The following is a 96388-nucleotide window of genomic DNA, read 5'->3' on the forward strand; positions in this document are numbered from 1 at the left end:
TCTGGTTCTACTGTCTCCCCTCCTGTTGGGGAAAACCATCTCTCCCATCCCCTCCACCTGGTGGTGGTTTCTTTTTTCAGTGCCCCCTCCCCCTTGTGGCCCGGATCCCCCCCTGCCCCCCCCAGGATCGGCCGGTGTCAGTTGAGGGTGTCGGGGTCGGGGCCGGTGCGCATGCCGCTGTCGAGCGAGGTGATGGCCTCGACGTCGGCATCCGTGAGTTCGAAGCCGAAGACGTCGAGGTTCTGGCGGATACGCTGCGGCGTGACGGACTTGGGGATGACCACGTTCCCGATCTGCAGGTGCCAGCGCAGGACGACCTGAGCAGGTGTCACGTCATGACGAGCGGCGATGGATGTGATCGCCTCGTCCTTGAGCAGCGCACCCTGGGCGAGCGGACTCCATGCCTCGGTGACGATGCCGTGCTGGGCGTGGAACTCGCGCAGTTCCTTCTGCTGCAGCCCCGGGTGGAGCTCGACCTGGTTGACGGCCGGCACGGTGTTGCCGTGGTCCAGGAGGCGCTGGAGGTGATCCGGCTGGAAGTTGGAGACGCCGATCGCGCGCGTACGTCCGTCGGCCAGCAGCCTCTCGAGGGCGCGCCAGGTGTCGGTGTACAGGTTGCGTGCGGGGGTGGGCCAGTGGATCAGGTACAGATCGACGTGGTCGAGATCAAGCTTGTCCAGCGAGGCGTCGAACGCCGCGAGGGCACTGTCGTAGCCCTGGTCGGCGTTCCACAGCTTGGTGGTGACGAACAGCTCGTCCCGGCTGATTCCCGAATCGGCGAGGGCACGGCCTACACCGCGCTCGTTGCCGTAGATCGCAGCCGTGTCGATGCTGCGGTAGCCGGCCGCGAGTGCCGTGCTCACAGCGGCGGTGGTCTCCTCGTCGGGGACCTGGAAGACACCGAACCCCAGCTGCGGCATCTCGACGCCGTTGTTGAGGGTGATGTGGGGGATGGAGGTCATGCTGTGTCTCCTGTGGGGTGGTTGATGCGGGTGTGGGGAACGTAGGTCGGGAAGCTGGGTTGGGGGTGGGGTTGGGGTCGGCGGCCCGGGGGCCGGGGTCCCGGGGTCGAGATCTGGGGGTCAGGGGCCGGGGTCAGGGAGCCGGGGGCAGGGGAGCGGAGAAGCCATCGTCGAAGACGAGGGTGCCCACTCCGCCCCAAAACACGAGCGGCGGCGGTGACCGTTGGCCACTGAGGAAGGGCGCGTTCCCGGAGGAGCTTCCCTGGGATGTGATGCTGCCCTTCCCTGACTTCAGTGGACGGCGACAGGCTGCTCGTCCGCAGCGGTCTCACCGATGGAGGGCGCGCGCCGCGCGCCCCGCTTCTCCAAAGAGCTGGACAACACGGCGAGGGCCAGGGCGGAGGCGGCCAGGAGTGCGCCGACCCAGTTGGGGGAGGTGTAGCCGAGCCCACCGCTGATGACGATCCCGCCGAGCCAGGCGGCGAGGGCGTTACCGGCGTTGAAGGCGCCGATATTGACGGCCGACGCCAGGGTGGGGGCGCCGTGGGCGTAGTCCAGGACGCGCTTCTGCAGCGGCGGTACGGTGGCGAAGCCGAGGGCGCCGATCAGGAACACCGCCACTGCCGCGGCTGCCTTGTTGTGGGCGCCGACGGTGAACAGGGCCAGTACCAGCGCCAGGCCGCCCAGCGCCGTGTAGAGCATGGGCATGAGCTTGCGGTCGGCGTATTTCCCGCCGATCAGGTTTCCGGCGACCATGCCCAGACCGAACAGCACCAGAAGCCAGGTCACCGAGGAGTCGGCGTAACCGGTGACGTGGGTCATCATCGGGGCGATGTACGTGATGGCGGCGAACACTCCGCCGAAGCCGAGTACGGTCATGGCCATCGCGAGCAGGACCTGCACGTTCTTGAACGCGCTCATCTCGTGGCGCAGCCGTACGCCTTCCGGCTTGGGCAGGTCGGGCACGAGCTTGGCGATCCCCGCCAGGCCGATCAGCCCCAGCGCCGCCACGAAGAGGAACGTGATACGCCAGCCGGCACTCTGCCCGACGAAGGTGCCCAACGGGACTCCGACGACGTTGGCGACGGTCAGGCCGGTGAACATCGTCGCGATCGCCCCAGCCTTCTTCTCCGGAGCCACCAGTTCCGCGGCAACGACGGAACCGATACCGAAGAAGGCGCCGTGAGCCAGTGAGGCGACCACCCGGCCGATCAGCATGACGCTGAACGTCGGAGCCACGGCGGACAGCAGATTGCCGACGACGAACAGGCCCATCAGCAGCATCAGCATCCGCTTACGGGTGATCTTGGTGCCGAGGACGGTCATGAGGGGAGCGCCGAACATGACGCCGAGGGCGTAGCCCGTGACGAGGTACCCGGCGGTGGGGACGGAGACGCCGAAGTCGCCGGCGACTTCGGGCAGCAGTCCCATGATCACGAACTCGGTGGTCCCGATCCCGAAGGCCCCGATGGCGAGGGCCAGGAGTGCTAGGGGCATGACGTCGATCCTTAAGGTGCGGAAGCTCTTTACAAGCGTCGACAATAATTGCGTACGCGGGCTATTGCAAGCGGGCCATAGGGGCGCATGCATGCAGGGGCGGTCCCGGCTTGTTCTGGCGGTCGAGCGAACCGGAGCCGGGGTCCGTGGCGATTTCGTCCCTCGCGAATATTCCTTGACGGGAATATTCGTTACAAGGAATACTCTCTCCATGGACCCACTCCTCGCCGCACTGGCCGACCCGGCCCGCTGGCGTCTCATCAGCCTGCTGGCCGAGCGGCCCCGCTCGGTCGGCGTTCTCGCCCAGCTCGCCGGGGCGCGCCAGCCGCAGACGACCAAGCACCTCCAGACCCTTGAGCGCGCCGGCGCAGTCGTCTCCCAGCGCACTGGCCAGCGCCGTATCTACGCGCTCCGGCCCGCCGCCCTGCGGGACCTGGCTGCCGCGCTCAGCCGGCTCGCCGACACCGCGGACCAGGCAGATGGCTCGCGGGCGACCTACGACCGCTATGGGCGCACCCTCGACGCGGAGCGGCTCGCCGCGCAGAAGCAGGGGTGGGCCGATGGCCGCTCGTTCACGTTCCTTCGGACGTTGGCGGGGCGCCCCGAGCTGGTGTGGCGCCACCTGACCGAGGCCTCTCTGCTCGCCTGCTGGTGGACGCCCGACGACCTCCGTGTCTCCGAGCTCGTCTTCGAAGCACGCCCGGGCGGGCGGATCGTCCACGAGTACCGCGATGCCGAGGACGCCGACGGCTCCGACCTGGTCGCCGGGCGTGCGGAGGGAGTCGTCGACGACGTACATCCCGGCGAACGCCTCGCCTACCGGCTCTCCCCTCTCCTTCCCGACGGCAGTCTCGCCTTCACCGCCCACGTCGACCTCGGCCTGCGGGCCACCGGCACCGGCACGGACCTCGACGTCCACTGGCGGATCACTGACAGCACGGTCGACTCCGCGGACTTCATCGCAGGCATCGAGATCGGCTTCGGTCAGAGTCTCGACAAGCTCATGGCAGCCATCGCCGCCGACGCGCACGACACCGTCAGCGCAGACGGCCCCGACACCGACACGAGGAGCACGAAGTGACAGAGCAGACCGCCGGCCGCAGGGTCGTCACCAACATGAGCCTCTCCCTCGACGGCCACTACGCCAAGCCGGTCGACCCTCAGGACATGAGCTGGGTGATGCCGTACGCCCACACCGACGTCGCCCGCGACCACATGACCAGCCTTTGGGAGCAGGCCACGACGGCCCTGCTCGGTCGGGTCAACGCCGAGGGCTTTCTGGGTTTCTGGCCCACGGTCATCGGCAGGGAAGGGGTCGACCCGCGGGACGAGGGCTTCGCGAAGTGGCTCGTCGACACCGACAAGGTGGTCCTCTCCTCCAGCCTCGGCGAGACGCCGTGGGAGCGGACGACGATCGTCGACAAGTCGGCACCCGATGTGGTCGCGGATCTCAAGGCCACCGAGGGCGGGGACATCCTCGTACTCAGCAGTGCCAGCGTCATCAAGGCGCTGCTGGCCGCCGACCAGGTCGACCGGCTGGCACTCACGATCTTCCCGGTCTTCCTCGGCGGCGGGCCGCGCCTCTTCGACGACGGCCTGCCCGCCGCGCAGTGGGCGCTTGTCAGCCAGGCTGCGGGCGACTACGGCACGTTGGCTCTGGTCTACGACCGAGTCCGCTGAGCCAGCCGAACAGCGCGCGTTCGAGTCGGCGACCACGCGGCGTCGGCGCCAGGGGGGCAACCACCGCACCCAGCCACTCCGGATCGCCGAGGCGGTGCAACGCCTTCGCCTCGGACGTCTTCACGACCAGATCGCACACCAGAGCCGTGTGCATGGGCGTGTAGGTGCGCTCGCGGCGGGCGTAGTTCACCAGCCAGGGCTCGTGCGGACGAAGGAGACCCGACACGAAACAGCCGCTGAGGCCGCCGTCCATGTGGCCCTCCGGCCCTTCGCGAGCTGCGACTGCCCGGCGCTCCTGGTTGGCCCAGGCGCCGAACTGCTGGGAACAGCAAGGGATTCGGGCGACGACGTGCTACCACGGTGATGGGTCCGGTGACATGGCGCGCCCATCGGCTTTCTGTTTGGTGGCCAATGACACGCAGCCCCGACCTGACAGGAGGGCCCGGGAACATGGAGGATCGGGTCCCATGAACACTGCAGAGATATCTGGGCACCCGCCGATCTACGACCGTTTGCTGAAAGAACGCGGAGACGTCCTGACCGAGGCGCGAGACGCGGCCGAGCAGGTACAGCGCCAGGCGCGTCAGGCGCTCGACTGGAGCGGCTTGCGCCCCTCCGCGCGGCCAGGCGGGGAGGAGCGCCCCTTCTCCGCTTTCGGCTAAGGGCCGGCCAGTGAGGGTGCAAGGTTCAGTGGCATGGGGGGCGGTACGCGGTTGCGTACCGCCCCCCTTTGTTTTGTCGTTGCCCGTCGGCTGCTCTGGTACTGATGCCTGCGCCTCGCGCTCGGGTGGGCGTGAACCAACTGGCATGTCGGCCGGTCCTACGCCTACGGGCGGCCACCGCCACCCTCGTCGCTGCCTTGCCGGCCGACCTCAGGAATCGGGCGTCGCGGGTGTGGGTAGGCGGAGGAGATGAGAACGGGTGTGATCGATGCGGGCTCGAACACGGTCCGGCTGGTCGTGGCGGATATGGCGGGTCAGGCCCCTGTGCCGGTGCACACGGCGAAGTGGCCGTTACGCCTCGCCGAGCGTGTCGGGCCGGACCGCCGGTTGGATGACGCATCGATCAGAGACCTGACGCATGCCGTGGCGGAGGCGAACAGGGAAGCGTGGCGTCATGGTGGAGGCGAACCGTACGCGTTCGCCACCGCTGTGGTGCGGGATGCCCCGAACCGGCGCGAGATCTGCCGTGCCGTCGAACAGGGCAGCGGGGTCACGCTGAAACTCCTGCCGGGAAAGACGGAGGCGGAGCTGACGTTCCTGGCGGCGCGGCGCTGGATGGGCTGGCGCGCAGGTTCGCTGGGGCTGCTCGACATCGGCGGGGGCTCGCTCGAGGTGGCATGCGGCCGGGGGGCGCTGCCGGACTACGCGGTCTCTCTGCCGCTGGGCGCGGGACGTCTGACACGCGAGTTCTTCGCCGGCCAGGACGTGCCGTCGGCCCAATCGGTCAGAGCGCTGCGCCGGCACGTACGCCAACACCTGGAGGACGCCGCTGCACGCATGCGGTGGGAGTCGCCCCGCACGACGGTGGTCACCTCCCGTACGTTCCAGCAGCTGGCCCGGCTGTGCGGAGCGGCTTCGGAACAGGCAGACCCGTTCGAGGACCGTGAGCTGACGCAGAAGGACCTGCGCAGCGCGGTGCGGCGACTACGCCGCCTGCCTCCTGACCAGCGGGCACGCCTGCCCGGGATCTCCCGCCCACGGGCCAAGCAGTCCCTGGCCGGCGCACTGGTCGCACACGAAACGCTGCGCCTGACCGGCTCCGAGACCGTCACGGTCTGCCCGTGGGCGATACGCGAAGGCATACTGCTGCGAGCCGTCGAAGAGGATGGCGCCCGGTGGTGGGCCGACCAGCCCGGCAGCACCGGCGAGGACGTCGCACGGGGACACGTGCCGCTGTTCCTGGCTCACGACCTGGTGCCGGTCGGTGCACGGTGACCTACGAGAGTTCAGTCATCGCGCGTCCTTGCGGACAGGAGTGGTGTACGGAATGGGTTCCCGCACTCGTCCGCGTACGGGGAGAGCTCGATGGCGCACATGCCGTTCGCGGACGAGGCGGTTCGTTTCCCTGGCCGGCTATCTCTGGTCAGGGCGTGGGCGTGGTGAGAACGGAGTCATCCTGGGGGCGCGCGCCGGGCAGTTGGTGGCGTGCGGCGATGAGAGCGGCGTCGACATCACGGGTGCCGGTGGACACGCAGAGCGTGTAGGCGATGTCGTCCATCCGTTGCCGCACCTCCGCGTCGCCGTCTTCCGCGTGCAGGATGCGCAGGGTGTCGTACTGCTCGACGAGATTCCGCAGAACCGCGGGGTGGGCCATCAGCACCGGGCGTCTCCAATTCACCGTCAACTCACATGAGTCATTCGCCGCCTCGCCTACCCCGGACCCTGACGGATACACCGCTCTTACCGGGCGTGGCTGAGTCCTTGCGTGGGCGCGGCGGCTCGGTGGCATGGAATGGAGTACGAGCCGCCGTGCGGCGCCTCGCCCTCCCCTCCGGGACACCTGCCGAACTGGTGGCGCTGATCTCCGGGGGAGTGGGCCAGACATGGGCCGTGCGTTTCTCGTGCTCGACCGGGTGGCCCGGATCGAGCCCGGAGAGAGTGTCCTGATCCATGCGGCGGCCGGCGGTGCCGGAAGCCAGCTCGGCCAGGCCGCGCACCTCCTGGGCGCGGGCCGTGTGGTCGGCACCGTGGGCAGCGAAGCGGAAACAAGACCGTCAGCGGCTTCAACCTGGCCGCCTTCTCTGCCGCCTCCCCCCAGGAGACGGGCCAGGCGCTGCGCCGGGCGGTGGCGGCCGCAGCAACAGGAGACCTGCGAGTACAGGTCGAAACCCTGCCCCTGGAACAGGTTGCCGAGGCCCACCGCCGTATTGAGTCAGGCACGACGACGGGCAAGCTCGTGCTCCAGATCGCGGCGCTGTGACCTGCGGCCGATCCCGTTGTGCTGCGGGCGCGCAGCCTGTACGTACGTATGGGCGTGGCGTGCAGCAACGCCGGCACCAGTGCCGTGGGGCTGTTCCACGACTGCACCGAGGAGCCGTTCCACGACCCCACCGAGGGTGCCTAGGACCGTGTCCTGGACGTCAGCCCTCGGTGGCCGACAGGGACAGACGGCCCGACCCGCTGTCGGGGCGAAGGGGCCTACGCCTCCGTGGTCACCCACGTGGCCACCCCCATGGTCGGCGCGGTCGCAGGCGAGCGGGCGGGCCGAGCTGCCCGCCCGGGTTTCGCCCGGCGGGCTTACGGGTCACAACCATCCACACCGCTGTGCCTGCAAAGCCATCTGGAAGCGGTTCGCGGCGCCCAGCCGGGCCATCAGGACCTGCAGACGGCGGAACAGCGTGCGGCGACTGATTCCCAACTCGCGGGCGATGACGTCGTCGCTCGCACCACCCGCCAGGAGCCACAGGAGGCGCCGGTCGGCGGGCGGCAGGCCGCCCGGGCCGGTGGTGCGGCCGTGGAACGGCAGGGCGTTCTGCCAGGATTGCTCGAACAGTGCCATGAGAGCGGAGAGCAGGCCGCACGGCTGCACGACCAGCATGGTGTTGTGCACGTCGGCCTCTTTGATCGACAGCGACACGAGCGCGTACGCCTCGTCGATGATCACCAGTTTGACCGGCACCGAGGGCAGTACCCTGGCCTGCTCGCCGGCCTTGACACACGGTTCGATGACGTCCTTGAGGTGCCCCGGATGCTCCAGCGACTCCCGTGAGTACACGACGCGCTGCGTCACACCGCGGGCGAGCGTGGCCAGCGCGTCGTCAGTGGCGCCCGGCAAGGGGAAGTACGGCGGGGACTCGAACTGCCGAATCTGATCACGAGCGCTCGCCCAGGCGTGACGGACCCTGGGGCCGATGGCGTCGCCGGTGACGACCTCGACCAGATCGTCGTTGTACGCGGCGAGCCGCTGACGCCGGAACGACTCGAATGCGCCCCCGACGGCGATACGCGACTCCTCGACCTCGGCCGCCCGGTGCCGGGCCAGGATCTCCAGGCCCGCGGTGGGCGGAACCGGGGCCACCACGTCCGCACCCACCTCGGCGGCACTGGCCAGACCCGCGTCGACCAGCGCGCCGTACGCCGTGGCGAGTTCAGCATCGCCCAGACCGGTTGTGGTTCCGATCGCACTCAGCGGAGCGGGGGACAGCTCAAGCAGCGCCAGATAGACCTGGCACGCCGCGTGATCGATTCCCAGCAGCCGAAGGGCCTCGCCGATTTTCGCGTTCGTCATACGCCGCATTATCGACGGCTCCCCTGGGAGCGATGGCTGATCTGTGCCAGTGGCACTCTCGGGCACCAAGCGCGCGCGGTGGGGGATACCGTCCAGGAGCCGTCGGCGACCGGCGGCAGCGAGGGCGCCCGGCCCCACCGGGAAGGAGCTCGGCCTGTCCGCGTGCTTCTCTGCCCTCGCCCTCGCCGCTGAGGAATCCACCCAGAAGAAGGTGTTGACATGGCGAAAGGCCGGAAGAACGGTCTCTACTCAGAGATCTCCGAGGAACTGTCCGCGCTGATGCGGACGGGCTGGGCAGACACCGAGCAGCACGACCTGCGGCTCGCCGAGCAGGCTCCGCACGCGGCCCGCCGCCGCGCCGAGCTCTCCGCGCTCTTCCCCGGCGAACGCCTCGTGATCCCCTCCGGGAACCTCAAGGTCCGCTCCAACGACGACACTTACTCGTTCCGCCCTTACTCCGGCTACGTACACATGACCGGAGACCAGGCCCGGGACGGCGCGCTCGTCCTCGAACCCCGTGCGGACGGCGGCCACGACGCCTACTGCTACCAGCTGCCACGCGACGGCAGGGACGACGACGAGTTCTGGACCGGCGCCACGGCGGAGCTGTGGATGGGCCGGCGTCGCTCTCTCGCCGAGGCGGAGCGTGTGCTCGGCCTGCCCTGCCGCGACGTCCGCACGGCGGCCCGCGACCTGGCGGCCGGCTCCGGTGCGCCCACCCGGATCGTCCGTGGTCTCGACACGTCCCTGGAGGACGCCGTCACCAGCGAAGAGGAGCGCGACGCCGAACTGGAGGGAGCGCTCAGCGATCTCCGCCTCGTCAAGGACGAATGGGAGATCGCCGAGCTCCGCAAGGCCGTGGACTCCACCGTGCGCGGATTCACCGATGTGATCGGTGAGCTCTCGGGGGCGGTTGCGTCGTCCGAGCGATGGATCGAGGGCACGTTCTTCCGTCGCGCCCGTCTCGAGGGCAACTCCGTCGGCTACGGCTCGATCTGCGCCGCCGGCGAGCACGCCACGATCATGCACTGGACGGACAACGACGGTCCGGTCCGCCCGGGCGACCTGCTCCTGCTCGACGCGGGCGTGGAGACGCACACGCTCTACACCGCCGACGTCACGCGTACGCTGCCGATCAGCGGGACCTTCACGCCGCTGCAGCGCAAGGTTTACGACGCGGTGTACGAGGCTCAGGAGGCGGGCATGGCCGCCGTCAAGCCGGGCGCCGCATACCGCGACTTCCACGAGGCGGCCCAGCGCCACCTGGCGGCCCGTCTGGTCGACTGGGGCTTCATCGAAGGCCCGGCCGACCGCGCGTACGAACTCGGCCTCCAGCGCCGCTTCACCATGGCCGGCACCGGCCACATGCTCGGCCTGGACGTCCATGACTGTGCGCAGGCCCGGAATGAGGCGTACGTCGACGGGGTGCTCGAGCCGGGCATGGTGCTCACCGTCGAGCCCGGCCTGTACTTCCAGCCGGACGATCTCACCGTGCCCGAGGAATGGCGCGGCATCGGCGTCCGGATCGAGGACGACTTGGTCGTCACCGACGATGGTCACGAGAACCTGTCAGCGGGCCTGCCGCGGTCGGCGGACGACGTCGAGGCATGGATGGCCCGTTTCGCGGGCTGAGTGGGCCGAAGTCGGCGTGCCGGTGTCGCTTGCTGTCCCCCGTGGACTCACGAACCCATCGAGGTCGCGAAGCGAGTGTGTCCAGCGTGTCCGCGGGGGGCGCATTGAGGAGAAACGAGTCGGCAGAGGGTGCGCTCACAGGCGACGGGTGAGAGTTGGCCGGGCTCAAGGACAGCAGGCGGGCGCGGCGGCGGCGGATATCGGGGGAGGGGGGCTTCCCGGAGCGGGAGGCGCCGCTGTCGCAGCCGCGGGGACTGGGCAATGCCATGGCCAACTGGGGCCGCGTTCATGCACAAGACGGTTACTGACGGCTCAGCTGGTTGTCCCGGGCGACGACGGTACGGCCCCGGGGGCGCGGGCGGGCCGAGATGCTCTCCGCAGCTGGCACTCAGGCTCGATCGCACAGCCACGGCCACGGCCAAAGTCACGGCCGCAGCCGAACAGTCACAGCGACGAACCACTGCCGCTTATTGAACGTGTTCAATATTCCTGACAGGATGGCCATGCTGCGGCGACCGTCTACTGAGCGAACCGCGTGTCTTCGTCGTGCTGGTCATCCCCGTGCTGGGACAGCTCCTGTTCGCGCTGTGCATGATGCGCGCCCGCTGCTCGGCGGCCTATCCCAGCTCCGACGGCGAGTGGCCCGGCCCTGACAGCCTTGGCCGCACTGGTCGGCTGCGGGCCCTACACGTATGCCGAGGTACCCAGGATCCACGACGTCGCGACGGCCGAGATATTGGCGACTTGGCGCTGCATTGAGCACGCAACTCACCCTGCGGCGTGATGGATCGGCCTCCATCACCTTGTTGGACGGTGAGGAATTCGACTTCGGCGACGGCTGGCGGGTCTCCGGTACGGGAACCTGGACACTGGCCGACGATGCCGACCGGGGGCAACATCTGCGCCAGACCCTCACGGCCCGTACGGCCTCGACCGTTCGTCGGGAGTGGGAGCGGCGGGCGTTCCTCCGGAGGCCCGCGTACGGGCGCCCGAGACCTACACGTGGACGTTCCACATGCGCCGCGACACGTGCCAGGAGCTACAGCTGTACTTCTCCTTCGGCGGCCCCGACTCGGGGAGCACGTACGTGATGGAGAGAAAGTCGGCCATGGCCGAAAGTGGCCCAGTAGGCCCGACGTCATCAGAATCTCGACGATCGACAGACTGGAGTCGACACCCCCCGGCCGACGCTCGCACGCCACGATTGCGTGCGATGGGCCTCGGAGTCTGTGCGGGGTCTGCACCATCACGGATGTGCTCGCCGGCCACCGGGCGCCCCTGCGGGTCAAGGGTGTCGAAGGGTGCGGTGGCGACCGGATGGCCGCGGAGTGGAACGCTCGCTACCGCAGGCCGCTGGGCTCCCGGCCCGGAGCCTCGGCAGGCCGGTCGCATGCCGCCCTGGCTCGATGTCAGGAGTTGTTTCCGATCTGCGGGTTTGTCGAGTCACCCGCCTGATCGTGGCCTGATGGCGACCGAGAAGGGCGTAAGCACCAGCACCACCGGACCGATGAGGCAAGGGCTCCGCGGCGCCCCCACTTCCCATCTACTTGTCCGACCAGGTATCTTGCATCGCATGGAACCAGGTGATTCAACCAAGCAGGCCCGGGCGGCCGCCCAGCTGCGCAAGGGGGTCCTGGAGTACTGCGTACTCGCCCTGATGCGGGACCGTCCCCGCTACGGCGTGGAACTCCTTCGCGCCTTGGAGGAGTCCGGTGCCCTGGCCACCAGCCAGGGCACGGTCTACCCGCTGCTCTCCCGGCTCCGGCGCGACGACCTGGTCACCACCACCTGGCAGGAGTCCGCCTCCGGCCCTCCCCGCCGCTACTACGCACTCACCGACAGCGGCCGGGCCGCGCTCGACGAGTTCACCCGCGTCTGGCCCGGCTTCCGCGACGCCGTCGACGCCTTCCTGACCACCCCGCACCCCTCCACCGGAGACCTCGCATGAAGACCTCTGCCGACCTTGTACGCGACTACCTCTCCGCCGTAGAGCGCGAGGCCTCCACACTCCCCACCGACCGTCGCCAGGAACTCCTCGCCGACCTCGCCGAGCACATCGAGGTGACGCGCGCCGAACGCCCCGGCGCCGCGATCGGCGAGATCCTCGGGGAGCTGGGGGATCCCCGCACGATCGCGGCAACGGCACTGGCCGAGGCGGGGAACGGGGCCGCCGGAACCCTGGCCCGGAGCGGTGCCGACGCACCCGCCCGGCGCGGCAAGGTGCACCCTCTGATCCCGCTCCTGATGCTCACCCTCCCCTTCCTCTTCGCGGCGGCCTTCCCCGACGTCCCCGCCCTGCAGTTCTGCAGCACCTTGTTCCGTGTCATCGGTGCGGTACTTCTCTGCACCTCGGTGCACTGGACCGCCGTCCAGAAGACCACCGGCGTACTGCTTGCCGCCGTCCTGCCGACCGTCGCCATCGGCATCTGGATAGGCTCCAGCGCCGCCCCGGCCGGCGACACCCCGGCCCTCCTTGCCAACCTGGCGACCCTCGCCCTGCTGGTCGGCACGGCAGCATGGCTCTGGCGTGTCCGCCGCGCCTGAGGCGTTGTTTCCGGTCTGCGGGTTCGTTGAGAGCCGGTGGGTGACTGGTGCGGTGTCCGAGGGTGGCCGGTCAGCGGGTGATGCGGCGCACCCCGGTCCCGTCGGGTACCCCCGCCAGGACCTGCGCGGGCGGCGCTTCCCCCGCCACGGCCTGGAGCGGGACCGGGGCGAACACGACACCGCATCCGGTCGGACGCCCTGCCTCAACGGCTTGGAAACAACCACTCAGCACCGTCGCAATCCAGCGGCGTGAGATATCGCAATATCGGGATATAGTGGTGCGTCGGAGCGTCTGGCGAGAGAGGTGACCTGTGGCCGCGACAGCAGGGTTGGGTCCGGGGGATCTGATCGAGGTCTTCAAGGCCCTTGGCAATCCAGCCCGATTGCAGATCATGCAGTGGCTGAAGGACCCCGAAGCGCACTTCGGCGAGTACGAGCCGATCGCGGACCGTCAGTCGGTCGGTGTGTGCGTCACGCACATTCAGGCGAAGTCGGGACTCGCCCAGTCAACCGTCTCCAGTTATATGAGCACGCTCGAACGGGCGGGACTCGTGCGTCCCACCCGGGTGGGCAAGTGGACCCACTACAGACGCGATCAGGAGCGCCTGGCGCAGGTGGCGGAAGCGATTGGCGCCGCCATCTGATTGACGAATCGCAATACGTCGATATGATCTTCTCATGTCGACCTTCCGTGCTGCTCCCACCGCCCTGATCGTTCATGCTCATCCTGAGCCCCACTCGTTCGGCACGGCCCAGATGACCACCGCGGCTCAGGCCCTGCGCGATGCCGGGTATCAAGTCGACGTCCTCGACCTCTACTCCGACGCATGGGCGCCGGTCCTCGCGCGCGAGGAGTTCGGACCGGTGGAAGGGCACTTCAAGCCACAGGCCGAGCAGCAGCGCGCGGTTGAGGACGGGACGCTCGACCCGGCCGTCAAGGACCATCTCGACCGGCTGCTTGCCGCTGATCTGCTCGTGCTGTCGTTCCCGATGTGGTGGTTCTCGCTGCCCGCCATCCTCAAGGGATGGGTGGACCGGGTCTTCGTGATGGGCGGGGTCTTCGGAGGGGACTACGGACTCTTCGGTGACGCGGCGCTCGCCGGAAAGCGAGCGATGCTGCTGTTCACGACAGGGGGGCCCAGTGAGTCGTTCCGGCCTGGTGGCGCCTTTGGTCCGCTGGACGATTTCCTGTTCCACATCCACCGCGGGATGCTGGAGTTCGTCGGCCTCCAGGTGCTCGACCCCGTGGTCACCTATGGGCCGGCCCGTATGAACCACCACGAACGAACAGCGGCGCTGGATGCGGTCAGAGAGTCGGTCGCGCTCATCGCGGCGGATGCGCAGACCGCCGCTCGTTGATCCCGCTCCCGAAAGCCAGGACACTCGAACGTGCCGCATCGCGGACCGGCCGGGCACCGAGCGGACTGGTCTGCTCCGTCCGCCGGAATCTCTCGGACGAACCTGCGCGACGCCCACACTCTGGCCACCGTGGCACGCAGTCTTCGTATCACCGACACAGACTGACTGAGGCCGACCTGTCTCGCACCCCACACCGCAGCCGCCTCGATTGCCGAACCCTGGAGCTGCGACACCGAGCCGGCTGCCTGATGCCCTGCTCGCTCCGCCTGACCCACGTGGACCTCTGGCAACGCGCCCGCCCAACTACCTCCGATTCACAGGCCGTCCCTGTGACGTGACTGCTCGGCCAGCAGCTCTTCGGTCAGCCTGCGGGCATCGGCGAGGAGGGATCCGTAGAGCGTCATCCACTCCGGATGGGAAGTGTCAGCGTCTCTCAGCGAGTGGCGCAGTTCGTCATGGGCGCTGCGTACCTCGTCGACCGCTGTGCTGAAACGACCAAGTGCGGCCTCTCCGTCGCCCTCGCTGAGGCCGCCGTACGCCTCAACAGCAGCTCCTGCCCGGCTGAGGAACCAGGAGTAACGGGCCGTCACCCCCTCCGTAGGCCGTGGACTGCTGGCGTGCTGATCCGCTGCCTCCACAAGCGTGCGTGTCAGGTTGTTGAGATAGTCCGTGAGCTGATCAAACAGATACAGGGAATGTTGGAACGGGCCCTCAAGATCCCTCAGCTTCGCCCGGTGTCGGCGTTGCGGATTGAACCGGGCGCTCTCCTTGCTCCAGTCCAGGGCGGAGCGGGCCTGCGCGATGAGGCCATTGAGGCGGCGGGTCCGCCGGTACCAGTCCCGGGCCTGCCGTTCCTCCCACGAGGTGGCCAGCCCTTCAGCGATGGAGGTGAACACCCGAGTCGCCTCTTCGATCACTTCGCCTACAGCGTTCTGGGTGCTACGCAGGTACACAGGCGGCAGGACGAGCATGTTGACCCCCACGCCTACGGCAGCGCCGAGGACCGATTCCAGCAGCCGAACGCTGGCCGCCCCGACACTCGGTTCACCGAACGAGAGAGCGAACAGCGCTGCGGTCGCGCTGTAGAGCCCTTGGTCTCCCAGCCTGCCCCAGTTGCTGAGCAGCATGGTGAGAGGAAGAACCACGGCCATCGCCGCCGTCGGATCGCCCAGGGCCATTCCGCCCGCCGTGGCTAGGACGGTGCCCATGGCGATGGCAGCCAACTGCTGCAGCGCTTGGGTGTACGACTGATAGACGGTGGATCGCACGAGGACGACAGCGACCCAAGGCGCGATGTACGGCAGTGGCGCTTCCAGCCACCAGCGGGCGATCAACCACGCCAGCAAGGCCGCCAGAGCCGCCTTCAGCGACTGCACCGCCAAAGCCCTCTCGCGACCCGGCACCGTCCACGCATGCCGCACGAAACGCCCCGCCGGCAAGACCTCTGCGCGTACGAACTCCGTTGCACGGACTCGGAAAGTCATGACCGTTCCAGTACCACGAGAGAGGCCTTTTATCCCGCGGAACGCCGACTGCGTCATGAACGAGAAGAGGGCATCACCGCAGCTGAACGCCGCCTAAGCGCCGACAAGGCCTCGACGATCCGAGTGCTTTCCGGTGCCACAGTTCCAACCGCAGTGGCGACGTCTGGACTCCGCACCGCCGGAACCGGCCTCACAGGTCGTTTCACCATGAGATCGCCTGAGGGAGAGGGATGCCGTGACCGCAGTGTTCTGCGGAGCCCTTCCCAGAAGGAAGAATGGCCGTCATGACGACATGCAGGAAGTGCGGCGGGCAAAGGAGGCGGTGGCCTCGTTCGTGTTCACGATGCCGCACTCAGGGCGACCGGGCGGACGCGGCTGCTGACGCGGGAGAGTTGGCCGCGGAAATGGGCGCGTTCGGATGGATAGGGCGGGGGATCGTGGGCGTGTTGCGGATGCTGCTGCGCGCCTTCGACTGACCGGCCCTGCGGGCACGTGCGGCCACCGCCGTGCTGATGCCCAGGCAATCCTGGCATCAGGAGACTTTGGTGCCGGTGCCGGTGGCGCCGGTCGAGCTGCGGCGTGTCACGTGAGGCTCGCAGCCTGTTTCCTTGCCTTCCGGGTCCCGTCCTCCCGGCGGGGGAGCAGCAGCGGGGTGGCGAAGAGGAGGACTCCGGCGGCGGCGATCGCGGTGCGGGGGTCTGTGACGGCGGCCAGCAGGCCCCATCCTGCGGTCAGGGCCGCGATCGCAGCGCTGCTGCTGACCGACCACGCGGTCAGGGTGCGGGCGACCCGGTCCGGGTCGGTGTGGTCGAGCCGGTAGGTGGCCAGTACCGGATTGAACACGCCGCAACAGGTCACCAGGCCGAGTTGGACGCCGATGATGAGGACGATCCCGGGGACGCCGGGCTGGACGAACGCCAGCCCGAGAGGCCAGCACGCACGCAGCGCCCCGGCGGTGCGCATCACCCTGTGCTGCCCGAATCGCGTCACGAGCCGACGTGCGAGGCGTGCGCCCACGAGGCCACCGACGCACGGGGCCGCGAACACCAGACCGTACTGCCAGGGTGTGAAGCCGAGGTGGTCCAGCAGGAGTACGGCGAGCAGCGGCTCGGACGCCATGATCAGGCCGTTGACCACGACCGCGTTGAAGAACAGCGGGCGCAACGTGGGGTGGGCGAGGATGTGGCGCCAGCCTTCGAGCAGATCGCGTGCTCGCAGCCGCGGTGCATGGGTCCGCTCGGGACGCGGTTCACTCCCGCCGATGGCGCGGATGCCCAGGGCCGAGAGCAGGTAGCTGACCGCATCGGCCATCACGGTCGTCACCGGGCCGAACAGCCCGATCGCGGCTCCTCCGAGCGGCGGTCCGAGCATGGTCGAGGCCCAGGTCGTGGACTCGAACCGGCCGTTCGCGACGAGCAGGTCCTGCGATGGTACGAGCGTTTTCAGATACGCGCCGCCGGCCGCGTTGAAGGCGATGTTGGCCGCGGCGACGACGACGGAGACGACGAGGAGCTGGGTGAAGCCGAGCCGGCCGAGCGCGAACGCGGCGGGGATGCTCATCAACGCCGCGAACCGGGACAGGTCCATCGCGACCATGACAGGCCGTTTACGACGGAACTCGACCCACGGCCCGAGCGGCACCGCGAGCACGGCTCCCACGGCCCGCCCCGCGGCAGCCAGCGCCGCCACCTCAGCCGGTCCGGAGTCCAGGACGAGGATCGCTATCAGGGGAAACGCACCGAACCCGAGCGAGCTGCCGTACGAGCTGACCGCATACGCCGCCCACAACCACCCGAACCTGCGCCCCAGCGCTCGCCTGCCCGCCATACCTCCGTGCGCCTCTCGCCGACCCGAACCACCACCACTGACCACCGGCATCAAAGCGGGGGGCGGATGCCCAGGTCAAACAAGCGATCGGCGAGGATCGCTGCCGCAGAAGACGCAGACGTAGTCGCCTTCACACACGATGTTGTGCTCCTGGCGGGCAGGACACCGCCGGAACACCACCTCGTGAGTGAAGCCGGACGGACGCCCGAGCTCGATACCGTCCAGGGCATGGGCGACAGCCGACCAGGACTCCACGTCCGGGCAGTACCCGGTCGAGTGGTTGCTGGCGTCGCCCACGACCCATCGGTTCGCCTCGCGGGTGAAACCGATCTCGCCGGCGCTCAGCACCGGCTCTCCGTGGGCACAGGCCACGTGTTCGCTTGTCCGCGGCGCCAGCCGAAGCACACCGTCCGTGCCCACCACAAACGTGAACGGCTCGGCCAGCTCCGCTGGTGATCACTCAGCGACCCAGACCTCGAAATCAGCCGCCGAACCGATCTGGGATCCGCCGCAGCAGGGCCTCACCCGATGATCGCGACCGGGGCGTCCCAGGCGTTGCGGTCGACGGTGATGGTGTACCCGCCGCGGGTCTCTTTGCTGTTGACCATGTACTGGTGGCCGCGGCTGTGGTCAGTGAACTGAGTGGAACCCCACGGCCAGTCGGTCGTGGTCGTGTTCTTCTTGTCCCACAGTGCGTACCAGAGGTTGCCCGGAAGGTCGGTCTTGTCCGTGGCGGTGGCGATGGCTTTGGCGCTGGAGCTGCTGAAGCCGTAGTAGCCGCCGCGGTAGGTCTTGGCGCGCAGTGTCTTGGTGAAGGAGCGCACGTAGGTCAGCACGGCGTCGTTGCACGCCTTGTTGGTGATGTCGTACGGCTCCATGTCGAGGTAGATCGGGCTGCCGACCTTCATACCGAGTGCGGATGCCTTGGCCACCGCGTCCTTGGCATTGCTCGCACCGACAGATGCCGCTGTCGAAGCGGTGAACTTCTCCGGATTCGCACTCTTCTGGCAGGGCGGCTGAGCCGCTACGTAGATCGGAATCAGCTTCCAGCCGCCGGCGCTGACCGACTTCACCCAGGACGCGGTCAGGTTCGGCTGGGCGCAACCACGGTTCCTGCCCCCGACGTACACCGCGGCAGCGCCGTAGAACCCGGTGCGCCAAGCCTTCATCGCCGCAAGGGAAGGAGCCGTGCAGGTGTCGAACGCCCGGCCGGTGTAGGTCTTCTGCGCAGGCCACGAGGTTGCCGCCATCGACGTCTGAGCCGCGACTCCGGCACCTGCGACAACGGCGGCACCCGCCGTTGCCCAGGCGATGTATCGGCCCTTCTTGGACAGCCGGTGACTGGACATCCCCACCCCATTCATATGTACGGCACGCGCGTCCGCGGCCGACGCGCCTGCCGGGACGACGTACGTCCTGGAGCACGGCCCCCACCGAGGTACGGACACGGCCGCTGGCACACGCAGTGATCCGCTCCGGGCACCCGGAGCGGATCGCACGATAGCCGATGCAGGTGTCATGCGTGCCACCACAGTGAGCAGGTTGAGGCATAGCCCGCCGCGCATGCGAGTCGTACCGTGTGATGGCCCCCGGGAGGCTGCCGGTTGCTGGCAGGTCTGCGGTCTGCGCACCGCCGCTCCGACTCCGGCTCCACCCCCGCGGTCGGCCAGGCCGCCCGGTGGAGCCATCAGCGGGCCGCGCCCGCCCGGCGACAGAGGCGCGGCCAGTAACCGCCCTTCGGCGAGACGCCGCGTATGGGCGGGCTACAACGAACACGCTCGCTCACCGGCACCGCCGTGGGGTTCGGGGCTGTGAGTCGGCAGTCCGCCGCCCAGGCGGCCCTGGCCCCTGGATCCATACTGCGTTCCCTGTCCCCTCACGTCATCCGTAAAAATCACCCGGCATCTCTCCGTACCGGCACAACCTTCCTGGGTACCCGAGTGTCACAACAAGTGGGAGTAAATCACTCCCATGGACACAAGGGGGAAATATGGGAAGTGTGCGTAATCTCGCGACTGTTGGGGCATTGACCACGCTGGTGGTGGGCGCCACGGCCGTGGTCGGTACGACCGCCTCTGCCGCACCCAACGTCACACCGCAGGGTGTCTGTGGGAGTGCCTACAAGACCGTGAACTCGGTGCCCGTCGGCTCCCTGGGCACCGTCTACCTGACGTACAACTCCTCGAACGGCAAGAACTGCGTCGCGACCATCCGCGCCAACCCCGGCACGGCCAAGGACATGTCGACGTACATCTACGTCCCCGACACCGACGCGTGGGCCGGGGACTCCGGGTACTTCACGTCGTACGCGGGACCGGGCTACGTCTACGGCAAGGGCCACTGCGTGAGCTGGGGCGGCAACATCGCCAACGTGTACGTGTCGGTGGAGAACTCCAACTGCGCAGCGCTCAAGGAACACCGGGTCACCGAAATCCGCTGATCCGGATCATCACCCGGACCCCAGGTTTCGCGCCGCCGTCGCCTGGGGTCCGGCCGCCTTACTGCTGACGGTCGCCGGGGAGGTATCCCGGCGGCACCGTGCCATCAGGACGGCGGCGGGCTTGCAGGCTGCGGTCGGCGCGACAGGGCACCGAGTGCCTGGGGCCGCGTCATTCGGCACCGGCGCACAGGGCGCGGTCCACGAGCCCGCGGACGGCCCGCTCGGCGGCGAGCAGCTGCTCGCCGCCGCCGGTGCCGTTGGCGACGACGACGACCGAGCGGCGCCCGTCCGCGGTGAAGCCGGTGCGCACCGTGAATCCCTCCAGGTCCCCTCCGTGGCCCCAGGTATCGCCGCCGCAGGTCAGCGGCTGCTGCATCAGTCCCAGGCCGTACCGCAGGCCGGGGAACCCCACGTGGAAGTTCTCGCTGACGGACACGGTCCTGCGCATCTCCGCGAGCTGGGCGGGAGGCAGCAGGCGCCCGCCGAGCAGGGCGGTGAAGAAGCGGTCCACGTCGCGTTCGGTGCCGACGAGGGCAGCGGCCGCGTCCGCCTGGGAGATGTTCCTGGCCGTGGTGTCGGTCCAGGTGACCGAGCCGGGGAACAGGTGGTAGGTGTGGGCATGCGGCGGCTTCAGGTACGGGTCGTCGCCGGGGGCGTAGGTGCCGGTCAGGCCGAGCGGCCGGATGATGCGGTCGCGTACCTCCTCCGCCCAGGGCCGCCCGGTGGCCTTCTCGATGATCATCCCGGCGAGGACATAGCCGGTGTTGGAGTAGTTCCAGTCGGGCTTGGGGGCATCGGCCGGTGCGGGTGGGAAGTCCGGTCGGTGGCGCACCGCGCCGGCGACCAGCTGCTCGGGGTCCCAGTGGTCAAATCTCGTCCGCTCGAAATCGGCTGCGGTGTTCCCAGTGTCCTCTTCGGGGCCGTAGTTGTGGATGCCGCTGGTGTGCTGCAGTAGGTTCCTGACGGTGATGAGGCTGCCGTCGTTGCCGTTGCCGCTCACCACACCCGGCAGCCAGCGCTCGACGGTGTCGTCCAAGGCCAGGCGGCCCTCGGCGACGAGTTGCAGCACCACGGTGGCCACGAACGTCTTGGTGACGCTGCCGATCCTGAACTCCGCCCCGCGCGGCACAGGGCGGCCGGCGTGCAGCTCGGCCTCGCCCGCTCGGGCGTGTACTGTGCGGGCGCCGTCGCGCACCTGCACTGTGATGCCGACGAACCCACCCTCCGCAAGGACTCGGGCCGTTTCGCGTTGGAGCTGCCGGGAGGTGAGCCGGACGTCCGCGGAGGCCGCGGTGGCCGCGGACGCCGGGTGGGGAGCGGCCGCAGCACCAGGCGCGAGTGCCGTGGACGCAACGGCGGCAGCGAGGAGAGAGGCGGTGGCAAGGCGGGCCCGCGAGGTCTTCTGTGTTGCCTTCATGCCCTCACACTCTGCCGGGGCGGGTCGGCTGCGCCCATGGCGGCAGCCTCCGGAACGGGTGTGGGGATACCTCCAGGGTTCAGGTCGGGCCCGCCGGTAAGGGACTTCCCGGACGGGCTGGGGAAACGACGCATCCATCGCGCGGGCGGAAGGCCGCGAAGGGGACACCCGGGGCGCAGGCGACCGCCTGCTGTGGCAGGTCCTTCGCCGGCGACCGGTCGGATCTGTCTGGGGAGCGGGGCGGGTCACCAACCTTCGATGACAATGCTCAACCTTCGCTGCGAGAGATCAAACGTCAGTCCGCGGCGTCACGAGGCCGACGTGCTGCCAGGCCTACTGTACGGATAATGCTCGACGTAAGTGCGCCAAAAGTTTATTTGGTACGCGTTTGGGTGTAGGTTCAGGGCATGATCGGGGAGGTTTCTCATGGCTGAACTGTTCGATGCGGTCGATGCCCTCATCGCGGACCACTCACCTCTGCCGCCACCGGGGGAGCGGGAGCGGCTGCGTAAGGCGCACGGCCTGACGCAGGAACAGGTCGCCGCCGCTCTCGGCGTGCGCCGCGCGACCGTGGTGAGCTGGGAGAACGGCAAGACGGAGCCCCGCCCGCCGCAACGCGAGGCCTACGCCCGGCTGGTGAACAAGCTCGCCGAGCTTTACCCCGCAGCCCCCGCTCCAGAGATGGCACCGACCGCAGCCCCCGCTACAAAGACGGCACCGCCCCAGCCCGCCGTCGGCCCCGCCGCTCCGGCGACGCCGCGAACCGCCGGCACCCCCGTCCCCCCCTCTCCGGCCGCATCCGGTCCGGCCCTCGACACAGCACCCACCACTGCTGAAGCAGCCACCACTTCCGCCCGGCCCGCCACCCCGACGGCTGCGCCCGCTCCCACACGCGCCAGGCCGTCGGCGTCCCGCCGTCCGGTACCCAAGAAGGCCGCCACGGCCCCAGCGGACTTCGATCCGCGCTACGCGAACGGCCCGCTCGCCGTCGTCGATGTCGAGGACGGGCACGTCTCGGCGTACTGCGTCGGCGGTCTCGTCCTGGACGTGCCCGCCAAGTCCGTCCCCGCTCTCGTCGAGTGGACTCTCAGCGAAGCGAAGCTGGGCGCGCCCCGGCTGAGCCGTAACGGCAAGGACGCCGACCCCCTGATCGTCCTCACACCCGCAGCCTGCGAACGTTACGGTCTGCCCCTCCAGCTCAGTGATGAGGAACGTACCTCGGGGCGGCTTCCGGAAGGCCACAAGGTCATCAAGCAGCTGGCCCGGGCCGACTGGCAGCTCACCCGCCGGGGTTTCGGTCCGTGGGCCCGTATCTACCGCCCAGCCCTCGGCGGCAAGCGCGCCTGCGTCCAGCTGTGCATTCCGTCCTGGAACGCGCTCGACGCCCGCAGCTGGGGGAGCGCCGGACAGCTCCCCGCCCCCGAACTCGCCCGCCTGCTCGGTACGTACGCGACCCGCGTGATCACCCCCCGCGGCTCGACGGCCGTCACCGGCCTGGAGCTGATGACCGCTCTGCACCCGCCCACCAGGGCGAGCGAACCCGACAGCACCGGCAAGCGCCACAGCGAGCACAATCCCGGCTCCCTGGGCAAGGACCCGGTGGACTGCGCACCGTGCGAAGCCCCCGACGGACACCCCCTCCTGGCTCACCTGCCGCGCTTCCACCAGCGCACCCCGGCCGAGATGCTGATGGAGGAGGCCTACGACTGGGCGCGCCCGCTCACCGACGAGGAATGCACCCAACGCCATGTGGTGGGCATCGACGTCAACATGGCCTTCGCCGCGGCCGCCAACGGCACCACCGTGGGCCTGGGCGCGCCGGCTCACCTCCGCGATCCCGCCTTCGACGCGAAACTGCCCGGCTCCTGGCTCGTCGACCTCTCCCACGTCGAACTCGACGAACGCCTGCCCTCACCGTTCACCCCCAGGGGCGAGCGCCCGACAGGTCCGGCGTGGTACGCGACACCCACCGTCGCCTACGCCGTCGAACTCGGCTACCAGGTAACCCCGACCGAGGCCTACGTCCGCCACGAGAGCGGTCGCTACCTCGATGGCTGGTACAACCGCCTCCGAGACGCCTACATCGCGACGATGGCCGACCTCGGTGTCACCGCCGACCTGTCCCCGGCCGACTTCCTGGTGGCGATGGACGGCTACCGTCAGCATGACCCGCAGATGGCGACCGTCCTGTCCGCGGTCAAGGCCACCGTCAAGGGCGGCATCGGCAAGCTCCGCGAACGCCCCCGCGGCGAAGGCTGGAAGCCGGGGGAGCCCTGGCGGGCCCTGTCCCGCCCCACCTGGCGCCCCGACATCCGCGCCGCCGTCATCTCCAAGGCCCGCACCAACATGCACCGCAAGATGCTCAAGCTCGCCGACGCCACCGGCCAGTACCCGCTCGCGGTCCTCTCCGACTGCGCCGTCTACGCCAGCGACGGCCCCAGCCCCCTCGACTTCCTCCCCTACAAGGACGGCAAGCCACTGCCCGGCGGCTTCCGCCTCGGCGTCAGCCCCGGCATGGTCAAACATGAAGGCACCCAGACCACCCTGTGGGCCGAAGGAATCCACGAGGAACACGGCCAGAACGAGAACCTCGCCCGGTACATCAAAGACGGCCACGTCACTCACACCGACAACGGGGAGTAACCGATGGGACAACTCGCCGACGGCCTCGACAAAGCCGTCCACAAAGCGTTCACCCGCCCGGTCCCCAAGTCGGCCGGAGCCCGCATGCGCTACCTCGTCAAACAACTCAAGTCGACCAAAGCAGCAGCTCAGCAGCTCGGGATCAGCCAGCGCACCGTCGAACGCTACGTCAAGGACCAGATCAAAAAACCCCGCAAAGACCTCGCCGCACGCCTGGAACACGAGACCACCGCGCGGTGGCAGCCCCAGATTCGCGCCCAGGCCAAGCAGAAGGCCGCCACCACCCACGGCATCGTCATCGACACCCGCGCCCGCTTCGGCTACACCGCCGCCCCCGGCTCCACCGACGACGCCCGCCTGCGCCACCTCACCGTCGCGCTCCCGCCCCCCTACGCCGCCCGTCTCTTCGAAGCCCGTGACCAGGGCGCCACCGACCAACAGCTTCAGAACATCGCAGCCGAAGCTCTCCAGGAGACCTACTTCAAGGACGGCGGCCGCCGGGCGACCGGCCTCCTCGTGGAGTACACCGACGTCGAGCACATCGAGTTCGACCTGTAGGTGCAAGTGCCCGTGCGTCAGGCAGGGTGAGCCTGTGACTGAGCGCCGTAGTTGGCCAGTGAGCGTTGTAGCTGGCCAATGCGAGCGTCGAAGTTGGCCGAGGAGCGGGTCTGTCACAGGCCGCCCATAGGCTCCAAACAAGATCGTCGAGAGACAGGACCGTGAGGGCCGCATGAGCTGGTGGGGCAGAAAGTTGGAGGATCGGGAGCGGTGGGCGCTCGATCCGTTGGTGGGGCTGGGGCCGTTGCGGTTCGGGATGGACTCCGACGAGGTAGACGCGGCTCTGGGCGGGGCGAGGGCGGGTAACTCGCAGGTCGCAGCGGACGGGGGGTGCTGGGTGCGCTACCAGGACATCGGGGTGACCGGTATCTACGGCCCGGGGATGATCCTGCTCGGCGTCGCGATCGATGCCATGGAAGGCCCGCTGGTCCGGCTCCGAGAGGTCGAACTGATCGCCAGGGTGCCGTCCCAGGCTCGCGCGGAGATCGGACACCTCGCTGGCCGGGAGGATGCCGCAGTGCGGTTGAACTGGAGCGGTGATCCTGAGATCGCGGCGTGGGGGGTGTCCATGGGCACCGCGCTGGAGTACGGGATCTCCTCCAAGGGGCACCCGGAGCGGAAGGACGGGATGATCACCTCGGCCCTGTTCGTCAGTGCCGAGCTTGCCGAATCGCCCTACGAAACCGGGCCGGTCTTGCATTGGTGCGACGTCCGGGAGCGGGAGAAGAACAGCGGATCCTGGCCGGTGAAGACCGACCAGGAGCGATCGCACTGGGACTGGTCTCCGCTGAAGGCGGTCGGTCCGCTGCGGTTCGGGATGCCCCCGCAACAGGTAGCAGACGCACTGGGCGGCGAGGTCCCGGCCGGCCGGCAGGGACATTTTCCGTACTGGTGGTGGCGTAGGGGAGCAGCCGGGCAGTGGACGCTGACCGATGACCGGTTCGAACAGAACGGGGTGACCGCGCACTACTGGTATCCGGAGGGGCTCCCAGTGCTGGGAGCGGTGACGGTCCACGGCCGGACCGGACCGCAGATTACCTACGCCGGAATCCCTCTGATCGGGGCAACGCCCTCCCGCCTCGACGAGGCCATGCTCCGACACATCGAGAATCACGACCTAGGGCTGCTCTTCACCCCCAGCGGCAGCCCCATTCCCTCCGGAGTCCAATTCGACATCAACGCCATCCGGGCAGGGGACACCGCGATCAGCGAGGTCACCTTTGCCTCGGCAGACTGGGAGCTCTGACCGACACGCCAGCCCGAACGCCCACCCCGTCCCGCGGTGTGCACGTAGGTGGCCAGACAGGCCAACTACGCCGCTCAGTCACAGAGCCCAGATGTGTGGCCGATGGCGCGCATACCCGCACCTCCGCTCCGAGTTCCTGCAGCGGAATCGGGAGTCGGACGATGAGCGGCGATCAGACGCGGTCGTCCATCAGTCGGCCTTCCTGAACACCTCCGACATGGCATCACCCGTGTCATGGTCCAGAAGTCCCGCCGCGTCCGGAGCGAGCAGGCCGACGCGGGCGGCCAGTTCTCGGCCGTGTACGTCGACGGCCGCCTCGATGAGGCCCGCGAGCGCGTCCAACGCGCTGCGGGCACGTGAGCGGGACACCGCCGCGCAGCCCACGGCGACCACCGCGGCGGGCCACCACCAGCAGGCGAGCAGGGCATAGCCCACGGCCCAGGCGGCGAGTCGGGCCGCGGCGCCGAAGGAGTCACGGGCCGACTGGATCTCCCGTACGGCGGGTTCGGGGAGGATCAGCCACAGACGAGGCCACAGGGCAGCGAGGTCCGCGCCGTAAGCGGCCTCGACGCGGTCGGCCGTCGCCTGCATGCGGTCGCCGTACCAGGTGGGGCGGGTCGGTTCGCGCAGGGCGATGCGGTCGCGGGCCTGGGTGAGGGACTGGATGCGCTCCCATGTGCTTCTCGGGACCGTCACCGAGCCATTCGCTCCGGCACCGGTCGGCCTGGCATGCGCGATCGCGTCCTCGGCCTTCGCGTCCCTTTCCCTCCACCGACGCGCACGCCGTGCGGTGAGGACACGCGAGAGCGGGTCCCGGCCGAACCGCAGCCAGTACTGCTCGATCCCACCACCGACGAACTGCGCGGCGAGCGACATCGCGGCGGCGGCGAGCAGCACGAGGGCCACCAGGAGGGCGGCGGTGCCCGTCCGGTCCAGGGCGGGGCGCGCGGCCAGATCGTCCAGGGTGGTGCGCAGTCGGTCGACGTCGTGCCAGTGGCGGTGCCCCAGCGTGGTGCCGACGGTCGTGACGGCGAGGAAGAGCGCGCCGGGCAGCACCAGGAGATTCAGCCAGCGTTCGGTGAGTTTGCCACCCAGGGTGGCCAGAAGTGGGTTCATGGGGTCGTGCTGCCAGGGGCGGTCACTGCTCGGGTTCCAGTCGGACCTTGTGCATGCGTGCGTCGTTGATGGCGCAGTGCACAGGGGGCAGCCGGTAGCGGACCGTTTCGATCCGGTCGCAGCGTGTCGGTCCCGGACACACGGCCACCTTGGTGTGCGTCGCGATGCCGGGGATCGCGGCGCCGGGGCCCGTGCCGACCCGGGGCTCGATGGTCAGCCCGCCCGCGACCCCGGCCCGGCGCAAAGCGTGGTCGAGATCGTCGTAGCAGGCCGCGAGTTCCTCGGCGCCCACGCCCGACCGCAGGAGGTCCCGTGCGCGCTCGGCCGCCTCACGGACCCCGAGCAGGCGCATGTCCGCGCGGTTGCTGAACAGCTCACACAACGCGGCTGTCGTGTGGCTGAGTTCGGGATCGCCGGGCGATACGGTCATGCTCCAATTGTGCGGGAAGTGCGGCACAGTTGAGGGCGAGTCGGCGCGCGACCGTCGCGGACAGCAGGGGGAGCGACGAGGTGAGGGACGAACGGAACCGGCTCGTACAGGCGATTCGCGCACGCCTCGCGCGGGCCATGCCCACGGACGGGGGCGCGGTCGGGGACATGGTGTTCGGCCCCGAGGCGGATGCCGAACTCCGGGCACTGCTCCGGGCAGCCGACACCAGGACCGACATGGAGGCCAGGCACGCCGCCGGCTGGCTCTGCGTCGCCCGCGCGGCGGCCTCCACCGGCTTTCAGAGCACCATCCACGGAGCCATGGCCGGGACACTGCTCTTCCCGGTGTGGGTGGCCGACCCCGGGCTCGTACCACCGCAGTTGGCGGCCGGCTATGCGGCATCCGACCCGTCGGAGCGCCCCGACCCGGCGAACGCGGACCACGCCGCCGAGTGGTCGGCCGAGTGCGCCGCGGCCCTGATCGCGGCCGAGGGGCAGCAGCACAGTCCGCCCCTGGGCGCCCACGAGGACGACCTGCGTCTCTACGAGCTGGCCGTACGGGTGAGCGCCACGGTCCCCACGCGTGAGGCGCTGCTCGGCATCGCCATCGCGATGGGCACCCTGGCGGTCCTCGCGACGCCGGAGCACGATCCCACGTACGCGACCCGGATCGCCGATCTGAAACACGCACAATCCCTGCCCGGCCGCGACGGTCCCCGTGTGGGAGGAGGCGTTGACGCGGCGCTCCACCTCACGTACCGCACCCTCAAGCGTATGCCCGCCGACTCCTCCGACCGGCTGCTCGCGCTCAGCAACCTGAGCATCCAGTTCCTGGATCGCTACTGGGAGTCGTACGACCCGGAGGAACTGTACGAAGCGGTCGGCATGGCGCGTGACGTGCTGGCCCAACTGCCCGCGCACAGCCCGCATCTCGCCCACTGCCTCAGCACCCTGGGCAGCGCGCTGACAGCGCTCCGGCAGCGGGAGGGCGGCACACGCGAGGAGCACGACGAGGTCGTGGACCTGTTCCGCCGGGCCGCGCCCGACGATCCGAAGGGGTCGGCGGCCGCAGGGCGCAATCTGGGCCTCGCGCTCGTCCTGCGGTGCCAGCGCACCGGTTGGCCGCACGATCTGCACGAGGCGGTCGACGTGCTGACCCGGGCACTGAGCGCGTCCGGGGACCCGGGTCAGATCACACTCGTACGCAGCGCCCTGGGCAACGCGCTCCGCGTCCGCTTCACGCTGATCGGAGACCCGGCCGATCTGGACGCCGCGATCACGCACCTGTCCGCCGTGGTCAACGCGACCGGCGAGATGACGTCCCGCACGGCGACACGGCTGCTCGCGCCCGCGATGGCCCTGTACACCCGGTACTGCCTGGATCCGCAGGGCAACAGCGCGGACCTGTCCGAGGCGCTGCGGCTCCTGCGGTGGGCCGTGGCACTCCTGCCGCAGGGACATCCGGAGCGGCCCGTCGCGCTGAGCGATCTCGGCATGGTGCTGAGCAGGCGCTACCAGGGCATCGGAGAACCGGAGGATCTGAACGAGGCGATCCAGGCATGCCGGGAGGCGGTGACGCTGACCCCCGAAGAGCACGAGATTCTCGGCGTACGGCTGCTCAACCTCGGTATGGCTCTGGGCCTGCGCCACCAGCTGGTCGCGGACGGCGAGGATCTGCGGCAGGCCCAGGAGTGCCGACGCCGGGCCGCCGAGCTGCCCGGCCTCGGCCGTGCACACCACGCGACGCTGCTCGGTTCGACGGCGATCAGTCTGATGACCGGGTTCGAGCGTGCCGCCGACCCGGCCGCCCAACTCGACGAAGCGATCCGCCTCTTCCGGGAGGCGCTCTCCGCCACACCGGCGGACGCGCCCCTTCTGCCGCGTCGGCGTCACAACCTGGCTATGGCACTGATGACCCGCTGCCGGTCGGCGAACCGGCTCGGAGACGCGCGGGAGGCACGCGATCTGGCCGACGCGGTGATCGCGGCGCTGCCCGCGGACTCGCCCGATCTGCCCGGTGCCCTTGAGGTGGCCGCCGGCGCCCGTATGTCGAGCTTGCGCGCCTTGCTCTCGCCGGCGGTCAGGGACGAGGCGGTGACGCTGTTCCGCCGGGCCGTGGATGTCACCCCTCCCGGCCACGCGAGGCGCACGCTGCGTCTGACGAACCTCGGCCACGCCCTGCGGGCCCGGGCCACCGGCCGCCGCCGCCGTACCGAGGCGGCCGAGGCGGCCGACGTGTTCCGGGAGGCGGCCCTGGAGCACCAGTGCCCGCCCTCCGAGCGGCTGGACGCCGCACGTTCCTGGGGCGACGTCTGGGCGGAGCTCGGCGTCTGGGACCGCGCCCTGGACGGCTACGTGACGGCGGTCGACCTGCTGCACCTCGTCGCGCCCCGCCATATCGTCCGCGACGACCAGGAGTTCCTGCTGAGCCGGACCGTCGGACTGGGCGCCGCCGCGGCGGCCTGCGCGGTGCGCTGCGGCCGGCCCGAGCTGGCCGTGGGGCTCCTCGAACAGGCCAGGGGCGTACTGCTGTCCCATGCCTTCGACGCCGACAGCGATCTGACCCGGCTCCGGGAGGCCGCCCCGCACCTCGCCGACCGCTTCGAGCAACTCCGCGAGGCCCTCGATACGGCGACCGACAGCCAGGCCGGGCTCAGCGAGGACTTCCTCGGCGAAGGCCCCGCGCGCGCGTCCCACGCGCACGCCGACCGTCGCCAGCGGCTGGCAACCGAATGGCGGGACCTCACGGCCCGGATCCGCCGGGAACACCCGGAACTCGGCCTGCTGCGCCCGGTGCGGGAGTGGGACGAGCGCGAACTGCGTGCGACGGCCGCGGCGGGACCGGTCGTCCTGGTCAACGTCTCCCCGTACGGCAGCGACGCACTGGTCGTCACCGGGCGTTCCATCGAGGCCGTACCGCTGCCGGGGCTCGATCCACGGACGACAGCGGCGCACCGGAAGACCTTTGAGGACGCATTGGTCCGCATCGAGACGCCCGGAACCTCCCGCAAGCAGTCGCAGCGCGCCCAGCGGGTTGTACGGGAAACGCTCGCCTGGCTGTGGCAGGCGGTCACCGGCCCGGTCCTCGGCCACCTGGGCATCCCGGAGGCACCCGCCGGCCCTGTGCCTCGCCTGTGGTTGTCTCCCTGTGGTGCCCTGGGCACGCTGCCGCTGCACGCGGCGGCCCCAGCCGGTGGCACGCCCGGCGCGTTGGACCGGGTGGTCACCTCGTACACGCCGACGCTACGGGCCCTGCACCATGCCCGGCAGCGTGTCGCCCGCCCTGTGGGCACCGGAATGCTTGTCGTCAGCGTCGCGCAGGCCGCCGGACAGACCAGGCTGTCCGGCGTCCGCCGCGAGGCGGAGCACCTTGCCCGGCTGCTGCCCGACGCCGTGATGCTGGCGGACACCTCCGCCACCCACTCCGCGGTCGTCTCCGCCCTGCCCCACCACGCGTATGCGCACTTCGCGTGCCACGCACTGGGCGACCTCGAACGCCCGTCCGGCAGCCGGCTCGTCCTGCACGATCACACCGAACGCCCGCTGACCGTCCGCGACCTGGCCCGGCTCCGGCTGCCGTCGGCCCGGCTCGCGTACCTCTCCGCCTGCGACACCCTGCGGACCAGCCCCGAACTCGCCGACGAGGCCGTCCACATCGTCAGCGCCCTCCAGATCGCGGGCTTCCCCCACGTCGTCGGCTCGCTGTGGCACGTCGACGACACGATCGGAGCTGTTGTCGCTCAGGGCGTGTACGACTCCCTGAGCACGGGGGAGGGGACGCTGGACGTCGCCCGGACAGCCGAGGCCCTGCACTCCACCGTGCGCGAGCTGCGCGACACGTATCCGCAGACCCCAAGCCTGTGGGCCTGTCAGGTGCACGCGGGCCCCTAGGTCGTGTATGGAAAGTGGATCTTGAGCAGTGAATGATCTCGGTTCATGGGGCAGGGAGATCCCATGGATCGGCACCCACCGCTAGAGCTCGTAGTCCTGGGCCAGCTCCTCCCAGCGAATGCCGCGCAACGCAAGGTCGGCGTCCTCGCCCGACGGGACATCCAAGACGGTCTGGAACCAGACCACGGTGAGCGCGGAACGGTGGAGCACGGGGTCGAGCTCGGGAGCGACCGCTGTCGAACGGAAGGCGCCGATGCAGGCCACGGAAGGCAGCACCTCGACGGGGCCGAAGGCGCCGACGGTCTGATCCGGGTACTCGCGGGAGGGCAGAACCAGATGGACCGGCGTGGAGGGAAACGCGCGTTCAGCCTGTCGCTGGAGGCCGCCTACCTTCATGTCGTTGATGGGCTTGCACGGGTAGCCCTCCAACATTCCTCCGTAGGTCGAAGACATGCGCAGCTCGGTGAGCTCCACCGAACGGCCGGACGAGAGGGATATGTGGCTCAGCGACATGCCGACACCCTATGCGCACGATTCACTTCCGATACACGGCCCAGCTGTTCCGGGAGCCGTGACCGCGGACTGTTCGACCTCGTCACCTGCCTGGCCGCCGCCGCTGCGCGTACCCGACCTGATCGGGCACAGGATGTCGGGTACGCCGGAGTGGGTGCCGCCTAGCGTGGTGATGACACAAGAGGAAGGGAACCTGGCGTGCTGGAGCGGCTCAATCAGGCCATGGAGTACATCGAGCACCACCTCGACCAGCCCATCGACGCGGGCGAGTTGGCTCGTATCGCGGCCACCTCGGAGTACCACCTGCGCCGGATGTTCTCCGCGCTCGCGGGCATGCCGCTGTCGGAGTACGTACGGCGCCGTCGGCTCACCGTCGCGGGTGCCGAGGTGCTCTCACGCCATGAGTCGCTGTTGGAGATCGCTGTGCGTTACGGCTACGGCTCGGGCGAGGCGTTCGCCCGGGCGTTCCGTGCCATGCACGGTGTCGGGCCGGGTGAGGCCCGGCGCAGCGGCACGGCGCTCGTCTCCCAGCCCCGGTTGACCTTCCGCCTCACCATCGAAGGGAACAGCAGTATGCGCTACCGCATAGTGGACAAGCCGGCTTTCACCGTCGCGGGTCTCAAGGCCCGGGTACCGCTGGTGCACGCGGGGCCGAACCAGGCGATCATCGACTTCGTCCGCGGGATCGAACCGCGGACCCTGGAGCGCCTGGAGAAGCTGTCGGACCAGGAACCGCAGGGCATTGTCGCCGTGTGCGACGACCTTGACCCGGGACGCGCCGAAGGCACCCAACTGGACTACTACCACGGGGTGATCACGTCCGAGGCCGTCCCCGAGGGCACGACCGTACTGCCTGTCCCGGCCGGCACATGGGCGCTCTTCACCACCTCGGGGCCGGTGCCGGAGGCCATCCAGGAGATGTGGCGGGACGTGTTCACGGAGTGGTTCCCGTCCAACCCGTACCGCAGCCGCCCCGGCCCTGAGATTCTGCGGACCCGCCTGTCACCGGACAAGACCGAAGCCGACGCCGAGCTGTGGCTTCCGGTGGAGCGGGAACAGGGCTGAAAGAGCGCCGACTCTCCCAGGCGCCGAACTGTGTGAGGGCCTCAGGTACGACTGCCTGCACCAATCCCCGGCTTCGGGGACGGGAACATGCCACATCTCGTACGCTGCGGACGTGGGGCAGGCCGCGGAAGGGGGACCCACATGTCCTTGCAAAAGGGTGCCAACGTACCGGTGGCGAGTACCCGGGTCCGGGTGGAGCTGGGGTGGCAAGCAGGCCCGGGAACTCCCGACGTGGACGTGTCGGCTCTGTTGCTGACGGGGGCCGGCAAGGTGCGCTCGGACGACGACTTCGTGTTCTACAACCAGCCTGTTCACGGCAGCGGGGCTGTGCGTCACGAGGGCAGGCGCCAGGAGGGTACGGGCGCTCTCGAGACGATCGCGGTGGCGCTGTCCGCGGTGGAGCAGGAGATCGCCACCGTGGTGGTCGCGGCTTCCACCGACGGCACATTCGGCCAGGTGTCCGGTCTGTTCGTGCGCGTGCTGGACGCGGAGAGCGGCGCCGAGGCGGCGCGGTTCGACGCCACTGGTGCCACCTCGGAGACGGCGCTCGTGCTCGGGGAGTTGTACCGGCGCAACGGCGCGTGGAAGTTCCGGGCGGTGGGCCAGGGATACGCCTCCGGGCTGTCGGGACTCGCCACCGATTTCGGCATCACCGTCGACGAGCCCGCCACGCCTCCGAAGGCGCAACAGGCAGCGCCTCCACCGCGACTCCCGCCGGCAGCACCGCGCCTTCCGCAGCCCCGTCCGTCTGCGCCACTTCCTGCACAGCCCGCTCCACCGCAGGCTCCACCTCCCGCGCGTGACCAGCCGGTGCGGCTGTCGAAGATCACGCTGACGAAGGCAGCGCCCGCGGTGTCGCTGACCAAGCAGGGGGCCACCTCAGGAGGCATGCGGGTCAATCTCTCGTGGAGCGCACCCAAGCCGCCGCGTGGCTGGATGAACAAGGGGAAGGACGCCGTCCGGCTGGAGGACGTCGACCTGGACCTCTCGTGTCTGTGGGAGTTGCAGAACGGAGCGACGGGGATCGTCCACCCCATCAACAACCAGTTCGGCTCCTTCGACCAGCCGCCGTACATCCAGCTGGACCAGGACGACCGGACCGGCGCGAGTGAGGCCGGCGAGAACCTCATGATCAATCTTGATCACGCGGCCGAGATCAAGCGCATCCTGGTGTTCGTGGTCATCTACGCGGGGGCGTCCAGCTTCGCGGGTCTGCACGGGGTCGCCACGCTGTATCCGCCCATCGGTCCGCCGATCGAGATGCGCCTGGACGAGTGCACCGTTCCTTCGCCGGTCGCTGCGATCGCACTGATCGAGAACGTGGGCGGAGAATTGATCGTCCGACGAGAGGCCAAGTACCTGTTGCTGCCGCCCGGCGTCTTCAAGCAGCAGGCCGTGGACATCGAGTACGGCTGGGGGCTGAGCTGGCAGGCGGCCGGCAAGGACTGACCGTCTTCGTCAGGGAAACCCGTTGCCTCGGTCACCTGGAACGTGGCGCCGGACGCGGGCCCCGAGCGGCCGATCCAGGTGGTCCAGCGGGGTGGTCCAGCAAGGTAGGCAGGGTGAGAGGCGAAGGGCCTTCGCTTCTCCGGTCGTCACAGGCGCAAGACGATCAAGGCGGTGTCGTCGGTGATCCCCGCGGGCTGGATGAGGTCGGCCAGGAGGGCGTCGGCGAGAGCGTCAGGGGCGGCGGCGCGGTGGCGGACGAGTGAGTCGGCGAGACGGCCGAGTCCGGTGTCGATGTCTTCGCGGCGGCGCTCGACGAGCCCGTCGGTGTAGACGACGAGGACGGAACCCTCGGCGAACGGGACCTGCGCCTGGAGACGCGAGGCGTGTTCGGGGCGGGCGCCGAGAGGAGGATCTGTGGCCTGTTCGAGGAAGGTGACGGTACCGTCCGGGGCCAGCAGGGCGGGCGGGGGATGGCCGGCGCTGCTGTAGGTGAGAGTGCGGCTGCTCCATTCGATGAAGACGGACACGGCCGTCGTGGATTCCGCCCCCTCGACAGAGCGTGAGTACAGGCCCAGGACCTCCAGCGCCTGGGCGGGCCCGTCGGCGACACGGGAGGCCGCGGACAAGGCGCTGCGCAGCTGACCCATGACGCCCGCCGCGCGCAGTCCGTGGCCGACGACGTCTCCCACCGCGACGGCGGTGCGGCCCGTCTCGGGCAGGTCGACGAGGTCGTACCAGTCACCGCACACGTTCAAGGCCCCCACGGCGGGCTGATAGCGCACGGCCGCACGATGATGACTGAGGAGCCGGGGCTCGGGCAGCATCGCCCGCTGGAGATGGAGGGCCACCTCGCGTTCGCGGGAATGGGCCTGCCGCAGGCGTTCGTTGACCTCCTGCAGTTCCCGGGCGCGAGTGTAGAGCTCGGCTTCGAGAACCTGGGCGCGGTCGCTGTCGCCGCGGGCGCGGATGAGTTCGGTGACCTCCTCGACCCGGTGCAGCAGCAGCGCCACGGTGCCGTCCGCAGCGAAGACGGGGGCGTTCACCGGGCTCCAGTACCGTTTCTGCCACACCCCGGGCCGGGAGGGGTCCTCGACGTCGTATCGCTGCAACGCCATGCTGTCGCGCTCCCCGGTGGTCGCGACCCGCCGCAGCGAGGCGCACAGGTTGCGCATTCCGGTCGCCCCGGGGTCGTTGGGGTTGTCGGGGAAGACGTCGAACACGTAGCGGCCGATGACCTGGTCGCGGGTGCGCCCGGCCATCGACAGGAACGCCTCGTTGGCATCCGCGTACACGAGGTCGGGGGTCAGCAGCGCGACCGCGCCGGGCAGGGACTGGAAGACGGCCTGGTAGTCGATGACGGGTCCGTTCACGATCCACCTGCCCGGGCGCCGTCGTTGCGATCATGGGTTCTCCCATGATGCACGGCCGCCGGGACAGGGCCGCTCCGAACCGCCGGACGTGGGCCGTTCGGCCCTCACGGGGCCGGTCCCGCGCTGAGGACTCCGCCCGGCCTCCCCGGCGGACGACTCCGTAATGACCATGGTGGCGTTCGGCCTCCCTCCCGAGCACGGCAGCCTTGAACTGTCGGGCGCAGATTCCGTCGTCTCTCTCTCCGTGCCCTGGACGACCTCACCCGCGCTCTCGCCCCCTTCATCAGTACCGAAGTACCGAAGTACCGAAGTACCGAAGTACCGAAGTACCGAAGTACCGGCGCCCGGCAGGGACCACAGGGGTGGGGCCGAGGGCTCGGACTCGCCACCGGCTGATCCGCCACCTCTATTCATCGCAGGGTGAGCGGGGTCTCGGATCCGACGCGGTTCAGCTTCTCGGGGTTACGTACGTAGTACAGGCCGGTGATGCGGGCGTCCTCGACACGGATCGCCATGACGCCGTCCATCTCGCCATCCACGTGTACGAGGAGTGCCGGATGGCCGTTGACCACGGTGGGAGCAACGGTGATCGGGCGTTTGTGCTTGCCGAGACCACCGACCATGAAGCGCGCCACCTTGTCGGCACCGGTGATCGGCCGCAGCGCGGCCTGCTTGATACCGCCGCCGTCGCTCATGAGGACGACCTCCGGGGCGAGCACGTCCAGGAGGGTCTGTGGGTCCCCGGTCTCGAGCACGCGCTGGAACGACTCCAGAGCCGCCCGGGTCTCGCTGGGGGAGACCACCTGGCGAGGGCGGCGGGCGTCGACGTGCCGACGGGCGCGGTGGGCGATCTGACGGACGGCCGAGGGGCTCTTGCCGACGGCGGTCGCGATCTCCTCGTAGCTGACGTCGAAGGCTTCGCGCAGTACGAAGACGGCGCGCTCGGTCGGCGACAGCGTTTCGAGGACGAGCATGAGGGCCATCGACACACTCTCGGCGAGCTCGACGTCCTGGGCCACGTCCGGCGCGGTGAGCAGCGGCTCGGGCAGCCAGGGGCCGACGTACGCCTCCTTGCGGCGCTTCATGGTGCGTAGCCGGTTGAGTGACTGCCGGGTCGTGATCCGGACCAGGTAGGCGCGGTGGTCGCGCACCTGGGCCAGGTCGACCTTGACCCATCGCAGCCAGGATTCCTGGAGGACGTCCTCGGCGTCGGCCGCTGACCCGAGCATCTCGTATGCGACGGTGAACAGCAGGTTGCGATGGGCGACGAAGGTCTCGGTCGCCGGGTCCGTGGCGTGGTCGCTCATATCCTGGGCCCCTCGTTCGTGGCCTGCCGGCTGCTGAGAGCCCCTCAAGCGTGCAGCCAGGCAAGGCCGGTCCATTTCCTCGGTAGCCGCTCGATTCTGGCCCACGTCCTCGGTGCGATCGGGAGTGGGTCACCACCCGACGCATGTCTGTGACACGCCACTGATGCATCACGCGTGCAGCGGCGCCCCGCACCATGGGCGTCGCCGCACGACGTGCAGTCCAGGTCTGTTCGCCGGCCGGACGGACCGGTTGCGCATGCCTGGCTATGCTGCCCGGTCAGCGGAGACCGGCGCCTCGCCGCGCTTCGCCTGCAGCAGCTGCCGGCGCTTGGAGTCCTTCATCCACCAGGTGCGGGCACCGGGCTTGCGTGCCTCATACGCCAGCTGCCAGGGGATGCCCTTGCAGATGAACTCCTTGACCTTCGCGCCCGGGCGGCCGCCGATGTAGAACCTGACCGCGGTGTCGTTCCTGCGGGCCAGCTGCAAGATGCCGGCGCGACGCCCCAGGCTGATGCACTGGCTGACGAACCCCACGTCGACGGGCGCGGGTTGCTGACCGGCGATCCGGCTGAGCACGGTCTCGGCGGCCTGCGGGCCCAGCTGTACCGCGGCCTGGCAGCTCATCCGGAACGGCAGGTCCGACGGTGCCGCCGAATCCCCGGCCGCGACGATGCGCAGGTCGTCCACGCTCGTCAACGTCTCGTCCGTGAGCAGACGGCCCAAGGCGTCGGTGCTCAGCCCACTGCGGTCGGCCAGGTCCGGCACGCCGAATCCGGCGGTCCAGATGGTCACTTCGCTCGGCAGCTCGCGGCCACCACTGAGCTGCACGGCATCGCGGGTCACGGCCGTCACCCTCGTACCGGGCCCGTCGACCACGGTCACCCCGAGCTTGGCCAACTGCTTGGCGACCGAGCGTCGGCCCCGAGGATGCAGGTACGGACCGAGTACCCCTCCGCAGACCAGGGTCACGGCACGGCCCGCCTCCGCCAGCTCGGCGGCGGTCTCGATGCCCGTCGGGCCGGCTCCGACCACCGTCACCGCGGCTGCGGCAGGTGCGGCGTCGAGGGCCGGCCGCAGCCGCTGCGCCTCCTCCAGGCTCGCGATCGGGTAGGCGAACTCGGCCGCTCCCGGCACGCTCGGGTCGGCGCTGCCACTGCCCACCGCGTAGATCAGGTAGTCGTAACCGACCGTGTCACCGCCCGCCGACGTCACGCTGCGCGCGGCCGCGTCGATCCGTGTCACGCTGTCGACCACCAGCCGGACGCGCTCGGCCAGGACCTTCCGGTAATCGATGACCGAGTCGTGGGACCCGCCCACCAGCTGGTGCAGGCGGATGCGCTCGACGAAGGTCGCGCGCGGGTTGATCAGGGTCACTGTCACATCGTCGCGCTGCGTCAGGCGATTGGCCGCCATGACGCCGGCGTATCCGCCGCCGATCACGACCACGTCGGTGTTCTCAGTCATGATTTCTCCTTCGGTTCCAGGGGCTCGACCTCAAGACACCGCGTAGTCCCTCCTTGTGACAGCGTGTGAGGCAGGTCACTCCATGGGTGTGGCTCGTGGCTCGGCACACGTAGCTCCTGCGGGGGCGGAGGTGATGCTCCGGGAATGCGCACCGAGCTGTCCAGAGCCACCTGGCCATCGCCTCGGCCCACCGGACCTTTAGAGGACTTTGCGGCTTTGAGGGCGGTGACGCGGAAGGCGGTGCCCACGGTGGTCGGGCGTCGGGGAACCGCTCGACCCGGAGCACCCGGGGACTGAACTGCCATGGATTGTTGTCGCCTCGGCGCGACTGGGTGCACCAGCCGCCACTGGTTGAGGACGCCCTCACCAAACAGATGCTTGCCCTGCTCCTCCAGTTGGAAGCCGCCTGCGCTGCCGCCGACAACCTCGCCCAGGCGGTAGAGGAGGGAAGAAGTCCGCCATCACCCGGCGAGGGGTCAAGAACGACCGCCTCAGCCACGCTGGATACCTCCGGGCGTTCGCCGCCCTGATCTCCTCGCCCGGCGCCAAAGCGAACTACCGCAGGCGTCGCCGCGACGGCCACGCAGACTGGCGTTCCCCCGCCCTGCGTAACCTCTTCAACCGCATGGTCGGCCAGCTCTACCACTGCCTCCAGCACCACAAGCTGTTCGACGAGCGAGAGGCTTTCCCCACCAGGCTGGTACTCGCCGAGAACGCAGCCTGACCTGCTGGAAAGACTTGTCCCGGCCACGAGGGAGCGTCGATGATTCGGGCATGAGACCTGAAGTGCAGACCTTCGTCGCCGACGGCCCGCTGCCCGACTGGGACGCCGAGGAGGAAGAGATCGACCGGCGCGTCACCCAGCTCGAAGCGATCACCAAGCCGGTGACAGGACAGGAAGCGGCTGCCCTCGTCACCTGCTTCGGCCCCGACGACTGCTACGGGGTCGCCTGGACACTCCTCCACCTCATCGAGACCGGCCCCAACCCGGTCCTCAAGACCAAGCCGGCCCCGGACGGCAACGAGTGGCACCACCGGCTCTACGACCGCGCCGTGTTCGAAGAGCCCAGCCCGACGACTTGACGCGTTAGACACGTGAGGTGTCTACCGCCTCGCCTGCACCCGAGCCCGAGCCGACATGCCTGCCGGTCGGCTGAAACCCGCACATCCCAGGGGGCGGCTGGCTGCTCTCGCGAGCGGTTAGCGACGCCTATCAGTCATGACCGGCGCAAACGAAGTCAGAGGTCGAGGACACGGCCACGGAGGTCGTCGTCGCACAGTCCCGTCCGACAACACACGGGCAACCAGTCGGCCGCGACCTCCCGCACACGTTGCAGGCGGGCTCGGTCGGGCTCCACCACCGTGAGGATTTCGAAGGCGGTGCCGGCAGCCCCGCGGGACCGATTCGACATCACCTCCTCATAAAGCAGCCAGAGACCTTGCGCGGCAAGGTTCTGGCACAGTTCGGGAAGATCGAGTCCCCTGCGAGCGGACTCCCCATCCGTGCCCTCGCCCGCCACCATGCGCTGGAGGAGATCGAGGAACCAGTCGCGAACCATTGGCGCGACCTCTTCGGCGAGCACCGCCAGAGCAACGGACGTCACCGCAGGAGCTGGCTCCCACAGGACCACTGGAGACCAGACATGCTCCTCAAGGCTGACGTAGCCCGGTTCCTGCGGGGATCCGCGACCCGCAAGCCCCAGCAGGTCCAGCGCGACATGCTCTGCAGAGCCGCCGCACCCGCACAGCATTCCCTTCCAGTCCTGCCCAGCGATCTCTATCTCGATCAATCCCATGCCCCGACACTCTAAACAGCGCTCGCGGCGTCCACGACACGTCAAGCGCTGCCAAAACTCGGGTGCTCTTCGTGCTGGTCAACGATTCCGGGGCGGAACGCGAGTGTTCTGGTTGCGGCAGCCGGGCGTTCATCGCGGACAGCGAGTCTTATTGGAGGCGTCGGTATGCGCGGCAGGGGCATCCACTACGACACCGGCATGTATGTCCTCGGCAAACACTCCCGGCCGACCTTCAACCCCAGTGTCGTCGAGAGAGAGATACGGATCATCGCTGATGATCTTCACTGCAACGCCATCCGCGTCATCGGTGACGATCCCGACCGGATCGACGTAGCGGCGCGGTGCGCAGCGGCGGCGGGACTACAGGTCTGGTACTCGCCCTTCCCCTGCGACATGACGAACGATCAGATGCTGTCGCTCCTTGTCGACTGCGCGGAGCGGGCTGAACGGCTGCGCCGTGACGGCACGGACGTCGTTCTCGTCACCGGCTGCGAGCTGAGCCTGTTCGCCCAGGGATACCTTCCCGGCGATACCTTCGCGGATCGCGTCCCGGTGCTCGCCGGCCCCGACCGCGAAACCGCCCTCCAAGGCATCCCTGACCGGGGCAACACCTTCCTCAGGGAGGTCGTCGCCGCCGTACGGCCCGTCTTCGGCGGCCCAGTCACATATGCCTCCAACCCTTTGGACGGAGTGGACTGGGAGCCGTTCGACATCATCGGTCTTGATGCCTTCCGTGGCCTGCGCAACGCCGCCACCTACCGCGACGACCTGCGCAAGGAATTCACCCACGGCAAGCCGGTGGCCATCCTGGAAGTGGGCTGCTGCACCTTCCAGGGAGCCGGCGATTACGGTGGCGCGGGCTGGTACGTGGCGATGGAAGCAGACGGCGTCACGCTCAAGTCCGACCTGGTGCGCGACGAGAGCGAGCAGGTCCGGTACATCGACGACCTCATGCCCATTTTCGACGAGGAGGGCGTCGACGCCGTCTTCTGGTTCAGTTGCATCGACTGCCGCGCCCCGCACCGCACGGACGGTGCCCCTATCTGGACATGGCCTCCTATGGCATCGTCAAGCTCCTCGAGCAGGACCACGGCCTCCCCTCGTCCTCACGCGCCTATCCCGACATGCCCTGGGAACCGAAGCATGCCTTCTATGCGCTCGCCAACCGCTACCAACGCCTCGGAACAGGGGACCGCTGATCCGTCTGGGGGATAGGGCCCGCTGCCGAGACGCACGGTTGACGACGCCGCAGAGGAGAGGCGCCGAGCGGAGGTGACGCAGACGAGGACGAACAGATTCGCGTTACGAGCCCTCGATAGGCAGCCCTGCAATGAACTCTGAAAGATCGGATGCTCGGGGTGGCGTCTGCCCTTGCAGGAACCGCTGGTAGTGGTCGGCGACGAGACGACGCAGCTCCGCCTCGGCCGGTTCATCACCGCGGAGCTCAAGGGTGACCTGGTGCGGCTCACCCCTCATGCGCAACGGTCTGGCAAGCGCGTCGAACCCACAGGCGTACTCGTCGGGCATCTCCCACCATGCCTCGGCGAACGCTTGGTCCTGGAGGACGTACATGTAGTAGTCGTCATCGAAGAGGACCACGGGGCCTATCGGTGTAGTCATTCGTGGAGTATCGCGCAACCTGCAGGTCAGATGCGTAACGCAGCAGGCCTGAGCCCTAACTTCGCGCACCAATTGAGATGACGTCTAGGACGCCGTTTCTTATGGCTTGCTCTCTCCGTGAATCGTGCATGACGGATCTGGTCGAACGGCTGGTGCCGGACGAGTTGTGGGCGCTGTTTCGGCGTGTGGTGCACCGACAGAGCTGAAGCGTCCACAGGGCGGAGGCCGACGCCGTGCGGGTGATCGTGAGGCATTTTTGGCAGCGATCATCTTCGTGGCTACTTCTGGATGCACATGGCGGCAGCTGCCGCCTGTCTTCGGTCCGTGCTTGCACACCGTCTACCGACGCTTCGCCCAGTGGAGCAGAGCTCGCGTCTGGGCCCGGCTCCACCGTGTCGTACTCGACGAACTCGGTGTTCGTGGCGAGCTGGCCTGGTCGCGGTGCGCGATCGATTCGGTCAGTGTGCGCGCGGCGAAAAGGGGGCCCTAGACCGGACCGAATCCGACGACTACGACCACCTGCGCCGATGGCTCAGTGAGCGCGGCATTCGCCACCGCATCGCACACCCTGGTATCGAGTCCTCGCAGCGGCTGGGCCACCACCGATGGGTCGTCGAACGGACCGTGTCTTGGCTGGCGGGCTGCCGACGTCTGCACCGACGCATGAACGGAACGCATGAACGGAAGCCGGAACACTTCCTCGCCTTCGTCGGCATAGCCGCAGTCCTTATCTGCCACCGCGGCTATGACGCAGTTGTGCACCTACAGATCGACGCGTTGGGGCCTAGCTTCTTCCCTTCCATAGGCCAGCACACGGGTGCGCACTTCCCGCATGCGGTCGATGTCTTCGTCCGGCACGCTGAGCTCCGCCTCGATCTCAGCTTCATCCAGCCCCAGTTCGTCCAGTGAATCGACGTGCAACAACACCGTGAGCAGCCCACCCGACAGAGCGACCTCACGGACGCACCCATAGGCAGTGCCCTGGTCCTGTGTAACCAGGCAATGAGCGTCGAACCCGAGGGACACGTCCTGGCGGGACGGATCGCCGATGCGGCTCATGAACAACAGGAGGAAGCCATCGCCGTCATCGTCCTCGGAGACACCAACCTGCACCAGGTCGCTGTCGGGATCGATCTCTGCCGTAACCACTCGTGCGGCGAATCTGTATGCCATGACAGGGTTTTCGCAGGCCGGCGAAGCGGTCTGTCACGCAGGGTGGCTACCTAGGCGAGAACCAGGAACAGCTGTTGTTGTGTTCCAGGAACGATGATGTCTCGGCAGCGCCTCGAATGGTGGCGAGAAGCAGGAACAGTGACGCCTGCCGAGGAGGGGCAACGCCCTGTGGTGAGGATCGCTTTGGGGCGCGCCCCTTGTGATCACGTCCAGAACAGCCACACCATCTGCCCCTGTCCTGCGCGGCAGCGGCGGGGCCGTTCTCCGTTATGAGGATGGCTCACTGACGCTGCGCCGCGGGGACGAATAGACGCGCATACCCCTGCGGGCCGTTCGGGACGTCGTACCGGACGGCCGGGCCGTGACTGTGAAGCTGCGGGTCCCGGCCGGGGCCACGCCCGTCGTCCACCGGGTCGAGGGCAGCAACGCGGCCGCGGTCAGCCTGTTCGCGACGGCAGTGGGCACGGCTCTGGCCGGGCTGCCGCAGTCGGACCCGTCCTTCGACGGCGCCGCGCGGGTGACGACGACCCGCTCTCTGCGGACTCCGCCCACGCCACGTACGCCCGTCAGCGCAGGCGCGCAGGCACGAGCCGGGGTGTGGCTCCTGGTCGCCCTCGTACCCGGTCTCGCGACGCTTATCGGGACGAGCGTGCTGTTCGTCATGCACGGGGAGCCGGGCATGCTCCTGCTTGCGGTGCCGATGGGAATCGTGACGGTGCTCTTCAGCGTCACGAGCGGCGTCACGGCAGAGCGGGCCACGAAGATGTGGCTCCTCCCGTGGCACGGCATCACGGTGATGGCCGTGCGCACCAGTCCGTACGGAAAGAGGGGGATCTACGAGTACACGGACCCGAGCGGCAAGACCCACAGCTACTACCGGGACGCGTACGCGAGCGAGATCGAGACCTGCTATCACCCGGACGACCCCGCGGAGAGCGTCGGTGTCTACCCCGTCTACGTGCGCGTGCTGGCCACGCTCGGAGCGCTGGTGCTGTGGGCCGTGACGGCGGGCCTCATCTTCGTGGCGATCATGGCCGCCACCGAGTGACCGTCACGTGCGGAATCGCTCAGGTGTTTCCAGAACTCGGCGACAAGACTTTCCCGTGGAACCGGGTGTTCTCCCCGCTGGGCGACATACGTTCTCGAGAGTCTTCTACATAGCCACGCAGGGCACCCACCATTGGAAACGACGTCAAGGCGGCCTCGTTTGGATCACCGGGCGGACCAGAGAAAGATGTCCGCAACGTGGAGTCTGGCCATGTAGATGGTGGCGGTCTTCTCGTAGCGGGTGGCGATGCCGCGCCACTGCTTCAGACGGTTGATGCACGCTCAACGCCCCATACGTCGTCGCTCCACACCGAGGTGACGGTGGCCAGGATTCGGTTGACGCTTCGCATCAGGCCGGCGGCCTTGCGCAGCCGTTTGTTGTAGCCGGGCTGCGGGGGCAGGCAGGGGAAGAGGTGGCGCAGGTGGGCACGTGCATGGCGGAGCCCTTTGGCCTCAGAGGTGTAGCCGAGTATGGCCTGCATCGTGGCGAGGGTGCCCAGTTCGGCATCGCTCAGGCAGGGCGTAATGCCGACCGGCGGGCGCCACGGCGCCAGGTCGGGATGCTCCTTCAGCATGTCGTCGGTCGCGCATAGAGTGCTGCCGCGAGGGTGTCCACATCGTTCGTCAAAAAACGATCTTGGACATCCTCGCTCTCGTCTCCGCAGGCCCCCCTTGGACCACACCGCCAGGAGGAAACCCCGTGTCACACCCGCAACTGCTCACCCCCGAGGAGAAGCTCGCCGACGCGAAGAAGCTGTTGAGCCTCCCGCGTATCGTCGTGATCTGCGGCTCCACCCGCTTCATGACCGAGATGAACGAGGCCGATCTGCGGGAGACCGAAGCCGGAAAGATTGTCGTCAAACCGGGCTGTGACATGAAGTCGCCGCACGAACTCTGGTCCGATCCTGGCGAGGCCGAGGCGCTGAAGGTTCGACTCGACGATCTGCACCGGGCGAAGATCCGCCTCGCCGATGAGGTGCTCGTAGTCGGCGACTACATCGGAGACAGCACCCGAGCCGAAATTGCCTACGCCCGGTCGCTGGGCAAGCCCGTGCGGTTCACGCACCCCGAAGTCGACCCTGACGCCTGACCGCCCGCTGCCACCTCGACAACCAGGGCCACCGCCCGCCGCCCACCCCACACCCTCCGCTGGCATCTCTTGGAGTTGATCATCTAGTCGTCGACGGGGACGCCCAGTTGGCCGGCCACGGTGGTGAGGGCCGTTCCCAGCGGGAGCGCGACGCGAGTGACGGAGTGCCGGTCGCCCCGGGTCGGGTCCCGGTTGACGATCAGCACCGGTTTTCCGGCCTGGGCCGCCTGCCGGACGAACCGGAGCCCGGACATCACCGTCAGCGAGGAGCCCAGGACCAGCAGCGAGGCGGCCTCGCTGACCAGTGCGCGGCAGTACTCGACCCGCCGCGGGGGCACGGCTTCGCCGAAGAACACCACGTCTGGTTTGAGGATGCCGCCGCAGACCGCGCAGGACACCACGCGGAAGTCCCCAACCTGCTCGTCGGTGAGGTCCGCGTCACCGTCCGGGTTGATCGCGGCGGCCACCGGCCCGAAGCCGGGATTGGCCTCCTCCAGCTGCCGGGCGAGTTCGCGGCGCAGGGTGAAGGCGCCGCAGGAGAGGCAGACGGCCCGGTCCAGGCTTCCGTGGAGTTCCACGACGTCCTCGCTGCCGGCGGCCTGGTGCAGGCCGTCGACGTTCTGGGTGATCACACCCGAGAGCAGGCCGTGCCGCCCGAACGCGGCCACGGCCCGGTGCCCGGCGTTCGGGCGGGCGCGCCCGAAGGTGCGCCAGCCGAGGTGGCTGCGCGCCCAGTACCGCCGCCGGGCCTGGGCGCTGCCGGTGAAGTCCTGGTACGTCATCGGGGTGTGCCGACTCAGGCTCCCGCCCTCGCCCCGGTAGTCGGGGATGCCCGACTCCGTGGATATGCCCGCCCCGCTGAGTACCAGCACACGGCCGGTGCTCAGCGCATCGGCGACCGGCTCCAGGTCCGTAGTACCCGGCGGCAGGTCTTCGGTAGGGGCCCAGCTCAGAGTGGGGCGCATGCGCATTCCCCCAGGGTACGGAACAGCTCGGCTGAGGGCGCGAAAGTCGCTGAGCGCAGCCAGGCCACGGAGTAGCAGCGAGGTCACGGAGTGAGGGGTCTCCAGCAGTGCTCTTGGCGGGGCCGGTGCCGCCTCCGGAACCGTCGCTGGCCCCGGTCCACGAGCAGGGAGCCGACGCGGCGTCGATGACCGCGCTGTTCGACAGACGGCCAGGGCCTCGCCCCGGCCGGGGTCGCGCGCGGTGTCCCCGATCAAGTCCCCCAAGACACGGAAGGCGCCGGCTCGGCCAAGGGCCCGAGTCTGGCAAGCGCAAGCAGCCGCACACCGGCGGTGAGCGCTCCTCGGAACCGTTGTCATCGGGTGGCTCGCGGCCCGGTTGAGGGACCGGCTGGCCTGTCACCCCTGGGCCGTGTGGGGGACGCGGCGGCGGCGACACAGCCGACACGGCCCGCAGATACGCCCTTACGCCTCTTGAGCAGGGGCCCCTACCCCTCAGGGGTGAGGCTCAAGGACCGAATGAGCTGGGCCAGTTCTTCACGGAAAAGCTTTTCCGGGCTGAGGGCCTGGGTCTGCAGGTGGCCGTAGACCTCGAGTGACACCAGGCCGTGCAGGTGGCTCCAGATGCGCAGGGCGAGGGCCACGGCGGCCGGGGGCAGGTCGGGAAAGGCCGGGCGGACCTTGTCGAGGAGACCTGGGTCGAAGTCGGACCACTCGAAGCCGCTGTCCGCGTAGCGGTGTTCGGCGTGCGGCCAGGCGGCGGCCGCCAGCGCGGTGATGCCGGTGCAGACGCGGTGGGCGGCGTCCGGGGCGGCGCCGCCCTCGGGTGCCCGGTAGCCGGGCACGGGGTCGCCGTAGATGAGACGGAAGCCTTCGGGATTGGCCAGCGCCCAGTTCCTGAAGGCACAGACCCATGCCTGGATCCGGGCGGCCGGGTCCTGGGCAGGGGCGGCTTCCCATGCGGCTTCCACCGTGTCGGCCAGCGAGGTGTAGACGTTGTTGATCAGCGTGGTGACCAGGTCGTCACGGGTGGCGAAGTAGCCGTAGATGGCGTTGGCCGTCATGCCCATCTCGCGAGCGATGGCCCGCAGCGTGATCGCGCCGGGTCCTCCCGCGGCCATCAACTCCAGAGCGACCTTCTTGATCTCGGCAGTCGTCTCGGCCCGCAACCGCTCGCGGCGCCCCTTGATGTTTCCCACGCTTCCCACGGGCACTCACTCTACACAGTCAACATACTGAGTGCCGTATCGTCACTTCACGCCGTATAGTTATTGCATGCCGTGAAGAAAACCGTCGGCATGGACGACTGCCGCACGAGCGATCACCAGGGGAGAGCCATGCACATTGGAGTCATCGGGGCCACGGGCGGCATCGGCAGCCGCGTCGTCACCGAAGCGCTCGGCCGGGGGCACCACATCACGGCCTTCAGCCGCGACGCCACGCGGATCACCGAGGACCGGCAGAACGTCGTGTGGCAGAGCGTCGACGTCCAGGACGCCGACGCCATCGCCGCTGTCATACCGGGACTCGACGTCCTGATCAGCGGATTCCAGCCCGGAAATGCCGCCAAGGACATCGCCGACACCGTGGCCCGCTCGATCGCGGATCCCACGGTGTACGCCACCGCCGCACGAGCACTCCTGAAGGCGCTGGAGAGCCATCCCCGGACCCGGCTGATAGTCATCGGCGGCGCCGGCAGTCTGGAGATCGAGCCCGGACTCGTACGGGCCGACTCCGACGAGCTGTTGCACGAGACCCTCGACGGGATCGGCCTACCGAGGCAGTACGCCGCCGCGGTGCGCGGCCACCGGGACGCCCTGGACGTCTGCGCACCTCGAACCGGTTGTGGACCTACTTCAGCCCTGCGGAGGACATCGCGCCCGGCGAGCGTACGGGCCGGTTCCGGATCGGCGGCGATCAGCCGGTCCTTGACGCGGACGGGCGCAGCCGGATCTCCATGGAGGACGCGGCCGTTGCTCTCGTGGACGAGGCGGAACTGCCCCGCTTCGTCCAGCGCCGCTTCACGATCGGCTACTGAACCGTTGCCGCGGCTGTCGGCCCGGGCAGCGTCACCTGGGTAGTCGGGAGGCCACTCGCCTTGGCCGGCGGCCTGGAGTTAAGGGCTCCGGCTCGTCGCGGACATGCTCGTGAGGTGTCCCTGGTTCCCGCGAGGATTCATGACCAGCAGGGAACATCGCTCCAGCGGAACGAGGCCGTCTCCAACTCGGCCAAGAGTGACCTGCCGATAGGAACGCGGACTTCCGGGGCAAGGGTGTCTGCGTGAGCGATGAACAGACCAGCACCCCGGACGCCGCACACCGGCGCCCCGAAGGCATGAGCGACAAGACCGTGGAAGCCCTGGGCGCGCTGTCGAAGGCGCTGGAGACCACCGAACGAGCCCGCGGCGCCCTGTACGAGTTCCATCAGCTGACTGGTGGCGCCGACCTCGCCGTGGGCGACGCCGTGCGGCTCCTGCGCGAGGCCGGCCACCACGAGGCAGCCGACCTCGTCGAGCGGGAGATCCTGGGCCGCGACGTCATCCCCGGCCACTGGACCTTCCAACTCATCGAGGCGTACAACCAGACCTACTACCAGCCCTTCACCGACATCGAGCGGCGCCTGGTCCACGAGCTTGCCCAGGGCCGCCATCACCTCTACGAAGCCGAGATGAAGGCATCCCGCCGCCCCCGGGGCGGGACTCTTCGCGAGACCACGCACCGGGAGCGGTAGGAGAACGACAGCCGACATCCATCAGCCCAACGGCATCCGTGCGGGGGTGACTGCTGCACGCGGGCGCCGTGCGGAACGCCCTGCTGTCTGTCCGTGCGGTGGGGCGAGAGGCGATGTGCGCCCGTCGGTTCTGTTGTTGGCGCGGCGATACCGGTCAGAACGGCATGCGGCCACGCATACGTCGGCCGGCGGAGCCGCTACGGCCCACAGCCTTGGAGCTGCTGCGGAACGGCTTGCTGAAGATTCGGCCCAGTACGCCCGGAGCCTTGCTGCCCGCGCGTGATCCGGCCCCGAGGGTCCGCTGGGTGCCGCGTTCCGGGTGGCGGGACAACCGCGGCACGAGGAAGGCGAGGACGGCCAGAACGATACAGACAGCGATGATGGCAACAATCGTCATGAAGGGCTCCTCAAGTCGATGTGTCCTGCCGTCTGCCCTCCCGGAACACTGGTATGCGCCACCGCTCCGTCCGCCACCGACTCAAGAGGTCTCTCTGGGGACCCGGTCCGATGGCTCTGTTCTCACACGAACTACTGTGCGGGCGGGTCGGAGACAGCAGGCCGACAGCCAGAGGAGAGGTCTCATGGGGACAGTCGTCCATGTTCCGCAGACGCGGGACATGATCGGGGAGGAGCTCTCGGGGGACGAGGCTCTCAGCGCGCTGCGCCATTACGGCGGGCGCAAGCTACTGCTCGACGCTTTCGCACGGTTCCGGTACGCCGACGGGTTCAGCTTCGCGAGGTCCCTCGGTTTCCAGGTGGTCGTGGGCATGGTGCCCTTCGTGATCGCGCTGGTGGGCGTGGCGACGACGGTGCACACCGAGAGCATCGCCCGGGTGATCGAGCTGACGCTGGAAAGGATCGTGCCCGGTGCCAGCGCCGAACTCGTGCAAGGAGCTTTGCGGGAAACCCGCCACAGCGCTGGGTCGACGTCGGCAGGGGCCCTGGCGATGTGGTTGGGCCTCGGCTTCGCCGTGCTCAATCTCGCGTCGGCGATGGGCCAGATCGAACGGGGCTGTAACCGCATCTACGGCATTGAGCGCGATCGCCCGTTCCTCGCCAAGTACGGACGCAGCCTGCTGCTGGCAGTCGCCGCGGGGCTGCCGTTGCTGCTCGGCTTCCTCGTACTCGTCGCCGGCGAAGCCGTCGGAGACTCGGTGGTGGAGGCACTCGGCTGGTCGCAGTCCTGGCGCGGCTGGTGGGGTGTCCTCGAAATACCGGTCGGAACGGTCTGCGCCGCAGTGGCCTCTGCCGTGATCTTCCGCTGGTCTCCCCGGCGCGTGCAGCCCGGCTACACGTGGCTGGTCTTCGGATCCGCCGTGCATCTGGTCCTGTGGGTCGCGGCCACCTGGCTGCTCGCGTTCTATGTGGGCATGAGCGGATCGTTCGGTGCCGTCTACGGGCCACTGACCGCCTTCGTGGCTCTGCTGTTGTGGGCCAACTTGACCGGCATCGTCCTGTTCCTCGGCATCGCGTTCGCGGCCCAACTGGAGGCTGCCCGAGCCGGTATCACTGAGCCGGTCCATCCGGACCCCGGTACCGGGCCCTGACAATCTCGGTATCAGGGGAGCTTTGGCGACTGGAGGCGTCGGACGCCGCAGACGGGGCAGGCGGGACGCATGCAGGGAAGCTACGCACAGCCCGTGACGTACACGCTCCGCGGTGCGCCCCTTCGTAAGGCGCACGACGTAGAAGCCATCGCGCATCACGGCGGCGGGGGCCGCCATCGACTGCGCAGACACCGCAAGGGCGCCTGGCATCGGCGCGTGCTCGCTTATCGCGAGGTCGAGCTGGTGCAGTCGCCGGGGCAGGGCGCCGGTGACACGCAGTGTCTGCTCCTGGTGCACGTGCGCAAGGTGATTGGCCAGTTGGATTTCCGCCTCTGCGCTGTCTGTGCGGAGGCTGTCATCACCGATGTGGTCATCGAGAAGCAGTTCCATCGCAGTGGGCTGGGCACGAGGGCGCTCTCCCATTTGCGAGCCAGGTATCCGGGAGTCGTCTGGCGGACAACGCTCGATCGGCGCGTGACCCGCGATCTCATGCGCCGGATGAGGGTGCCGAGGCAGGCCGAGGGCATCCGGTGCTCTCATGGGAACGAATGAAACGAATGAGACGGGTCTGGCCATAAAGAGGCGCTCCACCTGCCCGGCCGGGCCAGGCAGAGCGCTTGGCCCTGCCGGCGGCTCTGGCAAGGGCCAGACCCCCGCTCTGACGGTCATCCGCACTGACGACTCCCTCGACAAGACCGAGGCAGCCGCCCAGGGCACCGGCCTGACCGTTCCGCCGTTCGAACTCGCGATCGTGGACGAGGCGCACCCCATAGCCGGCTGGCCGGCCTGGCAGGAGTGGGCCGCCGTCAACGAGGCCTCCCGCATCGCGTGGAGCGGCGCCGCTACATGACCGCGACCCCGCGCAGCTTGGCTGCCGGGACCTGACCGGCTCCGCGAACTCCCGCACCCGCCGCGCCACTCGCTCCGACACGGACACCGACGTTTCTGCCCACTCGACCATCGCTGCCCCCGTCCGGTGGTTCCCGGGCCGCATCGGTCAACGTTCGCCCCGTGGCGTGCTGGATTACGTGCTTGGCTGCTTTCGGGTGATCGCGCACGGAAGCACGGCGTGCCTGAGGTGTCGTCCCATCTCCGAGCGGGTCATGCTTCCGGGCGTAACGCCGGTTCCGGCGGTGCGAATCGCGCGCAGAGGAGTCCCGTGTCGAGCGAAGAGAACAAGAGGTTGGTTCGCCGCTTCTACGCGGAGATCGACAAGGGCAATGTGGAGGCCATGGACGATCTTGTGGCCGAGGACTACAAGGACCATTCACCGCCACCGTTTCCGGGGCTCGGGTCCGGCCGCGAGGGGCTCAAGCAGGTGTTCCGTCTCTTCTGGGAGGCCACGCCCGGGACCCACACGATCGAGGACCAGATCGCGGAGGGCGACAAAGTAGCGACGCGGCTGACGGCCCACGGCGTGCACGAGCGGGACCTTCCCGGCATTCCCGCCACCGGTAACCAGCTCACCATGACGGCGACGGTGATTCACCGCATCGAAAACGGCAGGCTCGCGGAGAAGTGGTCGGACAAGGATCTCCTCGGTTTCCTGCAGCAGCTCGGCGTCATCCCGCCGCCCGGCGGTACGCCCGGATAGTCCGGGCGGGACCGGACCTCGGACCCGGCATGCGGTCCCTGGCTGCGCGCCGGGGAAGACCACATGGCCCCGTGCACATTCCCCATTCCGCAGTACCGTCCTTTCGAAGTTGCGCCACCATGGCCCCGGTTGGTTCCATGGTCGGCCCGTTCCGGGGCCACTGCCCGGAACGGGACGCCCTCACCGGTCACGCCCGGTCCTTGACCCGGATGCTCACCGAGCGCGAGGGCGAACGGCTACCGAGCAGCTCTATGCCGTCGGCGGGACGACCTGCTTGCCCTTCGTACTCGGCCAGGACAGTGACCGTTTGGCTCGGTGCCCCGTGGTTCAGGTGGCTGATCACTGAACATGAGTTGCGTCTGTTCCTTTCACCGGCTCGCGACGAGCTGAAGTGGGCGGCCGAGGCGACGGACAGCGGCGGGACAACAGGCATCCGGCCAGCGCGGCGGCGAGGCCGGCCAGCCCGGCCGCCACGAAGCCGCCCGCGGGCACGGAGACGTCGATAGCCACCCCGACGATCGGAGATCCGAGCGCGAAACCCGCACTCTGGGCCGAGGATTGCAGACCTGTCGCCTCACCCCTCACGCCGACCGGCGCCAGTCGGCTCACCGCGTCGGCCACCGCGGAAAGGGTCGGCGCGGCGAGAAACCCGGTGCCGACAACGGCCACGCACAACCAGGGCCAGTCATGGGCAAGCCCTGCGGGAATCGTCACGAGCCCGAGCAAGCCGAGCAGCACCCATGTGGGCAGCGACCGGGACAGCGCACCGTAGATCAGTCCGCCGGCGACGGAGGTCGCGCCGAGCACGGCCACGACCACGGCGGCCCAGGACACCTGGCCTGCTTCTTCAAGCGTGGCGACGATGGCGAGGTCGACGCCGCTGAGCAACGTCGTGGTACCGAACGCCATCGTCAGTACGGCAATCATGCGGACGCTCAGCCACTCTCGTCGCGGGGGCCGCCCGGCCGCGCCGGCTTCCGACTCGTCCTCGGCACGCAGCGGCGGGTTGAGCAAGGCGATCCCGGTTCCGCCGACTACGATCGCGGCGCCGAGCCCCCACGCCACCACACCGGGGGACACCTTTGCCGCGCACAGGATCACGAACGCCGGGCCCACCATGTACGACAGCTCGCCCTGGACCGACTCCAGTGCGAAGGCGGCCCGACGCTGTTCCGCCGTCGTCATCGCGGCGATCGCCTGCCTGGTCACCGGCTGGGCCGGCACCATCAGCAGACCCGCCGCGAAGCCGGCACCCAGTAGAGCCATGTACGGCAGGATCGGCATGCTCAGCCAGAACACGGCCTGCACGGCGAGAGTCACCAGCAGCACCGTACGCAGGCCCCGCCGATCGATCAGGCAGCCAAGCAGTGGCCCGCCCAGCGCCAGCCCGCTGGTCAGAGCCGCCGCGACACCGCCGGCCGGCCGCTCCTTTACCGATCACCGTCCGGTGTTTCGCTGACCCGGGCGGGCGAGGAGCTTCTGCCGTACGCCGAACGCATTCTCTCGCTCTCCGCGCAGGCCCCCACCGAAACCGGGCGCACGCTTACCGGCCGCTGCGGCGTCGGGTTGCTGGAGGACCTCGCCGCCTCCCAGCTTCCGCAGGTCCTCGCCGACCTCGCCCGGTTGCACCCCGGCGCGACCCTGGAGGTGCTCAGCATGTCCAACGCCGCGATGCGGGAGGCGTACGACAAGGGCCGCGTGCAACTCGTGCTCAACGAGGTGCCGGCCGTTCCCGGACCACCGCGCTGGACGGTACGCCGCCCGCTGGTCTGGGCGATCGGCCAGGGTGTGGACGTCGCTGCCGATCCGCTGCCGGTGGTGCTGTTCTCGAACACGTGCTCCTGGCGTACGTCGGTGCTGGAAACCCTGGAACGTGCTGATCGGCCCTGGCGGGTGACGTTCGAAAGCAACAGCCTGGTCGGTGTGCTCGCCGCGGTACGGGCCGGGCTCGGCGTCGCGGCGCTCATGCCCACGAACCTTGAACCGGCCATGGTCTGCCACGACGCGGACGCCCTGCCCACCCTGCCGGACGTCGAGCTCGGCCTCGCACGGCACCCACGATCCGAGGGCGATCCGCTGATCGACGCCGTTGAGACCGCGCTACGACGCATGATCTGAGTTTCGCCGCCGGCCGGCGCCACCAACTCGGCCTCGTCCGTCTCGGCGGCGGTTGTTCACCAGATGATCGATTCCAAGGGGTAGGCGCGGCTGCGGGTGACCGATGAGCCTGCCGATTCCTGTGACCAGCACTCTTCTTGGTGACAGCCAGGCCCGGTTGACGGACCTCGTACGGGGACAGCCGAGGGGAGTAGATTCTGGCCCTGAATGCAGCGCGGATGAAGGGCACGGCCAGTGAACGGCGACAATCGCATAGGACCGCCCAGCTTTGGAAGCGAACGCGACATGCTGCGGGCTTTTCTCGACTACCACCGTGCGACCCTCGCCATGAAGTGCGACGGGCTTACCGACGAGGAGCTGCGGCAGCAGTCGATGCCGCCGTCCACGCTTTCGCTGCTCGGTCTGGTGCGGCACATGGCGGAGGTGGAGCGTGCTTGGTTCCGTCGAGCGTTCGAGGACAACGACGCACCCATGGTCTGGTCCGACAAGATCGACTTCCAGGCGGCCTACGACGCGAGCGCGTCGACCAGGGACGAGGCGTTTGCAGCCTGGGAGGCCGAGGTGGAGAACTCGCGCCGTGTCGAGCGGGAGGCCGAGTCCCTGGACCAGGCCGGGTATCAGCCACGAAGGGGCGAGGAGGTATCGCTGCGCATGGTGATGGTGCACGTACTCCTGGAGTACGGCCGCCACAACGGGCACGCGGACCTTCTGCGTGAGGGCGTCGACGGGACAGTGGGCGCCTGAGTCCGCAGGGGTTACCGCTCTCCTCTTGGTCAACGAGACCTTCTGTCGGCGTACAGGGAACGTGGATGGGTGTGTACGGATGAACGTGCTCAGGAGGACGGCGCGTCGCAACCGGGGGCGAAGGTGCCGTGGGCGACGCTTTCGGCTGAGCGGTCCCCACGGGCGGCGGTCATCGGGAGGTTGAGGCGCATGCTCGTCCTCGGGCGCTCACAGGTCGAGGGGCTCCTTGACGTGGGGCGGCTTGTCGAAACCCTGGCCCCGGTCATGGAGGACCTCAGCGCGGGGCGTGCTAGTGCTCCCAACCGTATCGCTGCGCTGGTGCCCGAACGTGAGGCATTTCTCGCGGCCATGCCGGGCTATGCGCCGTCGGCCTCGGCGCTGGTGACCAAGCTGGTCTCTCTCTTCCCGCGCAACGCAGGGACACCGCTGCCGACGCACCAGGCGGTGATCGTCGTGTTCGATCCAGCCACCGGCGAGCCGACGGCGCTGCTGGACGGTACGGCCATCACAGCTATGCGGACCGCAGCTTGTTCGGCGCTTTCCGCCCGGCTGTTGGCCCGTGAGGACGCGACGGTGCTCGCGGTCCTGGGCACCGGCGTGCAGGCCCGCTCCCACGCCCGCGCGATGTGCAAGGTCCGCCCGATCCGGCAGATTCGGGTGGTGGGCCGAAATCCGGCAAAGGCGGCCGCCCTGGCCGACGACCTCTCGGGAGAGCTGGAGGCCGAGGTCAAGGTGGCGTACACCTACGCCGAGGCGTTGGACGGCGCGGACCTGGTCGCCGCTGCCACCCACACGGTTGAACCCGTCATCCGCCGCCACTGGTTAGCGCCTGGGGTACACGTCACCTCGGTAGGGTTCAATCCGGCCGGCCGCGAGATCGATGACGCCACGATCGCCGAGGCGCTGGTGTGTGTCGAATCGCGACAGGCAGCGCTCGCTGCCTTCCCGGCGGGTAGCAATGATCTGCTTATGCCGATCCGCCAGGGCGTCATCACGGCCGACCATGTCCACGCCGAGCTGGGCGAGATCATCGCCGGCCATCGACCCGGCCGCGCCTCGCCGGACCAGATCACCCTCTACAAATCGGTTGGCGTAGCGGTACAGGACGCCGCTGCCGCGGCCCTGGTCGTCTCCCTCGCACGCGCACAGTCAATCGGTGAAGAGATCTCGCTGCGATGACTCCGATACGCGAATCGGTCTACCAACGCCCGGCGAACCCGCAGCCCATCGGCTGAGCACGTTCGCCTGTAGGTGACTGGGCCCTTGGAAGCGGTCATCCATTGCCGCATCAGGCAATGTTCTGCCCTGTCGGCCACGGCTCGTAGCCGCTGGTCGTCGGCGTGACGGTTTCGCCAGAGGACGTAGCGGCGGATCATGCGGCCCCGCCACCAGCGGGCTCGCACGACAGACACCGACGAGCGATCAGGCGAGTGGTGTTGACGCTGGCTGCGGGTGCGCCGGGCGCTGCCGCTCCGGTTAGGGGCATTCAGTGCCGGGTGGCTCAAAGCGCCAGCCCTTATGGGCCCCCACGCCTGCTTCCTGAATATGGGGGCACACGTGTTTCAGCTACTGAAGGAGTCACATCATGCTGGCGGTAGCTGCGGCAGCACTGTTCTTCATCGCTTTCCTGATCAACGCCGATCGGCAGTGGGTGGCGATCGGCCCGACGGTGACCGCCGCCCGACCAGCTGGACGCCAAACGTATTGAGAGCAGTGCCACAAGCCCCGCCCTGCTGGGCGCCGTTCCCCAAAGCACGTACTGACCCGGCGCGCGGGCTCCCGAGCAACGGTTGTAGTCCCACCTCGGACACTTGCAAAGAAGGAGAGAGACTCGATGACCCCGTTCATGATGACCACAGCCGCCGACGCCTCAGCTGCTCCCGCATGGCTACATGTGTTGGTGATGTCGGTGGCTGTCCTGATCCTCATCTACAGCCTTGTCCGACGCAGCAACTGACCGTGCAACCGGATTGACCTCCCGGGCGCGCGGAGCGCGGACCGTGCAAGCACCCCGACTGCAAGGTCCCCCACTGTGTCAGGTCACCACCGCCCCAGACGGGATTCACTGGTTCGGCGGCCAACCCGCAGCGGAACCACCGCCTTTCCACGAACGCGAGTGCGTGAGCAGGGCGAGCGAGGCTCAGCCGCACGGGAGCCTGCTGGTGCGCAGGTCTTCCTCGGGCATGCCGTCAAGCTTGCGCGGTAGCGCGGCACGGCAGTGGCCGAGGTAGGCGAGCATCAGCCCGCGGGTGCCCGTCAAGTTGTCCGGCGGCCCTACCCCGGGCGCAGGGGTAAGCGATCAGGCATCGGAGGGTCGGCTCGGCCAGGCTCTGCGGACCACCCGGTATCGACGGGACGCGCCGTGCCGCTGCACGGCTGCACAGTCGATGATGCGTCGACGCGCGCCGCAGTCGCCTGGGCATCCTGCGCCGCCGCGGGCCGACCTCGTTAACCGGTGAATCACGTCGCGGTCGGTGCCCTTGTCGGCCCGTATCAGCTGGGCGATCACCGGCACCCGGTCGAACGGCCGGCCTCGCGGATCCGAACGGCCGGCATCGCGGAACCCGCTTGAGAGGCGGTCGGTCTGGGGCTCAGTACCGCTTCCCCCCGGTGTCGGGATAGTCTTCGTCGTACTTTTGTCGCACGACAACGGTCCGTGATCACAATCGTGAGGCACGGAGGGGGACGGCCCACCAGTGGGCCGTGACGGTGTCCTGTTTCTGGTCGGCTTGGTGCCCGGAGCGTTACGAGGATTGGTCATGGCTGAGACGACAGTCGAGAACTCGCGTCCAGTGCAGCGGACACGATCGCGCGGAACCGGCAAGGTGGGGGAGCCGGAGCTACGGCAGCTGCTGGACGGACTGACCGCGGTGCGCGACGGGGACTTCGGCACGCGCTTGCCCGATGAGGCGGACGGTCTGCTCGGTGAGATCGCCACCGTGTTCAACGGCATGGTCGATCAACTGTCGCTGTTCACCTCGGAGGTGACCCGGGTCGCGCGCGAGGTCGGCACCGAAGGCACGTTGGGTGGGCAGGCGGAGGTTCCCGGCGTATCGGGCACCTGGGCGGATCTGACCGACTCGGTGAACGCGATGGCGGGCAATCTCACGACTCAGGTGCGCGATATCGCACATGTGGCCACCGCGGTGGCTTTGGGTGATTTGTCGCAGAAGATCGATGTTGATGCCCGGGGCGAGATCCTGGAGCTGAAGAACACCATCAACACGATGGTCGACCAGCTGTCCGCCTTCGCCGACGAGGTCACCCGCGTCGCCCGCGAAGTGGGTACTGATGGACGCCTCGGTGGCCAGGCCGACGTCAAGGGCGTCTCCGGCACGTGGCGTGACCTGACCGACTCCGTGAACTTCATGGCGGGCAACCTGACCGCTCAGGTGCGCTCCATCGCGCAGGTCGCGACGGCGGTCGCCCAGGGGGACCTGTCGCAGAAGATCGATGTTGATGCTCGCGGCGAGATCCTGGAGCTGAAGAACACCATCAACACGATGGTCGACCAGCTGTCCGCCTTCGCCGACGAGGTCACCCGCGTCGCCCGCGAGGTCGGCACGGAAGGACGCCTCGGCGGGCAGGCCGACGTCAAGGGCGTCTCCGGCACGTGGAAGGACCTCACCGAGTCGGTCAACGTCATGGGCGACAACCTGACCGCCCAGGTGCGCTCCATCGCCGAGGTCACGACGGCCGTCGCCCAGGGAGACCTCACCCAGAAGATCCGCGTCGACGCCCGCGGCGAGATCCTGGAGCTGAAGGAGACCATCAACACGATGGTCGACCAGCTGTCGGGATTCGCCGACGAGGTGACCCGCGTCGCCCGCGAGGTCGGCACCGAGGGCAACCTGGGCGGACAGGCGACCGTGCGAGGCGCCTCCGGAACCTGGAAGGACCTCACCGACAACGTCAATGTGATGGCCTCCAACCTGACGGGCCAGGTGCGCTCCATCGCCGAGGTGGCCAACGCCGTCGCGCGCGGTGACCTGTCGCGGAAGATCACGGTCGAGGCCAAGGGCGAGGTCGCCGCACTGGCCGAGGTCATCAACACCATGGTGGACACCCTGTCCGCGTTCGCCGACGAGGTGACCCGCGTGGCACGCGAGGTCGGCACCGAAGGACAGCTCGGCGGCCAGGCCCGGGTGCCGAACGTGGCAGGCACCTGGAAGGACCTCACCGACAACGTCAACTCGATGGCGAACAACCTGACCGGGCAGGTCCGCAACATCGCCCTGGTCACCACCGCCGTCGCCAACGGTGACCTGTCCAAGAAGATCGACGTCGACGCCCGCGGCGAGATCCTGGAGCTGAAGACGACCATCAACACGATGGTCGACCAGCTGTCGTCCTTCGCCGCCGAGGTCACTCGCGTCGCCCGCGAGGTGGGCAGCGAGGGCCGGCTCGGCGGGCAGGCCGAGGTCGAAGGCGTATCCGGTACGTGGAAGCGCCTCACCGAGAACGTGAACGAACTGGCCGGCAACCTCACCCGCCAGGTGCGGGCCATCGCCGAAGTCACCAGCGCCGTGGCCGAGGGCGATCTGACGCGGTCGATCACCGTCGACGCCTCCGGCGAGGTCGCGGAGCTGAAGGACAACATCAACTCGATGGTCGGCTCCCTGCGCGAGACGACCCGGGCCAACCAGGAACAGGACTGGCTGAAGTCCAGCCTGGCCCGGATCTCCAGCCTGATGCAGGGGCATCGCGACCTCGCCGTCGTGGGTGAGCTGGTCATGGACGAGCTGACCCCGCTGGTCTGCGCCCAGTACGGCGCCTTCTACCTCGCGGAAGAGACCCCGGACGGCATCGAGCTCAGACTCGTCGGCTCGTACGGGCGTCCCGCGGGCAGCTCCGACCACGACCGCTTCAAGCTGGGTGAATCCCTCGTCGGACAGGCGGCGCGCAGCCGCCGCACCATCGCCGCCGACGGAGTACCCGGCGATTACGTGTGCATTTCCTCCGGGCTGGGCCGCACGACACCGGGCAGTCTGATCGTGCTGCCGATCGTCGTCGACGACCAGGTTCTCGGTGTCATCGAGCTGGCCTCGTTCACGGCCTTCACCGCCGTACACCGGGACTTCCTCGACCAGCTCATGGAGATGGTGGGCGTCAACGTCAACACCATCGTCGCCAACGCCCGCACCGACGAGCTGCTCGGCGAATCGCAGCGGCTCGCCGGCGAACTGCAGTCGCGTTCCGAGCAACTGCAGGTCCAGCAGGAGGAACTCCAGCGATCCAACGCGGAACTGGAGGAGAAGGCCGCACTGCTGGCCGCGCAGAACAGCGACATCGAAGGCAAGAACCTGGAGATCGAGCAGGCTCGGCAGGAGCTCGAAGACCGTGCCCAGCAGCTCTCGCTGGCCTCCAAGTACAAGTCGGAATTCCTGGCCAACATGAGCCACGAACTGCGGACCCCCCTCAACAGCCTCCTGATCCTCGCGCAGCTGCTCGCCCAGAACCCGAACCGCAACCTCACCGCCAAGCAGGTCGAGTACGCCGGAATCATCCACTCGGCAGGGTCCGACCTGCTCCAGCTGATCAATGACATCCTCGACCTGTCGAAGGTCGAGGCGGGCAAGATGGACATCCATCCGGAGCGCGTCGCGCTGCGACAGCTCCTCGACTACGTCGAGGCCACCTTCCGGCCGATGACCACGCAGAAGAGTCTCGGTTTCACCATCACCACCGCACCCGGTGTGCCCGCCGACCTGCTCACCGACGACTCCCGCCTCCGGCAGGTACTGCGGAACCTGCTCTCCAACGCGGTCAAGTTCACCGAACGCGGAAGCGTGGAGCTGCGTATCGAAGAGGCCTCCGCCGGCGAGCTTCCCGGCCCCGTCCACCGCGGCGGGGCTGTCGTGGCGTTCCGCGTCAAGGACACCGGCGTGGGCATCGCCGAACAGCAGCTGGAGGCCATCTTCGGGGCTTTCCAGCAGGCGGACGGCACCACCAGCCGCAAGTACGGAGGCACCGGGCTGGGACTGTCCATCAGCCGCGAGATCGCGCATCTGCTCGGCGGGGCCCTCACGGTCGACAGCACACCCGGCCAGGGCAGCACCTTCACTCTCTACCTCCCCGTCGCACGCGCGGACTTCCGGGCCGAGACAGCCGACGAACCGGCCGGCACGGCCGGGCACGGTACGGAGTCCGAGTCGTCCGGGGGCGCACAGCGTGTCGTAACCGCCAAGGCCGCTCAGCCGCGGCAAACGCGCCGGCTGCTGGTGATCGAGGAGCGCCCGGGTGGTCTGCTCTCCCTCGTCGCCCAGAGCGCGGTGGCTGAACTCACCGGCGGGCGCGAGCTCACCGACCGCGAGGACATCGAGGTCATCGCGGCGCTGGGCTCGCGGGAAGCCGCAGCCGTCCTCGCCGCCGACCCGTTCCACTGCGTGGTCCTGGAACTGGACATGCCCAACGGCGAGGCCCTGCGCTTCCTGGACGCGATGGACGGTGACGCCGCGCTCAGAAGCGTCCCGGTACTCGCGCACAACAACCGCCGCCTGGACGCGGGACACGAGCAGGCGCTCCAGTCCCGTGCGCACGAGCGGCCGCTGGAACTGCTCTCCAGCCTGGACGAACTGCGCGAACGCATCGCGCTTCACCTGTCGGCCGAGCAGCCGGGCGCCGTCGTGCCCCTGGTGCGGCGGCCCGAGGACACCCGTCAGCAGACGTCTCCGGCCATCGACTCCGGTCTGCACGGCCGCACCGTGCTCGTCGTCGACGACGACGCCCGTAACCTCTTCGCGCTCAGCGGCATCCTGGAGCTCCACGGCGTCCGGGTCCTGCACGCTGAGAACGGCCGCAAGGGCATCGAGACACTCACCGAGCACACGGACATCGACCTGATCCTGATGGACGTGATGATGCCGGAGATGGACGGTTACGAGGCGACCGCCGCGATCCGGCAGATGCCCGCGCACGCGGACATGCCCATCATCACCGTCACCGCGAAGGCGATGCCGGGGGACCGGGAGAAGAGTCTGGCATCCGGCGCCAACGACTACGTCACCAAGCCGCTGGATGCCAACGATCTCATCGCCTGCGTCCGCCGATGGCTGAACGACCGCTGAGCGAAGCGGTGTTCGCAGAGACCCGACAGATGTCCCGCCCCCTCACCGGCGGGACCGGCCGATCCACCGAGGAGTCAGCAGCACCATGAGCACTCCCGAACACGACGGAGAACTCGCCGCGGACGACGCGCTGCCCTCCCCCCGTGCGGAGACCGTGACCGCTCCCGGGGCCGCTGCGATGCGCCGTACGGTGCCGGCGGACGAGCCCCAGCCCGGCCGGACCTCCAACGTCGGCCGCCTGGCCGCCACCGTCGAACGGCTTCGCGGAGAGGTGCGCGCGGCGCACGCCGCGGCCGACGGCCGCGCCTTGGTGGAACTGGCCAAGGGAATCCTGATCGAGCGGCTTCAGTGCGGGCCGGCACAGGCAACGCGACAGCTCGCGGAACTCGCCGACCAGGCAGGTCTGTCACAGCTGGAGCTGGCAGCCGACATCATCAACGAGTCCGCCCGTGACCAAGTCACCCACATCGCGGGTCACTTCGTTGAGCGGACCATTGGCGACGGCACCAGCGACGGGGAGGCCGCCCCGTCCGTCGCCGTTCGCCTGCGCACCGCCGAAAGCGCCGCGCTCGCCGCCAGGGACACCCAGGCCGTCGCCGAATCCCTGCTCGAACACGCACTCGCCCCGCTGGGAGCCACAGCCGTCGCTGTCTGGTCAGCCGGTTCGGACGCCTCCCTCACGCTCTGCGGTCACGCCGGGTTCAGCGCCGAGGAAGCAGGACGCTGGCGGTACGTACCGCCCGGTGTCGCGACAGTCGCCCGCCACGCACTCGGCGAGCGCCGCACCGTGCGATTCTCCTCCCTCGCCGAAGCCGGCATTCCCTCGATCGGTCACGCGCAGGCTCCGAACGGCGGCCGTGTCGCACTGCCTGCCGGGACCGGTGGCCGAATCCACGGGGTACTGGAAATCTGCTGGCCCCAGCCGCTCACACCCCACTCGCCGGCCATCGTGCACCAGATCGAGGCCCTCGCCGAGTTGTGTGCCCACACACTCGAAAACCTCCCGGGCACGGGCGTGAATCTGCCCGCCGCGCGGGAGTTGGCCGATGTCTCGGAGCTTGCGGATCTCGCCGACGGGCTGTACGACCCCGCGCTGGTCCTCACGCCGCACCTGGACGCGGAAGGCGATCTGAGCGACTTCCGCATCCGCCACGTGAACGGCGACTTCGTGGACCCGGCGGGACGTCCGCGCGGCGCCGTCAACGGCGCCTTGTTGCTGGAGGCCTACCCCATGGCCGTCGGCGACAGCGAACTCTTCGAGAAGGTCGAACGCGTCTACGCCACGGGCGAGCCGTTCCGTGCGCAGCGGATGACGCTCACCGCCCTCGTCGACCAGGTACCGCTCGCGACCGTCGCCGACCTCAGCATCAGCCGGCACGGCGGCAGCGTGCTGCTCATCTGGCGCATCGAGGACGAGACGGCCAGGCTCGCCAGTCTGCTGCAACACGCGCAGCGCCTCGGTCGTATCGGCGGTTTCGAGGAGAACCTCGTCACGGGCGAGATCACCTGGAACGGGCAGCTCTTCGCCCTGTACGGACGGTCGGTCACCGATGACCCGGTCTCTCTGCAGGATCTCACCGGCCATGCGCACCAGGACGACGCCGTGGCCATCGGCCGCTTCCTGCAGGCGGTCCTCCACCACCGACGCCCGACTTCGACAGCCTTTCGCCTGATGCGTCCCGACGGGGTGACCCGCCACGTCCGCGTCATCGCCGAGCCCGTCCTGGACTCCGAGGACCGGCTCCTCGCGGTGCGCGGCGCCTACCAGGACATCTCCTCCCAGCACTGGACCGAGGTGGCGCTCGCCGCCACCCGGGACCAACTGGCGCACACCGAACAGGAGTCGGCCGAGCGCAATCGCCTGGCCCTGCAACTCCAGCACGCCATCATGCCGCCGACCCGGGCGCCGATCGACGCCCCCGGCCTGCAGATCGCCGTACGCTACCGGCCGGCGGAGACGGAGTCCCTGGTCGGTGGTGACTGGTACGACACCGTCGTCCTGCCGTCCAAGCAGATACTGCTGTGCGTCGGAGACATCGCAGGCCACGGCATCGAAGCGGCCACGGACATGGTGGTCCTGCGCAACGCCATGCGCGGTCTCGCCGTCACCGGCGCGGGGCCGGGCCAGCTGCTGGCCTGGCTGAACATAGTGGCCCATCACCTCACCGAACAGGTCACCGCCACCGCGGTATGCGGCCTCTTCGACCCGGAAACCCGCGTACTTCGCTGGGCCAGGGCAGGACATCTGCCGCCGGTGCTGGTACGGGGGCAGGAAGCCACGGCTCTGCCGCTGCCCCGCGGGCTCCTCCTGGGGGTCCTGGCGGACGCCGAGTACGAGGAGACCGAGATCCAACTCGAGCCCGACGACACGCTGCTGATGTATACCGACGGTCTCATCGAACGTAGGGACACCGCCGTCCAGGAGTCCCTCACGCAACTGCTCGCCACGGCGCAGGCCCCCGCGGCCACCCTTGAGCGCCGGCTCGACCACCTGCTCACACACAGCAGTGCGGACACCGACGATGACACCTGTCTCATCGGCATCAGGGCGTCATGACCCAGCCGGCGCCCGCTGGTGTCCCGTCCTGGGCAGCCGGAAGATCCATGTGCTCCAACGAGCTCAGACCGGAAGAACGGCTCACCAGGTCAGGAACCTCAGGAACACGCCCGAAACGATCCAGGGCAGGGGAGCCACGCGTGCGCCGGTGGTGGCGGCTCCGATCACGAGGGTGATGATGTAGATCGGGCGGTCCGTGCTGTCGTCGGCCCTCGGAGGTCTGCGACGTCATCCTTCATCAGGAGGGCGTCACCGTCGACACTCGAATCGCACCTACCACGCGCTATGAATCCTGCTCAACCCGTCGGCAGCATGCTCCCTCGCGGGATGTGCGGGACCTTTCACGCCGAGGGGTGGCCACTCACGTCAACGACGCTTACCTCCCAGATTTCTCGAGGGCCTTTCGTCCTCGTTGGTTCCCCTCGTCAGTGGAGGCCGGACCCTTACCTACTTCGTCTTTCTGGGAGCTACGGCCCTGCTGGCCCTTGTCACCAGGTACCTCGCTGGGAGCGTCGCTTGCGCGGTCGCGCTCCTCGCCGCCCTGGCCCGCGTTCTTCCGCGCCTTCTCGCTGCTCGGACTGTCCTGGCCGCGGGGCAACGCACCGGAGGATGCACTGACTCCCGAGGCATGGGCCGAGGGCTGCTGCCCAGCGGACTGCCGACCGGGCCCGGGGACCGAGGAGTCGGCAGAGGGTGCCCCAAGGCTGTGCTGTGCGGACGCGGAAGCAGGCGAAGTGGGTGCTTCCTGCTCACTGGTGCCGCCTGGCAGAAGAACAGTGGTGGTGAGGGCGGCACCGATCAGAGCGATGAGCGTGGCGCCGCCGACAAGGAGCGACCGCGCACCCTGGGGGAGCGAGGCCCTTGTCGGCGGCTGAGGTGTCTCCCCTCGTAGAGGGGTCGAGAGGGGAGGGAGCCGGACGCTCTCCACCTGCTCTCCGACAGCGAAGAGGGACGTGGGACCGGCCGACGCGGTGGTGGGGTCCATAGCGTAGTCCGTCAGGGCGGCGGTGCAGTCCTGTGCGCCTGGTCGTACGGACTCGTCAGCGGAAGTCATGGCGCGCAGAAGGCCGGCCAGGGGCGCCGGCACATCGTCGGGGATGACGGGCGGCCTGTGCAGTCGGGCTATCGCCGCTTCCAGGGGCGGCCCGCTGTATTCCAGTTCGCATTTGAGACATTCGAGCAGAAGGAGCCCGAGTGCGTAGATGTCTGCCGCGGAACCGGCCCCTTTACCCATGACCTGCTCGGGTGCGAGGTAGGCGGCCGTGCCGATGAGCGCACCGGGGACAGTGTGCGATGTGGCGTCGATGAGGCGGGATATGCCGAAGTCCGTGAGATAGGGCTTGCGCTCCGCGTCCAGCAGGATGTTGGAGGGTTTGATGTCCCGATGCACGATTCCCGCTGCGTGCACATGGGCGAGAGCGTCGGCCAGACGGACACCAAGCCGAGCGACGGACTCCGGCGTCATGGGGGTGGCTGCGAGCTCCTGCCGCAAGGTGGGGCCCTGCACGAGCTGCATGATCAGGTACGAACGATTCTCCTGCTGCCCGGCATCGTAGACAGTGACGAGCCCTGGATGCTGAAGGCGTGCCAGCAGCACGGCTTCGTCACGGAATCGGTCTTCGAGGACGGCGTCGGCGCCGGGCCGGAACACCTTCACGGCCACAGGCCGCCCGAGGCGTAGGTCGGTCCCCTCGTACACGTCCGCCGCACCGCCCGCCCCCACCAGCTCACCGAGCTGGTAGCGGTCGGTGAGGATGCCGTGTTCCCACTCCGAGCCGACTCTGGTTGACGGCTTACGGCTCGGCATGTGACCTCCCGCAGGTGAGGCGCAGCGATGTACGCAAGGACGACCAGGACGCTTCACCGGGTACCCGGTACGCCGCCACCTATCCGGAGGGGTATCCGCCGACTACCAGAATGCCGCCGAGGACGAGGAAACCTGCGGTGGACCGGGGGGTCATGCGGTCGGCGTCCGGGCTCGTAGTCGGCGTGGCCGACCTCGACGCCCAGGGCGGCGAGAGCGGTTGCCTGGATGGGGGCGCGGGCATCGGCATCCAGCACATGATGACCGTGGCCCATCGAACGGCCTGCCGCGGCAGGTGCTGGGATGTCCTTTCAGAACCAGGGCTTCCGCAGGTGGGAGCCTTGCGCTCGGCGTTCCGCATGAGGGCACTCCACACAGGCCGACCATCCTCGACCGCTACACCTCGGTGTGCCGGGCAGGCCGGGCGGGTCGAGCGCGATACCGATCGACAACACGCCACCGTCCTCGCTCTCACCGAGCAGGTGGGCGCACGGCTCAGCGTGGAAGACGACGGCCTGGCCTACGCCGATGAGAATCCCCGAGGAGCTCCAGCGTGCGCCCGTAGGGCAGCCGGTCACGTTCGATGTCCGCGAAATCGTTTCTGTGGTGAACGTCCGCGACCAGGCGGGTGAGAAGGAGTCATTGGGTACCTGGTGGGGGCGAGGCGGCTGGTAGAACGCGGAGGTGACCAGGAACCTTCTGCGCGGCTTCGGCGCCCTCTCCCTCACCATCGTCCCGCTCCTGGCTTCTGTACCCGCCCACGCCGCGCAGTTCTCTGTCAGGACCCCGCTCAGTGGCTCCTCTGAAGGTCTTCGCCGAAGGAACCTGCGAAGAGTGCGGTACGGCCGCATCGCACTACCCACCCCCGGGCCAGGGGATTCCTCAGTAGTTCGTGACCGTTGTTCCAACGTTGCTGAAAGGTGCTCGCAATGAGCCGAGGCTTGATCGTCGTGGACGTGCAGAAAGACTTCTGTGAGGGAGGCAGTGTTCCCGTGGCGGGCGGCGCGCGGATCGCGACGGAGATCGCCGACCTGGTGGAGCAGACCGCGGGCCGGGACTACCAGTACGTCGTGGCTACCCGCGATCACCACATCGACCCGGGAAGCCACTTCTCCGAGAACCCGGACTTCAAGGACAGCTTCCCTGTCCACTGCGTGGCCGGGGACGAAGGCGGCGAGTTCCACCCGCACTTCGCGCCTGCCATCACCAGCGGCAAGGTCGACGCCGTCTTCTTCAAAGGCGCCCACAGCTCCTCCAAGAGCGGTTTCGAAGGCGCAGACGAAGAAGGGACCTCCCTCGCGGACTGGCTGCGCGCCCGCGGCGTGGAAGACGTCGACGTCGTGGGCATCGCCACGGACCACTGCGTGCGCGCCACGGCGCTGGACGCCGTGAAGGCCGGCTTCCGCGCACACGTACGCCTGGACTACTCGGTCGGGGTCGCCCCGGCTTCGACGGCCGCGGCCGTGGATGACTTCCACCGGGCAGGTATTGCCGTGTCCGGCGAGATGCCCGTATCACAGTAGCCCCGAGCCCCCGGCCCGGCCGGCGACGGCCGCGTGGCTGGATTGGTGAGACCGTGACCGGCGCGTTGGTCGAGCTTCCGACCAGCTCGACGAGCTGGTCGCTGGGCACCTGCCCGCACCCTCACCTGCCCCAGCCACGCCTCGGCCGTGGGGTAGCTGCGGCAGCCATCCACCGCCAAGGCTCCCCGGGCTGGAGCACTCCGAGCCGCCGGTGCTCCGGACACGGTCAGGAGGACCGGAGGGGTCAGCAGAACCAACCGTTCTGCACCCAGCCCCGGCGGTTGATGTCTCCGTAGGCGAAACCGTAGACCCAGTCCCCGCCGCCCTGTTCCACCAGGAAGGTCTGACCTCGATACAGGGTCCCCATCCAGGCTCCGTGGGGGGCGGTGACCCGGACGAAGAGGTCTTGGGCACAGACGGTTTCGCGTTGGCCCACAGTGCCGTCGGCCGAGGTGGCAGGGCTGACAGTCATGGCGGTGATTGCGGCAATGGCCAGAGCCAGGGCGGCGAGTCTGCTCGTGCGGGTCATGAGTGGTCCTTTCGTTCGTCGAGGTGGTCGATTACCAGGATCCGAAGCCGCCCAGGCACTCCTGCCTGACGAAGCCCCAGTCGTTGGGGCCGAAGTCGAAGGTGGCCGCCCAGCCGTTGTAGACCGGGTGGGCACCGCGGGTGTGCCCGACCTTGTCGCCACGGAGCAGTACCCGTTTCAGGCCGACTGGTCCTGACGCGCTGTCATAGTTCGCGTAGAAACTCGCACTGTCGCAGACGATGACCGCGTGCTCCGGCACTGTCGGCTCCGCCTGCGCGGCACCGGCGGCGCTGAGGACGAAGACGGCGGTCGCAGACAGGGCGACACCCTGCTTCCAAGTCATGTTCATGACACTAATAGTGGGGGAGGGCCGCTGCCTCGTCCAGAGAGTGGGGGATCGAGTCGAGCACCCGTTGGTCTTGAGATGCGTGGGCCCAGGTCGAGGGCGGCATCGGCGGCGACCTGGTGGAGTTCGCCGGGGCTGATCCAGTACATCGCCGGCAGGTCTCCCTCGGGAGTGGCGGCCTCGCGCATTTGGAACCGTCGGTCCGCACGCTGGGCCTGCCACTGCTTGGTCGGCCGGGTCACCGTGGGGGGGCAGCCCCGCCGAGCTGCCCAGGAACTGCTCCAGCGCAGGCAGGAACTCACCGAAGGCCAGAGAGCCGGTCTCGGTGGAGCCGTCGGCATTCACTGCACTGAGTACGGACGTGCCTTCCCCGCTGGCGCTGCTACGCGGGCCTGCTCGACGACCAGAAGTCGATCACTCGGGAACGTAGGCCCTTCGGCGTCCAACCCGAAACCGATCCACAGGACTTGAGCATTGCTCGTCCGCGCCCCTGGATGCGTAGGTCCCCGAGAAGAACGGATGTCGATGCGTTCTGTGGTTCGCGTGGAACCTGCTGGCTAGGACAGCCCGACTGGGGCGGCCCTCAGCGGGTGACCGTTCAGTTCGAAGCAACCCTCTTCGTCCCACCACATCCCGCCTTGCGCGGTGAGGTAGGGGTGCAGTCCGCGGACGTCTCCGCCTTCATGCAGTGCTTGCGCGACTGCGTGGAGAAGACTCGCAAGGTCAGGCCAGGAATCGGTGAAGTCGCCCCCACCGCTGTGGCCTGCCCAGCCGAGACGCTGGGCCTCTGGGCCAGGACGCAGGTCGATCACCTGCGTCGCGCCATCGGCGCTCTCAGCCCAGGGGACCCAGAGTGGGTGCCACCAAGGCTCGTCTTCCCAGGGGCGAGCGGTCAGACCCTCGTTCTCCGCCGCGACGGTCATGCAGGTCTGCCAATGTTCGACGATGCCGCTCACTGCAAGCGGGGACTGCTCCGGCAGAAGGGATGTCCAGGTGCTCACACCGTTGTGGCATCGCAGAGACTCAACGAGATCACCGGGCATCGGGGTGCCGAGGATCCGTTCCGCGTGTCGGATCTCGTCCGATGTCGCTGGTGGATTGAGGAGCGAGAAATCGGCGGCCACGTGCGTCTCCAGCCAGGCGTCGATCAGACGCCAGGACTCCGACGGGGGCAAGATCTTCCGTGCCATGGCGCCATCCTGCCCCACACGTCTGACAAGCGGATCGAGGGCCCTGCCGGCCGATGAAACGGGACTCAGCCAGCTGCCTTCTGCTCGGCGCGGGCGCGGGTGGCGGCGAGCCGGTTCTTGAGCCGGTAGCTGGGGCCGTTGATGGAGAGCACGTCGCAGTGATGCCCGGATATCTCCGCGAGGACACCGGCTGGTGCGGGCACTGCTCGCGTCCCCGGCAGGCCAAACAGCCACCCCGGGCCTGCGAGCAATGCGGCAGAGTACGGAAGCACGCAGGGCTTGGACTGTGCTCAGCCTGCTGGCAGCGTCACCCCGATCGCCCCTTCGTCCGGGCCGAACACCTCATTGCCGAACTCGACAATCCCCCCGACTGGCTGCAGGACTTCACGACAGATCTCGCCGCAAAGTACTCCGTCGGCCGGCCCTGCACGATGATCACTTCCCTCGGGCTGCTTCTTCGCGACGGCCAGCCCAACCTCCCCCAGTCCGTACTCGAACGCTCCCGCCGCCCGGGGCGTTCGATGGGCTCCCTCGCCCGTGCCCTGGAAATCTTCTTCACCAGTCGGGGTCTGGCCATGGCCACCGACCAGGCCGAGCGGCTCGCGGCCGGCCGCCGACAACGCCGGGTCCTCGCGGTCCCGGGCCCCCTGCGACCTTCGGTGGAGGCCTTCTCCGACTTCATGATCCGCTCGCGTGAGCGATCCCGGCGTGCCGGAACGCTGCCCCGCACCGACGGCACCATCGAAGCTGCACTGGCCATCGTGCGTGACCTCGCCCTGTTCCTCGCCAGCGAGCACGGCAAAGAGGACTGGGCACTGACCGACGTGCACGATCTCGAAGCCTTCCTAGCCGGCTCACCCAAGGCCAGAAAGCGTCGGCTGGTGGTGCTCGGACAGTTCTTCCGGTTCGCGCGCTCCCGGAAGATCGTCCTCGTCGATCCCGCCCGCGGTCCGACCGCCACAGGACCGAGCGGCTTCACCGGCGCGACGCTGACGCTTGACCAGCAGCGTCTGCTGTTCCGCCGCTGGACAACGGATCCAGCCGTCCACCCGCACGAGGCCCTACTGGGCATGCTCGCCCTGTTGCACGGCGCCGCAAGCCGCGAGGTCAAAATACTCCACGCCGTTGACCTCGACTTTCGTGCCCGGACGGTTCGGCTCGACCTGGTCAACACCATGGTCCCCAAGCTTGTCGCCGCCGCCTTCGGCGTGGACCCCGAGGCCACCATGATCTATCTGTCCGACCGCATTGATGAGACCCGCTTGGCGAAGTGGGCGGCGGCCAACGACTGATCTCTGATCAGAGTTCGTACGGGTAGAGAGCGATCTTCTCGCGCTCTATGAAGAGCTCGACCCACGTGCCGGCAACACCCTCGGGCAGCGGATCAGCAAGGTCCAGCAGAATCTGCGAGCCATCGAAGTCCAGCACGGCGGCGCCGTCCACAGTGAGGTCCAGCCGTCCGCGCAGGACAACGCAGTGCCCTCCAGGGCGGACTCCCGGTCCGACGCCGACAGCCGGTTTCGCGTTCCGCCCCCAGGCGATGCCCTCATCGACCGTCCACTCAACGTGGTACTTGCCCGGCTTCGCGACCTGGTCACCGCACCAGCGGACCGCTGTCCCGCCGAACGGCGTCCGGACCTGGGCCAGCCAGGGGCTCCAAGGAAACTTTGCGACCTTCACCAGTTCGACCAGCATCGTTCGATCATGCAGCATCCGCGTTCCTGCTGGAACCCGTGAAGTTTCGGCGCTGCCTGGCACAGGTTCGCCGGAACATGTGCGCTTTACTGAAGGTCTTGTTCGACGTCAGGATGATCGAGCCCTTTTCGTAGCGCTTTGAGATCACCTGGAAGACCAGGTTGGCCTCCGCGTTCGAGGGGCTGGCAGCTGACTCGATCACGAGAACAGCAGGCCGCAGGTAGCTACCGACCTTGCTGGTCAGCCGCCCGGTGGCGACGGGAACGCGAACAAGTAGCAGGCCACCAGCTCACCTGCCAGCTTCACCGTGACGTCGCCGAAGTCGACTTCAGCCTCGGCGCCCGGCTTGTGGGACTGCGGGACGAAGGCGTCCACGACGCCCTTGCCGGCCTGCAGGCGGATCTCCTCGCGGGCAGCGACGTGTGCGCGGACCATCTGGCAGGAGATGTCGACGGGTCGTGCTCGTCCAGCAGCCGGTCATAGATCCGCTCGCCGACAAAGCCGGCGCCCCGGTGCTGGTGAGCCAAGTGCACCTCGCCGCTTGCCCTCCGAGAGGCTCGGGGTCCCCCGTGCCCTGGCAAGCCGTCACACGGCTTGCCAGGGCACGTTGGTGGACAGGGGCTTTGCTCCTGCGCCCACCTTTGCGACCGGTCAGATGGGTCAGGGTCGGTGGTACTGCACGCACTTGAGCGGGTTCGCGTTCGCATCGTCAATACAGACGAGGACCTGCGCGGCCCCACCGGGCACATCCGCAGGGATTGCGATATTGATCGGATACGTCACGTCGCACTTGGTGCTGGTGCTCACGGCGCCGATCTCGTTGCCAGAGGCGTCGAACGTACCGAACCACGCCCTGCGGCAGCCGACGGCCCGGAGTGTTCCATTGAAGCCGACCGACCGGTTGTACCAAGTCAGGTTGCCGCGGACGTAGCTGGCCCCGTATGTGACGTCGACAGGGGTGGTCGGGTAGGCGGCGGTCTGCGCGCTGGCGGCGGGAGCGCCCAGCAACGTGCCCGCGGTCAGCACGACGGAACCGAGGGCGGCGGCGAGATGAGCCTTCATGCGATCTCCAGGGTGGGATGAGCCGGTTGCGGCTTCACATCCTGGGCGGGTCGACCACCTGCGGCCTACCTCTTAAGTCACGGCTTAAAGGGGCGGCGGGACGGCAGGCGCGGCGCCTCGTGCACCTCGGCCGGCACCCGAGCAGGGCGGCGCGGCGCCGCGCCCGCCGGTCTGACGCCGCGGCCCTCGGATCTCACGGTTCCGTCAGGACACCGGTCCGCAGCAGGGCCAGCCCGAGGGGGGTGATGAGGTGCAGCACGGACCCGCCTCGGCGACTGGTGGTAATGAGGTCCGTGTTCCGCAGCACCGTCGCGTGCTGACTGGCCGCTGCGGCCGAGACGTTGAGGCGGCGGGCCAGTTCGCTCGTCGTGCAGCCCTCCGCTGTCACATGCAGGGCGGCAGCTCGCGTGCGGCCGAGCAGAGACTCCAGGTTCCGCACGGCGGAGCCGTCCGCTTCCGCCGATCCGGTGCCGGTCAGCGGCCGGCGGAGAGCCGGCACGGTCAGTCGGGGTGGCTGGGCGGGATCGAGCGGGTCCCAGAGAAGACTCACCGGACGCTTCGAGAAGATCGTGGGCGTGATGATCAGTCCTCTTCCCTGAAGACGCACCTCGACTCGGCGCGGGTAGGGAGCTTCGAGCACCGGAGGACGCCAGCGAACCAGTGGTGCGCAGATCGAACGCAGCAACAGATCGATGCCTCCCTCCAACACCAGGTTCGCGCAACGGGTGGACAGCGCGACCAGTTCTGACCGCCCTCGATCCCAATAGGGCTCCACGGTCAGCCGATGGCAGGCGCGCACGGCCTCGGCAAGCTCCTGCCGCGCGTCGTGATCGCCCTCGGACACCCGTCTGGCCCACGGTAGGTGGCGGGAGTGGAAGGCGAGACCCTCGAACTCGCGTCGCAGCCGGGACACCGGGGCGTGCAGCAGGTTGTCCACGGCGTGGTCCAGAGAGGGCACATCACCCATCAGGGCCAGGAGATCAAGGCCGGGACCGCGCACCGGAACCAGGGACGTCAGGGGCCGCGTGTCCGCTCCCATCCGGCCCGCGACCGCTGACCGCCAGGAGCGGAAGTGAGGCAGCTCCCGCTTCTCCCTCAGCAGCTCCAGGCTGTAGTAGACCTCCGCTGCGACGCCGATCGTTGCGGCCACCCGTGTCCGCGCAAGGTCTTCCGCCGTGAAGTGAATGCGTAACACTGACCGCTCCCTGCCGCCGAAGTAGGCGCGTGAGCGCACCCCCAGCCCCAGCATGCCCCAACCCGGCGCGGCTGATGGGGGCATTCAGGCGTAGGCGGCGCCATCTCCTACGCGCTGCTGCACCCATGAGCTCGGCATCCAGCGGAGGCGTACGACCCGAAGCCGGATGTCGGCGTACACATGAACGTGCTCAGCCGGGTACGGGAGAACCTGCCCAGCGGCCGCGAGACTCGGAGGCCGGATTCCGGGTCCGGCCACCTGGGCTCACGGGATGATGAGGACCTTGCCCCGTACCCGGCCGGCTTGGCTGAGGTGGTGGACGTCGGCGAGGTCGGACAGGGGGCGCGATGAGCTGACGTCGACGCTGACCGTGCCCGCGTCGACGAGATTCACAAGCGCCCTCAGGTCCGCGGCATCGTTGCGGGCGACCATGTGCATCGCGCTCACCCCGGCGTCGAGAGGCGGCTCGATCGGGGTTGCGATCGACACGATCCGCCCGCCCCGCCGCACCAGGGGCACCAGGGCCGCGGCGTCCTGCGGGCTCAACGGCACCAGGTTGAGCAGGATGTCCACCGGGCCGTCGAGGGCGGTGCTCACCGGTCGAGCGGTGTAGTCGATGACGTGGTCCGCCCCCTGCCTCAGGACCGCCTCGGTACTCCGGGGGCCGGCCGTGGCGATCACCTCCGCCCCCGCGTACTTGACAAGCTGCGTGACGAAGCCTCCGACGCCGCCACCCGCACCGTTGACCAGCACCCGCTGTCCCGTGGCCACCTTCCCGTGCTCGAACACCGCCTGCCACGCCGTCAGGCCGGCGACAGGAAGCGCTGCGGCGTGAGCGAGCGGGATGGATTCCGGTGCCGCGGTCAGCACGGCGGCGGGCGCCCGGACGTATTCGGCAGCCGCGCCGCCGCCGTCGAGCCGTCCGATGACACGGTCGCCCGCGACGAACCCCTCCACCCCTGCGCCGATCTCGGCCACGATGCCGGCGACGTCCCAGCCGAGCGTGTAGGGCAAGTCCACGGGCAAGAACGCCTGCAGCAGTCCGGCACGCAACGCGGCCTCGGTGGGATTGAACGAGCCGGCGGCGACACGGACGAGCACTTCACCGAAGTCGGGGCGTGGACGCGGAACATCCTCGTAGCGGATCACGGAGGCATCGCCGAACTCGTGGATGCGTGCGGTCTTCATCGTCGTCATGCCGTAAATCTACGGCTGCGAACGAGGACGATCCATGCGCAAAAACGACCCCTTTCATGCGCGATCGTCTCGCGCTCTACGCTCGGGGCATGGATGTACTGAGCGATGTGGTCGCGGTGACGCGGACCGGCCGACCCCGGTCGGCGTATGTGCGATGGCATGCCCCCTGGGGTCAGGAGTTCTCCTCCGTACCGGGGTCGGCGGGCTTCCAGGTGGTCCTGCAGGGCTCCTGCTGGCTCCTGTCCGCGGACGCGGAACCCGTCCGGCTGGGCACGGGGGACGTGGTGTTCCTGCCGCACGGCAAAGGGCACATCCTGGCCGACAGCCCCGGGACCCCGGTGGCGACCCCTGCCTGCGGACCCGACGGTCCGGAGCTGTACGACGCCTACGCATCGGACAGCGTCGACAGGAGCGGAGACGGCGGTCCCGTCACCGTGTTGCTCTGCGGGGCCTACCTGCTCGATCCGTCCCGCGCCCACCCGCTGTTGCTGTCCCTCCCGGACCTGATCCACCTGCCCGCGCACCCGGGCCGCCGTGCCGAGTTGGGCTCGGCGGTGAAGTTGCTCGCCGCCGAACTGGAGACCCCGGGCCTGGGCACGGACGCGGTCGTCCCCGCACTCCTGGACACACTGCTGCTCTACATCCTGCGCATCTGGTTCGACGAACGGCCACTCCGAGGGGACCCCACCACCGGATGGGCCGCCGCGCTGAACGACCCGCCGGTCACCGCCGCCCTCCACTCCATCCACCGCGACCCTGCGGCCCCGTGGACAGTGGCGAAGCTCGCCGCGGAAGCAGGGCTCTCCAGAGCACCCTTCGCCAAGCGCTTCGCTCGGCTGGTCGGCCAGCCACCTCTGGCCTACCTGACCTGGTGGCGGATGACCACGGCAGCACGACTGCTGCGGACATCGGACGCACCGCTGAGATCGGTAGCAGCCCAAGTGGGCTACACGTCCGAGTTCGCCTTCGCCCACACGTTCAAACGCGCGCACGGCACCCCACCCGGAACCTACCGCCGGAAGGGCTGACCCGAGCGGCCACACCCGAGCACGTTCAGTCGTACGCGGCTGGGTACGTTCCCGTGTACGCCGACCCCGGATGTGGATTTCACACGGCTGCGGGAGGAGAACCTCACCGGCGAGGGCTTCGGCCAGGCGGCCAGGCGGGTGTAGCCGCCGCCGAGGTCCGCAGGCGGCGCTCGGGCTGGTCGACGAGGTGTGATCAGGGTGCGCGCAGGCGTACCGGCACAGCGCGGTCAGTGAACCGCTGACTTTTTGAGTGCGGCGTTACGAAACCAGCGATGGGTGCCGTGTGACGGGCAGGACCGACTGATCCTCGACGGTTTGCTCCGCCTGGCTAATCTCGGCCCAGACGGCGTCGAGAGACAGGCCCAGGGTGTCGGCGATCGCTGCGATGGTCGGGAAGGCTGGGGTAGCCACACGGCCGGATTCGATCTTCCGAAGAGTTTCCGGCGAGATGTGCGAAGCGAGCGCCACGTCCAGCATCGAGCGGCAGCCCCGGGCTCGGCGGAGCAGGGCGCCAAGGCGCTGTCCGCGTTCTACCTCGGCGGGGGTGAGCGGCAACCTGACCATGACCCCATTCTAATACCGGTACAGTTAGACCGGGATAGTTATTGGACATACATGAGAGGTCCCACCCATGATTGAGATCCTGAACTCCGCGCGGCTTGAGCGGGCGAGGGACACCGGCGCCCTGGTCGGAAACATCCTGCACACGCTGAAGCAGCGCAGCACGGTCGGGACGAACCTGCTGGAGATCGACCAGTGGGCCAAGGAGATGATCACCGAGGCGGGGGCGCAGTCCTGCTACGTCGACTACGCGCCTTCCTTCGGGCGCGGCCCGTTCGGGCACTACATCTGCACGGCCGTCAACGACGGAGTGCTCCATGGGCGGCCTCACAACTACACGCTGGCAGACGGGGATCTGCTGACTCTCGACCTCGCCGTAGCCAGGGGCGGGGTGGCAGCGGACGCCGCGATCAGCTTTCTGGTGGGCAAGGCCAGGCCGGCGGAGAGCGTCGCGATGATCGAGGCGACCGAACGTGCACTCGCCGCCGGCATCGCCGCCGCCAAGCCTGGGGCGCGCATCGGCGACCTCTCCCACGCCATCGGCACGGTCCTCAGCGAGGCGGGCTACCCGATCAACACCGAGTTCGGAGGCCACGGCATCGGCTCGACCATGCACCAGGACCCACACGTCGCGAACACCGGACGGCCCGGCCGTGGATACAAGCTGCGCCCCGGACTGCTGCTGGCCCTGGAGCCCTGGGTCATGGCCGACACTGCCACACTCGTCACCGACGCCGACGGTTGGACGCTGCGTAGCGCGACAGGCTGCCGGGCCGCACACAGCGAGCACACCATCGCCATCACCGACACCGGAGCCGAAATTCTCACCCGTCCGTAGTGGGTAGCGCCGAGGTAAGCCCAAAAGCCGCCAGTTGTTGATCTTGGGGTCTGACGGATCCACTGCATGGACTTCTCTATGTAGCCAAGGCTGCGGCCTTGCGTCGTTGTGTTCGCGCAGCATACGCATGACGGTCGCTGGTGAGGGGTGCTGCCCCTGTTTCGCACCGGCGGTGATGACGAGCCGCTTGGCGATGTCTCCTCGCGCAGGTGGAGGGCCATGGTGAGCATGGACTCGTCGGTGACGCCGGCGCCGTCGATGGCCTTGCCGCGCTTGCGGGCGGACTCGTGCCCTTCGAGGGTGCGGTTCCCCGGTGAGGAACTCCATGGTCATGACAGCCATCCCGGCAGTGGCCTTTGGCTCCCGCACGTTCCTCGGAGCTTTCACCCTTGCTCGCAGAAGGCTCGCCCTCTTGGGGGCAAGGGGGATGCCGGTGAGCCTGGGACCACAGATGCGGGAGCTTCTTGCTGATGAGGCATCGAGGCATGCCCTCAGTGGAAGGTGTTGTTCATGAGGCAGGAGAGGAGGCCAGTGATGGACTGGACGCTTAGTGAGGAATTTGAGACGCCTGAAGGGGCGGTGCGGTGGGGGACCTTGGGTCGCGGAGACCCGATCGTACTGGTGCACGGCACGCCGTATTCGTCCTTTCTTTGGCGGGACATCGCTCCGGCTCTCGCCCGCACCCGCAAGGTCTTCTTTTTTGACCATCTCGGCTTCGGCCAGTCGGACCAACGCGAGGGCCAGGACCTCAGCCTGGCGGCTCACGCGAGGAACTTTGCCCGGCTCCTCGACCACTGGCAACTATCCGACCCCAGCGTGGTCGCCCACGACATCGGCGGGGCAGTGGCGCTTCGGACATTGCTGCTGGAGGGGAGGAGCTACCAGGACCTGACCCTCTTCGACGCGGTGAGCGGTGGCGAGTGGGAGCGAGGGCTCTTCCAGCTCTTCCTGGACCACGAGGAGGTCTTCCAGAAGCTTCCGGGTTACGCGCACGAAGCGCTGGTCGCCAGCCACCTGCGGCACGCCACGCACGTCGGCTTCCGGCCGGGGGTTCTCGATGCGTTTCTCGCACCGTGGCGAGGGGACTCAGGGCAAGCGGCGTTCTACCGTCAGTACAGCCAGATCAGGCAGGCGGACACGGTCACGTACGAGCACTTGCTGGCCGGTATGTCGCTTCCGGTTCGGCTCGTCTGGGGCCGCGAGGACCGCATTCTTCCTCCGCAGTATGCCGAGTGGTTGCACGAACGCGTTCCGCACGCGGAGCTGCACTGGATCGAGGGCGCCGGCCACCTTCTCCAGGAAGACGCGCCGGGCCAGCTGTTGGCCTGCCTGACAACCGGTTTCCCCTCGGCCTGAGCCGCGGTGCGCGCGGCGGTCCTCGGCTGAGCGCTCCGGCCCGAAGGCACACGCGAGTCCAGTGCACTGTTCCCCCTCGCGCGGGAGCGGGCTGCGGGACTCGCTGCCCGGCGGACCCAGACGTGGCCCCTGATTCATCAACAGAGCCAGTCCTGCCCTCAGTCGGCCTCGCCCTGGCCGGTCGCGCCGGTGCCCGGCTTGCCGACGTCACTGGGCAAGAGATCAAGACGCACGGCTACACCGGTGGCTTCGGAGCCGTCCGCGCCTGCCTCCGGCCGTTTCGCGCATCCCCGGCGGCACCGGCGGCCCGTCCTCCGTCCCCACGCCCGGTCGCCGGATGGATCCTGACTCACCCCGACACCCTGCCGGAGAGCGAGGACTTGAAACTCACATCCGTCCTCGCCGCTGCCCCGAACTGGATGCCCGCCCGCGCACGTCCGCGCATTCGGGAAGATGCTCACCCAGCTCCAGGGCGATCAACTCCCGGATGTACGGCCGGGCCGGCTTCGGCCTGCTGCGGAAGCGAGTCCTCCTTGCATGACCGCCGCTCTATCGCTCGACGAGCGGGGTCCGTTCAGCTGATCGTAAACGGCACGGGATCCAGGCCCAGCTTGCTCCGGCATGAGTCGACAGCCCGCGTGACCCAGGCGGTCGCGGCGTCGCGATCTGCCGCGATCGCGTGAAGCTCACGCGCCTTCTCCTGAGCATCGACCTCCCACGGGACCAGAGCGTCCTCTCGGAGGATTCGTTCGAAGTGATCGCGGGCCGTGTCCGGGTCCCCAACCAGTGCGGCTGCGATCCCAGAGTCGAAGCTGTCCCAGAGGAATCCCCGCCGCACCGGCCTGGACGTCAGGTATCGGGCTGCATCCGGCAGAGCCGGGAACCTCTCCCTCAGCGCGGTCACATGCGCAGCCGCCTGCCCACTGAGTTCGAGTGCCAGCCGCGTGAACTGGTCCTCGGTGCGAAACAGCTCGGAGCCGACCCGAACTGCGTCCTCGTGGAAGGCCAGGTGGTCCACGTCGTGCCACAGCCACATCGCACCGACGTGCAGACCACTGCCGGCAATCCGCGGCGGGGTGAACTCCACAACGCCGAGCCACCATCCGTGATCATCAAGCCATAGCCGGGACCGCCCGCGCTGGGCCAGGCCGAGCGGCTTCAGGGAGTCCCGCGCCGCCGAGGTGATGATCCGGAGCGCCGGACTGCGATCTGCCATGACCGGCATTATCGCCTGTCCCACCGACACGGCGTTGGTCGTGGTGGCACATCACCATCGCAGAGTTGTACAACAACACTGAGGCCACCGCTCCACAAAAGTTGGACCAGAACCCGTTCTCATCGACAGAGCCGTAGAGTCCGGGCATGCACATAGCCGGCCCTCTCGACGGGCTCCCTGACACCAATCTGAGTCTGGCCGTGGTCAGTCAGCTGATGGAAGCGGGCACGGTACCCCTCTTCCAACCCCCAGTGCCTGAAGGCGCGCACGTCTGCGTTGACGCCTGCGATGCCGTCTGTGAGGAGTGGCTCGACGGTCTCGCGAGCTTCGACTACCGACAGGACGTGGCTGATGCCCTACTCGGGCTGCCCGTCACCGAAGCCCAGTGCGCCACCGTACGGGAGCTGAGGTGGCACACCTCCTCGAAGGCCATTGCCCTGATCTGGAGCGAGTGGGGCGGTGAGTGCGAGGAGTTCCACATTCGCGCGCTCGACGGCATAGGAGCGGCCCTTCCGGGCCTGGAAGCACTGCATCTGGAGCTGACCGAGGTCACCGACCTGACGCCCCTGACCTCCTGTGACCGGCTCCGTGCGCTCACCCTGGCCGGGGGTTACGACGACGAGACCGACCTCGCGCCTCTCGCCGACACCCGCATGCTGACCTCGCTCGCACTACGCTCCAAGCGAGTGGAGGACCTGCGCCCCCTGAGCGGCCTCCCGCTGGAGCACCTCTCCCTCGACGGGTGCCACGACGGCAACGGCCACAACGTGATCGACCTCGCACCACTGGAACACGTCGCATCCCTGCGCACGCTCGGCTTCCGCCGCTTCGCCCGAATCCGCGGGGACGAGCACCCGGTCCGTTCCGCATTCGGCAATGCGCGGGTCATCGACAGCCTTGCCGCCCGCGGTGTCACCCTCACCTTCGACCGGTGAGACGCCGCAGAGCGGCCTGACCGGACCGGAATGCGCTGCCCCGGTTTCCACGGACCGCCCGCGCCGATGAAGCCCCCGCCATCGGCGGTCTATCGACGCTGGGCATCTGCTGCCCGTTCTCGTCGCCAAAGCCAGTTGAGCCGCCGCCACGGCCCGGCACAGCCTTCGGCACCGCGCCGGCTCGGCCGGGGCGCCACGGCCGGCGAAGCCACCGACACCGGAGGACCACAAGACCGGGTGGGGCGAAGCGCGTACCTCTGCGGCACCGCGAGGACGAGCGGAGGTGTCTCGGCTGCGGCAACATCGTCCGCACCGATCAGCGCGCCGCCCAACTCCGGTCCCGCGCTGATGCGTTGGACGCGAGAGCCGCCCATACGCCTCAGCCGATCGGCGACCGACTCCGGGCACCGAGCTGGTCGACGCGGCGATAGCCACGCACTACCGAGCCGAGCGGCGCCCCGACTCTTGCTCATACGCCGAGGCCGGGCGGGAAGCACGCTTTCGTCTCGGCCCGGCGCGCGGCGACCGGGACTGCCCGCGTGCGATCAAGAAGCCGAACCGATGGCCGGTGCTGAGAACCCGGGCCAGACGCAACACGGTGCAGCTCGGCCGCTGGGCCCACCACCCGACCTCGAAAACGAGGAGCACTCGCCTGGCCGGAAGACCAGCCATCAAGGGAACGTAAGCCTTGCAGCGCTGCCTTCTGCGTGCCTGACGTCCGTAGGCGCCTCAGCTCAGTTGCTGCGCTTGAACCTGTTGAGGTCGCAGACGTCTGGGTCGCCCCGGTACTCGTAGAGGCGAGGGACTCGCCGACTTCCGTCGACACGCAGCCCCGTGCCGTAATAGCCCCCCTCCTCCGAACTGTTCCAGTAGCCGCTGATTGTGTGGAAGGTCAGCGAGATGGGGTAATCGACGCTGTCAGTGCTGTTCAGCTCCCACGTCCCGTTGCCGTCTCTCTGCTCTGGTGGGCCCTCTGCACCCTCAAGGTCCGTCGGCCACCCCGTCGTCGTGAACGTTCCATCACCCTTGAGGGTGACGGAACGGTCTGCTGCATCTCGATAGGTGCCGACCAGATCCTGACTGGCCAGCCGGTCCGGCCGCTGGCCCTCCCCTGGGCAGGGTGAGTATCGGGCGAAGCACCCTGTCGTGGTCGAGACAGCGGCCAGAGTTAGTGCCCCCACAAGGCCGCCGAGTCTTCGATTCATGTTCTCCCCTGCACGATCGAGAACCTCCTGAGACTGCGCCGGAGCAACAGGTGCCGCCCGCTGGACTACGGCCTGCCCGGCACTACCCGCTCCATCATCGCCGTAGCGGCCGCCAGCACGGTGAGCGGGCCAGTTGAGGTGACCTCCAAGTAGCGGTCGGGGTCGGGGGAACTGCTTCGACGGCATGTACCAGCTTGCCGGTGATGTGCGGAGAGCGGTGAGGAGTTGTGGCATCGCCTTCGCGGGCCGGCCGCTGCGCCCCCACCTCACGCCGGCCCGTGCCCGGAGGGGGTGATCTCACCTCGAAGGCGGAGATCGGCGACGGGAGCGTCCGGGGCCACGCCTCTCCGTGCCGGCGTGCGGCGCGCGCCCCCAGCCGCTCGGCCTGTGGTGCGGCCTGCCTCTGCTTCAGCGTCGCGGTTCCCGGTACGCGGTGGGCAGGCGCATGCCGCGATCCGCCATGATCTTCCGTACCCGGTCGGGATAGTCGGTGATGACGCCGTCGACACCCATGTCCATGAGTGCCTCCACGGTGGCCGGGTCGTCACAGGTCCACGGGACCACCTTGAGCCCACGCCGATGCGCCTCGCGGATCATCGCTTCGTCCGGGTAGAACCGGAAGTCCGGGTCGGCGATCGTGCCGTTCTGCGGGAAGCCGTAGTTGGGGGACAGTACGGTAACGCCGGGCACAGTGGCGGCAGCCCGTACGAAGTCGCCGCCGTAGTCGTCGGCGTCGATCCCTCCGAGCCAAGGGGAGGCTCCGGGCTTGCCCACCTGAAGGAAGTCGTAGTTGGTGAGTGCCACCAGGGGGTAGCGCGGCGCGATCTTGTGCATCTCCTTCAGCGCCCCCCAGTCGAAGGACTGGATGGAGACCTGCCTCTCGATGCCGGAGCGGTGGATCTCCTCGAAGACGCGACGGACGAACAACCCGCGTGGCGCGGTCTGCTCAGGAGCCCCGGCCTCCACCTTGGTCTCGATGTTCAGCTTGAGCCGCCTCGCCCCGAAATCCTTCACGAGATTCAGGACGTCCTTGAGTTCGACCAGCCGGAAGCCCTTGATCTGTTCCTGTTCCGGGAAACCCGGGAGCTGTTGATACCCGCAGTCCAAGGTCTTGATCTGGGCGAGGGTCAGGTCCTTGATGTACTTGCCGACGTACGGGTACAGGGGATCGCCGGGTACGAGCGGACCGGAGTCCTGGCACTTGTGGACGCTGATCTGCCGGTCGTGGTTGACGACCACCTTCCGGTCCTTGGTGATCTGGGTATCCAGTTCCAGCGTGCTGACGCCGAGGCGTATCGCCTTACGGAAGGCGTCGAGGGAGGACTCGGTGGTGAGGCCGAGGCCTCCTCGGTGGGCCTGCAGATCGAAGGCGACCTGATGCGAGGGAGGGCCGGGGTGGTCCTGGCCCGCCGCGACCGCCTGTCCGGTGGCCGGGAAGGCAAAGAGGGGGAGAAGGACCAGGCCGGCGACCACGTGCCTCGGGACCATGTGAGCCTCACCTGTTCGTCGAAGTAGGTGCCGCCAAGCCAAGCAGACACGGCCGACCGGCACCAGGATGGAGCCCGAGCACCAGGTGAACGCGGATGGAACCGGGCTACTCGCTGGACGGGGTACTCATGCCCCGGTACCCGCGGCCCTGGCTCAGCGCACGGTCGGGTGGCCGCTGCCGACGGGGCTCGTGGCGCCGGTGCCCTCCAGGGACTTTCGCAGCTGCGCGGTGACCAGCAGCGACAACACAGCCATCAGGGCCATCGTCCAGCCCACCGAGCGCGTGGCACCCGACAACTGGGCGAGGCTCCCGGCCAGCAGCGCACCGATTGCCTGACCCATCATCAAACCCGTTCCGGCCAGGCCGAACGCCTGACCCCGTACGTCCGCACGGGTGTGGCGCACCAGCCGCTCCTGCAGAGGCAGCGAGGCCGCGAAGCCGAAGGAGGAGACCCCCACCAGCGCCGCCGCCACTGGCATCGGGAGCGAGAGTGGGAACGCCAGGAACGGCGCCGCCAACAGCACGCGCAACGGCAGGATCAGCCTGTCGCGCAAGATCACGGGGACGAATCGACCCATCACGATGTCCCCCAGGAGCATGCCGCCCGCGCCGGCGGCCAACAGGTATCCGGCATGGCCCGAGGAGTACGGGATGAACAGGGCCTCGCACCCCACGACCAGGCCGTTGGGCACCCACATCATCAGATAGAGGGGCCGGACGCCGGGCGACGTGAGAAGTTCACGGTTGATCCGGCGGCTGCGTTCGACCACCTTCCCTTCCGCTCGCGGCGGACGATCGGAGAGTCCGATCCGCGCCGTGACCCCCGCGGTGACACTCACCATCGCGGCGATTCCGAACAACCAGGTCGGCGACAGTACGGCGAGCAGGAGGGCGCCGACGGCATTGCCGATGATCTGCATGCCCCCGACCGTGATGTTCATCGTGGCGCGGGCCAGTACGTACGCGTCCTTCGGCACGATGTCCGACAACAGAGCGAAGACACTGCCCGACGTGGCGGCCAACACCACGTATCCACCGGCGAGGATCAGCAAGCGCATCCACCAGCTCAGGTCGGGCAGCATCTGCAACGCGGCGGTCAGCGTGGCGACGCCCGCCATGAAGATCATGGCGGTGCGGGGGCGCAACAGATCCGAGGAGGCCAACAGGTAGCGCGCAGTGACGAGTTGCACCAGCGGTCCCCCGAAAAGGGAGACCGCGGTCAAGAACGGTGACCGCGTCTCGTGGTACGTCACCGTGCCCAGGGCGAGGCTCGAGACGACGACACCCGTCATGGCGAACAAGCGGACCACGAAGAGGACGCGGAACTCGCGTATCCCGAAGATCTCACGGTAGGTGGTCACGTGACACGCCTACGATCGAGGCGAGCCGGCCACTCCTCGACAGCGACTACCTGGGTCGGATGCTCCGGTGGGGTCATGGGGGCCCGCCACGGTCCCTTCATCGCCTTCCCCGCGGTGGCTCAGGGCTGACGTCGATCCGCACCCCGGAGGTGACCTTGCGGCATATCTCGATCGCGCGTGCGGGTGTCGGAGCCGTGGCCAGCACATAGCCGACTCGGGTACGGGAGTTCTGGACGGGGTGGATCCTGTCTCCGACCTTCACAGGAAGGTTCAACTGCAGGACACCGGGCAGCCCTTGCCACCGTTGCACCCCCGCTACTCCGACGACCCAGCCCTGTGGCGGCGTGAAGAAGCGGATGGCGGCAGCGCCGTGCGCCGAGGGTGTCGTCCTGGGCGGCCCGATCCGGTCAAGGGCCCACTGGACGGTCAGGTCCAACAGGTCATGCCCGGTGGCTTGCCTGACGAGGACAGGTATGGAGTCCCCGCCGACACGTGTGTGCGTCTCGATGATCTCCGGACCCGCAGACGTCATGCGCAGCTCCGTATGGCTGCAGCCATCGGCGATTCCCATGACGTCAAGGAACTCGACCACGTACTCCGTGATCGCTTCCACGACCTCTGGGCCGATGTCCGCCGGGACGACGTGTCCCACTTCCACAAAGGGGTTCGCCGGATCGTCCTCGTGCGTGAACTTGCCCGTGATGGCGAGCACGTGGTGCTCGCCCGCACAACTGAAGGCTTCGACCGAGAATTCCGGCCCCAGATGGAACGGCTCGGCAATGTAATCGTCCGTACTCGCGGGCGGCAGAACCACTTCATCGGCCGTCCGGAAACATGAGACGTTCTGGCTCCCCTGGCCATGACGCGGCTTCACGATCACCGGAAACCCGTGCCTGGCCGCGAATCCCCGGATGTCAGCGACGTCCCGCACGACCGCGGAGGGCACGGAGGAGAACCCCTTGTCCCGCAACCAGGTCCGCATCGCGAACTTGTCCCGTGTACGGGCGACGACGTCTTGAGAGAGGCCACGAATACCGAGGGCTTCCGCGATCCGCGCAGCAGGCATCAATCCCTGCTCCGTGAGTGAGATCACCGCGGTGAAGGGAGTGTGGTCGTGTATCCCCCGCAGCAGCGGGATCAGGGAGGGGTCATCGTACTCGGTCAGCACACTGCGCCTGACAAACGAAGTCAGCGCCTTGTCGAACCGTTCCGGTGATTCGACCAGCGTAATATCCGCACCTGCCAGGCGCAGGCGGTCACAGAGGCCGGGACTACTGCCCAGGACAACGACCTGTTTCGGGTCTTCCATACCCAGCACATCCTTATCAATGGGAATCATGGAACGAGGAGACGCCTACAGCCTTCCCACATACTCACTCAGGTCGTTCAACGATTCACTCCGCAGTATGGAATAGCCAGTACGCCGGTTCCCCGAGAAAGGTTCGGCGTCGACGACGACATTCTCTTCACTGCGGATGACACGCACTTCGTCGACGCTCGCGGGCCGCTCCACCTCAGTGCGCTCGTCGAAGTGAAAGCGCATCCCGTGCCAGAGGCCCTGCGGCTCGCGCACGGGGGCCCGCCAGTCGACGCCGGCTCTGGCGTGGAGGTAGGCCTCCTCAAGGTGCAGGCCGTGCTGCAGTTCGATCATCTCCGTCACATGGCCACCGATGGGGCGAGCCGCGGCTTCAATGACGCTGATTCGCTCAGCATTCATCTTGAACTCCATGTGCATCACTCCTTGCGTCATGCCCCAGCTCATGGCAATGCGCTCGGCCGTGTCCAACAGCGTTCGCCGGTGCTGCGCCGGTATGTCGCTGCCGGAAACATGACCGACCTCGTGACACACGGGAAGCGGCGACACGAACTTGCGCGTCAACGCGTGCGTCAGAACCTTCGCGTCCTGAACGACGCATTCAAGACTGAATTCCGGGCCGTCGACGAACTCCTCGATGAGGGCCCCTGCGGCAAACTCATAATTGGTCAACCGGGCCTTCTTGAAGGACAGCATCTCCGCCAGCGTGGCCTCGACCTCGTCGCGCGAGTTACACCTGCGCACGAAGAGGCTCATGGTCATATCAAGCGGCTTCACGATCACCGGGAAGGTCACGCTCCCCCAGTCGAACGTGCGACTCGCCTCGAGCGAGGAGAGCCTGGTGATCACTCTCGGCTGGGGCACGTTTTGCTGGGCAAAGGCTTCCCTCATGAGCGCCTTGTTCCGCGAGGCACGTATTTTGGCGACGTCATTGTGGTACAGACCCAAGCCTTCTGCCAGTACGTCCGCGGCAACTACAGCGAATTCGTTGCCTGCGACCACAGCATCACATGGCCGCGTACCGATCTGCGCCAGCAGCTCCTCGCGGGATTCCGACAATGCCGGGACTCTGATCCACTCGTGCAGACCTGCGGTGCTGTCCTCCACCTTCGAATTCTCGATCGTCATGATCGTGAGCTTCCAGTCCTCGCGACGACAGATGTACGCGATACGGTTCAGCGACCACCGCGTAACGGGGTGGAGCAAAAGAATGTTCATGGCACGCACCTTTGGACCCGCCGAGCGGGAAGTCAGTGGAGGACGAGGGCTTCATGCCAGTGCGGATCGCGCTCGTATTTTCTAGTTGCGAGCGCACAGAATTCCGGACACGAAATCCTCAACCCTACGAAGAACGATGACTCTCACATGTCGTCGTCAGTCCCGAAAATGCCACTCGGACCCGACCACGTCTGTGCCACAGCGGACGGTTACGTCAGCGCTCAGCGCTCGACGGCACTGCCGCCAGGGCCCTTGCGGCGGACCGGCGGGCTGCCGAGCCGACCCGACGCCGCCCGGTGCGCCTCGATGATCGCCGGTGCGGCTACACGAAGCTGCTGAGAAGCAGCTTGACGACACACTGAAGTCCCCCCTGGCCACGCAACGTTGCGGCCGCCCATCGGGCGACGCTCTCCGTGTGGTTGCGTGGGCAAGCTAGCACTCCATCGGCGTCCCCGAAAAGACAAGATCCGATGTGCGCGGCGAGGCTTCTCGCTCAGGGTCGGACGCGCGAACGAAGACCGGGCCGGAGAGGGTATTCATGACACCGCCCTACGTATGCGGGGGATGTACCTGCGCCCATGGGGTGGCGGCCCGGCCAGCGAACCTAGTGCGGGAGCACGTACCCGTTCGGTGGCGACGCCGGGCGCGGGGGTGGCAGCTGGTCCATGCGCGCCTGGCGCTGCGTTGCTGCTGGTCAAGACGTTTACGAGATGGTCGTGGTTGGGCCGGTTTCGGTGGTGCTGTGGCTCGTCGCGATATGGGCGGTGCGCGGAGCGAAAATCAACGGACGGGCTCCCCTCGTGAGCCGGACGAGGGGCGCCTCTGCTGGGCAGGACACGGCGGTGGCGGCGACACCACCGACTCCACCGACTTCTGGACTGATCTGGCGAGCCTCCTCCACTCCGTCGCGCGAGCATGACATGAGGGCGAAGACGTCCAAGGGCTGCGCCCCTACCTCACCGCTCAAGGTGGGTTGTGGCGGGACGAAGAGGGTTGCTCCGAGCTGAACGGTCACCCGCTCAGGAAAGCCCCGGTCGGGCATACCTGATCGCCAGTCAGCCATCATTCGTCGTGGCCAACCACCGAGTTAAGCCGGAGCAGAATCTCCTTGCCGAGGCCCAGGTATGACCGGACCTGGCAGTCGTCGACTCGCTCCAGGACCCCACCGGTTGCCCGGCCACTCTCCAGCCACCCAGGTACCCAAGTACGTAGGTACACCTACTCATGTGCGGTCGCACGGCACCACCAAGGATGTCCGCATAACGCCAGCCCCAGGAGGTGCGTTCCGGCGCTCTCCCATCGGGGGGACTTTCCCCTGCTCTACCGAAAGAGACATTTCATGAGTCGCGACGTGCAGATACGAGCCGCCGATGCCGAGGACCTGGCCTGGATCCACGAGTTGAGGCATCGTGTGTACGCCCAGGAGCTCGGTCAGCACGCGCCACGCCCGGAGGGGCGCCTGCACGACGCGCTGGACGGCGACAACGTCTACCTCGTCGCGGCCCGGGGGCCGGTCCGCATGGGCTTCGTCAGCCTGACCCCGCCGTGGCTGGGGCGCTACGGCCTCGACAAATACCTGACCCGCGACGAACTGCCGCTGCTTTCCGAAGGCGGAGCCTTCGAGGTGCGCATCCTCACCGTGGAGCCTCGCTGGCGCAGCACCGCGGTGGCACCGCTGCTGATGTACGCGGCCCTGCGCTGGATCTCATCCCGGGGAGGCCGCACGGCGGTGGCGATGGGCCGCACCGAGCTGCTCGACATGTACCTGGCGGTCGGCCTGAAGCCCCTCGGACACACCGTCCGCAGCGGTGCGGTGACCTTCGAGGTGCTGACCGGCGAGGTGGCCGCGCTGACGCAGGTCGCCACCGCCCGGTACCGCCCCGCCCTGGAGCGGTTCCGCTCTGTCGTGGACTGGCAGTTGGACATGGAATGGGCGCCCGGCCCGGACGGGTGTGAACATGGCGGAGCTTCCTTCACCGCCATCGGAAAGGACTTTCGCACCTTGCACCGGCGCCACGAGGTCGTTGCTGCCGATGTGCTGGACGCCTGGTTCCCGCCCGCTCCCGGCGTACGCGCCGCGCTCGCGGAAGACCCGGGCTGGTCCGCCCGGACCTCGCCCCCCACCGGCGCCGAGGGTCTGCTGTCGGAACTCGCGGAGGCCCGGGCGCTGCCGGTGGAGACGCTCGTGGCCGGAGCCGGCTCGTCGGACCTGATCTTCCGAGCGTTCGGCCGCTGGCTGACCCCGGACAGCAGGGTGCTGCTGCTGGATCCCGGGTACGGCGAATACGCGCACGTCACCGAGCGCGTGATCGGGTGCCGGGTGGACCGTTTCCGGTTGCACCGGAAGGACGGGTGGCGGATCGACTTCTCCCGGCTGGCTTCCGTCGTCGGGGCGGGTCAGTACGACCTGGTGGTCGTCGTCAACCCGAACAACCCGACCGGACGCCACGCACCCGCAGCCGAACTGCGCACCCTGATCGAGGCCGCCCCTGCCGGAACCCGCTGGTGGATCGACGAGGCCTATCTGGGCTATGTGGACCTGGCCGAGTCGCTCGCCCCTCTGGCCGCGGTGGACCCGCGGGTCGTGGTCTGCACCTCGCTGTCCAAGATGTACGCACTGTCCGGCGCGCGTGCGGCCTACCTGGTGGCCGAACCCGCCACGGCCGCACTTCTGCGCCAGTGGACGCCACCCTGGGCGGTCGGTCTCCCCGCGCAACTCGCCGCGGTGGCCACCCTGCGCGACCCCGCGTACTACCGCTCCTGCTGGCTCCGCACCCACGCTCTGCGCCGCCAGCTGGCCACCGACCTCGCGCAGGTGAACGACACCGTCGTGATCGAACAGGGCGTCGCGAACTTCCTCAACATCACTCTGCCGTACGACGGACCCAGCGCTGCCCGCCTGGTGCGGGAGTGCCGTCGGCACGACGTCTACCTGCGCGACCTTTCTCCTCTGTCGCCGCAGTACGAAGGGCGCACCGTACGCGTCGCGGTCAGGGACACGGCGGAGAACGCGCGCATCGTCGCGGCGTACGAAGCCGCGCTGGTGACACTGCTGCCCAGCTCTCCGTCACGGCGGACACCCAAACTCCCGGCCGCCGCCGTCGCCGGGTACGGCCGGTGACCGACGTCGCCTCCCTCGCGCCCTTCCTCGGCGGGACCCTGGCGGTCGGCGGGGTGGCCGCGGCGTTGTCCGGCCGCCGTGAACTGCTGATCCGGTGGTGTTGCTGGGCGGTCGGAGTGCCCCTGGTCGCCGGTGCGTTCTGGTGGGGCACTCCGGGAGTGACGCTTCTCGCCGTTGTGGTCGCCGTGGTAGCGGCACTGGAGTTCGGCGGGCTGATGCGTCTGTCCTTGCCGGACAAGGTCGTACTGGCCGTCGCCGTCTCCGGCGTGGTGCTGACCTCCTGGCTGGCGCCCGGGCAGGAGGTACGGGCGGTTGCGGTCGGGGCCCTGACCATCGCCGCGGTCCCGCTGCTGGCGGGTGACTCCACCCACGGTCTGCGGCGGCTCGGGGCCGGTCTACTCGGGCTGATCTGGCTGAGCGTACTCGCTGCCCTGGCACCGCTCGGCGCGACCGCGCTCGTCCTGTTCATCGCCGTCTCGGTGGGCGACATCGTCGCGTACTTCACGGGCCAACGGCTGGGCGGACCAAAGCTGTCACCGCTCTCCCCGGCCAAGCGGTGGAGCGGCACCCTCGCCGGCGCCGCGGCCGCCGTCGGCGTACTCGCCGCGCTGTCCGCGCTGAGCTGGCCGGCGGCGGTCGCGGTGGCGGTCGGCGCTCCGGCGGGAGACCTGCTCGAATCCATGGTCAAACGAGGAGCGCGGGCGAAGGACTCCTCTCACTGGCTGGCCGGCTCCGGTGGCCTGCTCGACCGGATCGACTCACTCCTCCTGGCCCTGGCCGTCCTGCTCCTCCTGCGCTGAATCGGCGGCACAGGGCGCCGGGCGCCCCCGGGCTCCGTAGCCCGGCGAACGTACCGTTCTCCTCGCCGTGCACACACCTCATCCCGCCCCCACCGGTACCCGTACGTTCGGCACGATGGTGCAGTGCCAGGCGGCCCTCGGTGCCACAGGCGGCGGCCGCAGGATTACGGGGTCGGCTGACCCGCTCGGCCGGCTTGGTTTCGCAGCGTGCGAGCCCGATCGGCCGGGTCGTAGTTCGGACCGACGCCCTCGATCAGCACCAAGTCGCCCTCAATGTGGTCGGCACGCAGTCTCAGGATGGCCCGGTAAGCGGGAGAGTCGTACCAGGCACGGGCTTCGGCCAGGCCGGGGAACTCGATCAGCACCATGCTGCCGGGCCACGTGCCCTCCACGACTTCGGCCGGGGGGCCGTGGATGACGAAGCGGCCGGCGAAGGGGTCGAGGGTTGCCTGGATGCGCTCCAGGTACTCGATGATGTCGGAGTGATTCCGGCGGCTGCGGAGATGCGCGAAGCCGTAAGCGGGCACCACGGGGCTCCTCTCCTACTGAGGGGTGAGCGATCAACCGGAAGGTATTCGAGGGTGGTTGGGCGGTGCGATTACCTCGGGGGTAATGGCACTGGCACGCCAGCCGGGGCTACAAGCCCGCGAGGCATGCACAGAGGCGCAACACCCGAGGAATTCCCAGGCTTTGCGCGGCTGTCGTCGACCGGCTCACTTTTGGCGGCAACATCATCGAGACCGGCACCGAGCCATTCCACCTCGCTCACACCAAGGCACGACCACGGCACAGCGGCCCTGCCGAGAGAAGGCCCTGCACTAAAATCGAGGAGCACTGAGCGCCCACTGATCTTCCGCGCTCCAGCGGCCTTGTTGTTCCGTATGCCTGGGGTACTCGTACCCGGCCAAGTGTCAATCGTTGCGGCCCGTATGCCGCTGCGAACGGTCCTGGCTCCACCACCAGGCGAAGCCGATCCCGGCTAGGAGGCCGAGCACGAGACGGGTCGACGGGCTACGGGTTTCCTTGGAACGGCACCTGCTACGTGGATCGTTCGGCGCCGCGAAAAGGCCGCGCGTAGACTTCGCGCTCGGTGGTACGGCAGTCATGTCCGTTTCGGACAACTCCTGGGTGATGTGCTGCCATACCCTCTCCGGAGGGGCGGTGGGGAGATCCGACTCCTCCACCCCACGCGCGGCGATCACGACCCGGGTCATCAAGCTCAGTTCGTCCCAGCAGCGGTTGCATACGGCGATGTGCTGTAGGGCGCTGGCGTCGTTGTATGAGGCATCGTTTCCGAGTGCGAGTTGTACCAGGTGCTCGGGCTCGACATGTGGCACCGCTACCCCTGTTCTTGGTCGCTGAGCAGTTCGTTCCCGTTTGCGTAGACGTTTACGGTCAGTCCGGGGACGCCGTGGAAGACGGACACCATGGCCGAGTCATCAGTGCCTGCGGAGGGGGCCGCCATGGCGGGGGTGGTCACGCCGAGTGCCTGGGCGCATGCGCCGGCCGACGCGGTGAGAGCGAGGGGGGTGCGGGAGGTCATGAGGATCATCCCTTCGTTGAGGGGTTCCGTCGGTTGCGGGGTCGCGTAGTCATTTAGTGTCCGGACGCCGTTACGGATGCGCGGCACAAGTGGATTTCCCTGGCGCGACTACGCCGATTCCTCGTGGGCGCGGCCTTGTTCGATCCCTTCCCGCAGCCGGATCAGGCCGCGTCGCGTGTGGCTCTTCACGGTGCCCAGGGGCATACCGGTGCGCTCGGCGATCTGGGCCTGGGTCAGGTCCTCGTAGAACGCCATGCACAACACCTCACGCTGGTGGCACGGCAGCTGGGACAGGGCATCGACCAGGAGTACCCGGTCCAGGACGTCGTCCTGCGTGCCCATGTCGTGGCGGTGAGCGTCCGTGTCGTACCCCATCGAATCGATCAGCGTGAGACGCCTCGTCCGGGCCGCCAGTGCGTCGATGATCTTCCGGCGTGTGATGCCGACCAGCCAGGCGCCGAGCGGTCCCCGCTCCCGGCGGTAGCCGTCCCGTCCGCGCCAGGCGCCGAGAAACACCTGCTGGGTCACGTCCTCGGCCTCATGGGTGTCGCCGAGCGAACGGGTGGCCATGGTGTGGACGAGTGATCCCCAATGCCGGTAGACGGCCGCGAAGGCGATCTCGTCCGCGGCGCACAGGCCACGGGCCAGTTCGTCCTCGTACGGCGCTGCCTCCGCGGCCGCGGGGCGGAAGCCGGTGGATGGTGTGTTCGTGGGCATGACCTTGTTCCTCCTGCCGTGCGTCCTGCGCGGGGCGGAGCCGCCTGCCGAACCGGTCCGGTCGGCAGGGCCGGTGAGCCGTGAGGAGCGCTGGCCATCTACTTTTGCCAGCCGAAACGACACGTGCAACATGCGTCGTTTATGCGTCGTACGATAGGTGCATGAGTCGGAACGGAGAGGATGTTGATCACTGGGGCGCGTCGCGTGGCGGGGGGCTGACCACCGGTGAGGTGGCGAGGCGTCTGGGGGTGGCCCCGACCACGGTCCGCTCATGGGACCGCCGTTACGGTCTCGGACCAGCCGCCCGCACCGATGGCCGGCATCGACGCTGGACCGCCGTGGACGTGGCGCGGCTGGAGCGGATGTGCTCCCTGACTGCGACCGGGTTGCCGCCCGCCGAAGCCGCCCGCCTGGCGCTCGACGACGGCGGGCCGGACGCGCCCCCGGCTCAGGTGGATACCGTTAGGCCCCCGCGGCCCGCGGTCCGCGGACGCAGTCGGGCCGGCACCGGCCTCCGCCTGGGCGACGTGCGTCAGGAGTGCAAGGGAGTCGCGCGTGCGGCCCTGCGTCTCGACGCCGCCGCTCTCGACGCGCTGCTGGGTGCCACGATCGAGGACCACGGCCTGATCACGGCGTGGACGGAAGTGATCATGCCGACGTTGCAGGCGGTCGGCCGTAAGTGGGAGAGCTCGGGGGAAAGGTACGTCGAGGTCGAGCATTTTCTTTCCTGGCACGTGTCCGGCGTGCTGCGGCGCCACGCCCCGCCCGTGGTCGCCGACCGGCCCGGCGCCACCACGGTGCTCGCCTGTGTGCCCGCGGAGAACCACACGCTGCCGTTGGAGGTGCTGGCTGCCGCGCTGGCCGAACGGGGCCTCCCGGTGCGTATGTTCGGCGGTGCGCTGCCGGTCGAGTCTCTGGTGGCCGCGGTACGCAGGACCGGTCCGGTCGCGGTCGGGCTGTGGGCGCAGTCGCGTACCACTGCGAGCCGGCCGCTGGCGCAACACGTGGCCGCGATCGAATGGGGTGTGCGGGGTGCCCGCAGGAGGCCGGTCGTCCTGACACTCGGGCCCGGCTGGGCCGGGCAGACCGTGCCCGGGTCGCCGCATCCGGCCGGGCTGGCGCAGGCTGTCACGGCGGTTGAGTCCGTCGCGCTCGGGTGATGACGCGCGTTCGGCGGGTTCTGGTCGCTGTGGCGCCTGGCCACACCGAACGTGACGTGTTCGGGTTGATGTGAGAGTGGATGAGAGGAAGGGTGCTCCACCCGGTCGCTTCCCGCACGACTCACTGCGAACACGCGTTCCGTTGCGCGGCGATGCGAGACCAACGGGACGGGCGAAGGGACCATCGGAGGACGAACCCAGCCATCGCCGTGCAGGAGTCCGCGTTGAAGGAGAGGAACATGGCCACTCAGCACCGTGGGAGTCCGGAGGCCGTCGTCGTCGGAGCAGGACTCGCCGGCCTGGCCTGCGCCCTGGACCTGTCTCGCGCCGGAAGGCGTGTGACGCTGCTGGAGGCGTCGGACGGCGTGGGCGGCCGGATGCGCACGGACCGGCGGGAGGGATTCCTGCTGGACCGTGGATTCCAGGTGTTCAACACCTCCTATCCCCAGGTGAAGAGGCGCCTTGACCTGGGGAGTCTGCGGCTGAAGGCGTTCACCCCGGGCATCATCGCGCACACGTCGACAGGGCCTGTGTGCCTCGCCGATCCGACCCGGCGGCCGGAGAAGGCGGGAGCGCTGTTGCCCGGGAGGGTTCTGTCGGCCCGGGACCTGGCCGCGATGGCGGCGCTCGCCGCGCGGGACGTCGTCCTGCCCGCGGGCTGGTTCAAACGACGGCCGGACCGTTCCACCGCCGACGCCTTGTCGCGTGCCGGGCTGTCGGACGAGGTGGTTACGGAGATTCTGCGGCCTTTCCTGTCCGGCGTGTTCCTGGAGAACCGGCTGGAGACTTCTGCCCGCTTCTTCCACCTGGTCCTGCGCAGCATGGTGAGGGGAACGCTCTGTCTGCCCGCCGACGGCATCGGCGCCGTGCCCGCCCAGCTGGCCGGCTGTCTGCCCGACGGTGTACTCCGACTGGAGACGCCGGTCGCCGCGGTCACCGCTACGGGGGTGCTCCTGGCGGACGGCAGCGAGCTGTCGGCCACGTCAGTCGTGGTGGCGGTGGAGGCCGCGTCCGCCGCCCGCCTGCTGCCGGGCCTGGCAGTGCCGAAGGGCCGTACGGTCACCACGTACTACCACGCGGCCCCGATCACACCGCTGGCAGAGCCGACCCTGGTGGTCGACGGCACCGGAGCGGTGCTGAACACCTGTGTTCTCAGCGCGGTCGCGCCCACATACGCACCGCCCGGGACCGCGCTGGTCTCCAGCTCGGTACTGGGCGCCGAACGGTCCGGCGCGGACGGGCCGGTGCTCGGGCGGCTGGCCGAGCTCTACGGCACCGACACGAGCGGCTGGCAGCAGATCGCCGTGTACACCGTCGAGGGGGCCGTGCCCGCAATGGAGCCACCCTGGTCGCTGAGCCGTACGACGAGGTTCTCCCCGGGCAGGTACGTCTGCGGGGACCACCGGGCGACCGGTTCCGTGCAAGGCGCGCTGGCGTCGGGTACCCGGGCTGCCCGTGAGGTGCTGGGCGATCTGGCGCGCGGGTGATCCGGGTCGGTCCCTGGCGGCCGCATCCATCAGTGGCCGGTTCGCGGAACAGAAGGCTGAGAGACCAGGTCGCCGACCTGCCCCTTCGACAGGGAGTGACATGAACATCAGCGGCGCACGTGTGCTGGTCGCCGAAGCCGCCGGCGTCCTCGGTGGCGCCCTCACAGCGGAACTGGCCGGCCGGGGAGCGCGCCCGGCGCTCGCGGGCCGCGACCCGGCCGGCCTGGGGGGGGGGGGGGGGGGTCGCCTCTGCGGGCTGACCCTTCTGTTTTTCCCCTTGCCCCCCCCCACCCCTTCCCGCTCGCGCGTCGTAGTGAGGAGCGGGGTAG

At 68.6% G+C, this 96388-nt stretch carries 85 protein-coding genes and 6 pseudogenes; 46 read left to right on the top strand and 45 right to left on the bottom strand.

The features are described from left to right. Window positions 1-137 precede the first annotated feature (137 nt). Window positions 138-962 (bottom strand): aldo/keto reductase, encoded by an 825-nt coding sequence (locus AC07FA_RS27435; RefSeq protein WP_479078992.1) that lies wholly within the window; start codon window positions 960-962, stop codon window positions 138-140. A gap of 291 nt (window positions 963-1253) precedes the next feature. Then, on the bottom strand, window positions 1254-2459 hold the full coding sequence (locus AC07FA_RS27440) for an MFS transporter (RefSeq protein ID WP_479078993.1): 1206 nt from the start codon (window positions 2457-2459) through the stop codon (window positions 1254-1256). A gap of 211 nt (window positions 2460-2670) precedes the next feature. On the opposite strand from AC07FA_RS27440, the gene AC07FA_RS27445 reads away from it, so the two are divergent. The 4 genes from AC07FA_RS27445 (at window position 2671) to AC07FA_RS27460 (ending at window position 6076) form a co-directional block, all read left to right on the top strand. Then, window positions 2671-3540 (top strand): metalloregulator ArsR/SmtB family transcription factor, encoded by an 870-nt coding sequence (locus AC07FA_RS27445; RefSeq protein WP_479078994.1) that lies wholly within the window; start codon window positions 2671-2673, stop codon window positions 3538-3540. Further along, window positions 3537-4139 carry a dihydrofolate reductase family protein gene (locus tag AC07FA_RS27450; protein WP_479078995.1) on the top strand — a complete coding sequence of 201 codons (603 nt, stop codon included), beginning with the start codon at window positions 3537-3539 and terminating at the stop codon, window positions 4137-4139. Before AC07FA_RS27445 ends, AC07FA_RS27450 begins: the two co-directional genes overlap by 4 nt. 467 nt (window positions 4140-4606) lie before the next feature. After that, a complete protein-coding gene (locus AC07FA_RS27455) occupies window positions 4607-4801 on the top strand; it encodes a hypothetical protein (protein ID WP_479078996.1) in 195 nt (64 codons plus the stop codon). Window positions 4802-5050: 249 nt separating this feature from the next. Further along, on the top strand, window positions 5051-6076 hold the full coding sequence (locus AC07FA_RS27460; protein WP_479078997.1) for a Ppx/GppA phosphatase family protein: 1026 nt from the start codon (window positions 5051-5053) through the stop codon (window positions 6074-6076). Between the two features lie 148 nt (window positions 6077-6224). On the opposite strand, the gene AC07FA_RS27465 is transcribed toward AC07FA_RS27460, so the two are convergent. Next, a complete protein-coding gene (locus AC07FA_RS27465) occupies window positions 6225-6461 on the bottom strand; it encodes a DUF5133 domain-containing protein (protein WP_479079143.1) in 237 nt (78 codons plus the stop codon). A gap of 408 nt (window positions 6462-6869) precedes the next feature. On the opposite strand from AC07FA_RS27465, the gene AC07FA_RS27470 reads away from it, so the two are divergent. Together AC07FA_RS27470 and AC07FA_RS27475 are read left to right on the top strand one after the other, a co-directional pair. Beyond that, complete coding sequence (locus AC07FA_RS27470) at window positions 6870-7061, top strand: zinc-binding dehydrogenase (protein ID WP_479079144.1); 192 nt, start codon at window positions 6870-6872, stop codon at window positions 7059-7061. Window positions 7062-7079: 18 nt separating this feature from the next. Further along, a complete protein-coding gene (locus tag AC07FA_RS27475; protein ID WP_479078998.1) occupies window positions 7080-7205 on the top strand; it encodes a hypothetical protein in 126 nt (41 codons plus the stop codon). 180 nt (window positions 7206-7385) lie between these two features. Here the strand turns inward: AC07FA_RS27475 and AC07FA_RS27480 are convergent, their stop codons facing one another. Continuing rightward, window positions 7386-8369, bottom strand: coding sequence for a LuxR family transcriptional regulator (locus AC07FA_RS27480; RefSeq protein ID WP_479078999.1), 984 nt, complete (start codon window positions 8367-8369; stop codon window positions 7386-7388). 219 nt (window positions 8370-8588) lie between these two features. Here AC07FA_RS27480 and AC07FA_RS27485 point away from each other — a divergent pair, with 219 nt between their 5' ends. The 5 genes from AC07FA_RS27485 (at window position 8589) to AC07FA_RS27505 (ending at window position 13904) form a co-directional block, all read left to right on the top strand. Next, window positions 8589-10001 carry an aminopeptidase P family protein gene (locus AC07FA_RS27485; RefSeq protein WP_479079000.1) on the top strand — a complete coding sequence of 471 codons (1413 nt, stop codon included), beginning with the start codon at window positions 8589-8591 and terminating at the stop codon, window positions 9999-10001. A 1573-nt stretch (window positions 10002-11574) separates the two neighbouring features. Next, entirely contained in the window at window positions 11575-11949 is a 375-nt protein-coding gene (locus tag AC07FA_RS27490; RefSeq protein ID WP_479079001.1) for a PadR family transcriptional regulator, read from the top strand. After that, window positions 11946-12545 carry an HAAS signaling domain-containing protein gene (locus AC07FA_RS27495; RefSeq protein WP_479079002.1) on the top strand — a complete coding sequence of 200 codons (600 nt, stop codon included), beginning with the start codon at window positions 11946-11948 and terminating at the stop codon, window positions 12543-12545. The genes AC07FA_RS27490 and AC07FA_RS27495 overlap by 4 nt, the downstream gene beginning before the upstream one ends. Before the next feature lie 311 nt (window positions 12546-12856). Continuing rightward, on the top strand, window positions 12857-13189 hold the full coding sequence (locus AC07FA_RS27500) for an ArsR/SmtB family transcription factor (RefSeq protein WP_479079003.1): 333 nt from the start codon (window positions 12857-12859) through the stop codon (window positions 13187-13189). 34 nt (window positions 13190-13223) lie between these two features. Next, the gene (locus tag AC07FA_RS27505; RefSeq protein ID WP_479079004.1) at window positions 13224-13904 is read left to right on the top strand and encodes an NAD(P)H-dependent oxidoreductase; all 681 of its coding nucleotides are present in this window, start codon (window positions 13224-13226) and stop codon (window positions 13902-13904) included. Between the two features lie 314 nt (window positions 13905-14218). On the opposite strand, the gene AC07FA_RS27510 is transcribed toward AC07FA_RS27505, so the two are convergent. The 4 genes and pseudogenes from AC07FA_RS27510 to AC07FA_RS27525 form a co-directional block, all read right to left on the bottom strand. After that, entirely contained in the window at window positions 14219-15280 is a 1062-nt protein-coding gene (locus tag AC07FA_RS27510) for an FUSC family protein (protein ID WP_479079005.1), read from the bottom strand. Between the two features lie 690 nt (window positions 15281-15970). Beyond that, on the bottom strand, window positions 15971-17215 hold the full coding sequence (locus AC07FA_RS27515) for an MFS transporter (RefSeq protein ID WP_479079006.1): 1245 nt from the start codon (window positions 17213-17215) through the stop codon (window positions 15971-15973). 75 nt (window positions 17216-17290) lie between these two features. Next, a pseudogene (locus AC07FA_RS27520) lies at window positions 17291-17740 on the bottom strand (hypothetical protein). After that, the gene (locus tag AC07FA_RS27525; RefSeq protein WP_479079007.1) at window positions 17737-18564 is read right to left on the bottom strand and encodes a glycoside hydrolase domain-containing protein; all 828 of its coding nucleotides are present in this window, start codon (window positions 18562-18564) and stop codon (window positions 17737-17739) included. Before AC07FA_RS27525 ends, AC07FA_RS27520 begins: the two are co-directional and overlap by 4 nt. 641 nt (window positions 18565-19205) lie before the next feature. Between AC07FA_RS27525 and AC07FA_RS27530 the strand changes: the two genes are divergently transcribed. Beyond that, window positions 19206-19655 (top strand): spore-associated protein, encoded by a 450-nt coding sequence (locus AC07FA_RS27530; protein WP_479079008.1) that lies wholly within the window; start codon window positions 19206-19208, stop codon window positions 19653-19655. 169 nt (window positions 19656-19824) lie between these two features. On the opposite strand, the gene AC07FA_RS27535 is transcribed toward AC07FA_RS27530, so the two are convergent. Beyond that, complete coding sequence (locus tag AC07FA_RS27535; RefSeq protein ID WP_479079009.1) at window positions 19825-21072, bottom strand: serine hydrolase domain-containing protein; 1248 nt, start codon at window positions 21070-21072, stop codon at window positions 19825-19827. A 426-nt stretch (window positions 21073-21498) separates the two neighbouring features. Here AC07FA_RS27535 and tap point away from each other — a divergent pair, with 426 nt between their 5' ends. The 3 genes from tap (at window position 21499) to AC07FA_RS27550 (ending at window position 25519) form a co-directional block, all read left to right on the top strand. Continuing rightward, on the top strand, window positions 21499-23715 hold the full coding sequence (gene tap, locus AC07FA_RS27540; RefSeq protein ID WP_479079010.1) for a telomere-associated protein Tap: 2217 nt from the start codon (window positions 21499-21501) through the stop codon (window positions 23713-23715). A 3-nt stretch (window positions 23716-23718) separates the two neighbouring features. After that, window positions 23719-24273 carry a telomere-protecting terminal protein Tpg gene (tpg, locus tag AC07FA_RS27545; protein ID WP_479079011.1) on the top strand — a complete coding sequence of 185 codons (555 nt, stop codon included), beginning with the start codon at window positions 23719-23721 and terminating at the stop codon, window positions 24271-24273. Window positions 24274-24655: 382 nt separating this feature from the next. Beyond that, the gene (locus tag AC07FA_RS27550) at window positions 24656-25519 is read left to right on the top strand and encodes a hypothetical protein (RefSeq protein WP_479079012.1); all 864 of its coding nucleotides are present in this window, start codon (window positions 24656-24658) and stop codon (window positions 25517-25519) included. 189 nt (window positions 25520-25708) lie between these two features. Here AC07FA_RS27550 and AC07FA_RS27555 read toward each other — a convergent pair whose 3' ends face one another. After that, window positions 25709-26635 (bottom strand): hypothetical protein, encoded by a 927-nt coding sequence (locus AC07FA_RS27555; protein WP_479079013.1) that lies wholly within the window; start codon window positions 26633-26635, stop codon window positions 25709-25711. 22 nt (window positions 26636-26657) lie between these two features. Further along, window positions 26658-27065 carry a hypothetical protein gene (locus tag AC07FA_RS27560; protein WP_479079014.1) on the bottom strand — a complete coding sequence of 136 codons (408 nt, stop codon included), beginning with the start codon at window positions 27063-27065 and terminating at the stop codon, window positions 26658-26660. A gap of 80 nt (window positions 27066-27145) precedes the next feature. Here AC07FA_RS27560 and AC07FA_RS27565 point away from each other — a divergent pair, with 80 nt between their 5' ends. Continuing rightward, window positions 27146-30955, top strand: coding sequence for a CHAT domain-containing protein (locus AC07FA_RS27565; RefSeq protein WP_479079015.1), 3810 nt, complete (start codon window positions 27146-27148; stop codon window positions 30953-30955). 81 nt (window positions 30956-31036) lie between these two features. Here the strand turns inward: AC07FA_RS27565 and AC07FA_RS27570 are convergent, their stop codons facing one another. Then, window positions 31037-31468 (bottom strand): hypothetical protein, encoded by a 432-nt coding sequence (locus tag AC07FA_RS27570; protein WP_479079016.1) that lies wholly within the window; start codon window positions 31466-31468, stop codon window positions 31037-31039. Between the two features lie 198 nt (window positions 31469-31666). On the opposite strand from AC07FA_RS27570, the gene AC07FA_RS27575 reads away from it, so the two are divergent. Further along, complete coding sequence (locus AC07FA_RS27575; protein ID WP_479079017.1) at window positions 31667-32533, top strand: AraC family transcriptional regulator; 867 nt, start codon at window positions 31667-31669, stop codon at window positions 32531-32533. Between the two features lie 141 nt (window positions 32534-32674). Next, window positions 32675-33982, top strand: coding sequence for a TerD family protein (locus tag AC07FA_RS27580; protein WP_479079018.1), 1308 nt, complete (start codon window positions 32675-32677; stop codon window positions 33980-33982). 146 nt (window positions 33983-34128) lie between these two features. Here AC07FA_RS27580 and AC07FA_RS27585 read toward each other — a convergent pair whose 3' ends face one another. The 3 genes from AC07FA_RS27585 to AC07FA_RS27595 form a co-directional block, all read right to left on the bottom strand. Next, the gene (locus AC07FA_RS27585; protein ID WP_479079019.1) at window positions 34129-35352 is read right to left on the bottom strand and encodes a PP2C family protein-serine/threonine phosphatase; all 1224 of its coding nucleotides are present in this window, start codon (window positions 35350-35352) and stop codon (window positions 34129-34131) included. Between the two features lie 410 nt (window positions 35353-35762). Then, the gene (locus AC07FA_RS27590) at window positions 35763-36659 is read right to left on the bottom strand and encodes an RNA polymerase sigma-70 factor (RefSeq protein WP_479079020.1); all 897 of its coding nucleotides are present in this window, start codon (window positions 36657-36659) and stop codon (window positions 35763-35765) included. Between the two features lie 264 nt (window positions 36660-36923). Beyond that, complete coding sequence (locus AC07FA_RS27595) at window positions 36924-38123, bottom strand: NAD(P)/FAD-dependent oxidoreductase (protein ID WP_479079021.1); 1200 nt, start codon at window positions 38121-38123, stop codon at window positions 36924-36926. A 774-nt stretch (window positions 38124-38897) separates the two neighbouring features. Between AC07FA_RS27595 and AC07FA_RS27600 the strand changes: the two genes are divergently transcribed. Beyond that, window positions 38898-39206, top strand: a complete 309-nt coding sequence (locus tag AC07FA_RS27600; protein ID WP_479079022.1) for a hypothetical protein — start codon at window positions 38898-38900, stop codon at window positions 39204-39206. Between the two features lie 155 nt (window positions 39207-39361). On the opposite strand, the gene AC07FA_RS27605 is transcribed toward AC07FA_RS27600, so the two are convergent. Next, the gene (locus AC07FA_RS27605) at window positions 39362-39919 is read right to left on the bottom strand and encodes a hypothetical protein (RefSeq protein WP_479079023.1); all 558 of its coding nucleotides are present in this window, start codon (window positions 39917-39919) and stop codon (window positions 39362-39364) included. A 165-nt stretch (window positions 39920-40084) separates the two neighbouring features. Between AC07FA_RS27605 and AC07FA_RS27610 the strand changes: the two genes are divergently transcribed. Next, on the top strand, window positions 40085-41134 hold the full coding sequence (locus tag AC07FA_RS27610; RefSeq protein WP_479079024.1) for a hypothetical protein: 1050 nt from the start codon (window positions 40085-40087) through the stop codon (window positions 41132-41134). Window positions 41135-41221: 87 nt separating this feature from the next. On the opposite strand, the gene AC07FA_RS27615 is transcribed toward AC07FA_RS27610, so the two are convergent. Beyond that, a complete protein-coding gene (locus AC07FA_RS27615; RefSeq protein ID WP_479079025.1) occupies window positions 41222-41539 on the bottom strand; it encodes a hypothetical protein in 318 nt (105 codons plus the stop codon). A 128-nt stretch (window positions 41540-41667) separates the two neighbouring features. Here AC07FA_RS27615 and AC07FA_RS27620 point away from each other — a divergent pair. Next, a pseudogene (locus AC07FA_RS27620) lies at window positions 41668-42262 on the top strand (transposase); the annotation flags it as partial. A gap of 39 nt (window positions 42263-42301) precedes the next feature. Here AC07FA_RS27620 and AC07FA_RS27625 read toward each other — a convergent pair. Beyond that, on the bottom strand, window positions 42302-42712 hold the full coding sequence (locus AC07FA_RS27625; protein ID WP_479079026.1) for an Imm10 family immunity protein: 411 nt from the start codon (window positions 42710-42712) through the stop codon (window positions 42302-42304). A gap of 361 nt (window positions 42713-43073) precedes the next feature. Here AC07FA_RS27625 and AC07FA_RS27630 point away from each other — a divergent pair, with 361 nt between their 5' ends. Continuing rightward, entirely contained in the window at window positions 43074-43760 is a 687-nt protein-coding gene (locus AC07FA_RS27630; protein ID WP_479079027.1) for a hypothetical protein, read from the top strand. Window positions 43761-44040: 280 nt separating this feature from the next. Here the strand turns inward: AC07FA_RS27630 and AC07FA_RS27635 are convergent. Continuing rightward, a pseudogene (locus tag AC07FA_RS27635) lies at window positions 44041-44387 on the bottom strand (IS982 family transposase); the annotation flags it as partial. A 72-nt stretch (window positions 44388-44459) separates the two neighbouring features. Between AC07FA_RS27635 and AC07FA_RS27640 the strand changes: the two are divergent. After that, window positions 44460-44849 (top strand): hypothetical protein, encoded by a 390-nt coding sequence (locus AC07FA_RS27640; RefSeq protein WP_479079028.1) that lies wholly within the window; start codon window positions 44460-44462, stop codon window positions 44847-44849. A gap of 83 nt (window positions 44850-44932) precedes the next feature. On the opposite strand, the gene AC07FA_RS27645 is transcribed toward AC07FA_RS27640, so the two are convergent. Both AC07FA_RS27645 and AC07FA_RS27650 read right to left on the bottom strand, forming a co-directional pair. Further along, window positions 44933-45820, bottom strand: a complete 888-nt coding sequence (locus AC07FA_RS27645; protein ID WP_479079029.1) for an NAD-dependent protein deacetylase — start codon at window positions 45818-45820, stop codon at window positions 44933-44935. Window positions 45821-46299: 479 nt separating this feature from the next. Next, window positions 46300-47019, bottom strand: a complete 720-nt coding sequence (locus tag AC07FA_RS27650) for a TetR/AcrR family transcriptional regulator (RefSeq protein WP_479079030.1) — start codon at window positions 47017-47019, stop codon at window positions 46300-46302. 129 nt (window positions 47020-47148) lie between these two features. Here AC07FA_RS27650 and AC07FA_RS27655 point away from each other — a divergent pair. From AC07FA_RS27655 to AC07FA_RS27665, 3 genes and pseudogenes are all read left to right on the top strand, one after another. Continuing rightward, a pseudogene (locus AC07FA_RS27655) lies at window positions 47149-47499 on the top strand (NAD(P)-dependent oxidoreductase); the annotation flags it as partial. Window positions 47500-47654: 155 nt separating this feature from the next. Then, window positions 47655-47849 (top strand): hypothetical protein, encoded by a 195-nt coding sequence (locus tag AC07FA_RS27660; RefSeq protein WP_479079155.1) that lies wholly within the window; start codon window positions 47655-47657, stop codon window positions 47847-47849. Window positions 47850-48145: 296 nt separating this feature from the next. Next, window positions 48146-48541 carry a hypothetical protein gene (locus tag AC07FA_RS27665; protein ID WP_479079145.1) on the top strand — a complete coding sequence of 132 codons (396 nt, stop codon included), beginning with the start codon at window positions 48146-48148 and terminating at the stop codon, window positions 48539-48541. 154 nt (window positions 48542-48695) lie between these two features. Here AC07FA_RS27665 and AC07FA_RS27670 read toward each other — a convergent pair whose 3' ends face one another. Next, window positions 48696-48938 (bottom strand): DUF6411 family protein, encoded by a 243-nt coding sequence (locus AC07FA_RS27670; protein ID WP_479079031.1) that lies wholly within the window; start codon window positions 48936-48938, stop codon window positions 48696-48698. A gap of 184 nt (window positions 48939-49122) precedes the next feature. Here AC07FA_RS27670 and AC07FA_RS27675 point away from each other — a divergent pair, with 184 nt between their 5' ends. The 4 genes from AC07FA_RS27675 to AC07FA_RS27690 all read left to right on the top strand — a co-directional run bounded on the left by AC07FA_RS27675 (window position 49123) and on the right by AC07FA_RS27690 (window position 51682). Then, window positions 49123-50088, top strand: a complete 966-nt coding sequence (locus AC07FA_RS27675) for a YihY/virulence factor BrkB family protein (RefSeq protein WP_479079032.1) — start codon at window positions 49123-49125, stop codon at window positions 50086-50088. A gap of 93 nt (window positions 50089-50181) precedes the next feature. Further along, entirely contained in the window at window positions 50182-50640 is a 459-nt protein-coding gene (locus tag AC07FA_RS27680; protein WP_479079033.1) for a hypothetical protein, read from the top strand. Beyond that, entirely contained in the window at window positions 50627-50938 is a 312-nt protein-coding gene (locus tag AC07FA_RS27685; protein WP_479079034.1) for a hypothetical protein, read from the top strand. Before AC07FA_RS27680 ends, AC07FA_RS27685 begins: the two co-directional genes overlap by 14 nt. Before the next feature lie 309 nt (window positions 50939-51247). Then, the gene (locus AC07FA_RS27690) at window positions 51248-51682 is read left to right on the top strand and encodes an ester cyclase (protein ID WP_479079035.1); all 435 of its coding nucleotides are present in this window, start codon (window positions 51248-51250) and stop codon (window positions 51680-51682) included. Window positions 51683-52021: 339 nt separating this feature from the next. Here the strand turns inward: AC07FA_RS27690 and AC07FA_RS27695 are convergent, their stop codons facing one another. Further along, window positions 52022-53080: an MFS transporter gene (locus AC07FA_RS27695; RefSeq protein WP_479079146.1), complete on the bottom strand. Its 1059-nt coding sequence runs from the start codon at window positions 53078-53080 to the stop codon at window positions 52022-52024. A 99-nt stretch (window positions 53081-53179) separates the two neighbouring features. Between AC07FA_RS27695 and AC07FA_RS27700 the strand changes: the two genes are divergently transcribed. The 3 genes from AC07FA_RS27700 (at window position 53180) to AC07FA_RS27710 (ending at window position 55723) form a co-directional block, all read left to right on the top strand. After that, window positions 53180-53800 (top strand): LysR substrate-binding domain-containing protein, encoded by a 621-nt coding sequence (locus AC07FA_RS27700; protein ID WP_479079147.1) that lies wholly within the window; start codon window positions 53180-53182, stop codon window positions 53798-53800. 285 nt (window positions 53801-54085) lie between these two features. After that, window positions 54086-54544, top strand: coding sequence for a DinB family protein (locus AC07FA_RS27705; RefSeq protein ID WP_479079036.1), 459 nt, complete (start codon window positions 54086-54088; stop codon window positions 54542-54544). A gap of 189 nt (window positions 54545-54733) precedes the next feature. Then, window positions 54734-55723: an ornithine cyclodeaminase family protein gene (locus AC07FA_RS27710; RefSeq protein WP_479079037.1), complete on the top strand. Its 990-nt coding sequence runs from the start codon at window positions 54734-54736 to the stop codon at window positions 55721-55723. Window positions 55724-55845: 122 nt separating this feature from the next. Here AC07FA_RS27710 and AC07FA_RS27715 read toward each other — a convergent pair. After that, window positions 55846-55929: pseudogene (locus AC07FA_RS27715) on the bottom strand (transposase); the annotation flags it as partial. 200 nt (window positions 55930-56129) lie between these two features. Here AC07FA_RS27715 and AC07FA_RS27720 point away from each other — a divergent pair. From AC07FA_RS27720 to AC07FA_RS27730, 3 genes are all read left to right on the top strand, one after another. After that, on the top strand, window positions 56130-56252 hold the full coding sequence (locus AC07FA_RS27720) for a hypothetical protein (protein ID WP_479079038.1): 123 nt from the start codon (window positions 56130-56132) through the stop codon (window positions 56250-56252). Between the two features lie 1051 nt (window positions 56253-57303). Further along, window positions 57304-61611: a HAMP domain-containing protein gene (locus tag AC07FA_RS27725; protein ID WP_479079039.1), complete on the top strand. Its 4308-nt coding sequence runs from the start codon at window positions 57304-57306 to the stop codon at window positions 61609-61611. 178 nt (window positions 61612-61789) lie between these two features. After that, on the top strand, window positions 61790-64168 hold the full coding sequence (locus AC07FA_RS27730) for a SpoIIE family protein phosphatase (RefSeq protein WP_479079148.1): 2379 nt from the start codon (window positions 61790-61792) through the stop codon (window positions 64166-64168). A 376-nt stretch (window positions 64169-64544) separates the two neighbouring features. On the opposite strand, the gene AC07FA_RS27735 is transcribed toward AC07FA_RS27730, so the two are convergent. Continuing rightward, window positions 64545-65975, bottom strand: a complete 1431-nt coding sequence (locus AC07FA_RS27735) for a serine/threonine-protein kinase (RefSeq protein WP_479079040.1) — start codon at window positions 65973-65975, stop codon at window positions 64545-64547. A gap of 926 nt (window positions 65976-66901) precedes the next feature. On the opposite strand from AC07FA_RS27735, the gene AC07FA_RS27740 reads away from it, so the two are divergent. Then, entirely contained in the window at window positions 66902-67495 is a 594-nt protein-coding gene (locus AC07FA_RS27740) for an isochorismatase family protein (RefSeq protein WP_479079041.1), read from the top strand. A 244-nt stretch (window positions 67496-67739) separates the two neighbouring features. On the opposite strand, the gene AC07FA_RS27745 is transcribed toward AC07FA_RS27740, so the two are convergent. From AC07FA_RS27745 to AC07FA_RS27760, 4 genes are all read right to left on the bottom strand, one after another. Further along, window positions 67740-68024 (bottom strand): hypothetical protein, encoded by a 285-nt coding sequence (locus AC07FA_RS27745; RefSeq protein WP_479079042.1) that lies wholly within the window; start codon window positions 68022-68024, stop codon window positions 67740-67742. Between the two features lie 31 nt (window positions 68025-68055). After that, window positions 68056-68367, bottom strand: coding sequence for a hypothetical protein (locus tag AC07FA_RS27750; RefSeq protein ID WP_479079043.1), 312 nt, complete (start codon window positions 68365-68367; stop codon window positions 68056-68058). A 560-nt stretch (window positions 68368-68927) separates the two neighbouring features. Beyond that, entirely contained in the window at window positions 68928-69560 is a 633-nt protein-coding gene (locus tag AC07FA_RS27755) for an SMI1/KNR4 family protein (protein WP_479079044.1), read from the bottom strand. A gap of 65 nt (window positions 69561-69625) precedes the next feature. Then, window positions 69626-69763 carry a hypothetical protein gene (locus tag AC07FA_RS27760; protein WP_479079045.1) on the bottom strand — a complete coding sequence of 46 codons (138 nt, stop codon included), beginning with the start codon at window positions 69761-69763 and terminating at the stop codon, window positions 69626-69628. Between the two features lie 228 nt (window positions 69764-69991). Between AC07FA_RS27760 and AC07FA_RS27765 the strand changes: the two genes are divergently transcribed. After that, window positions 69992-70852 carry a hypothetical protein gene (locus tag AC07FA_RS27765; protein WP_479079046.1) on the top strand — a complete coding sequence of 287 codons (861 nt, stop codon included), beginning with the start codon at window positions 69992-69994 and terminating at the stop codon, window positions 70850-70852. 7 nt (window positions 70853-70859) lie between these two features. Here AC07FA_RS27765 and AC07FA_RS27770 read toward each other — a convergent pair whose 3' ends face one another. The 6 genes and pseudogenes from AC07FA_RS27770 to AC07FA_RS27795 all read right to left on the bottom strand — a co-directional run bounded on the left by AC07FA_RS27770 (window position 70860) and on the right by AC07FA_RS27795 (window position 74709). After that, window positions 70860-71273, bottom strand: a complete 414-nt coding sequence (locus tag AC07FA_RS27770; protein ID WP_479079047.1) for a hypothetical protein — start codon at window positions 71271-71273, stop codon at window positions 70860-70862. A 67-nt stretch (window positions 71274-71340) separates the two neighbouring features. Beyond that, window positions 71341-71511: pseudogene (locus tag AC07FA_RS27775) on the bottom strand (ATP-binding protein); the annotation flags it as partial. Further along, a complete protein-coding gene (locus AC07FA_RS27780; RefSeq protein WP_479079048.1) occupies window positions 71496-71690 on the bottom strand; it encodes a hypothetical protein in 195 nt (64 codons plus the stop codon). The gene AC07FA_RS27780 and the pseudogene AC07FA_RS27775, both read right to left, overlap by 16 nt. A gap of 225 nt (window positions 71691-71915) precedes the next feature. Then, window positions 71916-72317 carry a hypothetical protein gene (locus tag AC07FA_RS27785; protein ID WP_479079049.1) on the bottom strand — a complete coding sequence of 134 codons (402 nt, stop codon included), beginning with the start codon at window positions 72315-72317 and terminating at the stop codon, window positions 71916-71918. 193 nt (window positions 72318-72510) lie between these two features. Further along, window positions 72511-73467 (bottom strand): ArsR/SmtB family transcription factor, encoded by a 957-nt coding sequence (locus tag AC07FA_RS27790; RefSeq protein WP_479079050.1) that lies wholly within the window; start codon window positions 73465-73467, stop codon window positions 72511-72513. Window positions 73468-73776: 309 nt separating this feature from the next. Next, window positions 73777-74709 carry an NADP-dependent oxidoreductase gene (locus tag AC07FA_RS27795; RefSeq protein WP_479079051.1) on the bottom strand — a complete coding sequence of 311 codons (933 nt, stop codon included), beginning with the start codon at window positions 74707-74709 and terminating at the stop codon, window positions 73777-73779. 89 nt (window positions 74710-74798) lie between these two features. Between AC07FA_RS27795 and AC07FA_RS27800 the strand changes: the two genes are divergently transcribed. Next, window positions 74799-75737, top strand: coding sequence for an AraC family transcriptional regulator (locus AC07FA_RS27800; protein WP_479079052.1), 939 nt, complete (start codon window positions 74799-74801; stop codon window positions 75735-75737). Window positions 75738-75995: 258 nt separating this feature from the next. Here the strand turns inward: AC07FA_RS27800 and AC07FA_RS27805 are convergent, their stop codons facing one another. Next, window positions 75996-76301: a helix-turn-helix domain-containing protein gene (locus AC07FA_RS27805; protein WP_479079053.1), complete on the bottom strand. Its 306-nt coding sequence runs from the start codon at window positions 76299-76301 to the stop codon at window positions 75996-75998. Between the two features lie 67 nt (window positions 76302-76368). Between AC07FA_RS27805 and map the strand changes: the two genes are divergently transcribed. Both map and AC07FA_RS27815 read left to right on the top strand, forming a co-directional pair. Continuing rightward, the gene (gene map, locus AC07FA_RS27810) at window positions 76369-77136 is read left to right on the top strand and encodes a type I methionyl aminopeptidase (protein WP_479079054.1); all 768 of its coding nucleotides are present in this window, start codon (window positions 76369-76371) and stop codon (window positions 77134-77136) included. Window positions 77137-77670: 534 nt separating this feature from the next. After that, complete coding sequence (locus tag AC07FA_RS27815; RefSeq protein WP_479079055.1) at window positions 77671-78492, top strand: alpha/beta fold hydrolase; 822 nt, start codon at window positions 77671-77673, stop codon at window positions 78490-78492. Between the two features lie 574 nt (window positions 78493-79066). On the opposite strand, the gene AC07FA_RS27820 is transcribed toward AC07FA_RS27815, so the two are convergent. After that, window positions 79067-79708: a hypothetical protein gene (locus tag AC07FA_RS27820; protein WP_479079056.1), complete on the bottom strand. Its 642-nt coding sequence runs from the start codon at window positions 79706-79708 to the stop codon at window positions 79067-79069. A gap of 146 nt (window positions 79709-79854) precedes the next feature. Between AC07FA_RS27820 and AC07FA_RS27825 the strand changes: the two genes are divergently transcribed. Continuing rightward, window positions 79855-80643: a DUF6892 domain-containing protein gene (locus AC07FA_RS27825; protein ID WP_479079057.1), complete on the top strand. Its 789-nt coding sequence runs from the start codon at window positions 79855-79857 to the stop codon at window positions 80641-80643. Window positions 80644-81377: 734 nt separating this feature from the next. Here AC07FA_RS27825 and AC07FA_RS27830 read toward each other — a convergent pair. From AC07FA_RS27830 to AC07FA_RS27850, 5 genes are all read right to left on the bottom strand, one after another. Then, the gene (locus tag AC07FA_RS27830; protein WP_479079058.1) at window positions 81378-81848 is read right to left on the bottom strand and encodes a hypothetical protein; all 471 of its coding nucleotides are present in this window, start codon (window positions 81846-81848) and stop codon (window positions 81378-81380) included. A gap of 408 nt (window positions 81849-82256) precedes the next feature. Further along, window positions 82257-83336: a glycerophosphodiester phosphodiesterase family protein gene (locus AC07FA_RS27835; RefSeq protein ID WP_479079059.1), complete on the bottom strand. Its 1080-nt coding sequence runs from the start codon at window positions 83334-83336 to the stop codon at window positions 82257-82259. 153 nt (window positions 83337-83489) lie between these two features. After that, window positions 83490-84698, bottom strand: a complete 1209-nt coding sequence (locus AC07FA_RS27840; protein ID WP_479079060.1) for an MFS transporter — start codon at window positions 84696-84698, stop codon at window positions 83490-83492. 97 nt (window positions 84699-84795) lie between these two features. Beyond that, a complete protein-coding gene (locus tag AC07FA_RS27845; RefSeq protein ID WP_479079061.1) occupies window positions 84796-86037 on the bottom strand; it encodes an ATP-grasp domain-containing protein in 1242 nt (413 codons plus the stop codon). 15 nt (window positions 86038-86052) lie between these two features. Then, window positions 86053-87231, bottom strand: a complete 1179-nt coding sequence (locus tag AC07FA_RS27850) for an ATP-grasp domain-containing protein (protein ID WP_479079062.1) — start codon at window positions 87229-87231, stop codon at window positions 86053-86055. A 1339-nt stretch (window positions 87232-88570) separates the two neighbouring features. Here AC07FA_RS27850 and AC07FA_RS27855 point away from each other — a divergent pair. Continuing rightward, entirely contained in the window at window positions 88571-90352 is a 1782-nt protein-coding gene (locus AC07FA_RS27855; RefSeq protein ID WP_479079063.1) for an aminotransferase class I/II-fold pyridoxal phosphate-dependent enzyme, read from the top strand. After that, window positions 90349-91152, top strand: coding sequence for a phosphatidate cytidylyltransferase (locus AC07FA_RS27860; RefSeq protein ID WP_479079064.1), 804 nt, complete (start codon window positions 90349-90351; stop codon window positions 91150-91152). Before AC07FA_RS27855 ends, AC07FA_RS27860 begins: the two co-directional genes overlap by 4 nt. Window positions 91153-91316: 164 nt before the next feature. Here AC07FA_RS27860 and AC07FA_RS27865 read toward each other — a convergent pair whose 3' ends face one another. The 3 genes from AC07FA_RS27865 to AC07FA_RS27875 form a co-directional block, all read right to left on the bottom strand. Further along, window positions 91317-91679, bottom strand: coding sequence for a DUF1330 domain-containing protein (locus AC07FA_RS27865; RefSeq protein ID WP_479079065.1), 363 nt, complete (start codon window positions 91677-91679; stop codon window positions 91317-91319). 812 nt (window positions 91680-92491) lie between these two features. After that, entirely contained in the window at window positions 92492-92695 is a 204-nt protein-coding gene (locus AC07FA_RS27870; RefSeq protein WP_479079066.1) for a hypothetical protein, read from the bottom strand. A gap of 108 nt (window positions 92696-92803) precedes the next feature. Beyond that, the gene (locus AC07FA_RS27875; protein ID WP_479079067.1) at window positions 92804-93412 is read right to left on the bottom strand and encodes an RNA polymerase sigma factor; all 609 of its coding nucleotides are present in this window, start codon (window positions 93410-93412) and stop codon (window positions 92804-92806) included. A 161-nt stretch (window positions 93413-93573) separates the two neighbouring features. On the opposite strand from AC07FA_RS27875, the gene AC07FA_RS27880 reads away from it, so the two are divergent. Together AC07FA_RS27880 and AC07FA_RS27885 are read left to right on the top strand one after the other, a co-directional pair. Next, window positions 93574-94572 (top strand): MerR family transcriptional regulator, encoded by a 999-nt coding sequence (locus tag AC07FA_RS27880; RefSeq protein WP_479079068.1) that lies wholly within the window; start codon window positions 93574-93576, stop codon window positions 94570-94572. Between the two features lie 239 nt (window positions 94573-94811). Next, the gene (locus tag AC07FA_RS27885; protein ID WP_479079069.1) at window positions 94812-96059 is read left to right on the top strand and encodes an NAD(P)/FAD-dependent oxidoreductase; all 1248 of its coding nucleotides are present in this window, start codon (window positions 94812-94814) and stop codon (window positions 96057-96059) included. Window positions 96060-96388: the final 329 nt, after the last annotated feature.

The organism is Streptomyces sp. NPDC045968 (assembly GCF_056430475.1).

Coding starts and splice junctions, on each gene's coding strand:
- AC07FA_RS27730 (WP_479079148.1), top strand. CDS start 61,790: ATGCGCCGTACGGTGCCGGCGGACGAGCCCCAGCCCGGCCGGACCTCC.
- AC07FA_RS27525 (WP_479079007.1), bottom strand. CDS start 18,564: ATGTCCAGTCACCGGCTGTCCAAGAAGGGCCGATACATCGCCTGGGCA.
- AC07FA_RS27560 (WP_479079014.1), bottom strand. CDS start 27,065: ATGACCGTATCGCCCGGCGATCCCGAACTCAGCCACACGACAGCCGCG.
- AC07FA_RS27610 (WP_479079024.1), top strand. CDS start 40,085: ATGCGCGGCAGGGGCATCCACTACGACACCGGCATGTATGTCCTCGGC.
- AC07FA_RS27745 (WP_479079042.1), bottom strand. CDS start 68,024: ATGACCCGCACGAGCAGACTCGCCGCCCTGGCTCTGGCCATTGCCGCA.
- AC07FA_RS27665 (WP_479079145.1), top strand. CDS start 48,146: ATGAGCGACAAGACCGTGGAAGCCCTGGGCGCGCTGTCGAAGGCGCTG.
- AC07FA_RS27820 (WP_479079056.1), bottom strand. CDS start 79,708: ATGGCAGATCGCAGTCCGGCGCTCCGGATCATCACCTCGGCGGCGCGG.
- AC07FA_RS27685 (WP_479079034.1), top strand. CDS start 50,627: ATGGGAACGAATGAAACGAATGAGACGGGTCTGGCCATAAAGAGGCGC.
- AC07FA_RS27550 (WP_479079012.1), top strand. CDS start 24,656: ATGATCCTGCTCGGCGTCGCGATCGATGCCATGGAAGGCCCGCTGGTC.
- AC07FA_RS27535 (WP_479079009.1), bottom strand. CDS start 21,072: ATGAAGGCAACACAGAAGACCTCGCGGGCCCGCCTTGCCACCGCCTCT.
- AC07FA_RS27725 (WP_479079039.1), top strand. CDS start 57,304: ATGGCTGAGACGACAGTCGAGAACTCGCGTCCAGTGCAGCGGACACGA.
- AC07FA_RS27555 (WP_479079013.1), bottom strand. CDS start 26,635: ATGAACCCACTTCTGGCCACCCTGGGTGGCAAACTCACCGAACGCTGG.
- AC07FA_RS27580 (WP_479079018.1), top strand. CDS start 32,675: ATGTCCTTGCAAAAGGGTGCCAACGTACCGGTGGCGAGTACCCGGGTC.
- AC07FA_RS27530 (WP_479079008.1), top strand. CDS start 19,206: ATGGGAAGTGTGCGTAATCTCGCGACTGTTGGGGCATTGACCACGCTG.
- AC07FA_RS27830 (WP_479079058.1), bottom strand. CDS start 81,848: ATGAATCGAAGACTCGGCGGCCTTGTGGGGGCACTAACTCTGGCCGCT.
- AC07FA_RS27645 (WP_479079029.1), bottom strand. CDS start 45,820: ATGCGCATGCGCCCCACTCTGAGCTGGGCCCCTACCGAAGACCTGCCG.
- AC07FA_RS27780 (WP_479079048.1), bottom strand. CDS start 71,690: ATGGTCCGCGCACACGTCGCTGCCCGCGAGGAGATCCGCCTGCAGGCC.
- AC07FA_RS27850 (WP_479079062.1), bottom strand. CDS start 87,231: ATGAACATTCTTTTGCTCCACCCCGTTACGCGGTGGTCGCTGAACCGT.
- tpg (WP_479079011.1), top strand. CDS start 23,719: ATGGGACAACTCGCCGACGGCCTCGACAAAGCCGTCCACAAAGCGTTC.
- AC07FA_RS27495 (WP_479079002.1), top strand. CDS start 11,946: ATGAAGACCTCTGCCGACCTTGTACGCGACTACCTCTCCGCCGTAGAG.
- map (WP_479079054.1), top strand. CDS start 76,369: ATGATTGAGATCCTGAACTCCGCGCGGCTTGAGCGGGCGAGGGACACC.
- AC07FA_RS27615 (WP_479079025.1), bottom strand. CDS start 41,539: ATGACTACACCGATAGGCCCCGTGGTCCTCTTCGATGACGACTACTAC.
- AC07FA_RS27515 (WP_479079006.1), bottom strand. CDS start 17,215: ATGGCGGGCAGGCGAGCGCTGGGGCGCAGGTTCGGGTGGTTGTGGGCG.
- AC07FA_RS27815 (WP_479079055.1), top strand. CDS start 77,671: ATGGACTGGACGCTTAGTGAGGAATTTGAGACGCCTGAAGGGGCGGTG.
- AC07FA_RS27855 (WP_479079063.1), top strand. CDS start 88,571: ATGAGTCGCGACGTGCAGATACGAGCCGCCGATGCCGAGGACCTGGCC.
- AC07FA_RS27595 (WP_479079021.1), bottom strand. CDS start 38,123: ATGACTGAGAACACCGACGTGGTCGTGATCGGCGGCGGATACGCCGGC.
- AC07FA_RS27675 (WP_479079032.1), top strand. CDS start 49,123: ATGGGGACAGTCGTCCATGTTCCGCAGACGCGGGACATGATCGGGGAG.
- AC07FA_RS27435 (WP_479078992.1), bottom strand. CDS start 962: ATGACCTCCATCCCCCACATCACCCTCAACAACGGCGTCGAGATGCCG.
- AC07FA_RS27885 (WP_479079069.1), top strand. CDS start 94,812: ATGGCCACTCAGCACCGTGGGAGTCCGGAGGCCGTCGTCGTCGGAGCA.
- AC07FA_RS27710 (WP_479079037.1), top strand. CDS start 54,734: ATGCTCGTCCTCGGGCGCTCACAGGTCGAGGGGCTCCTTGACGTGGGG.
- AC07FA_RS27785 (WP_479079049.1), bottom strand. CDS start 72,317: ATGAAGGCTCATCTCGCCGCCGCCCTCGGTTCCGTCGTGCTGACCGCG.
- AC07FA_RS27800 (WP_479079052.1), top strand. CDS start 74,799: ATGGATGTACTGAGCGATGTGGTCGCGGTGACGCGGACCGGCCGACCC.
- AC07FA_RS27880 (WP_479079068.1), top strand. CDS start 93,574: ATGAGTCGGAACGGAGAGGATGTTGATCACTGGGGCGCGTCGCGTGGC.
- AC07FA_RS27740 (WP_479079041.1), top strand. CDS start 66,902: ATGAGCCGAGGCTTGATCGTCGTGGACGTGCAGAAAGACTTCTGTGAG.
- AC07FA_RS27845 (WP_479079061.1), bottom strand. CDS start 86,037: ATGATTCCCATTGATAAGGATGTGCTGGGTATGGAAGACCCGAAACAG.
- AC07FA_RS27755 (WP_479079044.1), bottom strand. CDS start 69,560: ATGGCACGGAAGATCTTGCCCCCGTCGGAGTCCTGGCGTCTGATCGAC.
- AC07FA_RS27670 (WP_479079031.1), bottom strand. CDS start 48,938: ATGACGATTGTTGCCATCATCGCTGTCTGTATCGTTCTGGCCGTCCTC.
- AC07FA_RS27505 (WP_479079004.1), top strand. CDS start 13,224: ATGTCGACCTTCCGTGCTGCTCCCACCGCCCTGATCGTTCATGCTCAT.
- tap (WP_479079010.1), top strand. CDS start 21,499: ATGGCTGAACTGTTCGATGCGGTCGATGCCCTCATCGCGGACCACTCA.
- AC07FA_RS27720 (WP_479079038.1), top strand. CDS start 56,130: ATGCTGGCGGTAGCTGCGGCAGCACTGTTCTTCATCGCTTTCCTGATC.
- AC07FA_RS27875 (WP_479079067.1), bottom strand. CDS start 93,412: ATGCCCACGAACACACCATCCACCGGCTTCCGCCCCGCGGCCGCGGAG.
- AC07FA_RS27600 (WP_479079022.1), top strand. CDS start 38,898: ATGAGACCTGAAGTGCAGACCTTCGTCGCCGACGGCCCGCTGCCCGAC.
- AC07FA_RS27750 (WP_479079043.1), bottom strand. CDS start 68,367: ATGACTTGGAAGCAGGGTGTCGCCCTGTCTGCGACCGCCGTCTTCGTC.
- AC07FA_RS27770 (WP_479079047.1), bottom strand. CDS start 71,273: ATGCTGCATGATCGAACGATGCTGGTCGAACTGGTGAAGGTCGCAAAG.
- AC07FA_RS27590 (WP_479079020.1), bottom strand. CDS start 36,659: ATGAGCGACCACGCCACGGACCCGGCGACCGAGACCTTCGTCGCCCAT.
- AC07FA_RS27805 (WP_479079053.1), bottom strand. CDS start 76,301: ATGGTCAGGTTGCCGCTCACCCCCGCCGAGGTAGAACGCGGACAGCGC.
- AC07FA_RS27735 (WP_479079040.1), bottom strand. CDS start 65,975: ATGCCGAGCCGTAAGCCGTCAACCAGAGTCGGCTCGGAGTGGGAACAC.
- AC07FA_RS27480 (WP_479078999.1), bottom strand. CDS start 8,369: ATGACGAACGCGAAAATCGGCGAGGCCCTTCGGCTGCTGGGAATCGAT.
- AC07FA_RS27765 (WP_479079046.1), top strand. CDS start 69,992: ATGATCACTTCCCTCGGGCTGCTTCTTCGCGACGGCCAGCCCAACCTC.
- AC07FA_RS27835 (WP_479079059.1), bottom strand. CDS start 83,336: ATGGTCCCGAGGCACGTGGTCGCCGGCCTGGTCCTTCTCCCCCTCTTT.
- AC07FA_RS27870 (WP_479079066.1), bottom strand. CDS start 92,695: ATGACCTCCCGCACCCCCCTCGCTCTCACCGCGTCGGCCGGCGCATGC.
- AC07FA_RS27490 (WP_479079001.1), top strand. CDS start 11,575: ATGGAACCAGGTGATTCAACCAAGCAGGCCCGGGCGGCCGCCCAGCTG.
- AC07FA_RS27705 (WP_479079036.1), top strand. CDS start 54,086: ATGCTGCGGGCTTTTCTCGACTACCACCGTGCGACCCTCGCCATGAAG.
- AC07FA_RS27460 (WP_479078997.1), top strand. CDS start 5,051: ATGAGAACGGGTGTGATCGATGCGGGCTCGAACACGGTCCGGCTGGTC.
- AC07FA_RS27455 (WP_479078996.1), top strand. CDS start 4,607: ATGAACACTGCAGAGATATCTGGGCACCCGCCGATCTACGACCGTTTG.
- AC07FA_RS27795 (WP_479079051.1), bottom strand. CDS start 74,709: ATGACGACGATGAAGACCGCACGCATCCACGAGTTCGGCGATGCCTCC.
- AC07FA_RS27825 (WP_479079057.1), top strand. CDS start 79,855: ATGCACATAGCCGGCCCTCTCGACGGGCTCCCTGACACCAATCTGAGT.
- AC07FA_RS27605 (WP_479079023.1), bottom strand. CDS start 39,919: ATGGGATTGATCGAGATAGAGATCGCTGGGCAGGACTGGAAGGGAATG.
- AC07FA_RS27445 (WP_479078994.1), top strand. CDS start 2,671: ATGGACCCACTCCTCGCCGCACTGGCCGACCCGGCCCGCTGGCGTCTC.
- AC07FA_RS27485 (WP_479079000.1), top strand. CDS start 8,589: ATGGCGAAAGGCCGGAAGAACGGTCTCTACTCAGAGATCTCCGAGGAA.
- AC07FA_RS27440 (WP_479078993.1), bottom strand. CDS start 2,459: ATGCCCCTAGCACTCCTGGCCCTCGCCATCGGGGCCTTCGGGATCGGG.
- AC07FA_RS27570 (WP_479079016.1), bottom strand. CDS start 31,468: ATGTCGCTGAGCCACATATCCCTCTCGTCCGGCCGTTCGGTGGAGCTC.
- AC07FA_RS27625 (WP_479079026.1), bottom strand. CDS start 42,712: ATGGCATACAGATTCGCCGCACGAGTGGTTACGGCAGAGATCGATCCC.